This window comes from Allopusillimonas ginsengisoli (assembly GCF_004153455.1).
Lineage (GTDB): Bacteria > Pseudomonadota > Gammaproteobacteria > Burkholderiales > Burkholderiaceae_B > Allopusillimonas > Allopusillimonas ginsengisoli.
Genome location: NZ_SDQE01000013.1, coordinates 1 through 114,139 on the forward strand (window position 1 = coordinate 1; position 114,139 = coordinate 114,139).

General features: G+C 58.4%; 104 protein-coding genes, 4 tRNA genes, 1 other RNA gene, 1 pseudogene and 2 riboswitches (1 of these 112 cut by a window edge). Of the genes and pseudogenes, 54 read left to right on the forward strand and 56 right to left on the reverse strand.

Annotation, left to right across the window (positions count from 1 at the left end; all coding sequences use genetic code 11):
* Both ERE07_RS18055 and ERE07_RS18060 read right to left on the reverse strand, forming a co-directional pair.
* A pseudogene (locus ERE07_RS18055) lies at positions 1–133 on the reverse strand (electron transfer flavoprotein subunit beta/FixA family protein); the annotation flags it as partial.
* A 52-nt stretch (positions 134–185) separates the two neighbouring features.
* On the reverse strand, positions 186–1,109 hold the full coding sequence (locus ERE07_RS18060) for a histone deacetylase family protein (protein ID WP_130010453.1): 924 nt from the start codon (positions 1,107–1,109) through the stop codon (positions 186–188).
* Positions 1,110–1,120: 11 nt separating this feature from the next.
* Between ERE07_RS18060 and mltB the strand changes: the two genes are divergently transcribed.
* Positions 1,121–2,302, forward strand: a complete 1,182-nt coding sequence (gene mltB / locus ERE07_RS18065) for a lytic murein transglycosylase B (protein WP_130010454.1) — start codon at positions 1,121–1,123, stop codon at positions 2,300–2,302.
* Positions 2,303–2,376: 74 nt separating this feature from the next.
* On the opposite strand, the gene cysM is transcribed toward mltB, so the two are convergent.
* The 15 genes from cysM to gyrA form a co-directional block, all read right to left on the reverse strand.
* Positions 2,377–3,282, reverse strand: coding sequence for a cysteine synthase CysM (cysM, locus tag ERE07_RS18070; RefSeq protein WP_130010455.1), 906 nt, complete (start codon positions 3,280–3,282; stop codon positions 2,377–2,379).
* A gap of 25 nt (positions 3,283–3,307) precedes the next feature.
* The gene (locus ERE07_RS18075; protein ID WP_245153774.1) at positions 3,308–3,796 is read right to left on the reverse strand and encodes a ComEA family DNA-binding protein; all 489 of its coding nucleotides are present in this window, start codon (positions 3,794–3,796) and stop codon (positions 3,308–3,310) included.
* A 110-nt stretch (positions 3,797–3,906) separates the two neighbouring features.
* Positions 3,907–4,926: an ADP-glyceromanno-heptose 6-epimerase gene (rfaD, locus tag ERE07_RS18080; RefSeq protein ID WP_130010456.1), complete on the reverse strand. Its 1,020-nt coding sequence runs from the start codon at positions 4,924–4,926 to the stop codon at positions 3,907–3,909.
* On the reverse strand, positions 4,923–5,852 hold the full coding sequence (rfaE1, locus tag ERE07_RS18085; protein WP_130010457.1) for a D-glycero-beta-D-manno-heptose-7-phosphate kinase: 930 nt from the start codon (positions 5,850–5,852) through the stop codon (positions 4,923–4,925). The genes rfaD and rfaE1 overlap by 4 nt, the downstream gene beginning before the upstream one ends.
* Positions 5,849–7,168, reverse strand: a complete 1,320-nt coding sequence (lapB, locus tag ERE07_RS18090; RefSeq protein WP_130010458.1) for a lipopolysaccharide assembly protein LapB — start codon at positions 7,166–7,168, stop codon at positions 5,849–5,851. The genes rfaE1 and lapB overlap by 4 nt, the downstream gene beginning before the upstream one ends.
* Positions 7,169–7,189: 21 nt before the next feature.
* Positions 7,190–7,513 (reverse strand): LapA family protein, encoded by a 324-nt coding sequence (locus ERE07_RS18095; protein ID WP_130010459.1) that lies wholly within the window; start codon positions 7,511–7,513, stop codon positions 7,190–7,192.
* 132 nt (positions 7,514–7,645) lie between these two features.
* The gene (locus tag ERE07_RS18100) at positions 7,646–8,005 is read right to left on the reverse strand and encodes an integration host factor subunit beta (protein WP_130010460.1); all 360 of its coding nucleotides are present in this window, start codon (positions 8,003–8,005) and stop codon (positions 7,646–7,648) included.
* A gap of 2 nt (positions 8,006–8,007) precedes the next feature.
* Positions 8,008–9,723, reverse strand: coding sequence for a 30S ribosomal protein S1 (gene rpsA, locus ERE07_RS18105; RefSeq protein ID WP_167670979.1), 1,716 nt, complete (start codon positions 9,721–9,723; stop codon positions 8,008–8,010).
* A 91-nt stretch (positions 9,724–9,814) separates the two neighbouring features.
* Entirely contained in the window at positions 9,815–10,495 is a 681-nt protein-coding gene (gene cmk, locus ERE07_RS18110; protein ID WP_130010462.1) for a (d)CMP kinase, read from the reverse strand.
* A gap of 5 nt (positions 10,496–10,500) precedes the next feature.
* Positions 10,501–11,817: a 3-phosphoshikimate 1-carboxyvinyltransferase gene (gene aroA / locus ERE07_RS18115; protein ID WP_130010463.1), complete on the reverse strand. Its 1,317-nt coding sequence runs from the start codon at positions 11,815–11,817 to the stop codon at positions 10,501–10,503.
* Positions 11,814–12,722, reverse strand: coding sequence for a prephenate dehydrogenase (locus ERE07_RS18120; protein ID WP_130010464.1), 909 nt, complete (start codon positions 12,720–12,722; stop codon positions 11,814–11,816). The genes aroA and ERE07_RS18120 overlap by 4 nt, the downstream gene beginning before the upstream one ends.
* The gene (gene hisC, locus ERE07_RS18125; RefSeq protein WP_130010465.1) at positions 12,719–13,855 is read right to left on the reverse strand and encodes a histidinol-phosphate transaminase; all 1,137 of its coding nucleotides are present in this window, start codon (positions 13,853–13,855) and stop codon (positions 12,719–12,721) included. Before hisC ends, ERE07_RS18120 begins: the two co-directional genes overlap by 4 nt.
* A 10-nt stretch (positions 13,856–13,865) precedes the next feature.
* The gene (gene pheA, locus ERE07_RS18130) at positions 13,866–14,951 is read right to left on the reverse strand and encodes a prephenate dehydratase (RefSeq protein WP_130010466.1); all 1,086 of its coding nucleotides are present in this window, start codon (positions 14,949–14,951) and stop codon (positions 13,866–13,868) included.
* Positions 14,944–16,071: a 3-phosphoserine/phosphohydroxythreonine transaminase gene (gene serC, locus ERE07_RS18135; protein WP_130010467.1), complete on the reverse strand. Its 1,128-nt coding sequence runs from the start codon at positions 16,069–16,071 to the stop codon at positions 14,944–14,946. The genes pheA and serC overlap by 8 nt, the downstream gene beginning before the upstream one ends.
* A gap of 5 nt (positions 16,072–16,076) precedes the next feature.
* Positions 16,077–18,809, reverse strand: coding sequence for a DNA gyrase subunit A (gene gyrA / locus ERE07_RS18140; protein ID WP_167670981.1), 2,733 nt, complete (start codon positions 18,807–18,809; stop codon positions 16,077–16,079).
* Between the two features lie 419 nt (positions 18,810–19,228).
* Here gyrA and ompA point away from each other — a divergent pair, with 419 nt between their 5' ends.
* From ompA to ERE07_RS18155, 3 genes are all read left to right on the forward strand, one after another.
* Positions 19,229–19,813, forward strand: coding sequence for an outer membrane protein OmpA (ompA, locus tag ERE07_RS18145; RefSeq protein WP_130010468.1), 585 nt, complete (start codon positions 19,229–19,231; stop codon positions 19,811–19,813).
* A 159-nt stretch (positions 19,814–19,972) separates the two neighbouring features.
* Positions 19,973–20,701 (forward strand): bifunctional 2-polyprenyl-6-hydroxyphenol methylase/3-demethylubiquinol 3-O-methyltransferase UbiG, encoded by a 729-nt coding sequence (gene ubiG, locus ERE07_RS18150; RefSeq protein ID WP_130010469.1) that lies wholly within the window; start codon positions 19,973–19,975, stop codon positions 20,699–20,701.
* Positions 20,702–20,725: 24 nt separating this feature from the next.
* Positions 20,726–21,394, forward strand: coding sequence for an HAD family hydrolase (locus ERE07_RS18155; protein ID WP_130010470.1), 669 nt, complete (start codon positions 20,726–20,728; stop codon positions 21,392–21,394).
* A 66-nt stretch (positions 21,395–21,460) separates the two neighbouring features.
* On the opposite strand, the gene ERE07_RS18160 is transcribed toward ERE07_RS18155, so the two are convergent.
* Positions 21,461–22,504: an NYN domain-containing protein gene (locus tag ERE07_RS18160; protein WP_130010471.1), complete on the reverse strand. Its 1,044-nt coding sequence runs from the start codon at positions 22,502–22,504 to the stop codon at positions 21,461–21,463.
* A gap of 252 nt (positions 22,505–22,756) precedes the next feature.
* Between ERE07_RS18160 and fusA the strand changes: the two genes are divergently transcribed.
* From fusA to ERE07_RS18180, 4 genes are all read left to right on the forward strand, one after another.
* Entirely contained in the window at positions 22,757–24,859 is a 2,103-nt protein-coding gene (fusA, locus tag ERE07_RS18165) for an elongation factor G (protein ID WP_130010472.1), read from the forward strand.
* A 105-nt stretch (positions 24,860–24,964) separates the two neighbouring features.
* The gene (locus ERE07_RS18170) at positions 24,965–26,326 is read left to right on the forward strand and encodes an alanine/glycine:cation symporter family protein (RefSeq protein WP_130010473.1); all 1,362 of its coding nucleotides are present in this window, start codon (positions 24,965–24,967) and stop codon (positions 26,324–26,326) included.
* Positions 26,313–26,822, forward strand: a complete 510-nt coding sequence (locus tag ERE07_RS18175) for a GNAT family N-acetyltransferase (protein WP_130010474.1) — start codon at positions 26,313–26,315, stop codon at positions 26,820–26,822. The genes ERE07_RS18170 and ERE07_RS18175 overlap by 14 nt, the downstream gene beginning before the upstream one ends.
* 129 nt (positions 26,823–26,951) lie before the next feature.
* Complete coding sequence (locus ERE07_RS18180) at positions 26,952–27,686, forward strand: rhodanese-like domain-containing protein (RefSeq protein WP_167670983.1); 735 nt, start codon at positions 26,952–26,954, stop codon at positions 27,684–27,686.
* Between the two features lie 104 nt (positions 27,687–27,790).
* On the opposite strand, the gene ERE07_RS18185 is transcribed toward ERE07_RS18180, so the two are convergent.
* A complete protein-coding gene (locus ERE07_RS18185) occupies positions 27,791–28,093 on the reverse strand; it encodes a cupredoxin family protein (RefSeq protein ID WP_342366251.1) in 303 nt (100 codons plus the stop codon).
* Here ERE07_RS18185 and ERE07_RS18190 point away from each other — a divergent pair.
* Positions 28,071–28,355: a site-specific integrase gene (locus ERE07_RS18190; protein WP_130010477.1), complete on the forward strand. Its 285-nt coding sequence runs from the start codon at positions 28,071–28,073 to the stop codon at positions 28,353–28,355. The genes ERE07_RS18185 and ERE07_RS18190 overlap by 23 nt on opposite strands.
* A gap of 27 nt (positions 28,356–28,382) precedes the next feature.
* On the opposite strand, the gene ssrA is transcribed toward ERE07_RS18190, so the two are convergent.
* Positions 28,383–28,749: a transfer-messenger RNA gene (gene ssrA / locus ERE07_RS18195) on the reverse strand.
* Positions 28,750–28,896: 147 nt separating this feature from the next.
* Here ssrA and ERE07_RS18200 point away from each other — a divergent pair.
* Positions 28,897–30,264: a sodium-dependent transporter gene (locus ERE07_RS18200; RefSeq protein ID WP_130010478.1), complete on the forward strand. Its 1,368-nt coding sequence runs from the start codon at positions 28,897–28,899 to the stop codon at positions 30,262–30,264.
* Between the two features lie 2 nt (positions 30,265–30,266).
* Here ERE07_RS18200 and ERE07_RS18205 read toward each other — a convergent pair whose 3' ends face one another.
* Positions 30,267–31,073, reverse strand: coding sequence for a class I SAM-dependent methyltransferase (locus ERE07_RS18205; RefSeq protein ID WP_130010479.1), 807 nt, complete (start codon positions 31,071–31,073; stop codon positions 30,267–30,269).
* A gap of 95 nt (positions 31,074–31,168) precedes the next feature.
* Positions 31,169–32,332: an MFS transporter gene (locus tag ERE07_RS18210; RefSeq protein ID WP_245153778.1), complete on the reverse strand. Its 1,164-nt coding sequence runs from the start codon at positions 32,330–32,332 to the stop codon at positions 31,169–31,171.
* Positions 32,333–32,506: 174 nt separating this feature from the next.
* Here ERE07_RS18210 and ERE07_RS18215 point away from each other — a divergent pair, with 174 nt between their 5' ends.
* On the forward strand, positions 32,507–32,953 hold the full coding sequence (locus ERE07_RS18215) for a winged helix-turn-helix transcriptional regulator (protein WP_130010481.1): 447 nt from the start codon (positions 32,507–32,509) through the stop codon (positions 32,951–32,953).
* 39 nt (positions 32,954–32,992) lie between these two features.
* Here the strand turns inward: ERE07_RS18215 and ERE07_RS18220 are convergent, their stop codons facing one another.
* Positions 32,993–33,301, reverse strand: coding sequence for a DUF3579 domain-containing protein (locus ERE07_RS18220; protein WP_130010482.1), 309 nt, complete (start codon positions 33,299–33,301; stop codon positions 32,993–32,995).
* A gap of 106 nt (positions 33,302–33,407) precedes the next feature.
* On the opposite strand from ERE07_RS18220, the gene argF reads away from it, so the two are divergent.
* Positions 33,408–34,349: an ornithine carbamoyltransferase gene (argF, locus tag ERE07_RS18225; RefSeq protein WP_130010483.1), complete on the forward strand. Its 942-nt coding sequence runs from the start codon at positions 33,408–33,410 to the stop codon at positions 34,347–34,349.
* Between the two features lie 60 nt (positions 34,350–34,409).
* On the opposite strand, the gene ERE07_RS18230 is transcribed toward argF, so the two are convergent.
* Together ERE07_RS18230 and argG are read right to left on the reverse strand one after the other, a co-directional pair.
* Positions 34,410–35,255: an aldo/keto reductase gene (locus tag ERE07_RS18230; RefSeq protein WP_130010484.1), complete on the reverse strand. Its 846-nt coding sequence runs from the start codon at positions 35,253–35,255 to the stop codon at positions 34,410–34,412.
* 106 nt (positions 35,256–35,361) lie between these two features.
* Positions 35,362–36,699, reverse strand: a complete 1,338-nt coding sequence (gene argG / locus ERE07_RS18235) for an argininosuccinate synthase (protein WP_130010485.1) — start codon at positions 36,697–36,699, stop codon at positions 35,362–35,364.
* 240 nt (positions 36,700–36,939) lie between these two features.
* Here argG and ERE07_RS18240 point away from each other — a divergent pair.
* A tRNA-Ala gene (locus ERE07_RS18240) sits at positions 36,940–37,015 on the forward strand.
* A 94-nt stretch (positions 37,016–37,109) separates the two neighbouring features.
* On the opposite strand, the gene ERE07_RS18245 is transcribed toward ERE07_RS18240, so the two are convergent.
* A complete protein-coding gene (locus ERE07_RS18245; protein ID WP_425330996.1) occupies positions 37,110–38,030 on the reverse strand; it encodes an SPFH domain-containing protein in 921 nt (306 codons plus the stop codon).
* Between the two features lie 60 nt (positions 38,031–38,090).
* Positions 38,091–38,531 carry an NfeD family protein gene (locus tag ERE07_RS18250; protein ID WP_130010487.1) on the reverse strand — a complete coding sequence of 147 codons (441 nt, stop codon included), beginning with the start codon at positions 38,529–38,531 and terminating at the stop codon, positions 38,091–38,093.
* A gap of 247 nt (positions 38,532–38,778) precedes the next feature.
* Between ERE07_RS18250 and ERE07_RS18255 the strand changes: the two genes are divergently transcribed.
* From ERE07_RS18255 to ERE07_RS18270, 4 genes are all read left to right on the forward strand, one after another.
* Positions 38,779–39,840, forward strand: coding sequence for a YeeE/YedE family protein (locus ERE07_RS18255; RefSeq protein ID WP_130010488.1), 1,062 nt, complete (start codon positions 38,779–38,781; stop codon positions 39,838–39,840).
* A gap of 415 nt (positions 39,841–40,255) precedes the next feature.
* The gene (locus tag ERE07_RS18260) at positions 40,256–40,846 is read left to right on the forward strand and encodes a hypothetical protein (RefSeq protein ID WP_167670985.1); all 591 of its coding nucleotides are present in this window, start codon (positions 40,256–40,258) and stop codon (positions 40,844–40,846) included.
* A gap of 89 nt (positions 40,847–40,935) precedes the next feature.
* The gene (locus tag ERE07_RS18265; protein ID WP_245153775.1) at positions 40,936–41,361 is read left to right on the forward strand and encodes a DUF5602 domain-containing protein; all 426 of its coding nucleotides are present in this window, start codon (positions 40,936–40,938) and stop codon (positions 41,359–41,361) included.
* Positions 41,358–41,885, forward strand: coding sequence for a plastocyanin/azurin family copper-binding protein (locus ERE07_RS18270; protein WP_167670986.1), 528 nt, complete (start codon positions 41,358–41,360; stop codon positions 41,883–41,885). The genes ERE07_RS18265 and ERE07_RS18270 overlap by 4 nt, the downstream gene beginning before the upstream one ends.
* A gap of 89 nt (positions 41,886–41,974) precedes the next feature.
* Here ERE07_RS18270 and ERE07_RS18275 read toward each other — a convergent pair whose 3' ends face one another.
* Entirely contained in the window at positions 41,975–42,676 is a 702-nt protein-coding gene (locus tag ERE07_RS18275; protein WP_130010490.1) for an RNA polymerase sigma factor, read from the reverse strand.
* Positions 42,677–42,937: 261 nt separating this feature from the next.
* On the opposite strand from ERE07_RS18275, the gene ERE07_RS18280 reads away from it, so the two are divergent.
* Positions 42,938–44,446, forward strand: a complete 1,509-nt coding sequence (locus ERE07_RS18280; RefSeq protein WP_130010491.1) for an amino acid permease — start codon at positions 42,938–42,940, stop codon at positions 44,444–44,446.
* On the opposite strand, the gene ERE07_RS18285 is transcribed toward ERE07_RS18280, so the two are convergent.
* A complete protein-coding gene (locus ERE07_RS18285) occupies positions 44,383–44,883 on the reverse strand; it encodes a GNAT family N-acetyltransferase (protein ID WP_130010550.1) in 501 nt (166 codons plus the stop codon). The genes ERE07_RS18280 and ERE07_RS18285 overlap by 64 nt on opposite strands.
* A 167-nt stretch (positions 44,884–45,050) precedes the next feature.
* Here ERE07_RS18285 and ERE07_RS18290 point away from each other — a divergent pair, with 167 nt between their 5' ends.
* The gene (locus tag ERE07_RS18290) at positions 45,051–46,991 is read left to right on the forward strand and encodes a PhoX family protein (RefSeq protein ID WP_130010492.1); all 1,941 of its coding nucleotides are present in this window, start codon (positions 45,051–45,053) and stop codon (positions 46,989–46,991) included.
* Between the two features lie 110 nt (positions 46,992–47,101).
* Here the strand turns inward: ERE07_RS18290 and ERE07_RS18295 are convergent, their stop codons facing one another.
* Positions 47,102–48,952 (reverse strand): phosphoenolpyruvate carboxykinase (GTP), encoded by a 1,851-nt coding sequence (locus ERE07_RS18295; protein ID WP_130010493.1) that lies wholly within the window; start codon positions 48,950–48,952, stop codon positions 47,102–47,104.
* Positions 48,953–49,128: 176 nt separating this feature from the next.
* Between ERE07_RS18295 and ERE07_RS18300 the strand changes: the two genes are divergently transcribed.
* From ERE07_RS18300 to ERE07_RS18310, 3 genes are all read left to right on the forward strand, one after another.
* Positions 49,129–50,526 (forward strand): MATE family efflux transporter, encoded by a 1,398-nt coding sequence (locus ERE07_RS18300; protein ID WP_130010494.1) that lies wholly within the window; start codon positions 49,129–49,131, stop codon positions 50,524–50,526.
* 99 nt (positions 50,527–50,625) lie between these two features.
* Positions 50,626–51,867, forward strand: coding sequence for a cytosine permease (codB, locus tag ERE07_RS18305; protein WP_130010495.1), 1,242 nt, complete (start codon positions 50,626–50,628; stop codon positions 51,865–51,867).
* A 69-nt stretch (positions 51,868–51,936) separates the two neighbouring features.
* Positions 51,937–52,383, forward strand: a complete 447-nt coding sequence (locus tag ERE07_RS18310) for a nucleoside deaminase (protein WP_130010496.1) — start codon at positions 51,937–51,939, stop codon at positions 52,381–52,383.
* On the opposite strand, the gene ERE07_RS18315 is transcribed toward ERE07_RS18310, so the two are convergent.
* Complete coding sequence (locus tag ERE07_RS18315; RefSeq protein WP_130010551.1) at positions 52,375–53,664, reverse strand: LLM class flavin-dependent oxidoreductase; 1,290 nt, start codon at positions 53,662–53,664, stop codon at positions 52,375–52,377. The genes ERE07_RS18310 and ERE07_RS18315 overlap by 9 nt on opposite strands.
* Before the next feature lie 54 nt (positions 53,665–53,718).
* Positions 53,719–54,498, reverse strand: coding sequence for a 3-oxoacyl-ACP reductase (locus tag ERE07_RS18320; protein ID WP_130010497.1), 780 nt, complete (start codon positions 54,496–54,498; stop codon positions 53,719–53,721).
* A 53-nt stretch (positions 54,499–54,551) separates the two neighbouring features.
* Positions 54,552–54,653, reverse strand: a riboswitch (TPP riboswitch).
* 82 nt (positions 54,654–54,735) lie between these two features.
* Positions 54,736–54,842, forward strand: a riboswitch (TPP riboswitch).
* 100 nt (positions 54,843–54,942) lie between these two features.
* Between ERE07_RS18320 and ERE07_RS18325 the strand changes: the two genes are divergently transcribed.
* The 4 genes from ERE07_RS18325 to ERE07_RS18340 all read left to right on the forward strand — a co-directional run bounded on the left by ERE07_RS18325 (position 54,943) and on the right by ERE07_RS18340 (position 62,234).
* Entirely contained in the window at positions 54,943–56,382 is a 1,440-nt protein-coding gene (locus ERE07_RS18325) for a sodium:solute symporter family protein (RefSeq protein WP_130010498.1), read from the forward strand.
* Between the two features lie 232 nt (positions 56,383–56,614).
* Positions 56,615–57,853 (forward strand): polyamine aminopropyltransferase, encoded by a 1,239-nt coding sequence (gene speE / locus ERE07_RS18330; RefSeq protein ID WP_130010499.1) that lies wholly within the window; start codon positions 56,615–56,617, stop codon positions 57,851–57,853.
* 347 nt (positions 57,854–58,200) lie between these two features.
* Complete coding sequence (locus ERE07_RS18335; protein WP_130010500.1) at positions 58,201–59,934, forward strand: VRR-NUC domain-containing protein; 1,734 nt, start codon at positions 58,201–58,203, stop codon at positions 59,932–59,934.
* Entirely contained in the window at positions 59,931–62,234 is a 2,304-nt protein-coding gene (locus ERE07_RS18340; RefSeq protein WP_130010501.1) for an ATP-dependent DNA helicase, read from the forward strand. Before ERE07_RS18335 ends, ERE07_RS18340 begins: the two co-directional genes overlap by 4 nt.
* 129 nt (positions 62,235–62,363) lie before the next feature.
* Here the strand turns inward: ERE07_RS18340 and aqpZ are convergent, their stop codons facing one another.
* From aqpZ to ERE07_RS18360, 4 genes are all read right to left on the reverse strand, one after another.
* Complete coding sequence (gene aqpZ / locus ERE07_RS18345) at positions 62,364–63,068, reverse strand: aquaporin Z (RefSeq protein ID WP_245153776.1); 705 nt, start codon at positions 63,066–63,068, stop codon at positions 62,364–62,366.
* Between the two features lie 568 nt (positions 63,069–63,636).
* Positions 63,637–64,320, reverse strand: a complete 684-nt coding sequence (locus ERE07_RS18350) for a Crp/Fnr family transcriptional regulator (protein ID WP_130010502.1) — start codon at positions 64,318–64,320, stop codon at positions 63,637–63,639.
* A gap of 29 nt (positions 64,321–64,349) precedes the next feature.
* Positions 64,350–64,562 (reverse strand): hypothetical protein, encoded by a 213-nt coding sequence (locus tag ERE07_RS18355; RefSeq protein WP_130010503.1) that lies wholly within the window; start codon positions 64,560–64,562, stop codon positions 64,350–64,352.
* A gap of 83 nt (positions 64,563–64,645) precedes the next feature.
* Positions 64,646–64,981 carry a hypothetical protein gene (locus tag ERE07_RS18360; RefSeq protein WP_209021183.1) on the reverse strand — a complete coding sequence of 112 codons (336 nt, stop codon included), beginning with the start codon at positions 64,979–64,981 and terminating at the stop codon, positions 64,646–64,648.
* Between the two features lie 240 nt (positions 64,982–65,221).
* On the opposite strand from ERE07_RS18360, the gene ERE07_RS18365 reads away from it, so the two are divergent.
* Genes ERE07_RS18365 through mnhG form a run of 6 tightly spaced genes read left to right on the forward strand, consistent with a single transcriptional unit; the run spans position 65,222 to position 71,297 of the window.
* Positions 65,222–68,137, forward strand: coding sequence for a monovalent cation/H+ antiporter subunit A (locus tag ERE07_RS18365; protein WP_130010504.1), 2,916 nt, complete (start codon positions 65,222–65,224; stop codon positions 68,135–68,137).
* Positions 68,137–68,481, forward strand: a complete 345-nt coding sequence (locus ERE07_RS18370; RefSeq protein ID WP_130010505.1) for a Na+/H+ antiporter subunit C — start codon at positions 68,137–68,139, stop codon at positions 68,479–68,481. Before ERE07_RS18365 ends, ERE07_RS18370 begins: the two co-directional genes overlap by 1 nt.
* Positions 68,478–70,115, forward strand: coding sequence for a monovalent cation/H+ antiporter subunit D (locus ERE07_RS18375; RefSeq protein ID WP_130010506.1), 1,638 nt, complete (start codon positions 68,478–68,480; stop codon positions 70,113–70,115). Before ERE07_RS18370 ends, ERE07_RS18375 begins: the two co-directional genes overlap by 4 nt.
* Positions 70,112–70,606, forward strand: a complete 495-nt coding sequence (locus ERE07_RS18380; RefSeq protein ID WP_130010507.1) for a Na+/H+ antiporter subunit E — start codon at positions 70,112–70,114, stop codon at positions 70,604–70,606. Before ERE07_RS18375 ends, ERE07_RS18380 begins: the two co-directional genes overlap by 4 nt.
* A gap of 11 nt (positions 70,607–70,617) precedes the next feature.
* Positions 70,618–70,899 carry a K+/H+ antiporter subunit F gene (locus ERE07_RS18385; RefSeq protein ID WP_130010553.1) on the forward strand — a complete coding sequence of 94 codons (282 nt, stop codon included), beginning with the start codon at positions 70,618–70,620 and terminating at the stop codon, positions 70,897–70,899.
* A complete protein-coding gene (gene mnhG / locus ERE07_RS18390; protein WP_130010508.1) occupies positions 70,896–71,297 on the forward strand; it encodes a monovalent cation/H(+) antiporter subunit G in 402 nt (133 codons plus the stop codon). The genes ERE07_RS18385 and mnhG overlap by 4 nt, the downstream gene beginning before the upstream one ends.
* Before the next feature lie 360 nt (positions 71,298–71,657).
* On the opposite strand, the gene ERE07_RS18395 is transcribed toward mnhG, so the two are convergent.
* The 7 genes from ERE07_RS18395 to ERE07_RS18425 form a co-directional block, all read right to left on the reverse strand.
* Complete coding sequence (locus tag ERE07_RS18395; protein ID WP_130010509.1) at positions 71,658–71,972, reverse strand: hypothetical protein; 315 nt, start codon at positions 71,970–71,972, stop codon at positions 71,658–71,660.
* Between the two features lie 62 nt (positions 71,973–72,034).
* Positions 72,035–73,093 carry a sensor histidine kinase gene (locus ERE07_RS18400; RefSeq protein ID WP_130010510.1) on the reverse strand — a complete coding sequence of 353 codons (1,059 nt, stop codon included), beginning with the start codon at positions 73,091–73,093 and terminating at the stop codon, positions 72,035–72,037.
* A gap of 16 nt (positions 73,094–73,109) precedes the next feature.
* On the reverse strand, positions 73,110–73,787 hold the full coding sequence (locus ERE07_RS18405) for a response regulator transcription factor (RefSeq protein WP_130010511.1): 678 nt from the start codon (positions 73,785–73,787) through the stop codon (positions 73,110–73,112).
* 156 nt (positions 73,788–73,943) lie between these two features.
* Positions 73,944–74,465 (reverse strand): ExbD/TolR family protein, encoded by a 522-nt coding sequence (locus tag ERE07_RS18410; protein WP_130010512.1) that lies wholly within the window; start codon positions 74,463–74,465, stop codon positions 73,944–73,946.
* On the reverse strand, positions 74,466–75,299 hold the full coding sequence (locus ERE07_RS18415) for a MotA/TolQ/ExbB proton channel family protein (protein WP_130010513.1): 834 nt from the start codon (positions 75,297–75,299) through the stop codon (positions 74,466–74,468). It abuts the gene before it with no gap.
* A 9-nt stretch (positions 75,300–75,308) separates the two neighbouring features.
* Positions 75,309–76,154: an energy transducer TonB gene (locus ERE07_RS18420; protein WP_130010514.1), complete on the reverse strand. Its 846-nt coding sequence runs from the start codon at positions 76,152–76,154 to the stop codon at positions 75,309–75,311.
* 500 nt (positions 76,155–76,654) lie between these two features.
* A tRNA-Leu gene (locus ERE07_RS18425) sits at positions 76,655–76,739 on the reverse strand.
* Positions 76,740–77,047: 308 nt separating this feature from the next.
* On the opposite strand from ERE07_RS18425, the gene ERE07_RS18430 reads away from it, so the two are divergent.
* The 8 genes from ERE07_RS18430 (at position 77,048) to ERE07_RS18465 (ending at position 86,433) form a co-directional block, all read left to right on the forward strand.
* Positions 77,048–77,947, forward strand: a complete 900-nt coding sequence (locus tag ERE07_RS18430; RefSeq protein WP_425330994.1) for a MurR/RpiR family transcriptional regulator — start codon at positions 77,048–77,050, stop codon at positions 77,945–77,947.
* Complete coding sequence (locus ERE07_RS18435; RefSeq protein WP_130010515.1) at positions 77,940–78,896, forward strand: isoaspartyl peptidase/L-asparaginase family protein; 957 nt, start codon at positions 77,940–77,942, stop codon at positions 78,894–78,896. Before ERE07_RS18430 ends, ERE07_RS18435 begins: the two co-directional genes overlap by 8 nt.
* Before the next feature lie 106 nt (positions 78,897–79,002).
* Positions 79,003–80,979: a dipeptide ABC transporter ATP-binding protein gene (locus ERE07_RS18440; RefSeq protein ID WP_130010516.1), complete on the forward strand. Its 1,977-nt coding sequence runs from the start codon at positions 79,003–79,005 to the stop codon at positions 80,977–80,979.
* A gap of 18 nt (positions 80,980–80,997) precedes the next feature.
* On the forward strand, positions 80,998–82,545 hold the full coding sequence (gene gsiB / locus ERE07_RS18445) for a glutathione ABC transporter substrate-binding protein GsiB (RefSeq protein WP_130010517.1): 1,548 nt from the start codon (positions 80,998–81,000) through the stop codon (positions 82,543–82,545).
* Positions 82,546–82,601: 56 nt separating this feature from the next.
* Positions 82,602–83,522 carry a glutathione ABC transporter permease GsiC gene (gsiC, locus tag ERE07_RS18450; RefSeq protein WP_130010518.1) on the forward strand — a complete coding sequence of 307 codons (921 nt, stop codon included), beginning with the start codon at positions 82,602–82,604 and terminating at the stop codon, positions 83,520–83,522.
* A 9-nt stretch (positions 83,523–83,531) separates the two neighbouring features.
* Positions 83,532–84,428, forward strand: a complete 897-nt coding sequence (gene gsiD / locus ERE07_RS18455) for a glutathione ABC transporter permease GsiD (RefSeq protein WP_130010519.1) — start codon at positions 83,532–83,534, stop codon at positions 84,426–84,428.
* 101 nt (positions 84,429–84,529) lie between these two features.
* Positions 84,530–85,615 (forward strand): DmpA family aminopeptidase, encoded by a 1,086-nt coding sequence (locus ERE07_RS18460; RefSeq protein WP_130010520.1) that lies wholly within the window; start codon positions 84,530–84,532, stop codon positions 85,613–85,615.
* Complete coding sequence (locus tag ERE07_RS18465; RefSeq protein ID WP_130010521.1) at positions 85,612–86,433, forward strand: M55 family metallopeptidase; 822 nt, start codon at positions 85,612–85,614, stop codon at positions 86,431–86,433. Before ERE07_RS18460 ends, ERE07_RS18465 begins: the two co-directional genes overlap by 4 nt.
* A gap of 64 nt (positions 86,434–86,497) precedes the next feature.
* Here ERE07_RS18465 and ERE07_RS18470 read toward each other — a convergent pair whose 3' ends face one another.
* Both ERE07_RS18470 and ERE07_RS18475 read right to left on the reverse strand, forming a co-directional pair.
* Positions 86,498–86,848, reverse strand: a complete 351-nt coding sequence (locus ERE07_RS18470) for a GFA family protein (protein WP_130010522.1) — start codon at positions 86,846–86,848, stop codon at positions 86,498–86,500.
* Positions 86,849–86,903: 55 nt separating this feature from the next.
* A complete protein-coding gene (locus ERE07_RS18475) occupies positions 86,904–87,659 on the reverse strand; it encodes an IclR family transcriptional regulator (RefSeq protein ID WP_130010523.1) in 756 nt (251 codons plus the stop codon).
* A gap of 116 nt (positions 87,660–87,775) precedes the next feature.
* Between ERE07_RS18475 and ERE07_RS18480 the strand changes: the two genes are divergently transcribed.
* The 5 genes from ERE07_RS18480 (at position 87,776) to ERE07_RS18500 (ending at position 92,681) form a co-directional block, all read left to right on the forward strand.
* Positions 87,776–88,780, forward strand: coding sequence for a Bug family tripartite tricarboxylate transporter substrate binding protein (locus ERE07_RS18480; protein ID WP_130010524.1), 1,005 nt, complete (start codon positions 87,776–87,778; stop codon positions 88,778–88,780).
* A gap of 41 nt (positions 88,781–88,821) precedes the next feature.
* On the forward strand, positions 88,822–90,324 hold the full coding sequence (locus tag ERE07_RS18485) for a class I adenylate-forming enzyme family protein (RefSeq protein ID WP_130010525.1): 1,503 nt from the start codon (positions 88,822–88,824) through the stop codon (positions 90,322–90,324).
* A 27-nt stretch (positions 90,325–90,351) separates the two neighbouring features.
* Positions 90,352–91,125, forward strand: coding sequence for a citryl-CoA lyase (locus ERE07_RS18490; RefSeq protein ID WP_130010526.1), 774 nt, complete (start codon positions 90,352–90,354; stop codon positions 91,123–91,125).
* Between the two features lie 3 nt (positions 91,126–91,128).
* Positions 91,129–91,926, forward strand: coding sequence for an SDR family NAD(P)-dependent oxidoreductase (locus tag ERE07_RS18495; protein WP_130010527.1), 798 nt, complete (start codon positions 91,129–91,131; stop codon positions 91,924–91,926).
* A 65-nt stretch (positions 91,927–91,991) separates the two neighbouring features.
* Positions 91,992–92,681 (forward strand): 2OG-Fe(II) oxygenase, encoded by a 690-nt coding sequence (locus ERE07_RS18500; RefSeq protein ID WP_167670988.1) that lies wholly within the window; start codon positions 91,992–91,994, stop codon positions 92,679–92,681.
* Positions 92,682–92,712: 31 nt separating this feature from the next.
* On the opposite strand, the gene ERE07_RS18505 is transcribed toward ERE07_RS18500, so the two are convergent.
* Genes ERE07_RS18505 through ERE07_RS18515 form a run of 3 tightly spaced genes read right to left on the reverse strand, consistent with a single transcriptional unit; the run spans position 92,713 to position 95,697 of the window.
* Positions 92,713–93,180: a tripartite tricarboxylate transporter TctB family protein gene (locus ERE07_RS18505; RefSeq protein WP_130010528.1), complete on the reverse strand. Its 468-nt coding sequence runs from the start codon at positions 93,178–93,180 to the stop codon at positions 92,713–92,715.
* A complete protein-coding gene (locus ERE07_RS18510; RefSeq protein WP_130010529.1) occupies positions 93,177–94,679 on the reverse strand; it encodes a tripartite tricarboxylate transporter permease in 1,503 nt (500 codons plus the stop codon). The genes ERE07_RS18505 and ERE07_RS18510 overlap by 4 nt, the downstream gene beginning before the upstream one ends.
* Before the next feature lie 52 nt (positions 94,680–94,731).
* A complete protein-coding gene (locus tag ERE07_RS18515) occupies positions 94,732–95,697 on the reverse strand; it encodes a tripartite tricarboxylate transporter substrate binding protein (protein ID WP_245153777.1) in 966 nt (321 codons plus the stop codon).
* Between the two features lie 280 nt (positions 95,698–95,977).
* On the opposite strand from ERE07_RS18515, the gene ERE07_RS18520 reads away from it, so the two are divergent.
* Positions 95,978–96,808 carry a bifunctional allantoicase/(S)-ureidoglycine aminohydrolase gene (locus tag ERE07_RS18520; RefSeq protein WP_130010530.1) on the forward strand — a complete coding sequence of 277 codons (831 nt, stop codon included), beginning with the start codon at positions 95,978–95,980 and terminating at the stop codon, positions 96,806–96,808.
* 40 nt (positions 96,809–96,848) lie between these two features.
* Here the strand turns inward: ERE07_RS18520 and ERE07_RS18525 are convergent, their stop codons facing one another.
* The gene (locus ERE07_RS18525; RefSeq protein ID WP_130010557.1) at positions 96,849–97,712 is read right to left on the reverse strand and encodes a LysR family transcriptional regulator; all 864 of its coding nucleotides are present in this window, start codon (positions 97,710–97,712) and stop codon (positions 96,849–96,851) included.
* Between the two features lie 58 nt (positions 97,713–97,770).
* Here ERE07_RS18525 and ERE07_RS18530 point away from each other — a divergent pair, with 58 nt between their 5' ends.
* Entirely contained in the window at positions 97,771–98,451 is a 681-nt protein-coding gene (locus ERE07_RS18530; protein WP_130010531.1) for an ankyrin repeat domain-containing protein, read from the forward strand.
* 93 nt (positions 98,452–98,544) lie between these two features.
* Here the strand turns inward: ERE07_RS18530 and ERE07_RS18535 are convergent, their stop codons facing one another.
* From ERE07_RS18535 to rnr, 6 genes are all read right to left on the reverse strand, one after another.
* Positions 98,545–99,636 (reverse strand): PQQ-dependent sugar dehydrogenase, encoded by a 1,092-nt coding sequence (locus ERE07_RS18535; RefSeq protein WP_167670991.1) that lies wholly within the window; start codon positions 99,634–99,636, stop codon positions 98,545–98,547.
* A 333-nt stretch (positions 99,637–99,969) separates the two neighbouring features.
* Positions 99,970–100,045, reverse strand: a tRNA-Val gene (locus ERE07_RS18540).
* A 158-nt stretch (positions 100,046–100,203) separates the two neighbouring features.
* On the reverse strand, positions 100,204–100,476 hold the full coding sequence (locus ERE07_RS18545) for an HU family DNA-binding protein (protein ID WP_129967310.1): 273 nt from the start codon (positions 100,474–100,476) through the stop codon (positions 100,204–100,206).
* 311 nt (positions 100,477–100,787) lie between these two features.
* Positions 100,788–102,023 (reverse strand): cystathionine gamma-synthase family protein, encoded by a 1,236-nt coding sequence (locus ERE07_RS18550; RefSeq protein WP_130010532.1) that lies wholly within the window; start codon positions 102,021–102,023, stop codon positions 100,788–100,790.
* A 44-nt stretch (positions 102,024–102,067) separates the two neighbouring features.
* A complete protein-coding gene (gene rlmB / locus ERE07_RS18555) occupies positions 102,068–102,832 on the reverse strand; it encodes a 23S rRNA (guanosine(2251)-2'-O)-methyltransferase RlmB (RefSeq protein WP_130010533.1) in 765 nt (254 codons plus the stop codon).
* A 159-nt stretch (positions 102,833–102,991) separates the two neighbouring features.
* Positions 102,992–105,442 (reverse strand): ribonuclease R, encoded by a 2,451-nt coding sequence (rnr, locus tag ERE07_RS18560; RefSeq protein ID WP_130010534.1) that lies wholly within the window; start codon positions 105,440–105,442, stop codon positions 102,992–102,994.
* A gap of 103 nt (positions 105,443–105,545) precedes the next feature.
* Between rnr and ERE07_RS18565 the strand changes: the two genes are divergently transcribed.
* A tRNA-Leu gene (locus tag ERE07_RS18565) sits at positions 105,546–105,630 on the forward strand.
* A 296-nt stretch (positions 105,631–105,926) separates the two neighbouring features.
* Here ERE07_RS18565 and ERE07_RS18570 read toward each other — a convergent pair.
* Complete coding sequence (locus ERE07_RS18570) at positions 105,927–108,395, reverse strand: DUF3772 domain-containing protein (protein WP_130010535.1); 2,469 nt, start codon at positions 108,393–108,395, stop codon at positions 105,927–105,929.
* Between the two features lie 221 nt (positions 108,396–108,616).
* On the opposite strand from ERE07_RS18570, the gene ERE07_RS18575 reads away from it, so the two are divergent.
* The 6 genes from ERE07_RS18575 to purT all read left to right on the forward strand — a co-directional run.
* On the forward strand, positions 108,617–109,564 hold the full coding sequence (locus ERE07_RS18575) for a metal ABC transporter solute-binding protein, Zn/Mn family (RefSeq protein WP_130010536.1): 948 nt from the start codon (positions 108,617–108,619) through the stop codon (positions 109,562–109,564).
* Positions 109,561–110,469, forward strand: a complete 909-nt coding sequence (locus ERE07_RS18580) for a metal ABC transporter ATP-binding protein (RefSeq protein WP_209021184.1) — start codon at positions 109,561–109,563, stop codon at positions 110,467–110,469. The genes ERE07_RS18575 and ERE07_RS18580 overlap by 4 nt, the downstream gene beginning before the upstream one ends.
* Positions 110,466–111,689 carry a metal ABC transporter permease gene (locus ERE07_RS18585; RefSeq protein ID WP_130010537.1) on the forward strand — a complete coding sequence of 408 codons (1,224 nt, stop codon included), beginning with the start codon at positions 110,466–110,468 and terminating at the stop codon, positions 111,687–111,689. The genes ERE07_RS18580 and ERE07_RS18585 overlap by 4 nt, the downstream gene beginning before the upstream one ends.
* Positions 111,686–112,597, forward strand: a complete 912-nt coding sequence (locus ERE07_RS18590; RefSeq protein WP_130010538.1) for a metal ABC transporter permease — start codon at positions 111,686–111,688, stop codon at positions 112,595–112,597. The genes ERE07_RS18585 and ERE07_RS18590 overlap by 4 nt, the downstream gene beginning before the upstream one ends.
* Positions 112,598–112,793: 196 nt before the next feature.
* Entirely contained in the window at positions 112,794–114,029 is a 1,236-nt protein-coding gene (gene sstT / locus ERE07_RS18595; RefSeq protein ID WP_130010539.1) for a serine/threonine transporter SstT, read from the forward strand.
* Between the two features lie 82 nt (positions 114,030–114,111).
* Positions 114,112–114,139 carry the beginning of a formate-dependent phosphoribosylglycinamide formyltransferase gene (gene purT / locus ERE07_RS18600; protein ID WP_130010540.1) on the forward strand. It continues 1,184 nt past the right edge of the window, so only the first 28 of its 1,212 coding nucleotides appear in the window; its start codon is at positions 114,112–114,114; its stop codon lies off the right edge, out of view.

Consider the following 114,139-nt stretch of genomic DNA (forward strand, 5'->3'; position numbering starts at 1 on the left):
CTTCCACCGCAATTTCGTCAAAGGGGTTCATGGACATTTTGACATTGGCGATGTCCACGCCGCTTTGGTCGGATTTCACGCGTACTTTGACGTTGTAGTCTACGACGCGCTTGACGGGTACCAACACCTTCATCGAGCTTCCTCCGGAAAGTTACTTTAGAAATTGCAATTACAAACGCTTGATTCTACATCGCCGCAAGCGCCTTCACATGGGCCACCACGCTGCGCCCGAGCGCCGACAGGTTGTAGCCGCCCTCGAGAAAGCTGACGATGCGCCCCGAGGCCGTTGCATGGGCGAGTTCCATGATGCGATGGGTCAGCCAGGCAAAATCGGCCTCAACCAGGCCCAATTGACCCATGCCGTCCTCGCGATGGCCATCAAATCCCGCCGACACGAAAATAAACTCAGGCTTGAAGGCCCGCAGCCGCGGCAGCCAGAGATCCTCGGCGACCAGGCGCAGATCATCGCCTCTGGTATAAGCATCGACTGGTATGTTTACCATGTTTTCGGGGCATGGGCTCTGCCAATGATTGGGAAACAAGTCTTTCTGAAAAAAACTGCACATCATGACGCGTGGATCGTGGGCGAACATCTCCTCGGTTCCGTTGCCGTGGTGTACGTCAAAATCAATGATGGCGACACGCTGAAGGCCATAACGCGCAAGGGCATAGGCCGCCGCCACTGCAATATTGTTATAAAAACAAAAACCCATCGCCTGCGCAGGGCGCGCATGATGCCCTGGCGGACGCACGGCGCAGAACGCGTTGCGATATTCACCGTCCATAATGGCATCCACGGCGGTGATCCCCGCGCCCGCGGCGGCCATCGCGGCATCAAGCGTATGAGGGTTCAGAAAGGTATCCGGATCGATGGGATATAAACCCTCAGCGGGAAGGTGATCCCTAAGAAAGGCAAGATAAGCGGGTGTATGAACACGCAGCACATCCGCTTCGGATGCCGGGCTGGCTTGCCTTTCGGCAAGAAAACCCATGACGCCGCTAGCCAGCAACTGGTCATTGATGGCGTCGAGCCGCTCGGGGCATTCTGGATGCCAGCTACCCATGTCATGCAGGCGGCATGCGGGGTGAGTAATATAGAGTGTCTCCATAAAGGAAGATTATGTTCAAACCTGCCCGTATATTGCAAGTTGCCGCACTCACGATCGCTTTGGCTGGCTGTGCTTCCCAGCAAACCGTTGCCACATCCGGCACAGGGGTCTCCGGCAACATGGCCGAACCAGCCCTTCCCCAAATGGCCGATGTCAAGCCATCCCGCCCGGAACAGCCTTCGATACAAGCGGGCAGCTCAACAGCCAAGGGCGGCCCCTTGCTGCTGCCTGATGGTTCGCTCACCCCCGATATGCAGGCCTATGCCAGTGACGTTGCACGCTCGCGGCAGGTTCCGTTGACGCATGTCGAGTCGCTGTTACACACGATCAGCTACAACGCCACTGCAGCGCGGCTCATGAAACCCAGCCCCCACCGCATACGGCGCAGCTGGACGACTTACCGCAACCGTTTCGTCGAACCCGTGCGCATCAAGGCGGGACAGGCATTCTGGTCTGAAAACAAAGCGTTTCTGGATGCAACCGCCGCCAAATATGGCGTGCCCCAGTCCATCATTGTCGCCATTATCGGCGTGGAAACCATTTATGGGCGCCACACCGGCAATTTTCGCGTGCTGGATGCCCTGGCCACGCTGGGCTTTCGCTATCCCGACGACAGTCGCCCTGAACGCAGCCAACTCTTCAGGGATCAGCTTGCCGATCTGATACAACTGGACTACGAAAACAAGCTGGATGCGTCCAGCGTAACGGGCTCATTTGCCGGCGCCATTGGCTTGCCGCAGTTCATGCCGGGAAGCCTGGCGCGCTTCGCGGTGGACGGCGATGGCAATGGCCATATCGATCTTTTGAACAGCAAACGCGATGCGATCGCCTCAGTGGCCAATTTTCTGAGATTGCATGGCTGGGTGCCGGGACTGCCGGTATTTGCCCCGGCCACACTGCCGCGTGATCCGGCATCCCTGGTGCAAGGAGGCCTGACGCCGACCCTGGACTGGTCTGAACTCGTCAGCCACGGTGCAGGGATTCCCGGCGCCACCAGCGCGCCGCCCGCATGGACCCATTACAAGCTCGGCATAGTGGATTTGGTGGATGAGTCACAAAATCGCGCGCAATACCGACTGGGCACCCCCAACTTTTTTGCCATCACCCACTACAACCGCAGTTATTACTATGCAAGTTCGGTCGCCGATCTGGCCCGTATCCTGGCTGACAACATGGGCTACGGCTGGCCGTGAACAGATGGGACCCTCTTGCAAGCGTGGGGGCGGCAAGATAAATGAACGCGCCCTGCAGCGGCAGCGCCTACAAATCAGTTGAACACGCCGGTTGAAAGATAGCGGTCGCCGCGGTCGCACATGATAAAGACAATGGTGGCATTTTGTACCCGCTGCGCAACGCGCAGTGCAGCCACCAGGGCGCCCGCGGACGAAATGCCACCAAAAATACCCTCTTCCGCCGCCAGGCGGCGGGCCATGGTTTCGGCATCGGCCTGTTCGATGAGCTCGAAGCCGTCGACTTGCGCAGGTTGGTAGATGGCAGGCTGATAGGCCTCGGACCATTTACGGATACCTGGAATTTGCGAACCTTCTGCAGGCTGCGCACCAATGATCTGGATGTTTTTGTTACGTGACCGCAAGTAGCTGCCCACGCCCATGATCGTACCCGTGGTGCCCATGGCACTGACAAAATGGGTGATTTCGCCATCCGTCTGTTGCCAGATCTCGGGGCCGGTTGTTTCGACATGGGCTCTGGGATTGTCCGCGTTTGCAAACTGGTCCAGCACCTTGCCCTTGCCTTCCGACTCCATCTTGATGGCGAGATCTCGCGCATATTCCATGCCCCCTTGCTTTGCAGGCGTCAGGATAAGTTCCGCGCCATAGGCTGTCATGGATGCACGCCGTTCGACAGACAGGTTATCCGGCATGATGAGAATCATCTTGTATCCGCGCACGGCTGCCGTCATGGCCAGCGCAATACCGGTATTGCCGCTGGTGGCCTCGATAAGCGTATCGCCAGGCTTGATCTCGCCCCGTTCTTCGGCGCGACGTATCATGGAACTGGCGGCGCGATCCTTGACCGAACCGGCGGGGTTATTGCCCTCAAGTTTGGCGAGAATGACATTGCCGCGCGGCTGACCATATTCGCCCGGTATGCGCTGCAATCTTACCAGCGGCGTCGAACCTATGGTGTCTTCTATAGTGAGGTATTTTTTCATGCGAAAGATCATACACCCATTCTGCTTACAGTCTCCCCTTTGCCGCGGGGGCCGCGCCTGAGGGAGAAGCCTGGCGGCCCGTGGGCACGGCTGCCTCGCTCGACGGCGCCGCGGCGCCCGGCATGTTCCCGACAACCCGCGGCTGCAATGTCATGTAGCGTCGACTCGCTTTCAGACCCGAAGCCTTTAACGCAGCGAGCTTGCGCGGGCCTATTCCTCTGACGCGGTCCGAGAGATCCTGAAGCGACTCATAAGGGCCTGCACGCTTGCGTTCTTCCACAATGATGTGTGCCGTGCGCGGCCCTATGCCTCGCACGGCGAGCAACTGCGTGGCGGTGGCGGTATTGACATCGACAGCCAACGCCCCGGAGGGCGCCGCGGCCAGCATGCTCAGTGCCGTGCCCAACGCCATGCGGCGCCGCCGTGCAGGGCGGCGCCGAGACGGCGTTGGAAAATCAGGATGGGCCTCAGACGACAGAGGGGTTGCCACGGTAGCGTGGGTGAAAGGATTCATGGATGGACTCCAGTATCGGGAAACACAGATGGGCACTACGCCTGCAATCATCCCTCAATCCGTGACGCGGCGATATTGCATCGGCACACCTTTTTCCATGCGCAGTAGTACTACACTTCTTCCAACCTGCGGCTGGCCAGCTTACCCTCCGCCAGCATGACCTGCAGATACTCGGCTACGCCCGTCTGTACATCGCGCATGGGCTTGTCGTACCCAGCAGCACGCAATTGTGTGAGATCTGCCTCTGTATGGCTCTGGTACCGGCCCTTCAGATCATCCGGGAACGGGATATAGCAGACCTGCTGCGTCTGCACCAGTTCTTCGATCGAAAGCCTGTCTTCGCCTCGGTGCGCGCGCATCTCGTTGACAACCGTGGAGGCGATGTCGTTGAACGGTTGGGCGCGACCCGTACCGCAGTTGAAAACCCCCGATGTACCGGCGTGGTCCAGAAAATGCAGATTGACGTCTACGACATCATCGATATAGATGAAGTCCCGCATCTGACCACCATCCTCGTAGCCATCCCAGCCTCCGAAAAGGCGTACATGCCCTTCTTGCAGGAACTGTTTCATGTTGTGGAGCGCTACGGAAGCCATGCGCCCCTTATGCTGTTCCCGTGGTCCGTACACGTTGAAGTAGCGCAGCCCGACCACGGGCGCCGTCAGCGTGTCCAGGCGGCGACGCAATACCTGGTCGAACAGGAATTTGGAATATCCATAGACATTCAATGGGGCCTCGTTGCGTATGTCTTCTGCATACACCGGACCAGCGCCATAAACGGCAGCAGAGGATGCATAAACAAGCGGAATGCGCGCGCGCTGGCAATACTCGAAAAGCTCAAGCGTGACCCGATAATTGTTATCCATCATGTAGTGGCCATCGCGCTCCGTCGTGTCAGAGCAGGCGCCTTCATGGAAAACCGCTTCGATTTGACCCAATTCGCCCGCTGCAACGCGCCGGCGAAACTCGTCTTTATGCAGATAGTCAGCGATCTGCACATCGACCAGATTGACGAACTTATCGCCGTCGGTAAGGTCGTCCACAACCAGAATGTCTGTGCAACCGCGCTGATTCAGGCCTCGCACCAGGTTGCTGCCAATAAAACCGGCACCTCCGGTTACTACTATCATGTTAGTTCTCCTGCGGTAACAATCGATGTGCCCAATTTGCCGACCACAACGCCACCCGCCTGGTTGGCCCAGCGCACTGAATCGAGCCAGCTCAAGCCCGCTGCCCGGGTTACCGCCAGCGTGGCCAGCACCGTGTCGCCCGCACCGGAAACATCGAATACCTCGTGGGCGTGGGCGTCGATGTGTTCTCGCCCTGCCTGTGAAAATAGTGTCATGCCCTGCTCTGATCGCGTGACCAACAAAGCGTCCAGCCCCAGTTGCTCGCGCAGCCCTTGTGCGCGCCGCGCAAGATCGTCTTCGTCTTGCCAGATGCCTACCGCTTCGCGCATTTCGGCACGATTGGGCGTAATGAGTGTGGCGCCATGATAACGCCGGTATTGATGCCCCTTGGGATCTACCAGCACAGGCACGCCCGCTTCCCTGGCGGCGGCAATAAGTGCCTCGACGCGCCCCAACGAACCTTTGGCGTAATCGGACAACACGAGCAGGTCGTGCTCCTGCAGCAATTGCCGGGCCTGCTCTTCCATCCTGGCAAGGCAGCTTGGCCCCGGGCCCTCTTCGAAATCAACGCGCAACAATTGCTGCTGTCGCCCAAGCACCCGCATCTTGAGCGTGGTGGGTGATTCGGAATCGGCCACCACGCAGGCATTGATGCCTGCCTCGCGTGCCAGATCACGCACCTTGGTGCCTGCTTCGTCGGCGCCGACAACGCCCAGCAAGCTGGCTTTGGCGCCCAATGCAACAATATTGCGGGCCACGTTGGCTGCACCGCCCAGACGATCTTCGCGGCGCATGACCCTGACGACCGGCACCGGCGCTTCGGGCGAGATGCGATCCACTTCGCCAAACCAATAACGATCCAGCATGATGTCGCCAGCAACCAAGATCTTTACGCGGCTTACCGCGTCTGCCGGAAACGGCATCATTTCATCTCCTCAAGACGTCGAGGTTCGTAGGTTTCCCACGAACTGCAACCTGGACATTGCCAGTAGAAGTGTCGGGCTTCAAAACCGCACACTTTGCAGGCGTAACGATCCAGGCGCTGCGTATGCTTGTGTATCAGGGAACGCAAAAGGCTGAGGTCCGCGCCCGAAGCAGTTTCGCCGGCAGGGATCGTGGATGCCAGCAAGGTGCCGTCCGCCGACTCGGCCAGCGTCGCAACCTGAGCGTCGCCGCCCGGTGGGCTGACGATGGCAGACGGCCTACCCCCGCCATACGTTTCGCGCGTGGCCAGCTCAGCCTCGAGCAGGCGATCCAGCCCGAGCAGCGTCGGATGCGCGCGCAGCGACGCACGGGCAAAGGCCCACGCTGGCCCGAGCCCTTTTTGCTGGCGCAGCTCACGAAAAACGATATTGAAGGTGTCGAGCGCAGGATAGCGCTGGTAATGCGCCATCAGCACCTCGAGGCCTTCTGCTTCCTGGCCCAGGCGGCGATAGCACTCCAGTAAATCGGAGGCAATGAGACAGGCATAATCGGGCGCGATATTCAGGACGGAGGCCAGGTAGGCGCGCTCGTCTTCAGGCTTGTTGTCCAAACGCGCGAGGTGCGCGCGCAGCATGGCGATACGGGCCTCTGAAGCCTGCCCTTCGGTGCGACCACGCAAAGGCCCGGCAGCGTAATCCGCCGCATCCAGCGCAAGGCCGGCAGCCTTGATATCTGGCGGCTTGGCGCTCAATGCCGTCACGGCCTGTTCGCATTGATAATGCGCCAACTGAGGCACGGGCTCATCCACCAATGCGCGCAGGCGCTTGACAGCCTCGATGGCGCGTGGCCAATCGTGCTCGGATTCATAAATGCGAATCAAGGCGCGAATGGCGGGAACCGCATGGCGTGTATCAAGCACCTGCTCGAAAGCCTGCTCTGCGCGATCCAGCATGCCCGCCTTGAGAAAATCCTGGGCAAGCTCGTGCTGCGCGTTTTCTTTGTCTGCGGCAGGCAAGTCGGCACGCGAGAGCAGGCTTTGGTGCACACGGATCGCGCGTTCCATTTCTCCACGCCGACGAAACAGACTGCCTAACGCAAAATGCAGCTCGGTGGTTTCCGGGTCCAGCTTGGCCACTTCCACGAAGGCGTCGATAGCGCGATCGGGCTCTTCGTTCAGCAGGAAGTTCAGGCCCTTGAAATAAGAGTTGGGCAGCGTCCGGTTTTCGGAGAGCATTTGCCTGATATCCACGCGTGAGGCTATCCAGCCCAACGCAAAGACCAAGGGCAAAAAGATCAGCCACCAAGGTTCGAAATCCACAGTATTGAATCCTGGCTTGCGTTACAGGGGCGCCATGGGCGCGACGGTTTCAGGCGCGACAGCCTCGGTCGGCATGACCGGATGACGGGCTTTTTCTTCCAGGCGAGCCACCTCGCGCCGCAGGCGACCCTGCTCGCGGCGTGCACGCAGCATGGCCGGTGCGACCAGAAGCAGCCCCAGCAGGCCTCCCAGCACGAACACTGCCAGCATCACAACGATAAGCGGCACACCCGTTATCACGTGGTCCGCAAAGAAGTTCACATCTACCGGACCGGTATTCTTGAGCGCAAACATCAGCACAAGAATGAACACTACCAGCCTCAATAGCCAGACGATATAACGCATGTCAAGCACTCCAGTATTTGGGAATCCGGTAATTGTAAGGGGGAAACGTCGAAACCGGCCCAAAAAACAGGCCCTCGCGAGGGAGGGCCTGTTTCGATTTGCAAGAAAGCCTGACTGCAGCGGCGAAAACGCTCAGCCGTGCATGAGACGAGTGTCGAATGGCGCCGTATCATTCTCGCCATCGGATGACTGCGCATTGACCTCCTGGTCGAAAGCGCTGTCCACTCGTTCACGCAACTCCTTGCCTGGCTTGAAGTGTGGCACCTGCTTACCAGGCACCATGACTTTTTCGCCAGACTTGGGGTTGCGGCCCACACGCGGCAGGCGTTCGGACAGGGAAAAACTGCCGAATCCGCGGATCTCGATGCGCTGGCCACTGGCTAGCGCCTGGGTCATGGCATCGAGTACCGTCTTGACGGCGTAATCCGTGTCACGCGCTGCCAGTTGCGGGTAGCGACTGGCAAGGATCGCGATGAGTTCCGACTTGGTCACAATCAGCTATCGTCGCGTGCCTGGTCGAGCTTGGCCTTGAGCAGTGCGCCCAGGTTGGTCGTGCCCGACGAAGCACTGGCTTCGGACATACGCTGGATGGTATCCGCCGTTTCGGCATTGTCGCGCGCCTTGATGGACAACTGGATCGAACGCGTCTTGCGATCGATGTTGATGATCATGGCATCGACGCTGTCGCCCGCATTCAGCACGGTGGTGGCGTCTTCGACGCGGCCTGCGGAGATTTCCGAGGCGCGCAGATAGCCTTCGACATCTACAGACAGCGTGACGACAGCACCCTTGGCCTCGACCGATTTGATCGTGCCCTGAACCACAGCGCCCTTGTCGTAGGTGGCAACGTAGTTGTTGAAGGGGTCGCCTTCCAGTTGCTTGATACCCAGAGAAATGCGTTCCTTGTCGGTGTCGATACCCAGCACAACGGCGTCGATTTCGTCGCCCTTCTTGAAGTTGCGAACAGCCTCTTCACCGGTTTCGGTCCAGGAGAGATCGGACAGGTGAACCAGGCCATCGATGCCGCCGGGCAGACCGACAAACACGCCGAAGTCGGTGATCGACTTGATGGCGCCGTGAACCTTGTCACCACGCTTGAAGTTGATCGAGAACTCTTCCCAGGGGTTGGGACGGCATTGCTTCATGCCCAGCGAGATACGGCGACGGTCTTCGTCGATTTCGAGAACCATGACTTCGACTTCTTCGCCCAGGGTGACAACCTTGCGCGGATCGACGTTCTTGTTGGTCCAGTCCATTTCGGAAACGTGCACCAGGCCTTCGATGCCGGCCTCGACTTCGACAAACGCGCCGTAGTCGGTCAGGTTGGTGACCTTGCCGAACAGGCGCGTGCCTTGCGGGTAGCGACGAGCCAGACCGATCCAGGGATCTTCGCCCAGCTGCTTGACGCCCAGGGAGACGCGGCTCTTTTCCTGGTCGAACTTGAGCACCTTGGCTTCGACTTCCTGACCGACCTGCAGGACTTCGGAGGGGTGACGGACACGGCGCCATGCCATGTCGGTGATGTGCAGCAGGCCGTCGATTCCGCCCAGGTCGACGAACGCACCGTAGTCGGTGATGTTCTTGACCACGCCCTTGACCACTGCGCCTTCGTGCAGGGTTTCGAGCAGCTTTTCGCGCTCTTCGCCCATGCTGGCTTCGAGCACGGCGCGACGCGACAGTACGACGTTGTTGCGCTTGCGGTCGAGCTTGATGACCTTGAACTCAAGTGTCTTGCCTTCGTACGGCGTGGTGTCCTTGACGGGACGCAGGTCGACCAGCGAACCAGGCAGGAAGGCACGGATGCCGTTGGTCATGACGGTAAGACCGCCCTTGACCTTGCCGGTGATGGTGCCATTGACCATTTCGCCGGACTCGAGCGCTTGCTCGAGTTGCAGCCAGGCCGACAGGCGCTTGGCGCGATCACGCGAAAGAATGGTATCGCCGTAGCCGTTCTCGAGGGAATCGATGGCAACGGAAACGAAATCGCCAGGTTCGACTTCGAGTTCGCCCTGGTCGTTCAGGAATTCTTCTAGGGGAATCAAGGCCTCGGATTTGAGACCTGCATTGACCACGACAAAGTTGTGATCGATGCGAACAACTTCTGCAGAGATGACCTCACCGGACTTCATGTCCTGGTTCTTGATGCTTTCTGCGAAGAGATCGGCAAAGCTTTCGCCGCCGGTAGGGGTAGAGGTTGCGATGGTGGACATTCGTGTATCCATTGGCCAGGATGGCCGTTAATAACACACCAGAGAGAAAATTCGCCCCAGTGGAGTAGAAAAAATATTCCGGCAGCACGCGCTAGGCGCGTGTTGCCTGGAACCCCAGGCCCGACCAGAGATCGAGCACTAATTTGACCGTTTCGCCTATGGTGAGATCAGACGAATCGACCGTATGAGCGTCGGCCGCCGCGATGAGCGGAGCGTTCACCCGACTGCGATCGCGCTCATCGCGCGTGCGCATGTCTTTCAACAAGTCCGGTAGATTAGCAGAAAACCCCTTTTCCTTCAACTGCTTACAGCGCCTTTCCGCGCGCGCCCGGACATCGGCCACCAGAAATATCTTGAGCGGCGCATCCGGGAACACGACTGTACCCATGTCGCGTCCATCCGCAACCAGGCCAGGCGCCACGCGAAACGCTCGCTGGCGGTCCAGCAAGGCCTGCCTCAAGGGAAGGTAAGCAGCAATCCGCGAAGCCAGATTGCCGACCTGCTCCTGCCGGATCAGGCATCCCACGTCCTGACCGTCCATGAATATCCGGCCACCCTGGAACGAGACATCGAGCTGCGCCGCTATCCGCGCAACAGCGAGTTCGTCCGATGCATCGACACCGTGCTGCTGCACACCGAGGGCGGTCAACCGGTACAGCGCCCCGCTATCCAGCACTGACCAGCCAAGCGCCGTGGCAACGCGATGGGCGATCGTGCCCTTGCCCGAGGCGGTGGGCCCATCAATGGTAATAACAGGAATAAAAGTCGCCATGAGAATCAGGCCTGGACGAGATCTTGAAAAACGGGGAAATAGCCCGGAAAAGTCTTGCTGACGCAGTCAGGATCGTCGATTGTCACCCCTTTGGGTCCGAAAGCCGCAAGGGAAAAGCACATGGCCATGCGGTGATCATCGTACGTTGCAATCGAGGCAGATCGCCACTGCGATGCCTGCAAGGGATGCACCGTCAGCCAGTCTGGTCCCGATGCCACCTGTGCGCCAAGCTTCTCGAACTCGGTATGCATTGCATGGATGCGGTCGGTTTCCTTGACACGCCAACTGCCGATATTGCGCAGCGTGCACGGACCATCCGCATACATGGCCATGGCCGCCGCCGTCATGGCAGCATCGGGAATCAGGTTGAAATCCAGATCGAAACTGCGCAGGCGCTCGCCGCGCGCCACGACCGGGCCGCTGACTTCTATGGAGGTCGGACGCCTGCTCACAGTTGCGCCCATGGCTTCGACAACGTCAGCAAAGGCAATATCACCCTGCATGCTGTCCGAACCCACGCCTTCGATCTTCAGGGGGCCGCCACCCAGGGCGCCCAGGGCCATGAAATACGATGCCGTCGATGCATCGCCTTCGACCTCAAGCCGGTCGACTGCACGGTAGCGCGCATCGGCCGGGATCACAAAACGAGCCCAATCGTCGTGCTGTACCTGCACGCCAAACTGCGCCATCAAACGCAGGGTTATCTGGATATAAGGCCTGGAAATGAGTTCGCCATCCACCTCGATGGCCAGGGCCTTGCCGCTGCGGGCCACACACAGCGGCGCGCACATCAGCAATGCCGTCAGGAACTGGCTGGATACGGAACCTTTGACTTTGACGCGCTCCTGGCCGCTCAATGTCGCCTCGTGGATCTGCAGAGGAGGATAGCCGACCGTGCCAAGGTAGTCGACCTGCGCGCCGAGCACGCGCAAGGCGTCAACCAAGTCGCCTATCGGCCGCTCATGCATGCGTGGGACGCCCGACAGCTTGTACATACCGCCCATCACCGCCAGGGCGGCGGTCAGCGGCCTGAATGCCGTACCCGCATTGCCCAGGAAAATATCCGCGCTGCGCACGGAAAAGGGCGTGCCGCCCTGTACCGTCACTTTGCCAGGGCCGGCCTCCTCGACGGCAACGCCAAGCTGACGCAAGGCCGCGATCATCACGCGCGTATCGTCGGAGTCAAGCAGGCCGGACAGGCGTGTTTCGCCGTCGGCCAGCGCCGCCAGCAGCAGCGCGCGATTGGAAATGCTTTTTGAGCCAGGCAGCCTGACTCGCCCGGATGCCGTGACAATCGGCGACAAATACAGACTGGACGTCATGACAAACCACTCCTGCTTGCCCAGAGACGGCGCGCGAGCGCCGCACGTTCAAGGAAATCTTCCAGTTCACGGCCATCGCCCGCCTGCAGCGCCTGCTCGGCCTTGGAAAGCGCCGCCTTGACCTCCTGCAACTCATTAAGCACGGCATCCTTGTTGCTCAGAAAGATGTCGCGCCAGACTTCGGCCGAGCCCGCGGAAATGCGGGTGAAATCACGAAACCCGCTGCCGGCCAGCGCCATGCGCACATCCGCATCAGACGCCATGGCGACCTGCCACATGAACACCGATGACAGAAAATGCGGCACATGACTAACGGACGCCAGCACGGTGTCATGCGTGGCGGGATCCAGCGTCAGGATGCGCGCACCACATGCTTTCCACAGCCGCGACACAAGCTTCCTGGCCGCTGCGGGATTCTCCATCAGTGGTGTAAGAATGACATTGCGGCCCCGATAGAGTTGTGCGTCAGCGGCGGCGGGGCCCGTCTGCTCCGCGCCCGCTATGGGGTGCCCGGGAACGAACTGGCCAATGCGGTCGCCGAGCGCGGCGCGAGCGGCGGCAATGACATCCGCCTTGGTGCTGCATGCATCGGAAATCACGGTCTCGGGCCGCAGGCAAGGCTTGAGCCGCGCCAGCGTGGCACCCACCGCGCCCACAGGCGTGGCGATCAAAATGAAATCGGCCTGCGCGCCAGCTTCTTCCAGCGTGGCGGCCGCGTCGATCAACCCCCTGCGCAAGGCTTGATCCAGGGTTTCGGGATTGCGCCCCACACCGAGCACGCGCCCCACAACCCCCGCCTGGCGAAGCGCCGCTGCAAACGATCCGCCTATCAGCCCTACGCCGACAATGGCAAGGACAGGCAGCACGGGCTCCGGTTGCGCCGGTCGCGCGGCATGCTCGCTCATGCGTCCGAGAGAATCTGCTCGAGCGCCTCGATGAAGCGTTGATTCTCCTGAGGCAAACCTATCGATACCCGCAGGCATTCGGGCAAGCCATCAGCGGCAACAGGACGCACAATCACGCCGCGCTTGAGCAATGCCAGATTGATGCTGGCCGCGTCACCGACACGCACCAGCACAAAGTTTCCAAAGCTGGGCACGTACTCCAGCCCCAGGCGCGTGAACGCGTCGTAAAGCGCCTGCCTGCCCGCCAGATTGACCTCGTAGGCGCGCTGCAGGAACGCGGCATCGCCCAGTGCCGCAATCGCCGCAGCCTGTGCCAGCGTATTGACATTAAAAGGCTGGCGCACGCGATTGAGCAGGTCTGTCAGTCGCGGCTGCGCCAGGGCATAGCCCACCCGCAAACCGGCCAGCCCGTAGGCCTTGGACAGCGTGCGCGTCACGATCAGATTGGAATACTGCTCGACCCAGCGCGCGCTGTCGAAGCGCATCCCGGGATCCAGGTATTCGGTGTAGGCCTCGTCCAACACCACCGTGACCCGTTCGCCATGCGCTTCATGCGTGCGCTCAAGAAACGCCGCCACCTCGGCAGCAGGCACGAATGTGCCGGTGGGGTTGTTGGGATTGGCAATGAATACGACGCGTGTATCGGGCGTAATGGCGGCGAACATGGCGTCCAGATCATGGTCGTAGTCTTTGGCGGGAACCACGACATGCATCGCCCCACGCGCCTGCGTCGCCAGACGATACACGGCAAAGGCGTACTGGGCGTAAACGGCCGCGGTACCCGGCGACAGCAAAGCCAGGGACGCGATTTCCAGCAGATCATTGGAGCCGTTGCCCAGCGTAATCCAGTCCATCGGCACGCCATAGCGCGCGGACAGCACTGCTTTCAGATTGAAGCCATTTGGGTCGGGGTAGCGCGCCAGAGAGGCGGCGGCCGCAGCCAGCGCCTTCTGTGCCGATTCGGGCATGCCGAGCGGATTTTCATTGGATGCCAGTTTTACAATGTCGGCCGGATCCAGATTGAACTCGCGTGCCAGCTCCTCGATGGGCTTGCCGGCCTGATAGGGCGCGATCCCCAGTACATAATCGGGCACCAGCGCGGCCCGGGAAGCGCCATTGGAAGCGGTATTCATGCGAAAAGTCCTATTGCCGGGGATAGGAACCCAGCACCTTGAAGAAAGCGACCTGGTTTTTGAGGTCGGCCAGCGCCTGGGCCACCGCTGGTTCATTGCGGTGACCAAGCAAGTCTACATAGAAATAGTATTCCCACTGGCCCGTGCGGGCAGGCCTGGATTCCAGTCGCGTCATGGACACCCCATTGGCGGCCAGGGGCGCCAGCATGTCGTACACGGCGCCGGCGCGATTGGGAACAGCCAGAATGATGCTGGTCTTGTCGCTGCCGGTGGGCAAGGTCTCGATGGCGCCAACGGCCAAGAAACGGGTACGGTTCTGCGGATCGTCCTGGATGCCGGACGCCACGATGTCCAACTCCCAGGCTTGCGCGGCGGTCTCGCCGGCAATGGCGGCAACGGTCGGATCGACTGATGCCTGCCGCGCCGCTTCGCCATTGCTGGACGCTGCATCGCGGGCAAGACCGGGAACATGCTGGGTTAGCCATGCCTGGCATTGGGCCAGGGCCTGGGGATGGGCCATCACACGCGTTACCCCATCGAGCGTGCCCGATTTGGTCATGAGATTGTGATGGATCTTGATCGAGCGCTCGCCCAATACCTTGAGCGGCGAATTGAGCAGCAGGTCAAGCGTGCGATTGACAGCGCCTTCGGTGGAGTTCTCCACCGGCACCATGCCGACATCGGCCTGCCCGGCCTCGACAGCACGAAAAACCTCATCAAATGAATCACAGCGTAAACGCGTGATTGCGTGCCCGAAATGTTCCAGCGCCGCCTGCTCGGAGAAAGAACCCTGCGGCCCCAGAAAGGCTGCCGTCAACGCGCTTTCGAGCCCGCGACAGGTTGAAATAATCTGCGACCACACCGCATCGACCGCCTCCGCGGTAAAGGGGCCTTTGTTCAAGGCTTGCAGGCGACGAATGACCATGGCTTCGCGCTCAGGCTTGAGAATGGGGCCGTCGACATCATGATCCTGCTTGATCTTGCCAACGTCCAGCGCCGCGGTGGCCCGCTGGTTGAGCAGCGTCAGTATCTGCTCATCGATCGTATCGATACGATCGCGCAGCGGCTTTAGCTGCGCCTGTAAAGTATTATCCATGGCGACGTTCGAAGTCCTGCAGATAAGTAATGAGGGCTTGCACCGCCTCGGGCGGTACCGCGTTGTAAATGGATGCGCGCATGCCGCCGACGCTCTTGTGTCCCTTCAACTGCAACAAACCCGCCGCCTCCGCACCCTCAAGAAAGGCGCTGTTCAGGGACTCGTCGCGCAGAAAAAAAGGAACATTCATGCGTGACCGGGCAGCCGGCTGAATTCGGTTAACGTACAGATCCGAGCCATCGAGATAATCGTAGAGCGCCCTGGATTTGGCGATGTTCGCCTTTTCGACCGCCGCGATGCCGCCCTGTTTCTTAAGCCATTTGAACACCAGGCCCGCCATGTAAATGGCGTAGGTGGGCGGGGTGTTGAACATGGATCCCGCCGCCGCCACATTGGCGTAATCGAAGGCGGACGGGCAGCCAGGCAGGGCATGGCCGATCAGCGACTTGCGTACGATCACAATCGTAAGCCCTGCCGGACCTGCGTTCTTTTGCGCCCCGGCGTACACCATGCCAACCTTGCCGAAGTCGATGCTGCGGGACAGAAAATGCGAGGATGCATCCACCACCAGGGGCACCTCCGGCGCGCCGAGCGATGCCATATCCGGCCAATCGGCGCACTCCAACCCTCCGATGGTTTCGTTACTGCAGATATGGAGGTAAGCCGTGTCCGGGCGCGGTTTCCAGTCGGACGCCGAGGGATACCAGGTCCAGGGCTCCTGCGTCTGGCCGTCGATGACGACCTGCGTTCCACTGCTGGCCGCCACGGCGACATCGCCATAGCGCTGCGCTTCTTTATGCGATTTATTGGACCAAATGCCGGTCAGGACGTAGTCGGCCTTGTTCAGGCCGCCGCGCCCGATCAGGTTCATCGGCACGATTGCGTTTTCTGCCGTTGCCCCGCCCTGCATGAACAGAATCTCGAACGCGTCGGGTACGGCCAGCAGCTCGCGCAGATCGACGAGTGCTTCTGTACATATTTGAGTGAACTGTTTACCGCGATGACTCATTTCCATCACAGACATGCCACAGCCATGCCAGTCGGTCAGCTCTGCCGCCGCTTGCTCCAACACCTCCAGCGGCAAGGCCGAAGGGCCTGCCGAGAAATTCCAGGGTCGCATGAAATTTATTCCTGTTCGCTGTCTGTATTATCTTCGCCGGCGTCCGTGTCACCTGCATTGTCCACCGGATTATCGTCTGCGGATGGCGACGTATCCTGTTCGCCTGACGCCGGCGCAGCAGCGGCATCGCCAGGCTCGCCATCCACCGTGACAATCACCTCATCATCGGCATCACTTTCAACCACACGACGCACGCCCGACAGCATGCTGTCTTCGTCGACGTTGATGAGCGTTACGCCTTGGGTGGCACGGCCCATTTCGCGAATTTCGGACACGCGCGTACGAACCAGCACGCCGGACGTGGTGATGAGCATGATTTCATCGGACGGACGGACCAGGACCGCGCCGACGACCTTGCCGTTGCGGGCCGAGGTCTGGATGGCGATCATGCCTTTGGTGCCGCGCCCATGACGCGTGTATTCGACGATCGATGTACGCTTGCCGTAACCGTTTTCGGTCGCGGTCAGTACGCTCTGGGTTTCGTCTTGCGCGACCAGCATCGCGATGACACTCTGCCCTTCTTCGAGCATCATGCCGCGTACACCGCGCGCCGTGCGGCCCATGGGGCGCACATCGTTTTCGTCGAATCGAACAGCCTTGCCCGAATCCGAAAACAGCATGACGTCGTGCTTGCCGTCGGTGAGATCGGCGCCGATAAGATAGTCTCCGTCGTCCAGCGCAACCGCGATGATGCCGGCCTTGCGGGGATTGGAAAAATCGGACAATGGCGTCTTTTTGACCGTGCCGCGCGACGTGGACATGAAGACGAAATGATCTTCGCTGAATTCGCGCACCGACAGTACGACGGTGATTTTCTCGTCGTCTTGCAAGGGAAACATGTTGACGATGGGACGGCCGCGCGCGTTGCGCGATCCCTGCGGCACCTCCCAGACCTTGAGCCAATAGACGCGGCCCCGGTCAGAGAAACACAGCAGAAAATCATGAGTATTGGCGATAAACAACTGATCGACCCAGTCGTTTTCCTTCATGGCTGTCGCCTGCTTGCCGCGCCCGCCCCGCTTTTGCGACCGGTATTCGGACAGCGGCTGGCTCTTGATGTAACCGGTTTGAGACAGTGTTACCACCATGTCCATGGGGGTAATAAGGTCTTCGGTATCCAGTTCGGTGGCGTTGTACTCAATTTCCGAACGACGACCATCCTTGGCGTTAGTGGAGAATTCTGTCTTGATGGCGACCAGCTCGTCGCCAATGATCTGCGTGATACGTTCAGGCTTGGCCAGGATATCCAGCAGATCAGCGATGGTGGCCATGACGTCCTTGTACTCGCCGACAATCTTGTCCTGCTCCAGCCCGGTCAGGCGCTGCAGTCGCATGTTCAGGATTTCTTGAGCCTGGACGTCGCTGAGGCGGTACAAACCGTCGTTCTGCAGGCCAAACTCCGCAGGCAGCGACTCCGGGCGATAGGCGACCCGCCCGCCTATGGTGCTGCCTTCGTCGGCGCGGGTCAACATTTCGCGCACCAGGGACGAATCCCAGGACCGTGCCATGAGTTCCTGACGCGCCACAGGCGGCGTAGGCGCCGCCTTGATGATCGTGATGAAATCATCAATATTCGCCAGGGCGACGGCCAGGCCTTCCAGCACGTGCCCACGATCACGGGCCTTGCGCAACTGGAAGACGGTACGGCGCGTGACCACTTCGCGGCGGTGGAAGAGAAAATACTCCACCATCTGTTTCAGATTGAGCAGACGGGGCTGGCCATCGACCAGCGCCACCATGTTCATGCCGAAGGTATCCTGCAGCTGCGTCAATTTATAGAGGTTATTCAGAATAACCTCTGGCACCTCGCCGCGTTTAAGCTCGATCACCAGCCGCATGCCGTCTTTATCGGACTCGTCACGAATATCGGAAATACCCTCGATACGCTTTTCGTTGACGAGCTCAGCGATTTTTTCCTGCAGCGTCTTTTTATTGACCTGATAAGGAATAGCATCGACCACAATGGCCTGCCGGTTTCCCTTTTCCATGTCTTCAAAGTGGGTTTTCGCCCGCATGATGACTCGCCCGCGCCCTGTGCGATAGCCCTCTCGCACGCCCGACATGCCATAAATGATGCCGCCCGTAGGAAAATCCGGCGCCGGAATGATTTCGATCAGTTCGTCAATGGAGCAGCCCGGATTGCGCAAACAATACAGGCACCCTTCGATCACCTCTGACAGATTATGCGGAGGTATATTAGTGGCCATGCCCACCGCGATACCCGCGCTGCCGTTGACCAGCAAATTGGGCAGGCGCGATGGCAAAAGAAGCGGCTCCTGCTCGCTGCCATCGTAGTTGGGGCCGAAATCAACCGTTTCCTGATCGATGTCCGCCAGCAATTCATGTGCAATCTTGGCCAGGCGGATTTCGGTGTATCGCATCGCTGCGGCATTATCGCCGTCGATCGAGCCGAAATTACCCTGCCCGTCCACCAACATATAGCGCAGGGAAAAATCCTGGGCCATCCGCACAATGGTGTCATACACCGCGGAATCACCATGCGGGTGATATTTACCGATAACGTCACCGACGATACGGGCAGACTTCTTGTAGGCGCGGTTCCAGTCATTGTTCAGTTCGTGCATGGCGAACAGCACACGCCGGTGGACTGGCTTGAGGCCATCTCGAACATCCGGCAAAGCCCGGCCCACGATCACGCTCATGGCGTAATCGAGATAGCTGCGGCGCATTTCCTCTTCCAGCGATACGGGAAGCGTCTCCTTGGCGAAGGAATCCATAGAGTGTCTTAACTAGTAAAGGTCGTGAATGGGGCCGATGTCGGGCGAATAGGAAATTCTAGCACTTCCCTATCAACCATCCGAATGGCGTACACCGCACTCGCCTGGATAGTAGAAATAGGGTTCGGCCACCCTGGCTGCCGGGGGAGACTTAACAAAATACTTTAAGCCTGCAGACGGCTGTAGCATAAAACCAACAATATTCACGGGGATAAAGCGGAAAACAGAAAATCTGGCGAATATGTATCACTCAGTCTTAACTTACCGCCCGGAAATGCCGTAAGATTCCTCCTAACACGCATGAAACCCAGCGCAATTCTTTGATAACTCATGGCGTTGCTATACTGGCTCCGTTTTTTTGATATGCGGCGGGGGTTCGCTGCGGTCACTTACCAGCATTAAGCTCAATGAGGAGAAACATGAACAAACCCTCCAAAATCGCACTAGCGCTCGCCATTGCCGCTGTTACGGCCTCTGGTGCAGTATCCGCTCAAACCGTCGATAACTGGCGCAATCCGTTCGGCGACGTTTGGAAAAACGGCACGCGCGAACTGTGCTGGCGCGACAACTTCTGGACTCCCGCAACCGGTATCCCCGGGTGTGATGGCGTGCCAGTTGCCCAAGCCGAACCTCCAGTGGTAGCTCCCACGGCAACCAAGGTTGTCCTGAATGCTGACACCTTCTTCGACTTCGACAAGTCCACGATCAAGCCCGAAGGTCGCCAGATCCTCGATCAGGTCGCCGCACAAGTCGACACCATCAATCTGGAAACCCTGATTGCTACCGGCCACACCGACTCCATTGGTACTGAAGAGTACAACATGGGCCTGTCGCAACGTCGCGCCAATGCTGTCAAGGATTACCTGGTTGGCAAGGGCATCCCCGCCGACCGCATCTATGTTGAAGGCAAGGGCGAAACCAGCCCTGTGGCATCCAACTCGACTCGTGAAGGCCGTGCTCAGAACCGCCGCGTAGAGATCGAAATCGTTGGCGTTCGCAAGTAATACCCTTCAGTAATACTTGTTGCGTTAAACGCTACAATAAGGGCTCCCTCATGGGAGCCCTTAGCTTTGGGTGCTTCAGATAGCGCGGCGCCGCTGCGGCAGCAACCCTGTTGCAGGCCGTCAATCGTGTACTGCCTCATTTTTTACGAGATCCCCCAAATGAACGCGACCTCCACCCGCCCGGACAGCCACAATGTAGACCAGGCCGAACTGGACAAATTCAGCGCGCTCGCATCGCGATGGTGGGATGCCGAAAGCGAATTCAAGCCTCTGCATGCCATTAATCCCTTACGCTTGGGGTGGATCCTGGATATTGCCGGCCCGCTGGGGGGCAAAACGGTTCTGGATGTCGGCTGCGGCGGAGGCATTCTGGCCGAGAGCCTGGCACAGTCGGGCGGTGAAGTCACCGGCATCGACCTCGCGGACAAATCGTTGCAGGTTGCCAAACTGCACGGCCTGGAGTCCGGCGTTAAAGTCAGCTACGAAGCCATCAGTGCCGAGCAACTTGCCGCGCGCCAGCCGGCTTCCTTTGACGTGGTTACCTGCATGGAAATGCTTGAGCACGTGCCAGACCCAGCTTCCATCGTCCAGGCCTGCGCCACGCTGGTCAAGCCTGGCGGCTGGGTATTTTTTTCCACACTCAACCGCAATCCCAAGTCCTTTCTGTTTGCCATCGTAGGGGCGGAATATGTGCTGGGCATGCTTCCCAAAGGCACTCACCATTACGAAGGCTTCATCAAACCCAGCGAGCTGGCTGCCTCCGCCCGGCAATCCGGGCTGTCGGTCACGCAGCTGACCGGCCTTGAATACAACCCCATCACCAAGCGCTATAAGCTTTCCCGCGATACCTCCGTCAATTATCTGATGGCAACCCAGCGCGAAAGCTAACGCCTGGCCACTATAGAGTCCCTCATGAAAAAGCTGGTTTTATTCGATTTTGATGGCACATTGGCGGATACCGCTCCCGATCTGGCCGAAGCCGCGAACAAACAGCGTGCCCGGCGAGGATTGCCTCCCCTGCCCTACGAAGACCTGCGGCCTTATGCCTCGGCGGGTGCGCGCGGCCTGCTCAAGGCCGGTCTTGGGATGTCACCAGAGGACGACGACTACGACGCCTGTCGCCGCCAGTTTCTCGAAGACTACCAAAGCGACATGACACGGCACACGACACTCTTTCCGGGTATCCCGGAGCTGCTGGCCACGCTGCGCCGCCACGATTACGCCTGGGGCATCGTCACCAACAAAATGGAATATCTCGCGTTGCCACTGGTGGCCCATCTGGGCTTGGCAGACGAATGCGCAGTCACCGTAGGTGGCGATACGACCGCGCACAGCAAGCCGCACCCCGCCCCGCTGCTCCATGCCGCAGAAAAAACCGGATTTTCGCCGCAACACTGCATCTACATCGGCGATGATCACCGTGACATCATTGCCGGCAAAGCGGCCGGCATGGGCACTGTTGTTGCCGCCTACGGTTACTGCGGCCTGGATACTGCCCTGAATGGCTGGGAAGCGGACGCCATTGCCAGCACACCGCAAGAATTGTGGCCTGTCATTCAGGAATGGGCTGACCAACCTTAACAAAGAGAACGCGGGCACGCATCCAGAAAATAGTCTCCGCCGCGGAGCGCCATGTTTTGGGCTTTTTCATGCCTCTGGCGCTTTGTTCGCGGTCCGCGCTCCGCGCTGGGCCGTCTTTCTGGCAGTGGTTTTACGTGGCGTTGCCGGTTTCCCGGGCTGCGCCTGTTGTGGCTGCGCTTTCAGGGGCTGGGTCTGTTGCGGCGGCGCTTGCTGTGTCTCGGCTGCCGGCTTGACTGCCGAGGCTGTCCGGCTGGTTCGCGCCTTACGTGGCCGCTTGGGTGGCGCCTCCGCCTCCTTCCGATACACATAGGCCCCTGACTTGTCGTCTCGTCCCAGCGACAGCAGGTCTCGCGCCTGCGCCTCTTCGAGCAGATTGCCGAATGCCCGGAAGCCATAATACGACTCACTGAAGTCCGGCTTGCGGCGCTTGATGGCCTGCTTCAGGGCCGACGCCCAGATCTTGCCGCTGTCGCCCCGCTCCGCCAGCAAAGCCTCGAATGTATCGACGACAATCTGCACAGCCGTATTCTTCAGTGCCTGAGACGCCTCTTTTTTATGATGATCCTCCACGACTTCGGCCTTGGCCTCTGGCCTGGGCTCGGCAATGTGCGCATTGCGCGCCGTCCCGGCAGCGACACGCACCAAATCATCATAGAAAATAAACTCATCGCAATTCGCGATCAACAAATCCGAGGTCGACTGCTTCACGCCCACACCAATCACCTGTTTGGCATTTTCTCGCAGCTTGGAGACCAGGGGAGAAAAGTCCGAATCCCCACTGATCACAACAAAGGTATCGACATGCGCCTTGGTATAGCAAAGGTCGAGCGCGTCTACCACCAGCCGGATATCCGCCGAATTCTTGCCTGACTGGCGCACATGCGGGATCTCGATCAGCTCGAAATTGGCTTCGTGCATGGATGCCTTGAAACCTTTATATCGCTCCCAATCGCAATAGGCCTTCTTGACGACAATATTGCCCTTCAGCAGCAGCCGCTCAAGTACCAATTTGATGTCGAACTGCTCGTAGCGCGCGTCCCTTACGCCCAGCGCCACGTTCTCAAAATCGCAGAATAAAGCCATGCTGAGACTTTCTGAACTGGATGCCATGGTAATTCCTGATCAATGCAAGGCCTGGCGCCTGATGGTTGTGAAAGACAGACCGGCACGTACACGTTGGCGCCGACTGTACAGAAGTCTTGATTACAGCATGGTTTAATTATTATAGTGATCGTTATATAATTAAAACAATACAAACATCGAAACGGCGCGGCTGCATTGCATGTGGGTGTTTGTAAGGCCTGCGGGCATATCATTGCAAAAAGCCTCGCGCCGATCAATTTAATGACTCTGGATTCCATCATGGCCCGTCACACACCCATCGAGCGCTATCGAAACATCGGCATTTCCGCGCATATAGATGCTGGAAAAACCACCACAACAGAGCGCATTCTGTTTTATACAGGGGTCAGCCACAAGCTGGGCGAAGTTCACGACGGCGCCGCGGTGACAGACTGGATGGAACAGGAACAAGAGCGCGGCATTACGATTACGTCGTCCGCCGTGACCTGTTTCTGGAAAGGCATGGATCACAACCTGCCGGAACATCGCATCAATATTATCGACACGCCGGGGCACGTGGACTTCACCATTGAGGTCGAACGGTCCATGCGCGTGCTCGACGGTGCCATCATGGTGTATGACGCCGTGGGCGGCGTACAACCGCAGTCCGAAACGGTGTGGCGTCAGGCCGACAAGAACAAAGTGCCTCGACTGGCGTTCGTCAATAAAATGGATCGTGTCGGCGCCGACTTTTTCCATGTGCGGCAGACGATGATAGATCGTCTTCATGCGCACCCCGTGCCCGTTGTGCTGCCGATCGGCGCCGAAGATCAATTCGTTGGCGTAATCGACCTGATCAAAATGAAAGCCATTTTCTGGGACGACAGTACGCAAGGGGTGGTGTTCACTTTCGAAGACATCCCCGCCGAACTCAGGGATCTGGCCGCCACCTGGCACTACAGCATGGTAGAAGAAGCCGCGGAAGCCAACGAAACGCTGATGGACAACTATCTGGAGCACGGCACACTGCCGGACGAGGATATTGTGCGCGGTCTGCGCATCCGCACGCTTGCCGGAGAAATCCAGCCCATGCTGTGTGGCTCCGCCTTCAAGAACAAAGGTGTACAGCGCATACTTGATGCGGTCATCGAGTTCTTGCCTTCGCCAGACGACATACCGCCGGTCGCCGGTGTGGACGACGACGGAAATCCCGTCACCCGCCGGCCCGCCGATGATGAACGGTTCTCTGCCCTGGCGTTCAAGCTCATGACGGATGCCTACGTCGGCCAACTGACATTTGTGCGCGTGTATTCCGGCATTCTTTCAAAAGGCGACACCGTGTACAACCCGATCAACGGCAAAAAAGAGCGTATCGGCCGAATCGTGCAAATGCGTGCCAACGATCGTTTGGAAGTTGATGAACTTCATGCCGGCGATATTGCCGCCTGTGTCGGCCTCAAGGAAGTCACCACCGGCGAAACACTGTGCGACATCCATGCCCCCATCACACTGGAACGCATGGCATTTCCCGATCCGGTTATCGCGCAGGCAGTAGAACCCAGGACCAAGGCAGACCAGGAAAAAATGGGCGTTGCCCTGCAACGGCTGGCTTCGGAGGATCCCTCCTTTCATGTGCGCACCGACGAGGACTCAGGCCAGACCATTATCTCTGGCATGGGTGAGTTGCATCTGGAGATCATCATCGACCGAATGCGAAGAGAATTTGGCGTGCAGGCCAACGTCGGCAAGCCGCAAGTTGCCTACCGCGAGACCATACGCCAAAAAGTCACCGACATGGAAGGCAAGTTTGTACGACAGTCAGGTGGCAAGGGGCAGTATGGCCATGTCGTGCTCACGGTCGAACCAAACGAGCGCGGCAAGGGCTTTGAATTTTTCGATGAAATCAAAGGCGGCGTCGTACCGCGCGAGTTCATTCCCGCCGTGCGAAAAGGTGTGGCGGAAGCCTTGAACAGCGGCGTGCTGGCGGGTTTTCCGGTGGTTGATGTCAAAGTGCATCTTACCTATGGTTCGTATCACGACGTGGACTCGTCCGAGCAGGCATTCCGGATGGCCGGCATTCTCGGCTTCAAGAACGCCTGCCGCCATGCCCTGCCCGTCATTCTTGAACCCATCATGGCGGTGGAGGTGGAAACGCCTGAAGAATATGCCGGCAATGTCATGGGCGACCTGTCGTCGCGGCGTGGCGCCGTGCAGGGCATGAGCGATCTTACCGTGGGCAGCAAAGCAATCCGGGCCGAAGTGCCGCTCTCGGAGATGTTCGGTTACTCAACGGTTCTGCGGTCTGCCACACAAGGGCGCGCCAACTATACGATGGCGTTCAAACACTACGCGCAAGCGCCTGGCAGCGTTGCTCGAGAGATTGCTGTGTCGCATGCCACATAGCGTAATCAAGCATTGAAACCAGCACAAATCCAAAAACAGGGGGTACACCTGCACAGGCATCTGGTGTTAGCATTTGCCCGTTAAAAATATACGGAATGCGTACAGATGGAATTCCTCAACACGCTAGTGAACCAGGTCAACGGGCTCGTCTGGGGCCCGCCCATGCTGGTATTCATACTGGGCACAGGTTTTTTCCTGATGCTTACACTCAAGTTCATGCCCTTGATGCGTATCGGCACTGGTTTTGCGCTGATGTGGAAAGGTCGGAGCAAGGGTGACGAAGCCACCGGAGAGATCAGCCCCTTCCAGGCATTAATGACCTGTCTGGCCGCCACAGTGGGTACCGGAAACATTGCAGGCGTTGCCACCGCGATCGCGCTCGGTGGACCGGGCGCGCTGTTCTGGATGTGGTGTACGGCACTGGTCGGCATGGCCACCAAGTACTGTGAAGTCGTGCTGGCCGTGCATTACCGCGAAAAAGATGGTCGCAGCGAACACGTGGGCGGCCCCATGTATGCCATCAAGAACGGCTTGGGCAAACGCTGGGCATGGCTCGGTGGCGCATTCGCCATCTTCGGCGGCCTGGCTGGATTCGGCATCGGCAACATGGTGCAGGTAAACAGCATGGCACATGCCCTGCAGGCAACCTTTTCAGTGCCGATGTGGATTACCGGCGTAGTCACCATGGTTGTTGTCGGCCTGGTGATTCTGGGAGGCATCAAACGTATCGGCGTTGTCGCGGCAGCGCTCGTGCCGTTTATGTGCGTGGCTTACGTCATTGCCAGCATCGCGGTGCTGATCATCAATATAGACGCCATTCCCGGCGCCTTCAATCTCATTTTCACGCATGCTTTCTCGCCTATCGCCGCCACAGGCGGTTTTGCGGGTGCTGCCGTCATGGCGGCCATTCGCTTTGGCGTTGCGCGCGGCATCTTCTCCAATGAAGCGGGACTGGGCACTGCGGGTATCGCCCAGGCTGCAGGCACCACACGCAGCCCGGTGCGCTCTGGCCTGATAGGCATGATAGGTACATTTATCGACACGCTCATCATCTGCACCATGACGGGCCTGGCCATTGTGTGTTCCGGAGTATGGACCAGCGGCGAAAGCGGTGCGGAGCTGTCCTCAATGGCATTTGAATCAGCCATGCCGGGTTATGGTGGCGCCATCCTGACACTGTCGCTGGTGATCTTCGCCTTTACCACGATTCTGGGATGGAGCTACTACGGTGAGAAATGCTGGGAATTCCTGGTGGGCACACGCGCCATCTTCCCCTACCGCGCCATCTGGGTGCTTGCCGTGCCGCTTGGCGCGATTGCGCAGCTTGATTTCGCCTGGCTGCTGGCAGACACGCTCAACGGGCTAATGGCTATTCCCAATCTCATTGGATTGCTGCTGCTCAGCCCTGTCGTGGTCAGTCTCACGCGAGAATACTTCACAGACCGCAAACAATATGCCCCAGCCTGACCAGAATGCGTCGAAGGCCAAGCGCAGCGTTGCATCCTCCGCAGCCTCCGCGCTTGGGTTCCGCGAGGCCCGGCGCGAGGATATTCCCGCCATCGTCGCACTGCTGGCTGATGACGCGCTGGGGGCCAACCGCGATGGCCCCCAGCTCATGACCAACTACCTGTCCGCCTGGGAGGCCATGGCCGCCCAGAAAGGCAATGCGTTGATCGTTGCCACGCTCAGTGAAGAAGTCGTTGGCGTGCTGCAGTTAACGCTAATCCCGGGGCTGTCGCGCGGCGGCATGCTACGGGGCCAGATCGAAAGCGTACGAGTCAGCAGCAAACATCGAGGCTACCGGATCGGCCAACAACTGCTGGCCCACGCCATCGACATCGCCCGATCAGCGGGTTGCGGACTTGTGCAACTGACGAGTGACAAGCAACGCACTGACGCACTGCGGTTCTACGCGCAGTTGGGTTTCGTTGCGTCGCATGAAGGGCTCAAGCTGACACTTTAGCGATCTTCGCCACCGCGTCCTAGCCGTACAAAGCACCGTCCACCACCTTGTGTTTCAGGACGAGGCCCACACTCGGGCTGCATGGCTGGCGGCGTATGGCGACCACCCATCCCCCCTGGCGCGCCTGATGTGTCAGACGAACAGCACAAGAAGGCCCGACAAGAGCCTGCCGGTCGAGCAGCAGCCTGTTTACCCGTCAATGAATTATTATTACTATATGGAATAAGCTTATATAGTAAATACACAATAGCTATTGCCGGGAGAGATATGAAACGCATTCACTTGCTGATGGCAGCCTTGCTTCTCAGTTTTTACACAAACATCGTTCTTGCTGCGGCACCTGCGGATATTCCCAAAGACAAGCAAACACATCTTGGCCTGTACCTGAGCCCTCAACAAGCCTGGGACAAGATTCAAGAAAATCCCTCAGACACCCTGTTTATCGACGTGCGAACAAGGGCGGAGGCGGTGTATGTTGGCATGCCTGAAGGCGTGGATGGCCTGGTGCCATATGTTGAGCACGATCCATTTTGGTCCTGGGACGACAAGCGCAATACTTACAAAGTTGAGCCGGTGCAAAGCTTTGTGCCCGAAGTAAACCGCCGTCTGGAGGATAAAAAACTGTCCAAGAACGATACAGTTATCGTCATGTGCCGATCAGGCACGCGCAGCGCGCTCGCAGCTGATCGGCTGGCGGAAGACGGCTATACAAAGGTATATACCATCGTAGAGGGCTTTGAAGGCGATAAGCGCAAATCCGGCCCGGATAAAGGTCAGCGAACGATGAATGGGTGGAAGAACGCGGGACTGCCATGGACGTACGCTGTGCAGAAGGAGAAAATGTTTATTGAAGGCGAAGACTGATCCAGAAGCGTTCAAAGCCCCGGACGGGCAGGAGTGATCAGTGACCGGCAGCGCGTAACGACTACGCTCGCGCAGCCTAGTTCTGCCGGTCCAAGGAAAAATGATCAGCTGACCTTTACCTTCCCGACCATTCCGGCCTCCATATGACCCGGAATCAGGCACGCGAAGTCAACGGTGCCCGCCTGATTGAAGTGCCACACCAAGCCGCCAACCTTACCTGCGGCCAGCGTGATCATATTCGGCTCCGCGTGCTGCATTCCGGGCATTTTTTGCATCTCGGCCGCATGGGCCTTGAGGTCGGCAATGGTTCCAATCACCAGTTCGTGAGGAATCTTGCCTGTGTTCTTGATAAGGAAACGAACGGTTCCACCGGCGTTGACTTCAATGTCACTCGGCGTAAACCGCATCCGCGACATTGAGCTGTCGGCAATTGCTATTGAAGCGCTGCAGGCCCAAAAAACGGTATCTTTCTTATGGGGTAGAGCCGAAGGAATTCATTCTGGCTGGCTGGCTGGCCAGATGGGCCATGAAGATGTGGAAATGGTCTTCAAGGTCTACGGGAAATGGATTGATGCCAACTATCAGAAGGTGCGAGTTCAGTCTGATCGGTGTGAATTGCCACACCACCAGGCACTAAAAAGGGCCAATATTTCTATCGGCCCCATCTAGCGCTACATAGTGCAGCGTAGTGTTGACTGGTGGAGTCGGGGGGAATTGAACCCCCGTCCGCAAGCCCTCTGCAGGCAGTTCTACATGTGTAGTCGGTTAACTTTAAAGTTTTAACCTCGGATCATGCCAACCAACAGGCCCTTCCTTGGCGATTCACATTAATTTAAGATCAGACTGAGTGACCCAGCCAGACCCGATTCTTTGTAAATGACGCTGCTGTAAGTTTTACCCTACCTGACCCAAAGACAAATCAGTGCAGCGGCTTACCGCATTAAGCGGCTAAAGCGAAACGCTCGTCGTTGGCGTTTATAGATTTCCAGTGGATTTACGAGCTTACTGGTGCTCGACATGCCCTGCTCTGTTTCGTGACCCACGTCGAAGCCGGATCGACCCCAGAAGAACCATTATACCGGCATTTTTTGCATAATGAAACTGCAACATGCCGGTTATCCTGGGTGGCGCAGCAACATCCAGCGATACAATTATGCTTTTGTGGAGGTGCGGCCCAAACCAGACCGCGCCCTCACCGCGTCACGCATTCATGAGTTCTGATATCAAGAAGCAACACCGCGACAGCTTTACGTCCAGCTTCGGCGTTTTGGCGGCCACCCTGGGATCGGCAGTCGGCCTGGGAAATATCTGGAAAGTGCCTTATCTAACTGGCGCAAATGGTGGCGCTGGATTTCTGCTGATCTATCTCCTGGCAACGCTGGCCATCGGACTACCGGTGATGATTGCCGAGATTGCCATCGGGCGGCGCGGACACGCCAATCCGATCACCGCCCTGCAGACGATAGCGCCTCATCAAGGCCCTTGGTGGCTGATCGGTGTAGCCGGAATGATCGGCAGTTTCTTGATCGTCTCGTTCTATTCTGAAGTGGCAGCCTGGGTGTTTGCCTATGTCATCAAGGCCTTGGGAGGCACTCTGCTAAGCAGCGACCCCAACGTCACGGCGGCAGCCTTCGAGGCGCTGATACAACACCCGCTGCGCAGTCTGATATGGCAATGGGTCGTGCTGGGCCTCATCGGCGGCATCCTGACAATGGGGGTTACCAAAGGAATCGAAGCAGTCACCAAGCGGCTGATGCCGCTGCTGTTCTTGCTGCTGCTGGTGCTGTGCGGCGTGAGCCTCTCGCTTGAGCAGGCCGCAACAGGCCTGGCCTTCCTATTCAAGCCAGATTTTTCCAGGCTCACCACCACCGCCGTACTGACGGCCATGGGGCTGGCATTTTTCAAGCTGTCTATCGGCATGGGCACGATGATGACCTACGGCAGCTATTTCAAGCGCGAACAAAATATTCCCGTGACAGCCTTTCGGGTGATGTGCGCGGATATGGCGGTGTCGCTTTTGGCTGGCATTGCTATTTTCCCTGCAGTGTTCACGTTTGGCTTTGCGCCGGAAGCGGGCCCGTCTCTCGTGTTCATCACCTTGCCTGCGGTGTTTTCACAACTCCCCATGGGACAGGCATTCATGGCGGCGTTTTTTGTGCTGACCGCCGTCGCCGCTACCGGCGCGCTGCTTTCCCTGATCGAGGTGCCTGTCGCCATTCTGCATGAACGGCTGCGCATTTCTCGCCGACGCGCAACAGCGCTGACGCTAACGCTACTGGCACTCCCCTCTGCCGGCGCCGCATTAAGCCAGAGCCTGCTGGCCAACACACGAATCGCCGGACTGAATTTGTTCGAGCTATTTGACTTTCTGTCGTCCAATATTGTGCTGCCGGTCGGCGGCATTTTCATCGCCCTGTTTGTGGGGTGGGTCTGGGGAAGAAACAACTTTCGGGCCGCCTTGTCGAACGATGGCCTGCTCGCCAACCAGCAGCTTGCCAATGCCATTTTCATACTGCTGCGATATATCTCGCCCATTCTGATCCTGCTGATCATGGGCAAGGGGCTGAAACTATTCTGAACTCAGCAAGTCTCCCATGAAATGAATGCCCAGGTCTTATCCTGTGGCATTCCAATCAGCCCTTGTGGCGCATTTTTCCGGTAATACGCCTTGAGCTTTTTCTTATCCTCTCGGGACAATTCGCCTGCGGACCAACGGACAGCCTCGATAAACTCGTTTTCCTCCAACTGATCGGCGCCAACATGACTGACGGGAGGCTTGATGAAATCGACCGAAGCCCGGTAGCCCTGTTGATAAAGCAGGTTCAAGGCATAGATGTAATCGGGAAACACAGGACTCTTGCGGCCAATTTGATGAAAGGCTTCATCGGACACAAAATGATCCGAAACCATATGAGTGGTGTAGACGCGTTTTTTGGCCTTGGCGCTCAGCTTGCGCAAGCCCTTGTCGAGATCAGCGAGTGCCATCGACCGCGATGCCACGACAATGTCGCAGGCTGGCACATCATCCCACTCATCATCCCAGGCACGCTCGATGCAGCGCACGTTGTTCATCACCAACGTTCTGATACTGATCTTGAGCACCTCAAGCATCCCTGGGCTGAAATCCAGCGCATAAACCTGTTTGAGCCTTCTGGCGACGGGCAGACAGATTGCGCCCGTGCCGCAACCGACATCCAGCAGGCTTTCCACACCGCGCAAATCCATGTGCGAGATAAAAGCCTGAACATAGGGACTGTCCGGGCCGACACAGTCACGCGACATCTTGCGCGCCCTAGCGTCCCAGTCCTGGGGTGTTTTTGGGCGGCGGGTAGACTGGCGATAGCGTTCGCGATAGCTTTCTGCAAAGTCAAAACTCTCGATCGTCATACGGCATCGTGTAGGTAAAGGTTCTCTGATTCAAGCTGACACGCAAGGACACGGCCCCGGCATCAGTTGCCGAAAGCGCTATATTGTAAGGTATATCACGATGGCCTTACATTCCAAGTTGCCCACCAGAACACCAGTGCGAGAAAGCTGACAGCGGCTCCCAGGATACAGACCCCTTGCCAGCCTGCATAAGCATAGGTCGCCGTGGTACTGATAGCGCCCAATCCACTGCCAGCCGCATAAAACAGCATGTAGAGACCAACCAGACGACTATGCGCTTCGGGCCGGGTGCGGAAGATCAGGCTCTGGTTGGTGACATGCAGCGCCTGCCCGCCCAAATCCAGCAGCACGATCCCGACCACCAACGCCCAGAGCGACCAGGTCATCAGCGACAGCGGCCACCACGCAAGCACCAGCAAGACCAGCGCTGCCGCGCTGATACGTTGACCGAGCCCCTTGTCCGCCCATTGCCCCGCGCGCGCAGCCGCCAATGCGCCCGCCACGCCCACCAGCCCGAAGGCTCCAATGGCAGTGTGTGAAAATGAAAAAGGCGGGGCACTCAAAGGCAGCACAAGCGCACTCCAGAAAATGTTGAATGCCGCAAACATCAGGAGTGCCAGCACGCCCCGGATCTGCAGCACTCGTTCCTGCCACAATAGCGTGAACATAGACGCGATGAGGCTCGGGTAACGCATGGCGCCGGGCTGCCTGATCAAAGACGGCAGCCGTCGCCATAGCGGTAGCGCAACCGCGAGCATCAATGCGGCAGCGCAGAGGTATACCCAGCGCCAACCAGCCAAGTCGCTCACGCCGCCAGCGAACACACGGGCCATCAGCAGCCCTATAAACACACCACCTTGCGCAACGCCCACAACGCGGCCTTGGTCGTCTGGCGCAGCAGCGCTTGCTGCATAGGCAATCAGCCCTTGCGCCATAGCCGTGCCCAACATGCCGACGGCGAGCATACCAACCAGCAACATCGTGGCTGATTGCGCCGTGCCCACCACCGCCAATGCCGCCACCAGCCCCAACAGTTGCAACGCCATCAACCGGCGGCGATCCACGCTATCACCCAGCGGCACCACCAACAGCAACGCCAGCGCGCAACCGATCTGCGTCGCCGTGATCACACCCCCGACTGCCGCATAGCTGATACCAAAGTCCAGCGCGAGGGCATCGAGCAACGGCTGCGCGTAATACACGTTCGCCACGCTCAAACCGCTGGCTACAGCGAACAGCAGCACCAGGCTATGTGGCATTTGTGTTGGCGACGCTGTGCCAATGTCTGGGTACGACGCTGCGGTTGAATTGAGAGGAGTTTCCATGATCTGTTATCCATTCAATCTGGTTTTAAAACAAAACCAATTGAATGCTAGAGTATGTGGTTTTAAAATGCAACCAATAACATCGTCTATTACCCGTCAGGAGACGCCATGCTGCGCAGAAAATCCTTCAACCACGAGTCGTGTCCCGTTGCACGCTCGGTCGATATCGTCGGGGATCGGTGGTCGCTGCTTATCGTGCGCGATGCATTCGATGGCTTGCGCCGCTTCAGTGATTTCCAGCGCAGCCTGGGCGTGGCGCGCAACATTTTGTCAGACCGTCTGCGCAAACTGGTGGATGCAGGCATTCTGGAAAACCAGGCCGCCTCAGACGGCACTGCCTATCAGGAGTACGTGCTAACGGCCAAGGGGGAAAGCCTGTTTCCGATCGTGGTGGCACTAAGGCAGTGGGGGGAACAGCACTTGTTCGTGCGTGGAGAACGGCATTCAGAGCTGGTCGACAAGCGCACCGGCAAGGCAATACCATTGATGGCGCCACACGCCAGTGACGGTACCGCACTGCCACCCGAAAATGCGGAAGTGCGAAAGCAATGGTAGGCTCAGGCCGTAGCGCCGTGCTGAAATAAAAAAAGCCCGCTAGGGGCGTGGCGGGGTCTCGATTTCCTGCTCGGAAGTCTGCAACTTGTTGTCTTCGGCGAACCCACAGACGAACTTCCAGGCCAGCGGCTCGAGATCGCGCAGGCGATGATCCACGACAACGCAACGCACGCCCTCAAGCACAACCGGGACGACGTACGGGGAATAAGTAAGATGGCCGCCTACCGAACCTGCAGGCCTGAACTGCGACATGACGCCGGCGAGGCGCTCAGCCCAGTCGCTGGGGCGAAACCGTTGGCCTTCGGTTGTAAGGCCGTGAATAACCAATTGCTGCACACGTTGTGTCATAAACTTCCACGGACAATTAACCGCCCTTTTGAGGCGGACCAAATCCATCCCTGCGGCCAGAATTGTATCCGATAAGGTAAGATAGTTCTTTTACTCAAGGCTTTCTATGTCCGCCTCGACGCAAACTGGCCCATTACGGCATTTCCTGCAATTTCGCGATCTGTCTAAAACCGAAATCCAGTACGTTCTAGACCGCGCCCGGCTCATCAAGAACAAGTTCAAGCGCTACGAGCCTCATCACACCCTGCACGACCGCAATCTGGCAATGGTCTTCGAAAAAGCCAGCACACGCACACGTGTTTCGTTCGAGGCGGGCATGTACCAGTTGGGGGGTTCCGTCATACACCTTACCACTGGCGACTCGCAACTGGGCCGCTCGGAACCTATCGAGGACACCGCGCGCGTGATCTCGCGCATGGTTGACCTTGTCATGATCCGCACCTTTGAGCAAACCCGCATCGAACGCTTTGCCTCGCACTCCCGCGTTCCCGTCATCAATGGGCTGACCAACGAATTTCACCCCTGCCAGATTCTGGCCGATATTTTCACTTTTATTGAACATCGCGGCTCTATTGAGGGCAAGACGGTAGCTTGGATAGGTGATGCCAACAACATGGCCTACACCTGGCTGCAAGCAGCCGAACTGCTGGGTTTCCGCCTGCATGTTTCCACGCCCAGCGGATATCGCCTCGAGGCCGCCCGCATCGGCAAACCCGGCGCAGATGTACTGCGTGAATTCTCAGATCCTATGGAAGCCTGCCGCGGCGCGCACCTGGTCACGACCGATGTCTGGACCAGCATGGGCTACGAAGACGAAAACGAGGAGCGCCGCAAGGCGTTTGCAGACTGGTGTGTGGATGCCGACATGATGGGCGTCGCGGATCCTTCAGCCGTCTTCATGCACTGCTTGCCTGCTCATCGAGGCGAAGAAGTCACCGGCGATGTGATCGACGGCCCGCAAAGCGTGGTCTGGGACGAAGCGGAAAACCGCCTGCATGCCCAGAAAGCGCTGATGGAGTTCCTGCTGCTGGGTCAGGTCAGCGACTAAGCCTTCTGTATCCCGATCGCCCGGCACGCAGGCATCTGCCCTCAGGCCGGCGATCCGGCATCAAATCATCGGCAGATAATCCGGCTGCGAACCCAACGGAAAGGCCGCCTCCAGGCGCGCAATTTCGTGGTCGCCAAGCGTCATCGCTCCTCCGCCCGCATTGCTTGACGCATGCTTGGCCGACGAGGCCTTTGGAATGGCAAAGATGCCCTCGGCACGCGTAAGAAAAGCCAGCGCCACCTGCCGCGGTGTGGCCTGATGGGATGCCGCGATCGCCTCGAGCACATCCCCTCCCTCTGTGCCTGGCTCAGGGAAATCATCATGCCCAAAAGGGCTGTAGGCCACCACAGCGACATCATGCCGCCGGCACCAGGGAATGACCGCATGCTCGATGGCCCGCTCCTTCAGGTGATACAGCACCTGATTGCAGGCGAGTTTGCCTGGTCCGACCAGCGCATAGGCTTCTTCCAGATCATCGACATCGAAATTGCTTACGCCAAATGCGCGAATCTTGCCGGCCTGAACCAGATCACTGAATGCTTCGAAGGTTTCACTCAGCGGAATCGAGCCACGCCAGTGCAACAGATAGCAGTCCAGATAATCGGTGCCCAGCGCCTTGAGCGAACGCTCACATGCCTCGCGCACGCCACGCCGCGAGGCATTACCCGGCAATACCTTGGAAACCAGAAAAACCTCATCGCGTCGCCCCCGGATGGCCTCTCCGACCACCGCCTCCGCCGCGCCCGAACCGTACATCTCCGCGGTGTCGATATGTGTCATGCCTGCGTCAAGGCCGGCCTTCAGGGCTTCGATCGCCCTACCCCGATGGCCGTCATCGATATACCAAGTGCCTTGGCCGATGACGGACACTTGCCGTCCGGTGCTTCCAAATGATCGATATTGCATGTCTTTCCTGCCTGGTTGATCGACAACGCGACGATGTTGATGGATGCGGCCGGGCGGCATATCCAGCATCGTGGATATCACCGCAGGGTACCGCAATGGCCTGTTGCTAGGCGTCGGACTTGTCCTTGAGCTGCGGCAATGCCGAACCCGACGCCGGCGACAGCAGGCCTGCCTTGCTGTAGGTGAACAGCTTTTCCCGCGTATCAACAATGTCCAGATTGCGCATGGTGAGTTGCCCAATGCGGTCGCGCGGCGAGAACATCGAGTCGCCTTTTTCCATGGTAAGGCGCTCCGGCTTGTAGGTCAGGTTGGGCGACTCCGTGTTGAGCAGCGAATAATCGTTGCCGCGACGCAGTTCCAGCGTGACCTCGCCCGTGATGGCGCCGGCCACCCAGCGTTGGGCGGTTTCACGCAGCATGATGGATTGAGGATCGAACCAGCGGCCCTGATACAGCAAACGGCCAAGTTTCAGACCGTTGATGCGATATTGCTCAATGGTGTCTTCGTTGTGAATACCGGTGACCAGACGCTCGTAGGCAATATGCAGCAATGCCATCCCCGGTGCTTCATAAATGCCACGGCTCTTGGCTTCGATGATGCGGTTTTCGATCTGGTCGCTCATACCCAGCCCATGACGCCCGCCAATGCGATTGGCTTCAAGCATCAGCTCGACCATGTCGCTGTACTCAACACCGTTGAGCGCCACGGGGCGCCCTTCTTCGAAGCGCACGCGCACTTCCTCAGCCTTGACGGCAACATCGTCGCGCCAGAACGCCACCCCCATGATGGGCTGCACAATTTTGATGCCGGAATTCAGGAACTCCAGATCCTTGGCTTCGTGCGTGGCGCCCAGCATATTGGAATCGGTTGAATAGGCCTTTTCGGCGGACATCTTGTAATCGAAGCCTGCGGCACGCATGTATTCCGACATTTCAGAACGGCCACCGAGCTCGTCGATAAACACTTGGTCGAGCCAAGGCTTGTAGATCTTGAGTTCTGGATTGGTCAGCAATCCATATCGATAGAAGCGCTCAATATCATTGCCTTTGTAGGTGCTGCCGTCGCCCCAGATGTTGACATCATCTTCCTTCATGGCGGCGACCAGCATGGTGCCGGTGACCGCACGGCCAATGGGCGTGGTGTTGAAATAAGTGACCCCGCCGGTCGAGACGTGGAATGCACCGCACTGCAACGCAGCAATGCCCTCTGCCACCAGCTGCGCCCGGCAATCCACCAGACGCGCGCCCTCGGCACCATATTCCGTGGCCTTGCGAGGAATGCTGTCGTAGTCGGTTTCGTCGGGTTGGCCAAGGTTGGCGGTATAAGCATAGGGGATGGCGCCCTTGTTGCGCATCCACAGCAGGGCCGCGCTAGTGTCCAGGCCGCCGGAAAAAGCTATGCCGACCTTCTGGCCGACGGGAACGTCTTCGAGTATGGTGCTCATGGGTGGTCTAAGGCCTTGCGAAAGAATTCAATAAACAGGTAACCCGACATTATATCCCCGCCCCTTTCGGCGCCAAATTCCGTGGCGTACCCAGCCAGCCGGCATGGCTGTGCGGTGCCGGTGGGTCAGCGTGACCGAGACATCACGGCCCGCAGGCGATCAGGCCAGTCTATTCAGCCAACGTGAGGCGGCAAAAATATGCAGAACACAGCGCGTTTTGCTAAACTAATATTCTTGCTTGGGGGAGTAGCTCAGCTGGGAGAGCGCTGCGTTCGCAATGCAGAGGTCGGGAGTTCGATCCTCCTCTTCTCCACCAGAATCCGCGCCCGACTGTTCTCAGTCGGGCGTTTTGTTTTGATGGATCCGCACAGATCAACGTGCATCGGGGCTGCCGCCCAGGCCAGCCGCCTCTAGCCCGCAGGCTTCGCAGCCTTGACCACGGTCATCGCCGCGGCGATCATGCTGCCCATATCACCCATGTTGGCGGGCAGTATCAAGGTATTGTTCTTCTGGGCTACTTCCTTGAACGCGTCCACATAACGTTCGGCCACGCTCAGGTTCACTGCGTCCATGCCGCCAGGCGTCTGGGTTGCCCGCGCGACCCGTTCCAGCGACTCGGCAGTGGCCTGCGCGATGGTCAGCAACGCCTGAGCTTCGCCCTGAGCGTAATTGATCATCGATTGCTGCTCGCCCTCAGACTTGAGGATGGCAGCCTGGCGATTACCCTGGGCAATATTGATGTCTTCCTGCTTTTTACCTTCGGATTCGGTCACCAGCGCCCGTTTGGTGCGTTCGGCGGTAATTTGCAACTGCATGGCGCGCAGAATTTCTTCTGGAGGTGTCAAATCGCTGATCTCGTAGCGCAGCACCTTGACGCCCCAATTGGTGGCTGCTTCGTCCAGCGCTTTGACCACAGCCAGGTTGATCAGGTCGCGTTTCTCGAAGGTTTCATCCATTTCCAGCTTACCGATCACCGAGCGCAGCGAGGTCTGGGCCAGATTGGAAATTGCCAGCACAAAATTGGTGGAACCATAGGAGGCTTGCCGTGGATCAGTGACCTGATAATAAAGCACTCCATCGACCTTCAACTGGGTGTTGTCTTTGGTAATGCAAACCTGACTGGCGACATCCAGCACCATTTCTTTAAGCGAATGGCGGTAGGCTACTTTTTCCAGAAAAGGAACAGTAAACCCTAACCCGGGCGACAGCGTCCTGTCGTATTTACCCAAACGCTCAACCACAAAAGCGTGCTGCTGCGGCACAATCTGAATCGTGGATTTGATTACCACAACCACGACCAGCGCCGCAATGATCCAGAAGGCGAGCGTCATTACATAAGCGTCCATAAGGGACTCCATAAAAAAGATGAAGACGTTTGGGAGCCCAAACGCCTAATGTTGAGTATCCGGGGCGGGATACCGGCCAGGACGCAATACCAGCGTCAGGCCTTGCACTGCTTGAATATAATGTTCGCCAGGCTGTGCGGGCTGGCCGTCATCGATGCGGGCGCTCCAGTTGGCTCCCCGATAAAACACCGTGGCTTGGCCGTTTTCGTCCCAAGCGCTCACGGTGATGTGCTGGCCTATGTCTTGCACCACATTGGGGTCAGAGTGAGTAGCCAGATGGCCTTTGGACCGACGGTAACGATGCACGGCTGCCAGTCCGATCAGCGAGATGATCAGACCACTAATGATTTGCCACACCAGAGACAGGCCCGCATAGGCCGCCATGCCGGAGGCCGTCAGGCCCAGGGCAATCAGCAGCAAATAAAAGGTGCCCGTCGTCATCTCCAACAGGAGAAACAGTGCGGCCATGCCAAACCAAACCCACATGCCGTATTCCTTATAAATTGTTTCTATTTTGACACGTTAAGGTGTTTGTAAGATAACTAATCGCTGATATACGCAAATTTCGCTCCGCGTCTCATCAGAACCTTGCTGTGTGCATGCCAGTACCACGCCGATCGCGTAACACGATTCAAGCCGCCCCGACCAACCCGTGTGGCGCGTAGTTAAGCATGTTACAACGCAATAATGCGCAAAACATGGGGTATGTGCGCTCAATTCATTTGCCTTACGTATGTCACAACTTGAACTTGTCCTCTGGGCTGGCTTGGCTTTGGGCTTGGCTTTTGGCGCCTGCGGCCAGATAAGTGGATTCTGTCTGCAGCGCGGCCTGAAAGAATACTGGTCTGGCCGTCATGGTTATAAGCTGCATGGCTTTGCCGTGGCTTTGGCGGTTGCCCTGGGCGGCACCCACATCGTGGCATCGATGGGCCTCGTGGACATTGGCCAGTCACTGTACATGATGCCTTCCTTTTCGTGGCTGCTGCTGCCATTCGGCGGGTTGATGTTCGGTTATGGCATGTGCCTGACAAATGGTTGCGGGGCCCGCGCGGTAGTCCTGCTGGGCCAGGGCAATCTCAGATCTTTCGTCGTGCTCCTCTGTATCGGGATTTCGGCCTACATAACGTTGACAGGCGTTGGCGCGCCGCTGCGGATGCTGATCTCGGCGGTCACCACGTTAACGCCAGCGTCAGTGACCGTGCGTGCAGACACGCTGCGCGCCCTGACAGTGTGGTTGGCCGTGGCTGGGCTGCTGGTCTTCGCTTTGCGGCCGCGCGCATCCGGAACGCGCGGGCTGGATCTGACCGGCGGCGCCACGATGGGCCTGCTGGTGGTTGCGGGATGGCTTATCACAGGATGGCTGGGCGCCGACGAGTTCGAACCCACGCCTGTCGCATCGCTGACTTTTGTCGCCCCTATCGGCGAAACCATCCAATATTCGATGATTGCCACCGGCATGACGCTGCGCTTTGGAGTGGTGGTGGTATTGGGCACGGTGGCCGGTTCATTTATCGCTGCTGCGTTACGCGGCAAGTGCCGCCTCGAAGGATTCGACTCGCCCCGCCAGATGTCCAGGTATATTTTCGGCGCGGTATTGATGGGCGTTGGCGGCTCACTGGCTACAGGCTGCTCGATTGGGCAGGGGCTCACGGGCATGTCCACCCTGGCCTACAGTTCCATGATTGCCGCCCTTTCGATTGTCGCAGGCGCACGATTGGCATGGATGCGTATGGCCGCTTCGAGTACCGCCGGGCCGGCAGTCACGGGGCCCCGAGATCTGCATCATGGCGCCTGAACACCAGGGGCATCGCACGCAAACCAGCGGCGGCAGCCCATACGCTTGATGCAGCCTCGCAGCAGATCATGCCGTCAAATCCAGCGCTATTTAACGACAACTGAAAATCAATACGAACTCGGCAAGGGTACGTTGATTTAGCCAATCCGCCTAGGCTGATCGGATGAGTGCCAGAAGGTTGCCAAACCGTAATGTTGCATCAACGATTAGCTGGATACACTTAGCGATAGACATTGCTAAACAAACCGAGCAGATCCGCTTCCGCCCTCTCTCCATGGCAACGCCGCTTTATGCGGCATTATTATTTGCAAATTCTTGCATGCAAATGCCACGCATGCGTTTGGGGCGACGCCAAGGCGCTGAAACAACGACCACGAAATGCCCGCTGATCTGTCGACTTAGACAGGAAATCCCCATGCGCGTCGCAGATGTTGATGCCATTAAAAAAAACCACGTCCAGATAAACAAGGATCGGGTCGTGAAGAACTTTACACAAGGCCATCGCAAAGACCTCAGGTTTTCGCGGGAAATCAAGGCGCTGCGACGACTTTCCGGCATCGATGGCGTTCCAGCCCTGCTCGCTTATTCACCGGCCGAACGCTGGCTGGCAATAGACCTTATTCCCGGCACGCCGCTCCCGGAAAACCCGGCAGCGCCAGACAAGCTTTTCACCAATTTGCGCGTTGTCGTGGAGAACATGCTGCGTTGCGGAGTGGCTCGGCATTCTCTGCCTGCGCGGGACGTCATCGTGCGACCCGATGGCACCGCCGGTGTGGTGGATTTTGAACGATGTACATTGCAACACTGGCGTTTTAGCCCAATCTGGTGGGTGGCCCGCAAGGTGACGCAGTTTCATCTTTTGCGGCTGATCGACAACCATGCGCCGCATCTACTCACGCCCAAAGAACAGCTACGTCTGCAAACCTGTTACCGATTGAGTAAAGCGTTTCATCGCTGCACGCGATGGCGCAGCAGGCTTCGACACTATTACCGAAGCCAACCCTAGCGTCAGGCGGAACGCCAGCACGATACGTCTCATCTAATGACTCGATGCCCGCCATTGTGGCGGCATCGATCACTTACGGAGATCGTCACGTGAAAAGAGTATTCATGCCCTTGATTGCAGCTGCCCTCCTGCTGGGTGCCAACCCCGGCTGGGCGCACAGTTCCGAGCCCGCCGTCACAGCGCCACCACCCGCACCCTATCAAGCCGTTAGCTCACTGGTGAAATTACCGGATTTCATTCCTGGCATGGGCCAGTTATACGTCGACCCCACCACGCTTCCAGCGGGTCCCTTCCTGGCTTTCGACCATGATGGCAAGCTTGTCAGCACTATCTACATGATTCCTCTGGCTCAGATGAAGCCTGACATGCATATCGATAACCTGCTGTCTCCGGGCGGCAAGGTTGATCATGTCGACATCATGTACAACGCGGGGCATCCGGGGGTCGCCGAGCCACATATTCATATCGTGCTCTGGCATGTTTCAGCCGCCGATGAAGCACGTGTCGCGAAATGAACACGCAACGGCGCCGTTTTCTTTTGCGTAGCGGCTGCGTGCTGGGAGCAGGCCTGACCAGCATACCGTGGGTGCGGCCCAGCCGGGCCGCAGACGTCATTGACATTGTCATGAAGGGCACGCCCGGCGGCGCCCGTGTCTGGTTTCGCCCCAAGGGCCTGCTTATTCAGCCAGGTCAGACAGTGCGCTGGATTAACCAGGACCCCGGCAACTCACATACGGCAACTGCGTATCACCCATCGCTGTTTGGCAAGGCGCAACGCATTCCGGATCACGCTCAACCCTGGGACTCAGGATTTCTGCTACCCGGCGAGTCCTTTTCGGTCATATTGACCACCCCCGGAATCTACGACTATTACTGCCTGCCCCATGAGCATGCAGGCATGGTAGGACGCATTATTGTTGGCCAGCCGGAACCCCGGGGGTGGCAGACCAGGGAGGACGCCCAAAACGGCCTCCCGGCAGTGGCGCTACAGGCTTTCCCTTCCGTGGAACTGATCATGAAGCAAGGCATTGTTGATTAAAGCAAGCTGCAACGCACTTTTACGCGGCGCCCGCAAGCGCTGCCTTGTGGTGATGCCTTCTACTGGCACCGCACGCGGCGATCACTGACCTAGCGCTTGAGCGCCTCGCGCTCAAGCCGAGCGAGAACGGTCGCCACGATGCGATCGCAGCGATGGCCTGCAAAGGAAAACGCTTCTCTGGCGTGGACATCGATCTCGTTGGCCAACGAATCGCGCATCATCTGGCGTGCCCTGAAGAATCGACTGCGCACAGTTGCTTCCGGAATATCCAGCACGGCCGCAACCTCAATAGCAGGCATCTCTTCAACCGCACGCAATATGAAAACCGTACGGTACTGGTCTGGCAACTTGTCCAGCTTATGTTCGATCAATGTCCGGATTTCGGCGCGCCACGCGATGGAATCCGGACGTGTGTCTGCATGGGTAGTCGTTTCCATATGGACAACCTTCCTGTCTGTAGACAAGTCTTCTGCCGAAGCTATGAACATGGTGCGACGCTTGTTGCTGCGCAGCTTTGCAATCGATTGATTGATGACAATGCGCGTGAGCCAAGTCGAAAGCTGGGCATCCTCCCGAAAGCTCCCCATCTTCTGATAGGCCTTCCAGTAAGCCTCCTGCAGGGCATCTTCCGCTTCTGCGTCATCTTTCAGGATGCTGCGGGCAACGCGGTACAGGCGACTGTTGTACCGCCTCATCATGGCCTCGAATGCGCTGGGATCGCCTGCCGCGACACCAGCGACGAGCGCCTGATCACCAGAGCCGGGCGCTTGCTCTGCAATAGATATATCCATGACGCTCTCTTGTTCGTCTTCGTTCGTACAGTGTAGCGTTGATTCCACCAGGAACAACGCTATTAGACGAAGCCACCGTCCGATCCGTTCCCATCGTCTCAAAAACAATCGACACACGGCACCCAGCATAGACCGCTCGCGGATGCTTTTCCATGCCAACCTGCCTCAGACTCGTCACAGGACTCAAATATGTCATTTGTGATTTAAAAATACCGCGCCGGACAGGTTACATTACTGCCGATATTCAAATAGAACACCTTCATGACAACAAGCCACAACGCTCCCAGACCCACCGCGGCCAAGCCGCAAGAGCTGCGGCGCGAGCTCAAAGCGCGCCATCTTTCCATGATTGCGATCGGCGGTTCCATCGGCACCGGCCTGTTCGTCGCCTCGGGCGCCACCATTTCCCAGGCTGGGCCTGGCGGTGCGCTGCTGTCCTATATGCTGATTGGCCTGATGGTGTACTTCTTGATGACCAGTCTCGGAGAACTCGCCGCCTACATGCCAGTATCGGGCTCCTTCGCGACCTACGGCGCGCGTTATGTCGACGAAGGCTTTGGTTTCGCGCTGGGCTGGAACTATTGGTATAACTGGGCCGTTACCATTGCGGTTGACCTGGTCGCTGCGCAGTTGGTCATGACGTACTGGCTGCCGGGCGTGCCAGGGCTGGTCTGGAGCGCGCTGTTCCTGCTTCTGATGTTTCTGCTGAACTCCATATCTGTAAAAGGTTTTGGCGAAGCCGAATACTGGTTCGCAGCCATCAAGGTGATCACTGTGCTGGTTTTTATCGGCACGGGTCTTCTGATGATAGTCGGCATACTCCAGGGCGGCGAACAGGGTGGCCTGGAGAATTGGACAACAGGCGATGCGCCTTTCCCCGGCGGATTTGCCGCCATGATAGGCGTCGCCATGATTGTGGGGTTTTCATTCCAGGGCACAGAACTGATCGGGATTGCCGCAGGCGAATCCGAAAATCCCGCGCGCAATATCCCGCGTGCCATTCGGCAAATATTCTGGCGCATTCTGCTCTTCTATATTTTTGCCATCCTCATCATCGGTCTGCTGGTTCCCTACACAGACCCGCAATTGCTGCGCAACGACGTCACGGATATCAGCGTCAGCCCCTTCACGCTGGTGTTCGAAAGAGCAGGCCTGCTCTCGGCCGCGGCGGTGATGAATGCCGTGGTATTGACATCAGTGCTGTCCGCCGGCAACTCGGGAATGTACGCCTCAACCCGCATGCTGTTCAATCTTGCGCGCGAAGGCAAAGCGCCAAGAATCTTTGCGCGGCTTTCGCGTAACGGCGTGCCCCGCTATGCACTGATCGCCACCACGGTTGTTGCCGCCCTGTGCTTTCTGACGTCTGTCTTTAGCCCAACCTCAGTCTACATATGGCTGTTGAACACCTCGGGCATGACGGGCTTCATTGCCTGGCTGGGGATAGCCATCAGTCATTATCGATTTCGGCGCGGCTATGTGGCCCAGGGTCGCAGCCTGTCCGAGCTACCCTATTTGTCGCGGCTGTTTCCCTTTGGCCCGATATTCGCTTTTGTGTTGTGCCTGATCATTACCCTGGGGCAAAACTATCAGGCGTTTCTTCAGGACGCCATAGACTGGAATGGGGTGATTGCCACATATATCGGGCTGCCCCTGTTTCTGCTGATCTGGCTGGGCTATCGCCTGGCCAGAAAAAGCCGCATCGTGGCTTATACAGAGATGGTCTTTCCTGACTCGGCAAACGCCAGCAATGCATCGCCCGCCAACCGATAGCGTGTCCATTCGGACTGCGGCACGCCGCCGATCGCGTCGTACACGCGAATGGCGGGCGTATTCCAGTTGAGCACGCTCCATTCCATGCGACGGCAACCCTGCGATACGGCAATCTTTGCCACTTCGTGCAACAAGGCCCGGCCCGCACCCAGCCCACGAAACACTGGCGATACGTAAAGATCCTCAAGGTAAATGCCGTGATGACCGAGCCAGGTAGAGTAGTTGGCGAAGTAAACCGCAAAGCCAGCGATCTGGCCATCCACTTCGCACATCAGCGCAGCAGAAGACATGGGCTGATCGAACAGGCTGCGCTCGATATCGGCGACTGACGACTCGACCTCGTGGGCGGCTTTTTCGTAAATGGCCAGCTCAACAATGAACTGATGGATGGCTGGCGCGTCGCTGCGCTGTGCGGGACGGATACAAATACTTGGCATGATGAAAAACAGAATAATGAGTCTGGACTCTGGAATTTTAACGGCGACAAGGTATTCGTCCAGTTTGAGTTCGGGCAATGCCTTTCATTCCTCAAAACACGCTGCTTAATATCCTTGCAACATGCCTCTCCGATACTGCGTTCTTTCTGTAACGTCCGAGTATCGACATGTTCAAACCCCGTTCGCCAGACAGCGAAGACATTCCGACCAACGATTCCGCCAATGAACATTTCCAGACCGTCGTTCAGCGCGCATGGAGCCGACGTGGTTTCCTGAAGCGTGGCGCAGGACTGTCTGCGGCCCTCTTTCTGGCTGGCCCGCTGGCAGCCTGTGGACACCGCAGCAAAGCCCAGTCGGAAAACGTCGGCACGCTGCTGGGATTTGAAGCGATTCCGACAAGCACCAGCGATGCCGTCAGCATCGCACGTGGATATACCGCAACCGTTTTTGCTCCCTGGGGCACGCCCCTGTTTGCGGAAACGGGCGACTGGAAGACGGACGCCAGCGACGATGCGGCCGCCCAGGCAAAGCAAGTGGGCGACAACCACGACGGCATTCACTTCTTTGCGTTGGAGGGCAGCAGCGAAGAAGGCTTGCTGGTTATCAATCATGAATACACCACCGTAGGCGACAAGGGTTACACCTGGCTCTTTGGTGCAGACGGCACCGAGCCGTGGAGTGCGGCCAAGGTGGCCAAGGCTATGAACGCCCACGGCGTATCCGTCATGCATGTTGTGCGCAAAGGCGGCAAGTGGGAGATGAATAAAACCTCACCCTACAACCGTCGCATCACAGCATCCACAGAAATGATGCTGACCGGACCGGCTGCCGGTCACATGCTGCTCAAGACCCGCGCGGATGTCAGTGGCACCCGGGTGCTCGGCACTTTCAACAACTGCGGCAATGGGTGGACGCCGTGGAATACCTATCTGGCATGTGAAGAGAACTTCAATAACTACTTCGGCACGCTATCAGGCACCGATACACGCAACACCGCACAGAAACGATACGGCTTGTCGGCGGGCGCGACAGAATACCGCTGGGAGGACTATGCCGAGCGATTTGACTACGCGCGTGAACCGAATGAATCGCATCGCTTTGGCTGGATTGTGGAGATAGATCCTTTTGATCCCACCGCCGTGCCGCGCAAACGCACCGCGCTGGGCCGGATCAAGCACGAAAATGCAGCGTGCACGCTGGCAGCCGATCAGCGAGTTGTGGTGTATATGGGCGATGATCAGGCCGACGAATACATCTACAAGTTTGTCTCCGAAAGCGCTTATCGCGCCGATGGCTACAACCCGGATCTGCTAGACGCCGGCAAGCTATACGTGGCGCGTTTCGACGACGGCGATACAACTGGCGACTTCATGGGCAAAGGGGAGTGGCTGCTGCTGGACAAGGAAGCCAACCCTATCCTCAAGGCGGACAACCGGTTTGCCAGCCAGGCCGAGGTATTGATCCATACCCGCCTGGCTGCGGACGCGCTCGGTGCAACCAAGATGGATCGGCCAGAGTGGATCAGTACGCATCCCGACAACGGCGAGGTGTATGTCACGCTCACCAACAACAGCGGCCGACAGCAGACCAATGCCGCCAATCCGCGCCAGGCCAATCTATACGGCCAAATCATACGCTGGCGTGAAACGGGCGGCGATGCCGCCGCCCTGTCATTCGAATGGGATTTGTTCGTGCTGGCCGGGAATCCGCTCAAGTATGCGGACCGCAAGAATCCGAAATCAGGTTCGGAGAACATCACCACTGAAAACATGTTCAACAGCCCTGATGGGCTGGCCTTCGACAAAGACGGAAGACTGTGGATTCAAACAGACGGCAAGTACAGCAACTCGGGCGAGTACGAAGGCCAAGGCAATAACCAAATGCTATGCGCCGACCCCGTCAGCAAGGAAATCCGCCGCTTTCTGGTCGGCCCCAAAGAGTGCGAGGTGACGGGCATCACGTTTACGCCCGACAGCAGGACAATGTTCATCAACATCCAGCATCCCGGTGAAGAAGGCGACAGTCACTGGCCCGACGGCGGCAGCGCGATCCCCCGTTCGGCCACGCTGATCATCACCAAGGATGACGGCGGGGTAATCGGAACCTGAGACTGTGGTCCGCCCTGACCCTGCAGCGATAGCACGCAGTGTCAGGCTGCGGTACCGATAGATAAGCGGGGGGGCGCGGCGGCGGCGCCACCCGCCTAACCAGCTACAGGCTACAGGCTACCGGCCCAGTCGCTGCGAATGCGCGGCAACTCCTGCGGCAGCCGGCCCTGCAGTCGCGTGAACAGCTCTTCGTGCAAGGTCAGCTCTTCTCGCCAGGCCCGGGTGTCCGAGGCCATCACCTGCTCGAAACGTTCCGGATCAAAGGCCATGCCTTCCCAATCCAGGTCTTCGTAGCGGGGCGAAATACCGAAGACATGGTTTTCCCCTCCTGCCTGGCCCTCCAGGCGTGCCAGCATCCATTTGAGTACACGCATATTGTCGCCGAATCCCGGCCACACGAATTTTCCGTCCGGGCCCTTTCGGAACCAGTTCACGCAATAGATGCGCGGCAAGGTGGCGCCCGACGCCTGCAGCGTTTCGCCCAGCCTGAGCCAATGTGAAAAATAATCACCCATGTTGTAGCCGCAAAACGGCAGCATGGCGAAAGGATCCCGACGCACGACGCCCTGCTTGCCCGCGGCGGCGGCGGTGGTTTCGGATCCCATCGTCGCCGCCATATAGACGCCTTCAGCCCAGTTGCGCGCCTCGGTGACCAGCGGCACGGTATCGGAGCGGCGCCCCCCAAAAATAAAGGCATCAATCACGACCCCATCGGGATTTTCCCATTCCGGATCGATGGAAGGGCATTGCGAGGCTGGCGCCGTGAAGCGGGCGTTGGGGTGAGCGGCCTTGCGGCCCGTTTGCGCCGCAATCGCAGGCGTCCAATCCTGCCCTTGCCAGTCAACAAGATGATCCGGCGGGGTTTGCGTCATGCCTTCCCACCAGACATCCCCGTCATCTGTCAGCGCCACGTTGGTAAAGATCACATTGGCTCTGAGCGTCGCCATGGCGTTAAAGTTCGTCTGCTCGCTGGTGCCGGGCGCCACGCCAAAATAGCCTGCCTCGGGGTTGATAGCATGCAGGCGGCCATCCTTGCCCGGCTTGATCCAGGCGATATCGTCGCCTATCGTGGTGACGTTCCAGCCTGCCAGCCCAGAAGGCGGAATCAGCATGGCAAAATTGGTCTTGCCACAGGCCGACGGAAAAGCCGCCGCCACATGGCGCTTGCGGCCCTCGGGCGAGGTCACTCCCAGGATGAGCATATGCTCGGCCAGCCAGCCTTCGTCACGGCCCATCGTAGAAGCGATCCGCAGCGCAAAGCACTTCTTGCCCAGCAGCGCATTGCCGCCATAGCCGGAGCCGAAGCTCCAGATTTCGCGCGACTCTGGATAATGCACAATGTATTTGGTGTCGTTACACGGCCAGGCAACATCGGCCTCGCCTGGCGCCAGCGGCTTGCCGACAGAATGCACGCAGGGGACAAAGGCGCCATCTTCGCCAAGCATGTCATACACCTTGCTGCCCATTCGCGTCATGATGCGCATATTGACGACCACATACGGACTGTCAGTCAGTTCGATACCAATATGCGAGATAGGCGAACCCAGCGGCCCCATGGAAAACGGCACCACGTAAAGGGTACGGCCGCGCATCGCGCCCTGGAAGAGGCCTTCGAGCGTACGGCGCATTTCCTGCGGATCAGCCCAGTTGTTGGTCGGGCCGGCGTCTTCTTTGTACTCGGAGCAGATAAATGTACGATCTTCGACCCGTGCCACATCGGAAGGATCCGACCACGCAAGATAAGAGTTGGGGCGCTTCTCGGGATTGAGTCGCTGAAGCGTTCCAGCAGCCACCATTTGCTCGCACAGCCTGTCGTACTCTGCCTGCGAACCATCGCACCACACGACTGCATCTGGCTGCAACAGCTGCGCCATGCTATTTACCCAGTCTGTCAGCTTTTTGTGCCGGACATATGCCGGAACTGCCTGCGCTGCGGCGGTAGCGCCGTCCTGACGGTCCATTGTGCCTCCCTATCCATAAATTTTATTGACGAAGTTCCGCCCTGAAAGGACGTTCCTGGCCCTGGCCAGCGCAGACACAGCAATTCTGCCTTTCCCATCATAACGGCAGGATAAAAAAAACGTTGTACCAAGTGCTTCAACGCGTATCATCACGGGTTCGTCAACAAGGAATTTTTATGTCGCCGAGCCTGCGCGCCGCCTGGAAGCGCGAACTCTTTGCCACATTCGCACTTAGTCTGCCCCTGGTGCTTACCAATCTGGCTCAGATGGCAATGACCACCACAGACGTCATCTTCATCGGCCGCCTGGGCCCTGAGGCACTGGCCGCCAGCGCGCTGGGCGCCAATCTGTATACCGCCATCGCACTGTTCGCACTTGGCCTGGTCACCGCCACGGCGCCCATGGTGGCCCGCGAGTTGGGCGCGCGTCCAGACTCCCGGCTGGATGTGCAGCGCACGGTACGTCAGGGTTTCTGGAGCGCGGTAGCCATATCGATTCCAGGGTGTCTGGCACTGTGGCATGGCGAGGCCATCTTGCTTTTTCTGCGGCAACCGCCGCAACTGGCGGCCATGGCGGCCGAGTACCTGCGAGCCCTGCTCTGGGCCATGCCTGGCTTTCTTGGCTATCTCGTGCTCCGGTCATTTGTGGCGGCTTTGCAGCGCCCCAGGGCGGCGCTTATCGCCGCCCTGGGGGCTATTGCGTTCAATGTGCTGGCCAATTGGGTGCTGATTTTCGGCAACCTTGGATTTCCCGCGCTGGGGCTGATTGGAGCAGGCATCGCCAGCGCACTGGCCAGCCTGTTCCTGTTCATGGCCATGGTTGCCGTTATCTTGCTGGACCCTGGCTTCAGGCGTTACCAACTATTTCAAAATTGGTGGCGTGCCGACTGGCCACGATTCAAGGCCTTGTGGATACTCGGCATCCCGATTGCCATCGCGACGGCATTCGAAGTCACGATTTTCAACGCGGCAGCGTTCCTGATCGGCTGGCTCGGCTCTGCCGATCTGGCGGCCCATGCCATTGCGATCCAGATCGCCAGCCTGAGCTTCATGGTGCCCTACGGAATCGCACAGGCAGCAACGGTGCGCGTCGGCCACGCCTATGGCGCAGGCAAGACGGACGAAGTCACCCGGGCCGGCTGGATGGCGTTCGCGCTGGGAATGGCCGCAATGGGTCTTGCCGCCATCGCCATGATCACCATACCGCACACACTGATTGCCGCCTTCCTGAACCTGCACGATCCGGTCAACGCACAGGTCATTTCGATTGCCGTATCGCTATTGGCCGTAGCCGCCATCTTTCAGCTCGTTGACGGTGGCCAGGTGCTGGGCGCAGGCATGCTGCGGGGCCTGCACGACACACGCATACCCATGCTCTACGCTGGGCTGGGATATTGGGGTGTTGGGCTACCCAGCGGCGCGGCGCTGGCTTTCTGGGCCGACTGGCGCAGCGTGGGCATCTGGAGCGGCCTGGCGATTGGCCTGTCGGTAGTGGCCGTGCTGATGATGCAACGCTGGGCAAGAAGAGAGCGCCTGGGGCTGCTCAACGGCGCGGGCCAGGCTGGAATAGCCTGACGCCGGCTTTGCGCCGTATCGGCGGCGGCGATACCTCCTCAGTCATCCACGCGCGGCACCCTATAATGCCAGGCTTGTCCTTCGCTACGGATTCCGCATATGCAAGAAGACGCCAATTACAGCCAGCAGCCCGTGCCCGCCTCCGCCCGCAAGAGCGCATTGGCGCTCAGTGCTGTCATGCTTGGCCTGACATTTTTCTCGGCCAGCATGTGGACCGGCGGCGCGTTGGGCACTGGCCTGGGCTTCAATGATTTCTTTCTCGCCGTACTGGCGGGCAATCTGATGCTGGGCCTATATACCTCCGCCCTGGGCTATATCGGCGCACGAACCGGCTTATCCACCCATTTGCTTGCCCGCTATTCCTTTGGCGTCAAGGGTTCCTGGCTTCCATCCGCTTTGTTGGGCGGGACGCAGGTGGGATGGTTTGGCGTGGGTGTGGCCATGTTCGCCATTCCTGTCGCCAAGGCAACAGGATGGGACACCAATGTGCTGATTGCTGTCTCGGGCTTTTTGATGACCATCACTGTGTATTTTGGCATTGCCGGCCTGACGCTGCTGTCTGCGGTGGCCGTCCCCGCGATCATAGGCCTGGGCAGCTATTCTGTCTGGCTGGCCGTCGGAGACGCCGGTGGAATATCCGCCCTGCGGCAATTGGTTCCCGCCGATCCCCTGCCCTTCGCCAGTGCGGTCGCACTTGTCGTTGGCTCTTTCATCAGTGCGGGCACGCTCACTGCGGATTTTGTACGGTTCGGTCGCAGTGCCCGCCTGGCCGTGCTGATCAGCATGGTAGCCTTCTTTCTGGGCAACTCCTTGATGTTTGTGTTCGGCGCAGCCGGCGCGGCCGCTGTGGGCCAGGCAGACATCAGCGATGTCATGATTGCGCAAGGGCTGCTCATCCCGGCTATCGTCGTGCTCGGCCTGAATATCTGGACAACGAACGACAATGCCCTGTACGCATCCGGCCTGGGTTTCTCCAACATTACAGGGCTTCCCAGCCGAACACTCTCGATGATCAATGGCGCAATCGGCACGCTGAGCTCCCTGTGGCTGTACAACCATTTTGTGGGGTGGCTCATCTTTCTTTCGGCGGCCATCCCTCCCGTGGGAGGCGTCATTATCGCGGACTACCTCACGCGACGTGACCGATACAATCGCTTTCCCGCCATGGATTTCATCCACATCAACTGGGCCGCCATCGCTGCAGTGGCCTGTGGCATTGCGTGTGGCCACTGGATCCCCGGCGTCGTGCCGCTCAATGCTGTACTGGGGGGATTTTTCGCCTACGTGCTGATTAACCGTTTGCGCGCCGCGAAAACACCCGCTGCCATCAGCGGCGAATAACGCCGCGGCGGCCCTGCCACCGAACACAGCCGCAACCCATACATTTCACTCACAAACCAGGAGACTCTGATGGACGCATTCATGCAAGCCGCGCTGGACGAAGCACAAGCCGGCCTGAACGAAGGAGGCATCCCCATTGGATCGGTCATCGTGCACAACGGACGCATCATCGGCAGAGGCCATAACCGCCGCGTGCAGCAAGGCAGCGCCATCCTGCACGGCGAGATGGACGCTTTCGAAAACGCAGGGCGGCAGCCTGCGCAGGTATACCGCGAGTCGGTGCTCTACACCACGCTGTCGCCTTGTTCCATGTGCACGGGCGCCATTCTGCTTTATGGCATCCCCCGCGTGATCGTCGGCGAGAACCAGACCTTCATGGGCGGCGAAGACCTGCTGCGGGCCAATGGCGTCCAGGTAGAGGTCCTGCAAGACGAAACCTGCATCGCCATGATGCGCGACTTCATTGCCAGCAAACCCGAGCTCTGGAACGAGGATATCGGGGAAACCTCAGACTGAGGCGGGCCGCGTCAACCCCAGGTGCCCTCGCAAGGTGGACGACGTGTATTCTTTGCGGAACAGGCCACGCTGCTGCAATACCGGCACGACTTGCTCGACAAAATCCGCTATGCCGCCCGGCAGCGCGGGCGGCATCAGGTTGAACCCATCGGCGCCTTCATGCTGCAGCCAGCGCGCCATCTCATCTGCGATGCCTTCGGGCGTGCCCACCATGGTGCAATGCCCGCCCCCTGCTGCCAGGCGCCCGAGCAGGCCTCGCACCGTCGGCTGCTCGGTCTCGATAATGCGCAGCACCGTGGCATAGCGCCCCTTGGGCCCGGTGAATGCCTCGAGCGGCGGCAATGCTGGAACCGGGCCGTCCAGATCCCAGCCCGTGCAATCCTGGCCCACATACATGCCCAACTGGCGCAGCGCATCCTGCGACGGCAGCAACTCATCCAGCTCCCGTTGCTTGGCACGTGCCTCGGCCTCCGTCGAGGCAACGTAGGTGACCAGCCCCGGCATGATGGGCACAGGATCGCTTCGCCCCGCCTCACGCACGCGTCGTTTGACATCGCGATAGTATTCCTGCGCCGCCTGCAAATCATAGGCGACGGCATAAATGGCTTCGGCGCGGCGTGCGGCAAGATCCCTGCCCTGTTCGGACGCACCCGCCTGGAACAGCACGGGATGGCCTTGTGGCGGCCGCGGTACAGTCAACGGCCCGTCAACCAGGAAGTGTTCGCCCCGGTGATGGATGGCAGCGACCGAGCCAGGCGCCACGTAGGCGCCCGCACGATCAACGACCAACGCATCGTCGCGCCACGAATCCCACAACCGCAAGGCTGCATCAATGAATTCTTCCGCCCGCCCATAACGCCATGCATGGTCAGGCATGGCTTCATAGCCGTGGTTGCGGGCCTCGGAATCAAACATGGAGGTGACGACATTCCACCCCATGCGACCATGCGAAATATGGTCCAGCGAGGCCATCATGCGCGCCGCGTGAAATGGCGTGAAAAATGTGCTGGAAACCGTGCTGATCAGCCCTATGTGTTCTGTGGCTCGGCTCATGGCCGCCATGGCAGTGAGGGGTTCCAGAAACCATCTGGGGCCGTCCGCAAGATTGTCGCAAGAATGGCCATCGGCAAAGAAAACAGCATCCAGCTTGCCGCGCTCGGCTACTCGCGCCAGCTCCTCATAATAAGCAATATCGCCGAGCCTTTCGACGCTGGAATGCGGATGCCGCCATGCGGCGCGATGGTGTCCACAGCCAAAGATGAATAAATTCAGATGCAGCATGCGCTGTCCGCCGACATCGGCGTGTAGTCCGGTAGAGGTATCCATCACGCAGCCTTAATTCTTGACCAGACCGCCGTCCACGACCAGGTTCTGGCCAGTGACCGAGCGCGACCAGGGAGACGCAAAAAACAGGATGGCATCGGCGAATTCGTCGGGCGTGGTGACGCGACGCAATGGCGTACCCGCGGCGACGAGATCGAAGACCTCTTCCGGTGTCGCGGCCGAGGCATCGGTCGTACGCAGCAGGCCTCCAGACACCATGTTTACCGTAATGCCCTTGGGCCCGAGATCGTGGGACAGCGTGCGCGTCAGCGACAACAAGGCGGCCTTGGCGGCGGTATAGTCGTGATAAGGCACAACAGGGTTCTGGAACAGGTTGGTGCCCACATTGATGATGCGGCCAAAACCGCCCTGCTCCATGCCGGGCATGGCCGCCTGAATGGTATTGAGAGCGCCGCATACCACGCCTTCGAGCTGCTGTGTCATGTTGACCCACGTAAGGGTATCGGCGTGCGGTCGGGCATCGCCATTAAAGGTAAATGCCGGCAATGCATTATTGACTACAGTGGTGACGGGAGCGCCAAACGCCTGTTGGGCCTGCGCCAGCATGGCTGCCACCTGGTCCGGCCGGGTTACATCGGCCTGCACCGCAATGGCTCTGCCCGGCGCGCTGGCTGCCAGTTCCTGGGCGCGTTGCGAGCTGGACAAATAATTGATGACCACCCGCGCGCCCTCGCGCAAAAATGCCGTCGTCAGGCTGGCGCCCAGGCCGCGCGCGCCGCCGGTCACCAGCACGACCTGCTGATCAAGAGGGAGTATGGGGTGGTCTTTCATGGACATGCCTTTGGGGGATAGGAGGCTCAGGCATGCCTTTGCGGCGCTACCGCCGGCCATCAGGCAGACATCCCTTCGCCAGTATTAGCTGGAGCAGGTTCGACGGGTTTTATCTCAGCCTGCGGTTGTTGCCGCCGGCACCCCGTGTCGTGCCGCACACATTACCATACCGGGCCAACTTACGGTAGCCTCCCCCGCGCGATTGACAAAGCCATGGCGGGCCCCGTAAGCTTGCGTCTGTGTTTCTGGGGGAGTCCTGTCGGGCTGAGATTCCGCATCGTCTGCGGTAACCCTTCGAACCTGATCCGGGTCATGCCGGCGAAGGGAAGAAAGCCATCTGCATCCTTGCATCCCGCCTTTTCCCTTTTCCAAGCATCCCCCGGCATTTAACGCATCTGGCTGCGCACGCCCGCGCGCCTGCCGTCAATATGGGGTAAGCAGTCCATGCACGCGAGTTCAGCAATACTGTGGTTAGTGATGTTTTCCGGCGCGTTTGCCCTGTCGGGAATGTGGTATTCGCGCCGCGATCGGGGCAGCCTCGAAGACTACGTGATCGCCCGCAACAGCCAGGGCGCCACCGCCACCATGCTGACGCTGCTGGCCTCTTCCATGGGGGCATGGATTCTTTTCTCTCCCGCCCAGGCAGCCACCTGGGGCGGCCTGGCAGCCATTATTGGCTACGCCCTTGGGTCGATGTCCCCCCGGCTGGTGATGATTCCGCTGGGACGTCGCATGCGAGAGCTCATTCCGCAGGGCCACACACTGACGGAGTTCGTCGTTCTGCGCTTCGGCAAACCCATGTATGCCCTGACGCTGCTCATCATGATGTTCTATATGTTCATCTCGCTAACGGCAGAAATCACGGCCATTTCCAAACTGGTCGCCATGCTTGCCCCCGTTCCTCTTTGGGTAACCGCCGCAATCGTCATGGGTTCCACGCTGCTGTATACATCTTATGGTGGCTTGCGCGCTTCGATCTTCACCGACAAAGTGCAAATGGCCGTCATTATTCCCCTCCTGGGCGTGCTCATTGCCATCGGCTGGAAAGCCACGGGTGGCATCGCGCCGGTGATCCAGGGTTTGCAAGAACAAGCGCCGGCGTTGCTTAACCTGGGCGATCCGGTCGGCATCAAGGCAGGGCTCACCTTCTTTGTCGCCATCCTGCTCACAGGACTCTTCCACCAAGGCAACTGGCAACGCGTTTATTCGGCCAACAATACACGCAACATGCGACGAGGCTTCCTGACAGGCGGCCTGCTGGTGGCGCCAGTCATCTTCATCATGGGACTGTTCGGGCTGGCCTTTGTCGGCCTCGAGCGCGGTACCGACAGTTCGATTGCACTATTCAGTGTGCTCATGCCTGCCGTACCCACCTGGTTTGCCGTTGCCCTGATCCCGCTTGGCCTGGCACTGGTAATGAGCACTGCCGATACTGCAATCAGCGCCGTTTCCAGCATCATTGCGGTGGATGCGCGCAGGCTGGCCCCCGGAATGCAGCGCAGTACCCTCATGGCACTATCGCGCTGGCTGATTTTCCTGCTCGCCATTCCGGTGATGATCGTATCGGCGCAAGGCTATAGCGTCCTGTATCTCTTCCTGCTGGCCGACCTGCTTTGCTCGGCGGCCGCCTTCCCGGTGTTCTTTGGTTTGTTCAATCGGCGGCACAACGGTCCCGTGGCGGTCGTTGCGACAATTTGCGGCCTGATCGTGGGCTTGTGGTTCTTTCCTGCGCCTGGCGCCAAACCTGAATACCTGCTCGAGTCGTTTCTGCTGGCGGCACTGGTGCCCGCGGTCGTGATTGCCCTGCTATTGCGCATACAGCGCTCCCAAGTCCAGTTCGACTTTGGCATGCTGGGCCGCACCGTTCGCAGCCTGGACGACTGATCGCCGCGGCGCCTCTCCCAGAGGGGGGAAGCGCCACCGACAGCCCGCGCTGCGAAGCGCCGCAACAGCGCCCTTTGGCGGCGGCGCAGGCTGCGCTATAGGTAAAATCAAGCGCAAGCCTATATACTTATATGTTTTGCCACTAACGAATGCCCACTAGGGCGTTTGTCCTTTGGGGTTTCCGTGTGCCTCGCCTTGGCGCAGACGTTTTTCACCAAGGAGCATCCAAACCATGCATGGCCTGCACCTTACCGCAGATCTATACCTTTGCAAATGCAATCCCGCGCTGCTCACGCAAGCAGCGCCTTTGGCCGAACTTTGCCGCCAGCGTACGCTGGAGGCCGGCCTGACACTTGTCGCCGAGAAATGGCATACCTTTCCGGACTTCCAGGGCGAGCCTGGCGGCGTGACCGGCATGCTGTTGCTGGCCGAATCCCATCTGGCCCTGCATACCTGGCCGGAACGCGGCGGCGTCACACTCGACGTCTACGTCTGCAACTTTATGGGCGACAACTCCGCCAAGGCCGAAAAGCTGCTCGAAGACCTGCTTGAAGCCTTCCAGCCGGGCAAGGCGCAGCGCGAACGCCTGGTTCGCGGCGACGAGCACGGCCCGGGGGCCTCTGGCGAGCTCGTGCTCGAGTCCACCGGGCCTGGCAGCGTATATGGCTTTCGCTTTCCTCGACGCATTCTGTCCCGCACCACGCCTTACCAGCAGCTTGAACTGCTTGAATCCGACGAGCTTGGCCGCACGCTCAAGCTCGACGATCACTTCATGACGTCCGAGGCAGACGAATATTTCTATCACGAGGCGTTGATACATCCCGCCGCCCTGGCACACCCCTCGCCGGAAAAGGCGCTGATCATCGGCGGCGGCGACGGCGGTGCGCTGGAGGAACTGCTCAAGCACCCCACGCTATCGGCCGTCACGCTGGTTGAGCTTGATGGCGCCGTGATCGATGTGTCGCGCGAATACCTTCAGTCCATCCACCGCAATGCGTTCGACGACCCGCGCGTCGCGATACATGTCCAGGACGGCGCACAGTTTCTGGCGGATACCGACAACACCTACGATCTGGTTTTTCTTGATCTCACCGACCCTGAAACACCGGCTGGCCCGTTATACACCCGCGCATTCTTCCTGCAGTGCCAGAAAGCGCTGGCACCCGGTGGAGCGCTTGTGCTGCATCTGGGCACGCCCTTTCATGAACCCGAACAGGTGCGCGAACTTGCCGCCAAGCTATCGGGCGTGTTCGCGGGCGTACACGCCTATGGTTTGCACATTCCCCTCTACGGCACCTACTGGGCGCTCGCCATCGCCTCCGATACGCTTGATCCACGCAGCGTCGATGCAAAAGCAATACAGCAGCGGCTTGACGACCGACATATCAACGAACTGCAGTACTACAACGCCGAGCTGCACGGCGCGCTATTTGCATTACCCAATTTTTATCGTGCGCTCATGCCCAAATAACGTAAAAAAAGGCTCACAACTCTACAGAGTTGTGAGCCCAACAACCTGACTTTTTAAAGTCAGGCAGCACTGGCTGGAATACCTGGTATTTTCCAGCGGCAGGCAAGGCCGCCACACAATGTCTCTACCCTAGACGCTGGTCCGCATAAGGGTCAAGGTCAAACCTGTCCATACGTAACATGGACACGCAACCACGTCGGTACGGCTACATCTTCTTAACAAACTCCCACCCTGGTAACACCCGCGCCAGACCCGCCACCGGGAGGTCGCGCAACCGCGCCCATCACTGCTAAACTGTATATAAACCCAGTTAACGTGTTCGCCGTCGCCTCCTTCCAATCGCTCCCATGTCCGCTACCCCGCTACCCAATCCCTGGTATTACCTGGATAACTTCGAATTTGTGCTTGCCTGGGTTGCGCAGCGTTATTCCGACTTGCTCAACGAGACAGAGCGCGGTTTTATCGATGATTTCATCGGGCTCGAGCGCTCGTCGCGTGCCCTGCTGGTGCGCATGGTCATGCGCAAGGGGTCGCTGTTCCGCGCCAGCAAACTGAACTACGCTGAAATCGGCCAAACTCGCTGCGCCATGGCGCCACTCTTGGATTTAGGCTGGGTCCTCGACCAACCGAATATCTCGCTTCAAGACCTCTTCCGACTGCTGACCCGCACTGAAATTGCACAATTATTTGAGCCTTTGCTGGCATCCGCCGACCTCAAGACCGCCACCAAGGGCGCGCAGCTCGAACACCTCCTGGCGGGAGCGCCTGCGCCGCGCAGCCTGGCCCACTGGCTGGAGTTGGCCGCAGTTTCGCCAGACGCGTCTCACACAGAATCGGCACGCATCCCGGCACTGCCAGACACACTATCGCAAGACAGCATCTACCACGTCGACGTCCTCGCGCTGTGCGACCGCCTGCGTCTCATGTTCTTCGGCAATCTCAGGCAAGACTGGAGCGAATTCGTCCTTGCCGATCTTGGCCTGTACACCTATGAGCGCGTCGACTTTTCCGCCGAGGCCAGAGCTTTTGTTTCACGAGAAGAAGTCAACGACTACCTGCACCTGCATCAATGTCGCGAAGCCCTCGAACTGGCGCAGGACGACGTCGCATTCGCGGAGGCACTGGCGGCCATACCCGTTCGGCCCTACACGTCGGATTGGCTGGAAAGCAGGCGCGCCAGGCTGTGGTACCGTGCAGGCCAGCACTGCGAGCGCCGACAAAACTGGCCCCGGGCGCTCGACTGCTATGCAGCAAGCACCGAACGCAATGCCAGGGCCCGGCATATCCGCATGCTGGAACGCCAGCATCAGTATCCGCAAGCCCTGGACCTGACCCAGGCCGTGTTGCAGCATCCCACATCCGAAGCTGAACACCAGGCAGTGCTGCGCATGCTGCCGCGGTTGCAAAAACGCTGCGGCCACCCTGCTTCGCTTAAACCCGCCAGATGTCCTGCCCGTCTTCTGCACCTCAACCTGCATGTCCCGGCAATCCCCACGCGCGTGGAAGAACAAGTCTGCAATCACTTATACCAGCCGGATGCACCTGCTTACTACGTAGAAAATACCTTGCTCAACTCGCTGTTCGGCCTGTTGTGCTGGAACGCTATCTTCGCCAGCATCCCAGGCGCATTCTTTCACCCCTTTCAGCATGGCCCCGCAGACTTGCTGCACAGCAACTTCCGCGAACGTCGCCGAGCGCTGTTCAGCGATTGCCTGGCTCAATTGACCCATGGCGACTATCGGCAAACGATTATGCGCAACTTCAATACAAAGCAAGGCATGCAATCACCGTTTGTCTCCTGGAACATGCTCAGCCCCGAGCTTCTGGGGCTGGCGCTGTGCTGTATTCCGGCGAACCATTTGCGCGTCATGTTCTCCCGCCTGCTGGACGACATTCGCGAAAACCGCTCAGGCCTGCCTGATTTGGTTCAGTTCTGGCCCGCGGACCGCCGCTACCGTCTCATCGAAGTCAAGGGCCCAGGAGACCGGCTGCAAGACAACCAGGTACGCTGGCTCACCTTCTGTGAGGCGCATGGCATCGACACGCTGGTGTGCCATGTCAAGCGCCCTGCGTCAACATGAACTACACCATCCCGGTCCGTACATTGTGCGAATTCGCCGCCCGGCGCGGCGATCTGGATTTGCGCTTTACACCCGTGCCGTCTGCCCAACAAGGAATCGAAGGCCACGCAATTGTGCGTGCCAGGCGCAACGCCGCATACCAAAAAGAAGTGGCGCTGAGCATCACGGTGGCACTACCCGATGGCGAAAACGCGCTGATTGTGCGCGGGCGCGCCGATGGCTACGATCCCCAGCAACGGCAAGTCGAAGAAATAAAAACCTATCGCGGCAGGCTGGAATCCATACCTGAAAACCATCGCGCGCTGCACTGGGCACAGGCCAAGGTTTATGCCCATCTGTTATGCCAGGAGCTCAAGCTGGACGAGCTTCGTGTAGCGCTTGTCTACTACCATATCGACGAAGGCACCGAAACCGTCTTCACCGAAGACTGCACTGCGATAACGCTGGCAGCGGGGTTCGCCGATTTATGTGAACAGTTTGCCAGTTGGGCAATCCGCGAAACACAACACCGCGCAAACCGGGACCAGGCACTCACAACCCTCGCTTTTCCTTTCCCGGCGCTGCGTGACGGGCAGCGCAAGCTCGCGGAAACCGTCTACAAAGCCACGCTGCACGGCCGCTGCCTGCTTGCCCAAGCGCCTACTGGGATAGGCAAAACGCTGGGTACGCTCTTTCCGATGCTCAAGGCAGTACCGCATGGCGAACTGGACAAAATCTATTTCCTTACGGCCAAAACATCTGGCCGCCGCATGGCGCTGGACAGCTTGCGTTTGCTGTTTCCGTCGTGTTCCCGTCCCTCGCTTCGCATATTGGAGCTTGGTGCGCGTGAAAAGGTTTGCGAGCATCCTGACAAGGCCTGTCATGGCGCGTCATGCCCGCTCGCCCAAGGGTTTTACGACAAACTCCCCCCTGCTCGCCTACAAGCCGTCGAGCACGGCTGGCTGGACCGCCCTGCATTACGCGATATTGCCTTACAGCACCAGATCTGCCCCTATTGGCTAGGCCACGAACTGGCACAATGGGTGGACATCATTGTGGGTGACTACAACTACTACTTTGACGTCAATGCGCTCTTGCGTGGGCTGGCGGTCAGCAGGCAATGGCGTGTGGGCCTGCTGGTCGACGAGGCGCACAACCTGCTCGAACGAGCACGCAAGATGTACAGCGCAGAAATCCATACCCAAGCGCTACACGCAGCCCGCAAGATGGCGCCACCCGAGCTCAACAAGCCACTGGCCGCCGTGCTGCGGGCTTGCAACAATACACTGCAAGAACAAGCAGGCGAGTACCAGGCCTACCAGGCCATTCCTTCAAAACTCCATGGCGCGCTGCTCAAGGCCAGCGCTGCGCTGGCAGACTACATCAACCTGCAGCCCCAGGAAGCGGCCGACCCTCCTCTGTTGCAGCTCCATTTTGGCCTACTGCATTTTCTGGGCTTGGCCGACAGCTTCGGCACGCATTCGGTGTTCGATGTCACCATTGCGGGCCGCGCCCACGTCGCACAACCGCCTGCGGCCGCTGGCGTGAGCACGATACTGACTTTACGCAATCTGGTGCCTGCACCCTTTCTTCAACCCAGCCTGGCCTTGAGCCAGAGCGCAGTGCTGTTTTCCGCAACGCTGGCACCCTGGGATTTTTATCGCGACACGCTGGGCCTGCCAGAAGACACTGCCTGGATAGACGTGGACACTCCTTTCCAGTCCAGCCAGCTGGACGTCAGGATCGCTCGCGGCATTTCAACTCGCTATCGCGATCGCAATCAGTCCATCCTCCCTATCGTGCGGCTTATGCACGACCAGTATCGCAATCGGCCCGGAAACTACTTGAGCTATTTCAGCAGTTTTGCCTATCTCGACCAGGTTGCCGCATGCTTCAGCGCTCAGTTCCCCGATATTCCAATCTGGACGCAATCACGCGGCATGCAAGAAGCCGATCGCGAGCTTTTCTTGCAGCGTTTTGTGCCGTCGGGCACGGGCATAGGATTCGCGGTGCTGGGAGGCGTCTTCGCAGAAGGCATTGATCTGCCCGGCGAGCGTCTCATAGGCGCCTTTATTTCCACCTTGGGCCTGCCGCAATTCAACGAGATCAATGAACAACGCAAACAGCGCATGGCCGAGGTATTTGGCCAGCACCGTGGCTACGACTATGCCTATCTCTTTCCAGGCCTGCAAAAAGTTGTGCAGGCAGCGGGACGTGTGATACGCGGCGATGCCGATAGCGGTGTGGTGCATCTCATCGACGATCGCTATGCCCAGCCACGCATAAAGTCGCTACTGCCACGCTGGTGGCAACTGGATTGATCTCGCAACGCATGCAACGCATCAAAAAAAACACCCGTACAAAAGCACGGGTGTTTCGTTACAACCAAACTGCTTTCGGCGGGGAGACGCGCGACTAGCAGGGCGAACGAAAAAACGTGTTGAGGCGACTTACTCCGAGGGTGCGCAGGCAAAACGATAAACCAGCGCACCAATTACACCGCCAACAATTGGCACAATCCAGAAAAACCAAAGTTGATCTACAGCCCAGCCACCCTGAAACAACGCCACGCCGGTCGATCGCGCCGGATTGACGGACGTGTTAGTCACTGGAATGCTGATCAGGTGGATAAGCGTCAACGCGAACCCGATCGCAATCCCTGCAAAACCCGCGGGTGCGCGCCCGTGCGTCGCCCCCATAATGATGAACAGAAAAAAGCCTGTCATGACAAGCTCACACACCATGGCAGCACTGAAGGAATAGCCATCCGGAGAATGCTCGCCAAACCCATTCGATGCAAAACCACTGGCCGTCGCATCAAACCCCGCCTTGCCACTGGCAATCATATACAGCACTGCACCTGCAAGAATACCGCCGACTACTTGGGATACTACATACGGTATCAACTCCTTGACCGGAAACCGGCCTCCTGCAACCAAACCGAATGTCACAGCCGGGTTGATGTGGCAGCCCGAAATGTTGCCGATTGCATAGCACATGGTCAACAAGGTCAGGCCAAAAGCCAGGGCAACACCAGCAAATCCAATACCTAGATCTGGATAGGCTGCGGCAAGCACGGCACTGCCGCAGCCTCCCAGCACCAACCAGAACGTGCCAAACAGCTCGGCGGCACAGCGTTTTGAGAGCGGGATCACGATAGTCTCCAGAGTTGTTTTGAATCAGCGGGATTTTATGTCCCACTGGCAAAACATACTGTCAACGAAAGCAAAGTCCCGTAGTTCAAATCTCGCCTGACCTGGCGCCCTCTCCCCCGTTAGCAGCCTTTCGGACAATGCCGTGCGCCACATGGATTGTCCATCGCACTTTGCCCAATCACCGAAAAACCTCTCTTGCCAAAAGCGCTCCCGCGGGAGCGCTCGTTTGTTTTAGTACTTATACCTATATTCTCACAGACTGTTGACTTGCCACAAGACGCAGACATTCCAAATTAAGCAAGATCATACAAAACATGAAATGGGCCCACCCCCCTTGTCTACCCCATATATAGTGCATAAACCCATTTCAACCCACAATATATAGCGAAATAACGCCTCCAGGCCATGCCTCATGTAAATGCCCCGTCGTCGGTCAATCAGTATCCGGACCAGACTGACTGGCGTGTCAACGCAAACGCCAACCAACTGTCGGCGCATTGACGCGTGCGCCTGATGGCAGGCGCACTCCGTATTCTCTGGCAAATCAGAAAAAAGGCGCGCCTAACGCTTAACCCTGATAGTGTCTTAAATTGACCGGATCCAGAATCGTGATCTCACGCCCCTTGACGCTGATCAGCATCCGGGCGCACAAGTCGTGCAGAATTCGGGAAAAATGCTCTGGCGTAAGGTTCAGCCGAGATGCAATGACCGTTTTGCTTGTCTCCAGCCGAAAGGAATGCGTTGCGCCGGACTGCCGCGCTCCTTGCAGTAGATAGGCCACTACCCGCTCGGTGCCTGAACGCAGGGAGTATGCTTCAACGTCCGCCATCAGGCTGTGCAATCGCTGGCTCAGGCTTGCAAGCATCTTGCGGGCGAATCCCGGATGCCGCTCAAGCTCGTTCAGCACCACCTCCTTGCCCACATGCAGCAGCAAAGTATCGGCCAGGGCCTGTGCGGAAACAACGTAGTCCTTGTCGAGAAACATCAGCGCCTCGCCAAAACTGCCGCCCGGCCCAATCAGGCGCACAACTTTTTCGCCGCCCGCTGGCGACACCAGCAGTAGCTTGATCTGCCCATAAACCACTGAATGAAAGCCCATGCAAGCATCCCCGCGCCGAAACACCATCTCGCCGCGCGCAACATTGACTTCAGTCGTACCCAATGCCAGGTGGTCCAGCTCCCGCTCGGTCAGCTCGCTGAACAGCGGCATCCGGGCAAGGAAATCCTGAATGCGAATTTTGCTTTTAGTCATAATGATGATCGCCTGATGCCGATGCCCCACTAGATCAGCCTGGAATAAGTGGAGATGGCGGGTTGCGCGAGGAACCGGTCGAATATCATGCCCGCACCCCGCACAAACAGCCGCCTTTTAGGGTTGACGCTGAGCTTACGATTGTCCTGCCTGAGCAGGCCTGCCTCAAAGAATAATGCCAGCTTTTCGAGCTCGGACGCGAAATACCCCTCGAACTGTATGGTGGACAGCCGGCTCGACATCCTGCAGGCCAAAACTGGTCCGGTTAAATCCGAGTTCCGCCAGCATCCCCAGCACATCCGCGTTGACGGTACGTGAGTCGATCTCAACGCTCAGTTGCAATATCCAGATACTTCAGATATTTCACTGATCTGCTGTGATCATGGGTGATAATCTTGTTACAGGCGCAGAAATCGCAGAGTGACTCACAGAACGGCAGGTGAACATAAACTGATAATGGCGCATTGGCGCAATTTTTTGCACGCCTGGCCAGATGGCTAATGTAAGTCCGTTCGGTAAACTCGCTATGGAAGCAGTCCGCCGTTGGATAGGAGGTATAACGAGGGCCCGAAGCATCGAATCGACGCACCAGATCTTCGGAAATCTCGATATCAGGGAAACTTATTGTATTGCGACCAGAAGCCGCGCTCAGGGCATCCATTGCCTAACTCCGATTCGGGGCACGATACCCGTACCCATGCCATGGCTTGCGCGCCATGCACAAACTGCTTCGGAGGCATTGTCTCGTGCGCCAGATATTCCTTATTTGACTCAGGTCAAATAAAAAACACATTCGCCCAGGAACTCAAAATGACGAAAAACGACTACCTGTCAAATAGCTGAACACAACACATTGTATTATTGAGGCCAGTTTCTTTCACACACCTTCTATCCTTCGCCGATGTCGCTTGTTCTCATTATTGCCTTGCCCTTCGTAGGCAGCATCATTGCTGCGCTGCTGCCTTCGAACGCCCAGAAGATCGAAGCGTGGCTGGCAGGCGCCGTTGCGGTCATCTGCACGCTGCTCATTGCCTTTCAGCTTCCGGCCGTCCTCAATGGGCAAGTACATAAGTTAACCGTCTCCTGGATACCGGCGCTGGGGCTGGATTTTTCCCTGCGCATGGATGGCTACGCCTGGCTGTTCGCCATGATCGTCGCCAGCATGGGCGCGCTGATCGTGCTCTACGCGCGCTACTATCTCTCGCCCCAGGATCCCGTCCCGCGGTTTTTCTCGTTTTTTCAGGCGTTTATGGGATCGATGCTGGGCGTGGTGCTCTCTGGCAACCTCATCCAGTTGGTCGTATTCTGGGAGCTCACCAGTTTGTCGTCATTCATGCTGATCGGCTACTGGTATCACCGTCTGGACGCCCGACGTGGAGCCCGCATGTCGCTGGTGATTACAGGCATGGGTGGGCTGTGCCTGCTCGCGGGCATGCTGATGCTCGGGCATGTCGTAGGCAGCTACGACCTCGACCAGGTACTGGCTTCCGGCGATCTGATTCGCGCCCACCCCTGGTATTCCACGATATTGATCCTGATAGCGCTGGGCGCGCTCAGCAAAAGCGCCCAATTCCCACTGCATGTATGGCTGCCCAATGCGATGGCTGCCCCCACACCTGTCTCCGCATATCTGCATTCGGCAACCATGGTCAAGGCCGGCGTATTCCTGCTGGCCCGACTCTGGCCCGTGCTGGCCGGCACCGAAGAATGGGCCTGGATCATCGGTACCGCGGGGCTGCTGTCCCTTACGCTGGGCGCCTACGCCGCCACCTTCCAGATGGATATGAAAGGCGTTCTGGCCTATTCCACCATTAGTCACCTTGGCCTGATCACCCTGCTGCTGGGGCTGAACAGCGAGCTTGCGTTGGTCGCCGCAGTCTTCCACATGGTCAATCATGCCACCTTCAAGGCATCGCTGTTCATGGCCGCCGGTATCGTCGACCACGAAACCGGCACGCGCGACCTCAACCGCCTGTCTGGCCTGTACAGAAGCATGCCCATCACCGCCACGCTGGCGGTGGTTGCCGCAGCCTCCATGGCTGGAGTACCCCTCTTGAACGGCTTTATATCCAAAGAGATGTTCTTCGCCGAAACCGTCTTTGTTGGCGACAACTGGTACAGCCGTGTCGGCCTGCCAGCGGCAGCCGTCATTGCTGGCGCATTCAGCGTTGCATACTCGCTGCGCTTCATCCTGCAGGTATTTTTCGGGCCGCCGCCCAAGGATCTTCCGCGTGCGCCGCACGAGCCTCCGCTGCGCATGCTTATCCCCAGTGCCATACTCGTTCTGGTCTGCCTGGTGGTCGGCATTCTGCCCAGCGTGACCGTCGGCCCATTTCTGAACAATGCCTTGATCTCCATCCTCGGCACAGACATGCCAGCCTACGACCTGCGTGTCTGGCATGGATTCAATCTACCGCTGGCCATGAGTTTCGTTGCGCTGCTGGGCGGCATGCTGCTGCTCTGGCTCTTGCGCAGCTGGCATCACGCCCACCCTGGCCGCACGCCCTTCATCTACCGGTTTGATGGCCGCCGCACGTTCGAAACCATGCTCGAAGGGCTGGACACCCTGGCCTCTCTGGTACTCGACTGGATGCGCTCGTCCCGGCTGCAGCCGCAGTTGCTGCTTGTTGTCGTCGTTTCTTTCGGCGTCGCCATGCTGCCATTGCTGCCCGGCGGCTGGATGGCGCCTCAGGTGTTCACCGAACTTGATCCGTTCTTTGCGATCATGTGGCTGGCCGGAGGCGCTTGCGCCATTGGTGCGGCCCGCCAGGCCAAATATCACCGTGCGGTTTCCCTCCTGCTGGCAGGAGGCGCTGGCCTGGTCACCGCGCTGACCTTCGCATGGCTGTCCGCGCCCGATCTGGCGCTCACCCAGCTCGCGGTCGAGGTCGTCACCATGGTGCTCATCCTGCTGGGCCTGCGCTGGTTGCCTCCGCGTGTACAAGGCGATGACGAACCCCCGCCTCTGGTCAGTTTCGCTCGGGCCATGGTACGGCGCTTCCGGGATCTCGTGATCGCCATCATCGGCGGCGCCGGCATCGCCGCCATTGCCTACGCCGTACTGTCCAGGCCACACCCTCAAGGCATATCCTCATTCTTCGTCGAGCAGGCTGTGCCGCTCGGCGGAGGCGCCAATGTCGTCAACGTCATCCTGGTGGACTTCCGCGGCTTCGATACCTTTGGGGAAATCACCGTGCTGGCCATCGTGGCGCTGACCGTCTACGCGCTGCTGCGCAGATTCAGGCCACCACCCGAGAGCATGGACCTTCCCAAGGCGCGTCGCAAATCCCTGACAAACACCCGTCTGCTGTCCACCTTCGCCGAGCCTGATCCCAAGACGGACGTCCCCGTGGGTGTCATGAGAGTGCCGGCTGTATTGGTGCGACTGCTCCTGCCACTGTCGGTCCTGATTTCACTGTATTTCCTGCTGCGCGGCCACAATCTGCCGGGCGGAGGGTTTGTGGGCGGCCTCATCATGGCCACCGCGATTATTCTGCAATACATGGTCGGCGGCATTATCTGGGTGGAAGCCAGGCCGCGCATACATCCTCAGCAGTGGATAGCGGTCGGCCTCCTTGCTGCAGGCACCGCGGCACTGGCGGTATGGTGGGTCGACAAGCCTTTTCTTTCTGCAATCAGTTGGGATCTCGTCCTTCCGGTGATCGGGCATATACATTTGTCCAGCGTATTGCTGTTTGATGCAGGGGTCTACATGCTGGTGGTCGGCGCTACCGTACTCATGCTGGTGGCCTTGGCACACCAATCGTTGCGTCTCTACCGTAAACCTTCCGCCACCGCCGACAAAGGAATCAACTGATGGAAATGGTCCTCGCTCTTGCCATAGGCGTCCTGGCCGGATCCGGAATCTGGCTGCTACTGCGTCCGCGCACATTCCAGGTCATCATGGGCCTGACGCTCATTTCCTATGCCGTGAACCTGTTCATCTTCGCCATGGGAAGAATCACCGTCGACGCGCCGCCGGTGATCAACGCCGATCTGGGCGCAGACCCAAGCCTTTATGCTGATCCGGTACCTCAGGCGCTGGTGCTTACCGCCATCGTGATCGGTTTCGCGACAACTGCCCTGTTTCTGGTTGTGCTGCTTGCCTCGCGCGGGCTATCGGGCACCGACCACGTCGACGGCCGGGAGAATCGCTCATGAACAGCTGGATGCATCATGCGCCCATTCTCCCCGTTGCCGTGCCGCTCATGGTGGGCGCTGCAATGCTGCTCGTCGGCGACACCCGGCGCAAAGTCAGGTTGACGTTGGGCGCCAGCGCCATCGTCATTCAGCTTGTACTTGCCGTCATCCTGCTCTGCCTGTCCTCTGGCTATATTGCCAGCGATTGGCCCGATGGCGTAGGCGTCTATCTGCTGGGCGACTGGCCAGCGCCGTTCGGCATTGTCGCAGTCGTGGACAGACTGTCTTCCATCATGCTGCTGCTCACAGCCATTCTGGGCGCGGCCACCTGGCTCTATTCCACAGCGCGCTGGGATCGTTCCGGCGTGCACTTTCATCCCCTGTTCCAGTTTCTGCTAATGGGCCTGAACGGCGCCTTCCTCACCGGCGACTTGTTCAATCTCTTTGTGTTCTTCGAGGTGCTGCTTGCCGCATCCTACGGCCTGATGCTGCACGGATCAGGCCGGGTGCGCGTCGCCGCGGGCCTGCATTATGTCGTGGTCAATCTGGTGGCGTCCTTCCTGCTGCTGATTGCCATGGCCATCATCTACGGCATCACCGGCACGCTGAACATGGCGGATCTGGCGCTGCACGCTGGCCTGCTCGATGGCGGAGATCGCCAGCTCTTCGAGGCCGGCGCGGCCATTCTGGGTATCGCTTTTCTCATCAAAGCCGCGGCGTGGCCACTGAACTTCTGGCTGCCTGCCACTTACGCCAATGCCTGCCCGCCCGTAGGCGCCGTCTTTGCCATCATGACCAAAGTCGGCATCTACTCGCTGCTGCGCATCGGCTCGCTGCTGCTGCCTACCGGCGCACCTGCCGCCTTCGGTGGCGAATGGATGTTTCCGCTGGGCATGGCAACGCTCGCGTTTGGCGCTATCGGGCTGCTGGCCGCCCCACAGGTCGAGCGCCAGGCGGGTTATTGCATCATTATGTCCTCAGGCACGCTGCTGGCCGCGCTCGGCATGCCCGGGGTGACACTGACCGGCCCCGCCCTGTTTTACCTTATCACCTCGGTCCTGACGTTGGGCGCGCTGTTCATGCTGCTCGAGCTGATCGAGCGCACCCAGTCTTTTGGGGCAGACATGCTGGCCGTCAGCCTGGAAGCCTTCGATCTCGAAGACCCCGAAACTTCAGACAGTTCAGACGACGTCGTAGGCGTTGCCATCCCTGCCGCGATGGCTTTTCTCGGCCTGTCCTTCATCGCCTGCGCGCTGCTGGTCACTGGCCTGCCGCCCCTATCGGGATTTGTCGCCAAGTTCTCGCTGCTGATCGCCGCGCTGGAAACCTCCTCCACCGACTCTCCTTCGGTTGCGGCCTGGTCGCTGGTTGCCGGCATGCTGCTCTCTGGGTTGGCCGGCATCATCGCATTCAGCCGCACCGGGATTCGGTTGTTCTGGAGTTCCGAAGAAACGATTACACCGCGCCTGCGTCTCAGCGAAGCCGGCCCGGTCGGCGTTCTCGTACTGGCCTGCGTTGGTCTTGCCCTGTGGGCAGCACCTGTCATGCATTACCTGGACGCCACGGCCAATTATCTGGACAGGCCGGAGTCTTATATTGACGCCGTTATCTCTCAAAGCTCCATCCGCAATGTCACGCCAGGAGGCACGCAATGAAGCGGCTGCTGGACCCCCTCGTACTGCCCGCCATGCTGCTCGCTCTGTGGCTGCTGCTGAACGACAGCCTTTCCATTGGCCAAATAGCGCTAGGTTTGCTTCTGGCTGCCATCCTGGCTGTTGCGCTGGCCGCATCGCGTCTGCGCCCCCTGCGCGCCTCGCCACGTCATCCACTGATCGCCCTCAAGTTGATCGGGCAAGTTTCCTGGGATATCGCCAAATCGAATATCGCGGTTGCCCGCATTATTTTGCAAGGAAAGAAATCTGACGCCACGCCTGGCTTTATCAAGATTCCCTTGCGCATACGAGACCCCCATGGCCTGGCCGCCCTGGCATGCATCGTCACCTATACGCCAGGCACTGTATGGGCAGAATATTCCGACAAAGACGGCATACTCACGCTGCACGTGCTCGACCTGAAAGACGAACAGGCCTGGCTGGATACTATCCAACTGCGCTATGAAAGTCCTTTACTGGAGATTTTCGAATGAACGACTCTGCCATGAACATTCTTGTGTACTGGGCAGCCAATTTCGCGTTGGGATGCTTTGCGCTGGCGCTTGTCCTCGCGGCAATGCGGATGCTGCGGGGGCCCACGGCGGCAGACCGAGCCCTGGCACTGGATACCATGTACATCAATGGCATGCTTATCCTTCTGGTGCTTGGGCTGCATTTCAGCTCGGAACTCTATTTCGACATCGCTTTGCTGATAAGCATGTCCGGTTTCGTCGGTTCTGTGGCCATGGCCAAGTTCCTGTTGCGAGGTGAGGTCATCGAACCATGATGGATTATCTTGTGGGCATACCTGTTGCCCTGCTGCTCGTTGCTGCTGGCGTGCTCACACTAACGGGCTCGCTTGGTTTACTGCGCATGTCGACCTTTTTCAAACGCATTCATGCCCCCACGCTGGGCAACACCCTGGGCGTGTTCTGCGTATTGGTTGCCACCATTTTGCTTGCCTCGACGCATGAACGACATCTGGTTGTACACCCGATACTCATCACGATTTTCCTGTTCATTACGTCGCCAGTCACTGCCATGTTGCTCATGCGCGCGGCCATTCGCCGCAAAGCAGAAGAACTGCAAGAAAATGACGAGGTCGTGATTGCCCAGGGTCCCAGCGACACGCCGGCAGCTGAGCCGGCACCCGTGAAAACGCCAGAGTCAGATCAACCCTCCTGACGAGGGCTGGCGCCCGCCACGATATGTTTAGTTACGTATGCCGCCTACAGGCTCTATATACTGTACAAAATGAGGCTTCCCATCCGGGAGACTGATTCTGACAAGGAGCAGGCTCATGACACTTACACGCACCCTATTCTCTCGACTTCTTCTGTGCACGTTCACACTCGGTGCTTGTGCTGCTGCTGGCGCAACAGGCACTGTGAGCGAGGCCGATGCGCAAGCTCGCTACGAGGCCGATGTAGCTCGCTGCAAAGCCGGACAGACAAACCAGGATGAAGCGACGTGCATTCAAGAAGCTGGCGCAGCGCTCGAAGAAACCAAGCGCAACCGGTTGACCGACAAGAATTCGAATTTTGATCAAAACCAGGTAAATCGATGCAACAGTCTGCCTGTCGCAGAACGCAGTGACTGCTTGCAGCAAATGTCGGGAACCAATACCACCACAGCGGGCAGCGTGAGCGGTGGCGGCGTATTACGCGAAACCACAATCACCGTCCCGCCAGGCACACCGGGCTCCACCACGACTACGCCGCCGGCTGGCTCGGCGATGCCCGATGCCCCGGCAGTGCCTTCTACAAGCACGCCGGCTATGCCTGATGCCTCAACAGTGCCTTCCACAGGCGCGTCTCCGACCATGCCTGGCGCGTCGAGTGAGCCTGCCACACCAGCCATGCCAGCCGCGCCTGCCACACCAGCTCCCGGCACAGGGGTTACGCAGTAAGCTACAAGCGAAATTATTCCTGGCGAGTCAGTTTGGCGCCAATCCGTGGCCCCGGAAAAACCAAGGTAATCCGGGTGCCCGGAAACTCGGGGCGGCTTGTGAGATTCCACCAGGCGCCATGAGCGCGAGCTATTTCGCGTACGATGGCGAGCCCGAGGCCCGAGCCTTCAGCCCCGGCCTGAGGCGATCGGTAGAATGCCTCGAAAACCCGTTCTGCATCTTGTGCGCCTATACCCTTTCCGTCGTCTTCGACGCTCAGTGACGGAGGGTTCGCCCCCACTTTGAGCTTGACGGACGTGGCGCCCTCGGCGTAACGCAGTGCGTTGTCAATCAAATTGCTCAACAACTCTTCCAACAGCAGAGAATCCACATCAACCCATACGGGTTCAGCCGGCGCTTCCATCTGTATATCAAGATGACGGGCACGCGCAGAGGGAATCCATTCCGCCGCACTCTCGCGCACCCATTCGGACAAGTCAGTGCGCACAAAACTGTCTTGAGGACGTGTTGAAGAATCTGCCCGGGCCAGCACCAGTAATTGTTGCCCCAACCGTATCATGCGATCAGTGACATTCTTGATACGCTCTGCCCGCTCGCGTACATCGTCGGGCAAGGTGTGGGTGAGCATGAGCTCCGATTCAAGTTTCAACCCGGTGAGCGGGGTACGCAATTGATGTGCGGCATGCCCGATAAAGCGCTTTTGCGCTTGCATGGAATCGTCTAGCCGCAGGAGCAGATCATTGAAATGTGTGACAAGGGGCGCAACCTCTGTTGGCAACCCAGCCTCACCGAGAGGCTGTAAATCGTCAATGGAGCGTTGATTGATTTCGCGAGAAAGGCGGTTAATGGACGCGAGCCCCGAACGGACGCCGGAAATGAGTATCCAGGCAAATGCAGATACCAGGAAGATCTGACCAATGACCATGGTCCAGAAGATATCGCGCAGGAGCCAGGCCTCCAGCGTCATCTTGCGCGTCATGATCCAAGTGACCGTGAGGTCTATCATCACCAGCAGCACAACTGCTGGGAACAAGCGCAGCACAAGGTGGCGCGCAAGAGAGCCCGGCGGCATAAGCACCCGCCAGAAATTAACCGGCGGCACTTTCCACATCGAGAAGGTAGCCAAAGCCGCGCACCGTTTGGATGCCGGCCCCGGTACCTTCTAGCCGTTTACGCAGTCGGTACACATAGACCTCGACCGCATTCTCGCTGAAATCAGCATCCCATGCCGACAGTGAATTGACGATCTGCCGCTTGGTGACCACGCGGCCAGCACGCGCCATGAGCATTTCCAGCACAGAAAGTTCACGCACCGACAGGGCAAGCCGTTCGCCATTTACGCGCACTTCGCGCCCGACGGAATCGAACACCAGCGGACCCGCTTCGATGGTGGGTTGTGCCTGCCCCGCGCGTCTGCGTCCAAATGCACGCACGCGCGCAGCAAGCTCTGCGAGCTCGAATGGCTTGGTGACATAATCGTCGGCGCCTGCGTCCAATCCTGCAACGCGATCTTCGACGCCATCGCGCGCTGTAAGAATGAGCACGGGAACCTGCTCGTTGTTGGCCCTGAGCTTGCGCAATATTTCCAATCCGCTTTCGCCTGGCAAGTTGAGATCAAGCAATAGCAGGTCGTAACTTTGCCCGGCAACAGCGCCAACTACCTGTTCACCATCGGTGAGCCAATCCACAGCGTAGCCTTGTTCCATCAGGAACTCCTGCAACGCATGGCCCAACGTGGTGTCGTCTTCAATAACTAGGACTCTCATGGGAAGATTCTATATCGAACTGGAACAAAACGGCAGATTTGACGAAAGCACGCGCCCAACCGTTACAAAACTGAACAGCAGCTAAATAACGCCGGCGTGAGAAAGCAAATCGGCGGCCCTTTGGGCCGCCGATTTGTATGCCTGAAACGGACCCTCCTAGGGTTGGCCCGTAACGGTTGCAGTTGGCACAGCACCAGCCCCTGCTTCTGCGGCCGCCGGGGTGGCGGCTGGCGAGCCGGGTAGCGAACCTGGTGCAGACATATCGGTACCAGGCCGGGTGATGAAGCCGAGCCGCTTTAGCCCAGCGCCCTTGGCCTCGCTCATAATGCGTGCCAGCACTTCATAGCGAGTGTTCAGGTCCGCGCGAATACGTAGTTCGGGCTGAGGATCCTGCTTGGCCTCTGTGGCAAACTGTAGCTTGAGTGCTTCGGGACTGATCGGCGTCTCGTTCCAGAACATGGCGCCATCGGCGTCTACCGCAAGATCGATAGCCTTGGGCTCCTGTTCGACCGGCTGCGCGCTAGCCTGAGGGACGTTAATCTTGATCGAATGGCTAAGCAGCGGTGCGGTGATGATGAAGATCACAAGCAAAACCAGCATGACGTCGATAAGCGGCACCATGTTGATTTCGTTGACGGTGTGGCTGCCCGCCTTGCTGTTAAAGCTTCCGAAAGCCATTTAGTTTCCTTTGGAGGCTGCAAGCGTCACGCGACGCCCTTTTCCATTCCACTCGAAGGCTTGTTGGCCCGTGGACAGGAAGGTGAACAGATCATGGGCAAACGCATCCAGGCGAGCCAGATAAACACGATTGCCCCGCACGAAACCGTTATAGGCAAGCACCGCCGGAATCGCGACAGCCAGACCCAGGCCTGTCATGATGAGCGCTTCGCCGACGGGGCCTGCGATGCGGTTGATGGTGACACCATCAGTAGACATGCCGATTCCGACCAATGCGTGATAAACGCCCCACACCGTACCGAACAACCCTACGAAAGGCGCCGTGGAGCCGATGGAGGCGAGAACTGTAAGACCATTCTCGAACTTTGCGGTTTCCTCATCAATGACCTTGCGGATGGTGCGTGTCACGAAGGCACCGGTAGAGCCTTTTTCTTCGAGTTTGAGCGCGCCGTACTTGGCATGGTGATTCTGCGCGTGAATGGCGTGACTGGCCAGGTGTGCAAAGGGCTCGCTGGCGCCATGCGTGCGAATTTCGTTCTCGACCTGATCGAGCGAGCTGGCAGCCCAGAATTCGCGCAGGAACTTGTTGGACCGGCTGCGCGTACGCCAGTTGGTGAATGATTTTACGAAGATCAGATACCAGCTGATCAGCGACATGAGCACCAGAATACCGAACAAGGATTTGCCAACCAGGTCGCTTTGGGAGATGAAATGCAGCATGCCGGTTGCAGTCACCTTGGTATCTGCTGCGACGGATGCTGCCTCGGCGGCCGCTGGCGCCGCGTCGCCTACCTGGGCCAGCACATGCATCGCGCTATTGAGTAAATCGAACATTCGTCGGTCCTATAAAACAAAGTCAAATGGGATATCGGCCATCGCCCTGTAGGCAATGCCGTTTTCTGTATAAGGCTTGAAGCGCGCGGATCTGGCTGCCTTCAGAGCGGACTCGTCCAACCTCTCGTAGCCGGACGTGGACTGCACCGAAGCATTCAAGACAGAGCCCTCGGGCGAAATAAGTACGCGGATGACCACACGCCCCTGCTCTCCTCGCCGTTCGGATGCGCGCGGATAGACAGGCGCAGGACGGCGGCCAAGATAGTCGACCTTGCCGATCATTCTCGGACGATTCGGATCGACAGGCTTGGCAGGCGCCTTAGGTGCAGCAGGCGCCGCGGCCTGGCCCGACGGCGCAGCTTCCTTGATAACAGGCGCAGGCTTCTCAACGGGCTTGGGCTGTGGCTTAGGTTTTGGCTTGGGCTTGGGTTTGGGTTTTGGTTCAGGCTTGGGCTCGGGCTTTGGAGGCGGTGGCGGAGGTGTGATCGCCTCGGGTTCGGGCTCTTCAACAACTGGTTCGGGCTCGGGTTCGGGCTCAATCACGGGTTCGGGTTCAGGCTCGACGACAGGTTCCGGCTCGGGCTCCGGTTCGACAACGGGCTCGGGCGGCTCGATGACCTCTGGCTCCGGTTGTGCGATTTCTTCCGCGGGTTCCTCGACTGGGGCTGCGTCCACGACTTCGTCGGCGATCTCTACAAAGCGTACTTCAACAGATTCGGGAAGTTCTATTTCTGGCTCGGGAGGCGATGCAATGATAGCTGCCAAGACAGCTAAATGCAGGCCGAGCGCGCCCAGGGCGCCGGCAACCTTGGTGATGACCAGGCGTTGATTTGCTTGAACACGAAAACGCGACATGAATCCAGCGGTGAAAAGTGATTGCACAGCGAGTGTAAACCGCACAATCCGCTGTATGCTAAGTGCCGAATAATAGCATTAATGCGAACCATTCGCAATTGAATAAGTGGCCAAAATGTAAACAAATAACATGTCAACTCTGGCTAATACGCATGTAGTGCTGTGCAAGTCATCCGCAGGCTGACATTCTTATCCTCGCGCGGTATGCAGCGCCCCTCACCACGGCGCGGGGGCAACCCCGGCCGGGCTGGCCCGGCCTTTCTCGTCCTCGCGCGATGCGCGCAGGCGCATCGCTTCCTGGGCCAAATGAAAAATGGCTGTCTTGCGACAGCCATTTTTTGTATCGGGTGGTGCCCAGGAGAGGACTCGGTCACACTGGCGCGACCCCGGCCGGGCTGGCAGGCCCGGCCTTTCTCGTCCTCACGCGATGCGCGCAGGCGCATCGCTTCCTGGGCCAAATGAAAAATGGCTGTCTTGCGACAGCCATTTTTTGTATCGGGTGGTGCCCAGGAGAGGACTCGAACCTCCACACCTTGCGGCACATGGACCTGAACCATGCGCGTCTACCAATTCCGCCACCTGGGCACATGCTGCACGGCTAATGCTTCGCGTGCACGGCAATCTCTTCAACAGAGACGCGAAATAATAACAGACTTTTACCTCGCGCGTGGAGCGGGCGCTGGTGTGATCAGCCTTGCTCTCCTCGCCGCTCCCACACAACGCTGAACCCGACAGCGCACCACCCTGAGAGCGTTTCTGTATTAACGAAATCCTATACGGGTAATCCCGTATGAAAATTATCTTTCATCAAGCAGATAATCATGTAAATTTACTATCTTTCTGTACTACCTGCCAATTACTCACGCGAATTGGCTTTATGGGCCACCCTTATAGTGAGCAAACAAAAACCTTCCGTCGACACAACGGCCTCTTCCATCGCTGGCAGAATCGCCAACACCATGTCCACCCTGAGCGCTTCACACCGGCGCATGGCGGACTACGTACTGGCCCATCCGTTCAAAGTCGCCATGATGTCCATCGATGAGTTCGCGCAAGAATGCGAGGTATCCATCGCCACCGCGAACCGGTTCGCCCGGGCGCTTGGGCTGCCCGGCTATCCACAGTTTCGCGCGGAACTGGCCCGTGGTTTCGAGGAAACGCTGGAACCCATCGAACGGCTGCGCCTGGAGCGAGGCAAATCCGCCAGTGCTGCCGACATCATCGCTGCCTCACTTTACGAAGATCAGCGCAATTTTGAATTGACACGTATGTCACTGAGCGCCGAACAATGCGAACGCGCCGTTCAGGCCGTGCTCACAGCGCATCGCGTGTTCATCATTGGTTTTGGTTCCAGCGGATTTCTCGCAGGTTTGCTGCAGCGTGGCCTGAGCCTGCATTGCGCCATGGTGGAATCGCTGGCCGGCCCGGGCGGCGTCTCTCATGCAGCACGAGAGCTTTCGCGTATCACGCCCGACGACCTGGTCATCGCGATCGCGTTTCCGCGTTATCTGGCCGACACCATCACATTGACCAAGGCCGCCAAGGCACGAAGCGTTACGGTACTTGCGCTGACAGATAAGCCCAGCTCGCCGCTGGCTCCGCTGGCCGACATCAGTTTGTACGCGCATAGCCAGCGCCAATTGCTTTCCAATTCCGAGACGGCCGCGCTGGGCATGATAGAAGCCTTGTCGGCCGCCGTCGCGCATCAATCCAAGCATTCTGTTACGACAGCCGCCCTGCTCACTGAATCGGTGATGCCTTGGCTGATACATGGGGAACAACACAATGATTAAGCCTGTTCTGGCGATACACGGTGGCGCTGGCGCAATAGCCCGCGCCCAGACTACGCCCGCCGTCCGCCAGCAATATGAAGACGCACTGCGCGCCATACTGGCTGGCGGCGAGCGCGTATTGGCTCAGGGTGGATTGGCTTTGGATGCCGTCACTGAGGCAGTACGCCTGCTGGAAGAATGCCCGCTGTTCAATGCAGGGTATGGCGCTGTGTTCACCAAGACAGCAGAGCACGAGCTGGACGCCGCCATCATGGACGGGCGAACACGCAACTGTGGCTCGGTTGCGAACGTCAGGACCGTGCGCAACCCCATTCTGGCTGCGCGGGCGGTGATGGAGCACAGCCCTCATGTATTTTTTGTAGGGCAAAGCGCAGAAGCCTTTGCGCATGAACAAGGCCTGGAACGCGTGGAACCTTCGTATTTTTCCACGCCTGCACGGCGCGAGCAGCTGGCGTCAGCTCAGCGTTCGGGTAGCGAAAGCATTGTGCTGGACCATGATGCAGCGGCTGCCACGGCCCCACTGGATGAGCGCGACAAAATGGGGACGGTGGGCGCCGTGGCCATCGACTGCCACGGGAACCTTGCCGCAGCGACCTCCACCGGTGGCATGACCAACAAATGGCCAGGACGCATCGGCGACAGTCCCATCATCGGCGCAGGATGCTACGCCAACAATGCTACCTGCGCCGTATCCACCACCGGTAAAGGTGAGGCGTTCATCCGCGCCGTCGCTGCTTATGACGTTTCCGCCCAAATGGAATACGCCGGTCGCTCGCTCCAACAAGCCACTCATGACCTCATACACAACAAGCTGCCCGCCATCGATGGCGCAGGCGGACTGATCGCCATCGATGCTCAGGGGAATGTCGTCATGCCCTTCAATACAGAAGGCATGTACCGCGGCTACATCATTCAAGGCGATGCGCCTATTGTCGCAATACATCGATAGACAGCGGGCCGCGACGTTGCGAAGGCGCCGGCCTGGATGGCGACGGCATGTCAATGGTGCGACATCCTGAACGCTGCTCATTATTTTTTATGGATACACCGACCTGATGAAGGCACAGCAAACTCCTTCCCAATTGCTTTCCGAAAACCGTGTACTGCAGGTCGACGACCTGAGCGTACAGTTCAAGGGCGCCGAACGAACCATAGATGCCGTCAAGCATCTTTCATTTCATGTCGACAGGGGCGAGACACTGGCAATCGTTGGCGAATCAGGCTCGGGGAAGTCGGTCACATCGCTGGCGTTAATGCGTCTGGTCCATTACGGCGGCGGCCGCGTGATCAATGGGCAAATGCTGTTGCGAAGACGTAATGGCCAAATACTGGATCTGGCCACAGCCACCGGCGCGCAATTGCGTTCCGTGCGAGGCGCCGACATGGCGATGATTTTCCAGGAGCCGATGACATCGCTCAACCCGATCTTTTCGGTGGGTGACCAGATCGCCGAAACCCTGTGTCTGCATCAAGGCATGAGTGAACGGCAGGCGCTTGCCGAGGCGCTGCACATGCTGGATCAGGTGCGGATTCCCGATGCAAAGAATGTACTGGGCCGCTACCCACATCAGCTTTCAGGAGGCATGCGCCAGCGCGTGATGATTGCCATGGCGCTGGCCTGCAAACCTGCCTTGCTGATCGCGGATGAACCGACCACCGCGCTGGACGTAACGATACAGGCTCAAATACTTCAGTTGATCCGAGAGCTTCAGCGCGAAATGAACATGGGCGTCATCTTCATTACGCATGATATGGGTGTGGTAGCAGAGGTTTCTGACCGTGTGCTTGTCATGCTGCGCGGCGACAAGGTTGAATCTGGCCCCGCCCAGCAGATATTCGATCAGCCCGAACACCCTTATACCCGTGCGCTGCTGGCGGCGGTACCGCGGCTGGGCTCCATGCGCGGCACTGACCTGCCCGAACATTTTCCCGTGCTGTCGGCCACCGCCAGTGCCGCCGACGCAGCCGCCTTTGCATCTGCGCGGCTTGAGGAACACACCGCGCGCCAGGATCACACCGAACACGGCGCCAACAACAATACAGATGCCGCGGCCGCCCGTTCTGCCGCCATCGCACCTGCCAGTACCGTACAGCAGGGTGAACCGATTCTCAGCGTGCGCGATCTGTGTACGCGCTTCGACATCCGCACCGGTATTTTCAGTCGCGTAACGCGGCGCGTGCATGCGGTGGAAAAGGTCAGCTTTGATCTGTTTCCTGGCGAAACACTGGCGCTGGTAGGAGAATCCGGCTGCGGCAAATCCACGACCGGACGCTCATTGCTCAGGCTGGTCGAAAGCCAGGGCGGCGAGATCACCTTCCAGGGGCAGCAAATCGCAAGTCTGCACGGCCCTGCACTTCAGGCCCTGCGTCGCAACATTCAGTTCATTTTCCAGGACCCATTCGCCTCATTGGATCCACGCGTCACCGTAGGCTATTCCATCATCGAACCGCTGCTGATACACAAGGTGATGTCGCAGCGCGACGCAGAAAAACGGATGATCTGGCTGCTGGACAAGGTAGGCTTGCCGCGTGACGCGGCCCAGCGTTATCCGCATGAGTTTTCCGGCGGACAGCGGCAACGCATCTGTATTGCCCGCGCGCTCTCGCTCAGCCCCAAGGTAGTGATCGCGGACGAGTCCGTCTCCGCGCTCGATGTATCCATTCAGGCGCAGATTGTGAACCTGCTCATCGATCTACAGCAAGAAATGGGGATTGCCTTTTTGTTCATCTCGCACGACATGGCTGTCGTGGAGCGTGTCAGCCACCGGGTAGCGGTGATGTATCTGGGCCAGATCGTCGAAATGGGCCCGCGGCGCGCCATTTTTGAGAACCCTCAACACCCCTACACCAAAAAACTGATGGCGGCCGTTCCGATTGCGGATCCGGCGCGCCGGCATCTCGACCGCAAGCTATTGGTCGGCGAAATTCCCAGCCCCATACGGCGTGTAGGCGATGAGCCTATCGTCCAACCTCTCATCGAGGTGGCGGCTGGCCATTATGTAGCACACCATCAACCTGATGCTTCTTTTTAGTCGTCTGGAGGACAAAGCATGAAAAGCTTCAAGATCAAGAATACCGTGCTGGCAATGACACTGGCTACGGGCCTGTTCGCAGGTCTGCCAGCCATGGCCAGCGAAGACGTGACTGTCGCAGTCGAGATCGCCCTGGATTCGCTCGACCCCTACAACACCAACTCCACGCTTTCCCAGGCGGTGGGAAAAAGCTACTACGAAGGCCTGTTCCAGTTTGATAAAGACCTTAAGGTTCAACCGCTGCTGGCCGAAAGCTCTGAACCCAGCGAAGACGGGCTAAGCTACACCATCAAACTGCGGGACGGCATCAAGTTCCAGGATGGCACAGACTTCAATGCGGAAGCCGTCAAGGTCAACCTTGAGCGCGTGCTGGACAAGTCCAATGGCCTGGCGCGCTACAACCAGTTCAGCCGCATCAAAAGCGTGGACGCCGTGGATCCGCTCACCGTCAAGATTACGTTGAACGAGCCCTTCTCCGCCTTCATCAACTCGCTGGCTCATCCGTCGGCCATGATGATTTCTCCCGCGGCGCTCAAAAAATGGGGCAAGGACATTACCTTTCATCCCGTTGGCACCGGACCTTTTGAGTTTGTCGACTGGAAGCCTGCCGAGTACCTGAAGGTCAAGAAGTTCGACGGCTATTGGAACAAGGGCTATCCCAAGATCGATACCCTGACGTTCCGTACCGTGACCGACAACAACACGCGCGCCGCCATGGTACAGACGGGCGAAGCCCAGTTTGCCTACCCATTGCCTTTTGAACAAGCCAAGCTGCTGGAAAAGAACGACAAACTGGAAGTCGTCGCCGCGCCCTCCATCATCGCGCGCTACATCTCGATGAACATGCAGCACAAGCCCTTCGATGATGCACGCGTGCGCCAGGCGGTGAACTACGCCATCAACAAGGAAGCACTGGCCAAGGTTGCCTTTGCCGGCTATGCCTTTCCCTCGCAGGGTGTGGTTCCTCAGGGTGTTGCCTATGCCAAGAAGATGGATCCCTGGCCCTACGACCCCAAGAAAGCCAGGGAACTGCTGAAAGAAGCAGGCTACCCAGACGGCTTCAAAAGCATACTCTGGTCCGCCTATAACGACGGCACATCCGCCAAGGTCGTGCAGTTCCTGCAGCAGCAGCTCGGGCAAGTAGGCATCAAGGTTTCCGTGGAACTGCTTGAATCAGGGCAGCGCGTACAACGCGTGCAGTCCGCCCAGGATCCCAAGACAGCGCCTGTACGCATGTACTACGCAGGCTGGTCGGCCTCGACAGGCGAAGCCGACTGGGCGCTGCGCCCCTTGTTGGCAACCAGTGGCTGGCCACCTGTCTTCAACAATACCGCCTACTACTCCAACGCCAAGGTTGACGAGGACATCAAAGACGCCTTGCTGACGACCGATGACGCCAAGAAAACCGAGCTCTACGCGGATGCACAGGAACAGATCTGGAAAGATGCGCCATGGGCGTTTCTGACGACCATCAAGCTGTTGTCGGTGCATAACAAGAAGCTGACCGGCTTCAACGTCATGCCCGATGGCTCCTTCCAGTTCAAAGATGTCGACCTCCAACCCTGATTAGGGAACTCTGCGGCGGCTGCGCTTGACAGCCGGCCGCCGTGTATCTTGCTGCCATGTTCACATATATCGTCAAACGATTATTCGGCATGATTCCCACGCTACTGCTCGTTGCCGTCGTGGTTTTCCTGTTCGTACACGCCCTGCCAGGCGATCCCGCAAGACTTGCCGCCGGCCCTGAGGCCGATCAGGCAACCATAGAGGTTGTGCGCCACAAGCTCGGCCTCGATCTGCCTTTACCTCAACAATTTGTTCGCTATGTCACGCATATGATGCAGGGTGACTTGGGGAATTCACTCCGCACACGCCGCCCGGTATCCACCGAGATCGCCGAGCGCTTTATGCCTACGCTCCTGCTGACCCTCACCAGCATGATCTGGTCGGTCGTATTCGGTCTGGTCATTGGTGTGGTTTCCGCCGTATGGCGTAATCGCCTGCCGGACCGTGTCGGCATGACGGCGGCCGTATCCGGCATTTCGTTCCCGGCATTTGCCCTGGGAATGGTCTTGATGCAGATTTTCTCGGTGCAGCTGGGGTGGTTTCCCACCGTCGGTGCGGGAACCTGGCAGCACTATGTCCTACCTTCGATCACGCTGGGTGCCGGCGTCGCTGCCGTGATGGCGCGTTTTACCCGCGCAGCCTTTATCGAGGTGATGCAGGAAGACTATGTGCGCACGGCACGCGCCAAGGGCCTTGCCGAACGCATCGTCATCGTCAAGCACACCTTTCGCAACGCGCTTATTCCCGTCGTTACCATGATGGGCCTGCAGTTCGGCTTTCTGCTCGGCGGCTCCATCGTCGTCGAAGCCGTGTTCGCCTGGCCAGGTATGGGCAGCCTGCTGGTTGATGCGGTCAACCAGCGAGACTATCCGGTGATACAAGGCCTGATCCTGCTGTTTTCGCTGGAATTCATCGTCATCAACCTGATCGTCGATGTGTTGTACGGCATGATCAACCCTACCATACGCTACAAATAAGTGACCGCCATGACCCAAGCTACTTCCATCAGTCCGGCGCTCCCGCAGGCGGATGCCCCCATACGGACCCCCATGCGCGAATTCTGGCGCAAGTTTCGCAAGCAGAGACTGGCCATGTGGGCCGGCGTGTTTGTTGTGCTGCTCGTATTGCTGGCTATTCTGGCACCGTGGATCAGCCCATTTGATGCAGAGAACTACTTCGATTACGACGCCTTGAACAACCCACCGTCCTGGATTCACTGGATGGGCGTTGACTCCCTCGGGCGAGACATCTTCAGCCGCGTTCTGATGGGTTCACGTATCTCTCTGGCGGCAGGGTTTGTTTCCGTTGCGCTGGGAGCGCTGGTGGGCACCGTACTCGGGCTGCTGGCTGGCTACTACGAGGGCTGGTGGGATCGAATTGTAATGCGCATCTCCGACGTGCTGCTGGCATTTCCCGGCATCCTGCTTGCCATCGGTGTCGTGGCGGTATTGGGTTCCAGTATGGTGAACGTGATCATCGCGGTAGCGGTATTCAGTGTTCCCGCATTCGCGCGCCTTGTGCGCGGCAGTACCCTGGCCATCAAGAACATGACATACATCGAGGCCATGCGCAGCATCGGCGCATCGGATGCGGTCATCATATTCCGCCATATCCTGCCGGGCACCATATCGCCCATTGTGGTGTACGGGACAATGCGTATCGGCACTTCCATCATCACCGCAGCCAGCCTCTCCTTCCTGGGCATGGGCGCGCAACCGCCTACCCCAGAATGGGGCGCCATGCTCAATGAGGCGCGTTCCGACATGCTGCTGGCGCCGCACGTGGCGCTCTTTCCCGCGCTGGCTATTTTCCTGACCGTGCTGGCCTTCAATCTGCTGGGCGACGGCCTGCGCGACGCGCTGGATCCCAAGATAGACCGCTAACACAAGGCAGCCTTCCGCCCGGCTGTGGTCGGGACACCGCCCCCAACCCGCCAACAGTCGTTATGGCGCTACCGCCATTCTTTTAGCAAGTCATTTTTCTCATGCCGGATACCCATTTTTTTGCATCGCCCCGTATCGGATCGCTTCAATCGGGGCCCCATGACCGCCTCAGCGATGTGCCAGGCATAACGGTAGGCCACGCAACGCTGGCAAAAGAGGCCCTACAAACCGGTGTCACCGTCATTTTCCCGCATGAGGGTGACCTGTTTCTCGAGAAAACCCCTGCGGCGGCAACCGTCATCAATGGTTTCGGCAAAAGCCTGGGGCTGATTCAGTTGCAGGAACTTGGCGTCATCGAGACGCCCATCGCGCTCACGAATACGTTTTCAGTTGGCCAAGTGGCCACGGCACAGTTGCGGCAGTCCATTTCCAGGCACGTGGAGATTGGCCGCGAGTGGCCAACGGTCAATCCACTGGTACTCGAATGCCACGACGGCTATCTGAATGACATCCAGGCTTTCGCCATCCAGGAAACACACTACACGCAGGCCTGCGAGAGGGCGTCAGCCGATTTCGCACAAGGGTCGGTGGGTGCGGGCCGCGGGATGTCATCCTTTCATCTTAAAGGGGGAATAGGGTCTGCATCGCGCATCGCGCAGTGTGCAGCAGGCCATTACACCGTTGGCGCATTCGTGCTGTCCAATTTTGGCCGCCTGCCCAATCTGATCGTGGCTGGCCAGCCGCTGGGACGCGAACTGGCAAAACACCCAGCCGCTGGCGCGCCGGAGACTCTGCTGGAACAGGACAAGGGATCCATCATCATTGTACTGGCCACCAATGCACCGCTCGACACGCGGCAACTAGGGCGGCTATCCAGGCGGGCCGCCGCGGGCCTGGCACGTACGGGCTCCGTCTATGGCCATGGCAGCGGCGACATCGCGATCGCCCTGAGTACAGCCTATCGCATTCCCGCGCTGGCGCACGCACCCATGCCCAGCCTGCGCTTTCTGCATGAAACGAGCCTGGACCCCTTGTTTGAAGCGGCGGCCGAAGCCACTGAGCAGGCCATTGTCAATGCGTTGTGGGCCGCAACCACGATAAAGGGCCGGGATGGCCATACGCGAACGGCGATCCATGAACTATTACCTCAATGGCGCGAGCGCCTGACCCTTGGGAGTTCCCAATGAAAATACTGATTTCCGTAGATATCGAAGGCGTTGCCGGTGTGACGCACACAGAACAGACACGCAGCGGTAACCCGGAGTACGAACGTGCACGCGCCTGGATGACCGCCGAGGCCGACGCCGCCATCCGCGGCGCTTTTGACGGTGGCGCAACCGAAGTGCTGGTCAATGACTCGCACGGCGGTTTTCGAAATCTGCTTCTCGATCGTATGGATGAACGGGTGCAGATGGTAACGGGCAAGCCTCGCTATCTGGGCATGATGGCAGGCGCGGAACAAGGCTGCGATGCCGTATTTCTGATCGGCTACCACTCAGGCGCCGGCACGCCTGGCGTGCTTGCGCATACCATCAATAGTTTCGCCTTCCGTCGCGTGGCCATCAATGGCGTCGAACTCAATGAGGCGGGTCTGTATGGGGCGCTTGCCGGCGAGCTTGGCGTTCCCGTCGCGCTCATGACAGGCGATGACGTATTTCTGGCCGAAACGCAGCCGCGTTTTCCCAACGCGCTTACCGTGCAGACCAAGCAAGCCCAAGGGCATGCCAGTTGTATTTCGCTCTCGCCCGCGCACGCCTGCAGTCTGATTCACCAGGCAGCGGTGGAGGCCATTTCGCAGGTGCCTTCTCTCCATCCATATCGCCTACCCGGCCCAGGCTTTCATTGCGAACTGGCCACGCAAACGACCGGCCAGGCGGACTTGTTCTGTCAATTGCCCATGCTCGAGCGCGTGAATGCCACAGCGCTCAGCTTTGAGGCAAACAGCATGGAAGCCCTTGTACGGATGCTTAACAGCCTGTCGGCAATGTCGTTCATGCTGCGTTGACCCGAAATGCACATGACGCCTGATGTCGCGGCGAGTGCGTCGTTAAGTGCCTGGCAAATACCCTTCAGGCTTTCGCGCCGTCGTACGTCTGTACATCCAGGGCATCGAGATCGATGGCAGGAACACAACGCAGGTTCACCGCGCATATAGGCGAGCCATCAGGCTTGGCGCCACGTGCAAACGCTTCAATCCCACAGGCCTGGCAAAATTGATGGTCTATTTTGTGCGTGTTGAACTTATAGGACCGCAACGCCTCGCTGCCTTGCGTCACCTCGAATTGACTCGCTGGAAAGAACGAGAGCAATGCCCCCCTGCGCCGACAATGTGAACAGTTGCAACTGATTGCGGTGGTGGGAGGCGGTGCATCGACCTTAAACTGGACAGCTCCGCAATGACAACTTCCCTCAAAAGACATAAATCGCTCCTCGGATGATGAACAGGAGCGAGGCGGCGTTTGCCACTGAATGCCGCTAGGTGGAGACCGCTTCCAGCTCCCTCCTGATTACGTCAATAATAAACCTCTGGCGTTTCAGCGGCATTCTATTCATGACGCTGGAGACACTTACGGCAAAAATCGGTGCGCCAGAATGGCGGAGAATCGGCACGCCCACCCCCATCACACCAGGCACAGCGGCGTTACCCACTGCAGACCAGCCGCGTTCCCTGGTGTTCTGGATGAGCCTTCGCATCTGGCTGGCTGTCATGCCGCCAAAACGGACAAGTTTTTTATCATTCGCTGCCAATACCAATTCAATGTCGTCATCTGCCAAATTGGACAACAGCGCCAGGCCAGCCGCCCCTACCCCCAACGGCTGGCGATAGCCGATGGTGACAGTAAGCACCTGGACGGGATATGAACCCAGTTCGCGATGAACGCACAAGGAATCGCCGTCCTCCCGCCGGATGAGAAAGGATGAATCGCCCGTCTGCGCGCTGATACGCTGCAAGACTGGCTTTAACTGCTCGATTGTGCCGGCAAGCGTTGATGACGCCGCAAAGCGCGCGTAGTTAAACACATAACGGCGCTGCGCATCTGGCTCAAGCAAATAGCCCTGCTCAACAAGGACATCGAGAAACCGATAAACCGTCGTGCGCTGAACGCCTGTCTGCCTGGCAATCTCCGCGACCTTAAGACCATCGCCACCTGCACGATGCATTACATCCATGATAAGCAAGCCCCGTGCAAAGGTCTTGGGTCCTGTCGTGTCAGCTTCCTGTGTGGCCATCGCCCATCCTGTTTGTCCAAATTATAGACATTGATCATATTCCTATCGCATATATGTTGCTAGCATCCTGGTGAAACAAGATCCATATTGTTCATATTATAGACAAAGGAGACACCATGAGCCCTCTCGCCTTCATACGCGGCATCGCCCCCATAAAACTGGGCGTCGCCACGCTGTGCGCTGCCCTTGCCTGGACATTGCCTCTCCAGGCCGTAGCGGCATATCCCGAAAAACCAGTCACCATTGTGGTCGGCTACGCCGCCGGTGGCGCAACAGATATCCTGGCGCGTGTCGTCGCCAACGCTTTGGCTAACGAGCTGGGCCAATCCGTTATCGTTGAAAACAAGGCAGGCGCCAACAGCAATATCGGCGCAGAATATGTCGCCCGCAGCAAAAGCGACGGCTACACCGTTTATGTAGGCACCATCGCCAACACGATCAACCGCTCGCTCTACGACAACCTCAACTACGATTATCTGAAGGACTTCGAACCCGTCGGGTTGATGGCGACGATTCCCAACGTATTGGTGGTCAACCCGAAAATACCCATCAACACTGTGGGCGAATATATCGACTATGCCAAGAAAAATCCCGGCAAACTTACCTGCGCGTCATCGGGCATCGGTTCGTCCATCCACATGTCCTGCGAACTCTTCAAGATCCAGACGGGTACGGACATATTGCATGTTCCCTATCGCGGCAGCGGCCCCGCAGTCGCCGACCTGCTGGGCGGACAGGTCGACTCCATGTTCGACAATTTGCCATCGTCCATCGCTCACATCAAGGCGAAGTCGCTACGTCCGCTGGCTGTAACGACCAAGGAGCGCGTGACCGCTCTTCCCGATACGCCAACCTTTGACGAATCGGGCATCAAAGATTTTTTTGTGCATTCATGGTTTGGACTCTCGGTGCCTGCAGGCACGCCTGCCGATGTCATCTCGACACTCAACGTCGCACTGAACAAGGCCCTGCAATCGCCCGATGTGGTATCAACGTTCGAGAAGAGCGGCTTCACCGCACCCGAACAACCCAATACACCGGAAACGCTGAAAGCATTTACGCAGTCGGAGATCGATAAGTGGGCCGACGTCGTCAAGAAAGCCAATCTTTCCGCTCACTGATACCGCCGCCGTCATCATCATCACGTCACCCAGAGTTGCATATGCTACCTATCGATTTCCTGCACCGAGCAGTACTGCTGTATCCCGACAATATTGCCATCGAAAGCGCTACGGGGCAGATGACTTATCGGGAACTAGGCGTCGCGGTGCGCGCGCTGGCATGTGCTCTGCAAGCCGTCGACCCCGAGCCTGGATCACGCGTCGCGATGTGTGCCGCAAACGCTCCGGAATACATCGTGGGAATGATGGCGATACTGGCGGCCGGGAAGGTATGGGTGCCCTTGAACTATCGCAGTACGACACCCGAACTGGCGCGGATTCTGGACGTTACTGCGCCGATCTCCATACTGGTCGATGTTGCGGGAAGCACGCTGATTCCTGACGGCAAGGGTCAAAAAATAAATTTCTCCGAATTCCGGGCGTTAGCGGGCGCTTATCGCGATCAGCAGCCGGTCGCCCATGTTCGAGACCGCAACGATACGCAGGCAATCAAATTCACTGGAGGAACCACCGGCTTGCCCAAAGGCGTTATGCAACCGTGCAGGGCCTGGATGGCGAACATCATCAACCAGATCGGCGGATGGGATATCACGGCAGACGACAAGTTCGTTATCTGCGCGCCCATCAGCCATGGCACCGGCACCTATGTACTGCCATTTCTGGCGCAGGGCGCCACGCTGGTGCTCTGCCCATCCAACAATGCTGCCGACATTCTGCATGCATTCGAAACGCTGGGCGGCACCATCACTTTCATGCCGCCCACGCTCATCTACAAACTGATGGCGACACCGGGCGCACGAAGAGAAAACTTTCCGAATCTGCGCCTGATGATTTATGGGGGCGCACCGATGCCCGTTGAAAAAATCGCCATGGCCCAAGCGTTCTTTGGGCCCGTCATTGCGACGACCTATGGCCAAACAGAAGCCCCTCAAATCGCTACGCTGTTGCGACCCCATGAACTGATGGACCCCGACAACCAAGCCTCCGCTGGCCGAGCCACGTGGTATACGGACATCGCCATCGTGGATTCTGATGGGCGCACGCTGGCGCCAGGCGAGACAGGCGAAATCACGATACAGGGTGAGCTTGTCATGACGGGATACTGGAAATTACCGGAAAAAACCGCAGAGACCATCAAGAACAATCGTCTGCACACCGGCGATGTCGGTTATCTCGATGAGCGCGGATTTCTGTACATTAAGGACAGACTGCGCGACGTCATCATCACAGGCGGTTTCAATGTCTACCCTATCGACGTAGAAGGCGCTTTGTCGCAGCACCCAGCCGTGCATGAAGCCGCCGTATTCGGAATGGCGGACGACAAATGGGGCGAAACCGTCAATGCGGCGGTCGAACTCAAGCCTGGCCACGCCATCACAGAAGACCAGCTCAGGGCATTCGTACGAGAAAAGCTGGGTCCGGTGCAAACCCCCAAGCATATTCACTTCTACCAAAGCCTGCCACGCTCGTCCGTTGGCAAGGTGCTGAAAACCGTGATCAAGGAACAAGCCTTAGCTGCCTCGACGCACTCCGAAAGCCGCTGAGCCACATACATTCAGGAGACGCTACTTATGAAGCAACCTACGCCAACCACGGAGCTTTGCGCCCACACGCTGACCGGCATGAATTATCGGGACAAAGACCTGGTCAATGAATTGATCGGCGAGCGCACTTTTACCGATGTCATGTTCACCCAGATCATGGGCCGTCGGCCGCGCCCGGTCGATCTACGCATCGTCGACGCGGTGCTGATTACGCTGATGGAACACGGTCTGACCCCCAGCGCCATCGCGACCCGCTTGATCTATATGAGCGCCCCGGAGAATCTGCAGGGAGCGGTTTCTGCTGGCATTCTGGCCGTAGGAAGCCAGTTTGTCGGCACCATGGAAAACTGCGCCGCCCTGCTCGAACGCATCCTGGCCTCGAGCCACCCAGAGCAGGAAGCTCGCGCCATCGCTGTGTCATTCAAGGAGACCAAGGCACACTTGCCCGGGTTCGGCCACCATCTGCACAAGCCCGACGACCCTCGGTCACTGAAACTCATCGCACTCGCACAGCGCGAATCCGAGCTGCCACAGCAGCATGTGAACGCGCTGCTCACCCTGAACCACGCGATTGACGGCGTGTATGGCAAACACATCACCATCAATGCGACAGGGGCTGTCGCTGCGCTGCTGGGAGAGATAGGCATCCCCACGAAACTGATGCGTGGATTTGCGGTCATTTCGCGTGCAGCCGGACTTGTTTCCCATATCGCAGAAGAGCAGCGCACCCCCAGCGGTCGCTATATCTGGGAAAACATCGATCAAGCCATCCCTTACGTCAAAAACAGCACCGAGCGCTGAGTCATGCAGTTCAACGATAAGACGATCTTCGTGGGCGGCGCTGGCAGCAGTGCCCCAGGCTGGAGCATAGGCAAAGCGAGCTGCGTAGTGCTGGCGCGTCTGGGCGCGCGTATCGTCGCCGTAGACCGCAGCCTGGACGCCGCCGAGGATGCTGCGCGAGAGGTACGCAAGGCGGGCGGCACTGCCTTGCCTTTACAAGCCGATGTCGCCGACGCATCCGCCATGGCCGGAGCCGTGGCGCAAGCGACAAGAAAGTACGGCGGCATCGATGTGTACATCGCCAATGCCGGCATCGGAAAAATGGGCGGTGTGGCTGAAACTGATCCCACCGACTTGCATCACATCCACCAGGTCAACGTACAAAGCCTGCTGATTGGCAGCAAACTGATTATTCCTGCCATGCTGAAGCGCGGGGGAGGTTCGATTGTCACGGTTTCCTCCATAGCCGGCATACGCTACGTAGGCTATCCTCACCTGGCATACAGCGTCACCAAGGCTGCGGTCATTCATTTCACTCGCATGCTGGCCCAGGAATACGCAGAACAGGGTATTCGCGCGAATACCGTCGTACCCGGGCTGATCGACACGCCCAGAATCCAGGCTAATGTCGCGCGGGCCTATTCCGAAAGCGCAAGCGCAGACGCCATGCGAGCCGCACGCAATCAACAGGTTCCCATGAGGCGCATGGGTTCAGCCTGGGAGGTGGCAAATGCCATTGCCTTCCTGGCTTCAGACGGCGCGTCGTATATTACAGGGACTGAGCTTGTTGTCGATGGTGGCATCACCGGAAAATTCAACTGAAGATATTGCTTCTTCGCCGATATTGCAATTTCCCGTAAAATTGTCCGCCCTAACTGGAAAAACTTATGGCGGACGCTTACGAGCCCCTGTTTCATGGCCTTGAAACACATGGCTGGGCCGTGCAAGACCAGCTCTTGCCCGCACCGGTAGTCATGCAACTTTACCTTGCGAGCAGATACGCTTGGCGTCAAGGCTTCTTTCACGAAGCGCAAATCGGCTCGCCCGATCATCCCATCAGAAACCTGTCGATACGCGGCGACACGATACACTGGCTGGATCAGAACAATGCCATCCAAGGCTGCGTGGCCTTCCAGAGATGGGCTGACAACCTTCAGCTGCTCATGAACAGGCATTTTTTCCTGGGATTGCGCCGATCAGAGTTCCACTTCGCACGGTATGACAAGGGCCTGGGCTATCGGCAACATATGGATCAGCATCGCGGCCAGCCACACCGCAAGATTTCACTGGTACTTTATCTGAACCGGACATGGCACCAGCCGGATGGCGGCGAACTGTGCCTCTATGCGCCAGGCGATAAAACCCGGGAAATACGCCGCATCCTTCCTCAGTTCGGGCGCGTGGTTCTGTTCCGGAGCGATCTCATTCCCCATGCCGTTCTGCCCTGCAACCGGCCTCGTTGGAGCCTGACGGGCTGGTTCCGCACCGACAGCCTGCTGCTGGATACCATTGTGGCGTCACCCGCATCCAACGACGATCCCTTTCCGGGCGCGACGCCTTCGGGTGCTGCAGCCTGAGCAAGCTATCCGGCAAGCGCAAAGCGCTGCATTACAACAGCAGTCCGACCGGCAAAGGAACCTGCAGTATCTCTTTGAACAGCACATACAACACGCCTATCACCAGCAACCCGCTCGCAGAATAAACAAGCATTGTGCGAGGCGTCCATTTATCGTAGTTGCCAACAAGCAGCGCCAACGCAAAACACACGACACTGGTAGTGAGGAAGCCTATATGCTCGAATGAAAATGCCCAAATCAGCATGATCAGGAACATCAACAGGCGCCTTATTCCAGATCCGCCGGTTTCATGCTCGACACGCCTTGGCTTGCGCACACACTGAATCAAATACACAAGCGATAGCAGCATCATCAGCGTAGCGATCGTGCGGGGGAACACCGCACCAAGCGGTGAATAATTCCCAGCTGCCCACAAAATCCCAGCCCCCAGCAACAAAAACAACAGGCAGGCAATCATCCCCCTGACGTCCCGCTCATGCGGGCGGGTTTCTTGCGTCATGATTGCACTCCTTTTTTCTTTTTGAGCCGTTGCCGCAGCAGCGGATACATAAGCGTTACGAGCACCAACATGATGATCCCGATGCTGAGCGGCCGAGTAAAGAACTCTGCAAGCACATTGCCGCGGGCATTGCCAATCAGATAACCCTGAACAAATCCAGACTCCGCAATGCTACCCAGGATAAGTCCCAGCACAATGGGCGATTGGGAAAAACCGAAGCGTGCAAGCCACCAGCCTATGCCGCCCAGAACGACCATCAGAATCACGTCGTTGGCATTGTTATTTACCGCATAACTTCCCAGCACCGTCAGAAAGGCAACCGAAGGCGCCAGCACAGCCTTGGGAACCGCAACCAGCAGACGAAAGGCATAGCGTCCGAAAAACAACCCGACCGGAAGCATCAGCACAGTCGCAAGTATCAATCCATACATAAACGTAAAGACGATTTCGCTTTGCTCTGTGAACAACTGCGGACCAACCCTGATGCCTTGCACCAGCAGCGCACCCAGTATCACCGCATCCGGAGGGGTGCCAGGTATACCGAGCACCAGCGTAGGCACAAACCCGCCCCCTACTGTAGCGTTATTGGCAGACTCCGTGGCGACCACGGCATCAGGCACACCCGTTCCGTAAAGTTCGGGCGTTTTGGACGACCGCCGCGATTCAGAATACGAAACCAGAGCGGCGATAGACCCCCCCGCACCTGGCAAAATTCCTACGACCGTGCCGATAACGGAGCTTCTAATCAGATTGATGCGCCCCTTCCAGCATACGCTGAGCGCTTCGGCCAATCGATAGCCGGCGCCGTGCTTCCCCATCTTCATATGAGGGTTTGGCGTTGCGACCAAATCGATCAACACAGGCACGCAATAAAGCCCAATCAAGGCTGACACAATATCCAGCCCGCCCAGCAATGTCTGGGACCCACCCGTGAATCGTACGTCGCCACCGACTTCGGCCAACCCTATCATCGACAAGAGCAAGCCAATACAGCCTCCAATGGCAGCCTTTATCAGACTTCCCGCCGCCAGGGATGATATGAGCGTAAGGCCAAACATGGCGAGCCAGAAATACTCGACCGGACCGAACCGCAAGGCAAATGTGGCCAGCGGCGGCGCCAGAAGAATAAGAAATGCTGCGCCAACCAGCCCGCCGAACACCGACGCGACACAAGCCAGCGTCAGCGCAAGGTCGCCATCGCCCTTCTTGGCCATGGGATAGCCATCAAAGGTCGTTGCAATTGCCGACGGTGTGCCTGGCGTATTAAGCAGAATGGCTGCGTACGCACCGCCATAAATCGCGCCGGTGTATATCGCACCCAGCGCAATCAACGCGGTCGCGGGAGGAGCGCCGAACGTAAAGGGAACCAGTACGGCGACCGCCATTGTCGCCGTCAGTCCGGGCATGGCGCCAATAACAATACCTGCGCTAACCCCAGCCAAGGCAATCAGAAAATTGGCTGGCGACAGTACCTCAATCACGAATTCAAAGCCAGACATGCTCCTCCCTATCCATGCGTTGTTGAAGCCATCGCTGTCAGGTTGTCGTCGCTCAATGCGGCTTTATTCCGAGATCCTGGGCCGCGGCCTGCAATTCGGCCTTGGTTTTATCCATAAACGATTTCATCTCGTCCGGGCCAATATCGACCATGGTGAAACCGCTGTTTTCCATCTTCTTGATGAACTCAGGATCGGCATTGATCTTTCTGATGATGTCAGCCAGCGCCGCCTGCTTGTCTTCCGGCGTGGACTTGGGGACGGCAAGGCCGCGATAGACGCCACCGATCAGGTCATAGCCCAGCTCCTTGAAGGTAGGGCAATCCGGAATGGCCGGGTGCCGTTCCTCCAGCGCGACCGCAAGACACCTCACCTGATCGCCCAGCTGAAGCTTGACGGTGGTGTAGCCCCAAGAGGCATTCACCTGACTTCCCAATAGCGCTGTATTGACCGCGCCTGTACCCTTGAAGGGAATATAGGCCGTCTTGATATCTGCCATCCGATCGAAACGCGCCTTGGCCAGCTCATTGCCGGTTTTCGTGCCAGTACCACCAACGGTAATGCTGCCAGGGCTCGCTTTGGCCGCATTGACAAACTCCTCCAGCGTCTTGTACTTACTCGCCGCCGGCACAAGCAGCGCGTCGGGCGTGTAGTGAAACCAGTAGATAAGCTGAAGGTCGTCCGTTTTGTAGCCCACATTCTTGTCCATGGGCTGCAGAATGATATGGGGCAAGTTGGTACCCATCATGGTGTAGCCGTCGCCCGCCATGTTGTTCAGTTGCGACCAGCCAGCCGCACCGCCAGCGCCCGCCTTGTACTGAATGGCAATAGATTGCCCGCTATATTTCTTGAAAAACGGTTCTTGAAGCCGGGCCGAAACATCGGATTCACCTCCCGGGCCAAAAGGGATGATGTAGTTGATTGTATGCTCCGGAAACTCCGCAAAGGCGGATGCCGGCACAAAGAGCAATGCCGCTGCAAATGAGCACGCATAGCGGCTCTTGCGCATGATGAATTTCATGATTGTCTCCTTCCTTTTTTAGTTTGCTGCGTTTATCTCCTCGATACTGTCCGCTTTGTTATTGTTTGTTTCGATCATATCGCCCTGATACATTCATGTCAATTAAGTGATATATATGACCCATGAATCGAAAAATCAAATGCAATACATCCAAACATTTAATTTGTGGATATCATTGATGTTCTATATCTTATGTGCGTGCCAAGGCGAACGGCAACGCAGCGCATCAGGTGCGCTTGCCGTCTAGCCAGACCAACATTCAACAACAAGGGCTCATGCCATGACCAACTACTACGCCCCTCATGGTGGGCATCCCGCTCAAACTGAGCTGCTGACAGATCGGGCTATGTTTACAGAAGCCTATGCAGTCATTCCGAAAGGCGTGTACCGCGATATCGTCACCAGCAATCTGCCATTCTGGGACAACACTCGCCTTTGGGTGCTCGCCCGCCCGCTGTCTGGCTTTGCGGAAACATTCTCCCAATATATTGTCGAGGTAAGTCCGGGCGGGGGCAGCGACAAGCCCGAACTGGACCCCAACGCCGAAGGCGTACTGTTCGTTGTCGAGGGAGACATCACCCTGACGCTGCAAGGTACCGCCCATACGCTCAAGCCAGGCGGCTATGCATTCATTCCACCCGCATCCTCCTGGACGCTGCGCAACACCAGCGGGGAAGCAGCCCGTTTCCACTGGATACGCAAACATTATCAGGCCGTGGACGGGATCCCCCATCCCGAAGCTTTCGTCACCAATGAGCAGGATGTTGAAGCGGTGCCGATGCCAGGCACCGAAGGACGGTGGGCAACCTCTCGTTTCGTGGATCCGAGCGATGTCCGTCACGACATGCATGTGAATATCGTAACCTTCGAACCGGGCGGCGTCATTCCCTTCGCCGAAACGCACGTCATGGAACATGGCCTCTACGTGCTCGAAGGCAAGGCCGTTTATCGCCTGAATCAGGATTGGGTCGAGGTTGAGGCGGGCGACTTCATGTGGCTTCGTGCTTTCTGCCCGCAAGCCTGTTACGCAGGCGGCCCGGATCGCTTCCGCTACCTGCTGTACAAGGACGTGAACCGCCACATGAATCTGCTGCTGAACAGCCCGCGTTAATACACGCCGGCAACTGGCCTGCAACACGCGTTGTCCGGGATCAAAGGCGCTCCTTCTCCAGCATTGCAGAGAAGGCCGCCGTCAAATCCTTGACCAGCGGGTCGGCCGTGGGGCGGTGTATCAGCGCAATATCCATCGTATCGATAGGCGCAAATCCTTGCCTGTCGCTCAGCACCACATGCTCCAGCGTAACCGCCCTGGCCGGCAGAATGCTGATTCCCAGGCCATCCGCTACCGCAGCCTGTACGCCGCTGAGACTGGACGTGGTAAAGCTTATCCGCCAGCGACGCCCAAGCCGCTCCATGGCGTGGATCATGTCATCCCGGTATAAGCCGCGCGGTGGAAATACCACCAACGGAATAGGATCCTGATCAATCGAGGGATTGCGGGCGCTATCGATCCAACGCAACTTCTCAGGCCAGGATGCCACTGTCTCGCGGCTATTGCGGCGCTGCTTCACCAGCACCAGGTCCAATTCGCCATTGTCATACTTGTCGCTGACGTCTCGGCTCAGCCCGCTGGTCACCTCAAGTTTCACCTCCGGATGTTGGCGATTGAACGCAGCCAGCATGTCTGTCGTCGGGCCCGCCGCAAAGTCTTCGGGAACGCCAAGGCGCACGGTGACAGCCACGGCAGCGCCGGACAAGGCTTCCTGCATCTCATCGTTGAGGGCCAGCATCCGACGGGCATAGCCGAGCAAGATCTCTCCCGCATCGGTAGGCTGAATATTCCGGTTGCCGCGAACCAATAGCCTGTGTCCGGCAATCTCCTCAAGTCGCTGCACTTTCTGGCTAATGGTTGATTGTGTCGAATGCAGCCTGGTTGCAGCCGCTGTGAAGCTACAGCAATCCGCGACCATGACAACGGCTCTCAGCAAATCAAGATCGAACAGAGCCCTATTCAGTTTTACACTGACTACCATCTGGATAGTTATCTTTTAAATGTATTAGGAGGGTTTTACCATGTTACTCAGACGCCTATCCATTTATCTCATGTTCGGCACAGCCGCCCTGGCCTGCACGGCCACGGCAGCCAGCGATAACGCGCTGGATAAGGCGTTACAAGAAGCCGCGCAACATGGTCACGCAAAAAAAATACCGCTGCTGATCAACAACGGCGCAAACGTCGAAGCGCGTGACGCCAACGGAAGCACGCCGCTACTCATCGCGACTCTCCACAACGAAGTAGGCGCCGCAAGCGTTCTGATTGAGGCAGGCGCAGATGTCAACGCCAAAAACACCATCCAGGATAGCCCTTACCTCTACGCTGGCGCGCGAGGCCACAACGAGATACTGGCAATGACGCTGGCGCATGGCGCTGATCTTGAAAGCACAAACCGATATGGCGGCACTGCATTGATCCCTGCTGCTGAACGCGGACATGTGGAAACGGTGCGCACGCTGATCCAGGCTGGCGTCAACGTCAATCATGTAAATAATCTGGGCTGGACAGCCTTACTGGAAGCCATCATCCTGGGCGATGGCGGACCGAGACACGTTGAAATCGTACAGCTTCTGGTGGACGCCGGTGCGGACGCCAATCTGGCAGACGGACAAGGCGTCACACCCCTGCAACATGCCCGGCAACGCGGCTATGGCGATATAGAGGCAATCCTGTTACACGCGGGCGCGCAAAGCCGCTGACACCGCCTCCCCGGTTGGCTCGGCCCAACTGCCGGCGTTACGAACTGACCGACATCACCACAGCTCAAGCGCTGCCGATAATCTCCGGCGTGGCTATTCTTTCAATCCGATCTTCAATAGCTTGCCTGCCGATGCGTCGGTCAGCGCGTAGACATAGCCATCCGGGCCAACACGCACATCCCGGATACGTTCGTCGCGATCCTCTAGCAAACGCTCTTCATTGACCACCCGTACACCATCGAGCGTAAGCCTTATGAGCGCCTGCTCTTTCAGCGCCCCAATAAACACGGAATGCTGCCAGGCCGGAAAACGATCTGCATCATAAAATGCCATGCCTGATATCGCTGGCGATACCTTCCAGTAATACACCGGCTGCTCCGTGCCAGTAACCTCGGTACCCTTCGCTTCAGGAATGCGCAGGCCCGAGTAATTGATACCGTGGGTCGCCAGCGGCCAGCCGTAGTTCTTGCCTGCGGCCGGAATATTCAACTCGTCGCCTCCGCGCGGCCCGTGCTCATTGGTCCAAAGCTGGTCGAGCCACGGATTGAGCGCTGCCCCCTGCTGATTGCGGTGACCATAAGACCATATTTCAGGCCGTGCCTTACTGTTTCCGACAAATGGATTGTCTTCGGGAACACGACCATCTGGATAAATACGAACCACCTTGCCCTGGTGTTTATCGAGATCCTGGGCCGTTTCGCGCTGGTTGTTTTCGCCCAGGGCGATGAACAAATACCCCTTGTTGTCGAACACCAGACGCGAGCCAAAATGCGACCCCGTCGACAACTTGGGAAGCTGGCGGAATATGACGGTAAAGTCCTTCAAAGTTCGATGATCGCTGGAGAGGACGCCATAGCCCACAGCAGTCCCCGCCTTCCCGTCATCGCCCTGCTCCGCATAGGATAAGTAAACGCGTCGGCTTTCTTTGAAGTCGGGCGCAAGCGCCACGTCAAGCAAACCGCCCTGCGAGCGCGCATAGACATCGGGCACGCCTTGTATGGGATCCGACAGGCCGGCTGCAGGCTGCCACCAGCGCAAGTTGCCGGGCTTCTCTGTAATGAGTGCGCCGGCAGCATCCGGCAAAAACGCCAAGGACCAGGGATGATCAAGGCCAGTCAATAGCTCGCTGACCACGACCTCCTGTTGACCGACGGATGGCGCTGCCGCCTGTGCCACGGATGGCATGGCCACCCAGGGCAACCCGCCCCCGGCTAGCGCTATGCTCATGACGATAAGGGGCGCGCCAGCGCCGGATCGCCAATGCGGCCGTCGTCTGGAAGAGAAAGAGAGGTAAGAAAATTTCATTCTGCCGCGACTCCTTGGCGCACACACGTTTAGATCATAAAGGGCGCCGCCGCAGGTGGCAATGGGCTCGCGGTCACCTCCTTGCATGCCTATCCTGCTTGAATCGGCAGTAACAAGCCGCGTTGGCCCAAAGACGCATCAACGCGCCTGGATTCAGCGGGCGAAAAAAAAGCACTTGAATCAATTCAAGTGCTTTTCTATTACGCAGTGTTGTGGTGGGTGCTAACGGGTTCGAACCGCTGACCTACGCCTTGTAAGGGCGCCGCTCTACCAGCTGAGCTAAGCACCCGACGGATATTAAACCCTGCCGGCCACTATTGCTGCGCAACGAGATAAGGGCAAAATTATATCTTATTGTGAGAAATTGCGCAATTTCGCGGCTCTCGCCCTTTCGGCAGCTGGCGCCGGCGTGCCTGCACAACCTACCAGCTGCCGAGGCCTGTCTTGTTAGTTGACGGCGTCTTTCAGTGCCTTGCCTGGGCGGAATTTTGGCACACGAGCCTTCTTGATCTTGATGGTTTCGCCGGTACGGGGGTTACGGCCCGAGCGAGCTGCGCGTTCGGAAACGGCGAAGGTGCCGAAGCCAACGAGCGTTACCGTACCTTTCTTTTTAAGCGTCGTTTTCACGGCGCCGATAAAAGCCTCGAGCGCGCGGCCGGCGTCGGCCTTCGACAGATCGGCTTTGGTAGAGATATGTTCGATAAGCTCTGTTTTATTCATTTAAGGATTACCCCTAGAAGTTTGTTTTAACCAAAGCCATCCGGAGACGGACTTGGCTTCTTGATTGAGAAATACTGCCCACGATGTGTACATCAAGTAGTACCCACAAACGACAATGTGGGCGCAACCAGCTTGCGTTTCCGCGCCGGTTGGCTAACGCGTATTAAGCCTTTGAATAAAACGCGTGTCAAGAGGCAAACTGCTGAAAACCCGCATATTTACTCACTTTTCTGAACTTCTACAACACCAGAATAAATTTTTTCGAAACTTTACCATCTGGCTATGTTGATAAAGGTTCTGTTGTGCTAGCGTTAGCTGTGTGCCAATGCCTGATTGAAATCTTCAATCAAATCCTCGATATCCTCTATGCCTACGGACACCCGCAGCAGGTTATCTGAGATTCCCATCTGTGCCCGCCGCTCCGGCCCCATCTCGTAGTAGATGGTATGTGCGACGGGCAGCACCAACGTGCGGTTGTCGCCCAAATGCGTAGCCAATACAAGCACCTGCAAGCGATTCAGAAACTCGAACACATCAATATCGCCCGCCAGCTCTATCCCCATGAGCCCGCCGTAGCGACCACCAAACAACGACGTAGCCCGCTCATGCTGCGCATGGCTGTCCAAGCCCGGGTAATACACCTTGGCCACCTTGGGAAGCGCCGACAAATGATCGGCCAGCGATAAGGCGTTGTCACAAATCCGATGCATGCGCAGCGCCAATGTTTCAGCGCCCGTGGCGTGGCGATGCGCCGCATCCGAAGACAGCGTGCCCCCCATGTCCCTGAGCCCTTTCTTCTTGATCTGCGTCAAGCCCCAACTGGTTGACTTGCCTTTGCGATAGGGCTCAGCGATATTCGGATAGTCAGCCCAGTCATACAAACCGGTATCCGTAACGGCGCCGCCCAGCGCATTGCCATGGCCACCCACGTGCTTGGACAAGGCATTGACCACGAGCGAAGCGCCGACGTTGCGGCCCTTGAACAAGATAGGCGATGTAAGGGTGCCATCAATGACATAGACCAGGTTCTTCTCACCACAGAAATCGCCTATACCTTGCAGGTCGGCGACCTGGGTGCCAGGATTGGCCAGTGTCTCGGTAAACACCATGCGTGTTTGGGGTCGCCACGCATTGCGCACGTTGGCCGCGTCGGTGGCATCAACAAAGCTGATGTCCACGCCCAGGCCGGCTAGCGTGCCCAACAGGCTGTTGGTGTTGCCGAAAATATGCTGGCTGCAAATAAGATGATCGCCCATTTTCAGTAGAGAAAAGAACGTGGCGGTCAGCGCTGCCATACCGGTGGCAAAAGTGACGGTTCCGGCCCCCTCCTCCATCTGTGTCAGCTTGGCCTCAAGCGCCGCCGTCGTGGGGGTTCCCTGGCGCGCATAGGTAAACCCTGGCTTGCCCTGGAATACCGCGGCAAGTTCGCGTGAATCCGAAAACGCATACTCCACCGAAGTATGCATGGGCACATGAATGGCGCCGTATTCATCATTTGAACGCCGGTCTGAGTGGATGATGGTAGTGGTAAAGCCGTTCTTAGGCATATTAGTGGGCCAGAAAAAAGAGAACTAAATAAGCGTAATTTGTTTTATTTGCCGCCGGCAGAAAAGGCCTGGCGTTGCCGTACCGTTTCATACAGGCATACCGCGCTGGCGACACTGACATTAAGGCTTTCGACCGAGCCAAGCATGGGAATATGCACCAGCTCGTCGCAGGTTTCGCGTGTCAGGCGACGCATGCCCTCGCCTTCCGCGCCCATGACCCAAGCCATCGCACGCCGCGCATCGGTCTGGTGTATACCTTCAGTGGCCTCATCGTCTGTACCCACCAGCCAGACATCGCGCTCTTTCAAATCGCGCATCGTGCGAGCAAGATTCGTAACCATGATGTACGGAACCGTTTCAGCCGCGCCACAAGCCACTCGCTGCACGGTCTGGTTCAGGCCGACCGCCCGGTCACGGGGCGCGATCACGGCATGTACTCCGGCGGCATCCGCTGTCCGCAGGCACGCCCCCAAGTTGTGTGGATCGGTCACCCCATCGAGAATCAACAACAAGGGCGCGTGACCTTTGTCTTCAAGCGTGTCCAGCACTTCGTCCACATCAACCGCCAGCGAACGGGACTCAGCCAGTGCGACAACGCCCTGGTGGCGTGTACCTCGCGCCAGTCCGTCCAGCCGCTCCGCAGGGACAGGCCGCGGACGCAGGTTCGCCGCCTGGGCCTGCTGAATGAAGCCTTGCATGCGCTTGTCGCGCCGCGACGCTTCTACATAAAGCTCCTTGATGGAATCGGGCGCGTGGCGCAAACGGGCGACCACAGCGTGAAAGCCCGCCAGGACTTGAAGGGAAGACATGCTGTTCCTTATAAATAGCTCAGGATGGCATTGTAATCCTGCGCGAGGCTGCCCAATGAGCGAGCACGCCGGAACAGCTCGTCCAATGCCATACACAACCGCCTGAACGCGTTGTCGCCTTTGGCCGCTTCTGAGCAATCGACGAGCTCGTCTTGAGCATTAACGACGAGTACGCCCTCTTCCTGATTTGCGTGGTGCCGTCTCGGCCTTGGCGCTGCGCTTCGCATCCGCCCTGCGCTGGCGCGAGGTACCCTTGAGCTCTGCCGGCTTGGTGGGCGCAGCACGCTTGACCTTGCGCGGCGGCGCAGGCGAGGATTCCGACTCCAGCGCTGCCTTGAGCACCTTGAACCCCGTACCCTTGACCAGTCTGAACTCGATGCGTCGGGCTTCGAGATCCACACGAGACACCTGAACCTGTACGGCATCAGTCAGTCGGTAGCGCATCCCTGTACGCTCACCGCGTAGTTCATTCATGGACTCGTTGTACTGGAAGTAGTCCGATCCGAGCTCAGACACGTGCACCATGCCTTCAACAAACAGCGTATCCAGGGTAATGAATATGCCGAAGCTTGCCACACCAGTGACCCGACCGCTGAAGACCTCGCCCACTTTCTCTTTGACGAACCAGCATTTGAGCCACGCTTCGACATCGCGCGATGCATCGTCGGCGCGACGCTCCCGCGCGGACAGCAACAACCCGAGTTTTTCCCACAAGGCATGCTCGCGCTCGCCGCTGGGCAATGCGGCCATGCCGCTGACATCATCCAGCTCGGGGACATATCTGCGTTTGGCCAACACCCCCTTGATCACCCGATGCGTGAGCAAGTCGGGATAGCGCCGGATCGGAGAAGTGAAATGCGCATAATGCTCATAGGACAGGCCAAAGTGCCCAACCTGCTCCGGACTATATATCGCCTGCTGGAATGAACGCAGGCACATGGTCTGGATAATCTCATAATCGGGCCTGTTGCGCGCCGATTTGAGCAGTTGGGCATAATCCTCGGTATTGGGGTCATCCCCCCCGGCGAGCGAGAGTCCGAGATTGCGCAGATAGTCGCGCAGTGATTTCAGTTTCTCCGGGGTGGGACCTTCGTGTACGCGGTACAGACCCAACCGCTTGTTTCGCTTCATGAACTCGGCCGCACACGTATTGGCGGCCAACATGCACTCTTCGATCAGCTTGTGGGCATCGTTGCGGGTATAGGCCTCGATGCGTTCGATCTTGCCCAGCGGATTGCAGACGATACGCGTTTCGACCGTGTCGAAGTCGATGGCGCCACGCTTGAGTCGAGCTTCTGCGAAGAGTTGGTACAGCTCGTACAAATCCCGGATCTGAGGGATGACGTCGTTCAAGGTCTGGGCAGCCGGCCCCGAAGGCTGCTGCAGCGCCGCCCACACGTCAGTGTAAGTGGTCCGGGCGTGCGAATGAATGACCGCTTCATAAAACTGATACGCAGAGATACTGCCGCTCTTGGTGCCTGTGGCGGTGACCACCATGTCACATACCAGCACCAGCCTATCCACGTCGGGATTAAGCGAACAGATGCCGTTGGACAGCGACTCGGGCAGCATAGGAATGACACGCCTCGGGAAGTAGACGCTGGTGCCGCGATCAAAGGCATCTTCGTCCAGCGCATCGCCGGGTTTCACATAATGGCTGACATCTGCAATGGCGACGAGCAGGCGCCAACCACGCCGCCGACGCTTCTCCGTGCCCAGCTCGACTGGCATGCAGAAAACCGCATCGTCGAAATCGCGTGCGTCTTCGCCATCGATTGTAATAAAGGGGACGTCGCGAAGGTCGACACGCCCTATGATTTCCCCCGGCGTCACAACCGAAGGCAAGTCCGCAGCCTGCTTTCGGGTTTCATCGGAGAATTCGTGCGGCACATCGAACTTGCGCACTGCGATCTCGATCTCCATGCCCGGATCGTCGATCTCGCCCAACACCTCGACCACCTTGCCCAGCGGCTGGATGTGCCGCCCCGGCTGACGCACGATCTCGACGGTTACAACCTGGCCATTCTCGGCATCCCCGGTATCCGAGCTGGGGATCAGGATGTCGTGCTTGATGCGCTGATCCTCGGGCACCACAAGATAGGCGCCCCGCTCCTTGAGAAAACGCCCGACCAGCCGGTTGGTACGCCGTTCGACGACCTCGACAATAGTGGCTTCCGGCTTGCCCCGGTACTCACCATCAGGCTTGGCCAACACACGATCGCCGTGCAATACCTTGAGCATTTCACGAGGCGACAGAAACAGGTCCGGACCGCCATCTTCACGCAGCAAAAATCCAAAGCCATCACGATGACCCTGAACTTTGCCTGCGATGAAATTCAGCTGCGCGTTCGGCAGTACTTGCCCTTTGGCATTAAAAAGCACCTGGCCGTCGCGTTCCATCGCGTTAAGCCGGCGCTCAAACCCCACAGAAGGTAGCGTGGTGCCCAATGCCTTGGCCAATGCCTTGGGCGCGATAGGCTTGTCGGAAGAACGCAGTTGCTGAAGAATGGCTTCCCGGGTGGGAACTTCAGGATCGAAATCCGGCGGCAAGTCCAGCTGACTAGTTTCGGCATCAATATTGTCGGACTCTGTTTTCGATTTTTTAACCAAAAGTGATTTCCATTCTTTAAAAATTTAGTTTATACTTTGCGCCTCTTAAAGTTGTAGGCGCAATACGCAACAGTAATCGGTAAAGCGTTAGCATACACTTTATGCCCAGGTGGCGGAATTGGTAGACGCGCATGGTTCAGGTCCATGTGCCGCAAGGTGTGGAGGTTCGAGTCCTCTCCTGGGCACCACCCGATACAAAAAATGGCTGTCGCAAGACAGCCATTTTTCATTTGGCCCGGGAAGCGATGCGCCTGCGCGCATCGCGTGAGGACGAGAAAGGCCGGGCCTGCCTGCCCGGCCGGGGTCGCGCCTGTGTGACCGAGTCCTCTCCTGGGCACCACCCGATACAAAAAATGGCTGTCGCAAGACAGCCATTTTTCATTTGGCCCAGGAAGCGATGCGCCTGCGCGCATCGCGCGAGGACGAGAAAGGCCGGGCCTGCCTGCCCGGCCGGGGTCGCGCCTGTGTGACCGAGCCCTCTCCTTCACGTCAAGGGTGGATCCTGGACCGACTCGCCCGATGCCGTGCCCGTCTGCGGATTGGTTGGCGCTGCCACGGTAACAGGTTGCGTCGCATGCAAAGCCAGATCGGCTCGCCGCAAACGGCCCAAAATCTCAAACATCAATGCACTACGTACGCGGGATGCGCTGCGCGGCGAACTCACGTAACACGAGGCAGAAAACGCCAGACTGGTTTCGTTGAATCCATCCAGTGTTACAGAGGGCGCCGGCTTTTCCAGTACCTCGCGCTGCTGCACCATGGCATCCATCATGATGTCGCGCACCGCATCCGCATTCACGCCGACATCCATATTGAACTTCAGGGCCACTACCCCAAGCGGATTGGCCATGGTTACGTTGCGTACCTTCTTGGTGATGAACTCAGAATTCGGGACAATCATGGTGGACCGATCGAACATTTCTATTTCGGTCGCACGGGCACTGATTTTGCGCACATTACCTTCGACGCCATCAAGGCTAACCCAGTCACCGACCTTGATGGGCCTTTCAGCCACCAGAATGACACCCGACACGAAATTCTGCACAACCGCCTGCAAGCCAAAACCGATACCCACCGACAACGCGCTGACAATCCAGGCCATGCGCTCCAAGCCTATACCCAACGACGAAACGGCGATCACGACCACTGCAAAGTAAGCCAGATACCCCAGCAGATTCGCTGTAGGCGTACGCATGCTTTCATCCAGCCGCGTAACAGGCAGAAACTGGTCCGTCACCCACGCTCTCAATATCCTGACGGTATACGCGCCGACCAACAGGACCGTCATGGTGAGCAGAATGGAAGTGGGCTTGATGGACACTTCTCCCACCTGGAAACCAGCAGTCAGGAACGCCAGACGGCGCTGCAGCCAATCGTCAGGTGCTTCGCCGAAAGGCAACAGAAGCAGCGTGATCGCGAACAAAATAAGCGCCAGACGCAGGGTGCCTGAAACCAACACCAGCAATTGACTGCGAATTCTGGCCTGCTGTGCATTGAGGTGCTCAGCCGCCAGATCATCCCTGACTCTGGCCACCAGGCTGTCAAAGATATCGGTAACCAGCACCACCAACAAATACGTGGTGCACCCCACCATGCCCAACCAGATAATCTCCTGTGCGACAAGACTGCTGAAGGCGACAAAACCCAGGAGAAAAGCGGCAAGACTTACCGCGATGACCGCCACCAGCACAGAAGGAGCGCTGCGCGCCCAGGGGGATACCGGCGCGGCCACGCCAGCCTCGCCCTCCTGGGCAGCCAGGCGCGCCAGCTTGCGCACGCTGGATCGCAGCTTCCACGCTGCAAAGCCGATCAGAATATTCAGTGTCAAGGTCATCAACCCGTTCACCAGAACGGTCGTGCTCAGCGTGGCGTTGACGAGCTCAAGCAAGCGCTGGACAACCCAGGCCATGGCGATGGTGACGGCGAACAGCGCAGGCAGCCATGCCAGCTTCTTGGCCAGCCTGTCTGTTATTTGTGGCAGCCGCCAGCTGGGCCGTCGCGGCGAGAGCAAAACCGTTCCCAATCCTGCCACAAAGCCCGCGAGGTAGAAGGCCGCCATGCATTGCACAAGAAAGGTTTGAAGCGGCCCTTCGATTTTGTCGTTCCAGCGCAATATGTAGAGCGCGATCGAAGCCAGCAGGCCCGGCACCAGCGTATACAGAATAACCGTCAGCACCGCAAAGATGGAACGCCGCAAACGTGTGGGTTTTGTATGGCTTATAGTGAATGCGGCAAGCCCTCTTCGTGCTGTTTCCGCGCTGACCAACAGCGCCAATGCCAGCAGAATCGCCAGAGACCATATCCGCGGCGGCACTTGATGCAACTGCTCGGTGAGCTGGCCCAGCAGACCCGACAACCGTTCGATGTCCCGCGGCGCGTCGCGCCGCGTATCACGCCAGAAAGCGTCCGTCAGTATGGATTGCGAGCGCTGGCCCAGTTCAGCCTGGAACCGCATCCGCCGCAGCTGTGAGACATTATCCTGGCCCTGCCTGGCCTCGACGCCCAACAGGCGCGCCAATTTTATCTGCGCATCCAGCGCCGTTTGGCGCTTGGTAAGCTGCGCGCGCTGCTGCGCAATATCTGGCGGTTCGGGCGCATCAGTTGTGGGCGTACCCAATTGTTTGAGCCTGGCCTGCACACTGGCCAGCTCAGGTTCCTGCTGCGCAACAATATCGTCGGCGGTGGATTGGGCGTCCTGCAACGCGTCGCGCATGCGCGCCAGGGCGACATCGTCAACATTCTGCGTCTTGTCCTGGAGCTTGTCCTGAATCTGCTTGACGGCCTTCTGGGTCTTGTCGAGCACGCCATCCACGTTCTCGATCGCGCGAGGCGCCGCTTGAACCTGGGCGCGGGGCTGTTCCTGTGCCTGCGCCCAAGCCATCGGACCGTTCAGGCCCAGCAGAAGCAGCGGCAAAAGAATGAAAAGGGAGCAAGTCTTGAAAAAACGCGTCATGCGTTGAACAGTGAAACCAGGAAACCCAAGCTTGCCACATCATTCAATCACTTGCCAAGCAGAACACAGAAGCTTTTTCGGTCACTGTGCAACCAGGTTAGACAAGCGAAACCTGCTGTCACAGCGAAGTGCGCCGCGCCCTGAAGGCGGAGATATTGCGCGCCAAATATTTATATATGATAATGCGTCTCATTACTGTTTTTCTTAATGGATGTATCACCATGAACACGGTCCGCCGACACTTCCTCCAGTATTTTTCCGGTGCCGCCCTGGCGTTCCTGCTCGTCACCACTCATCTTCCTGCCTCCGGCGGCACGCCACTAAGCAAGCCGCTCAAAGTCGTCACAACAACCGCCATGCTGGCCGATGCCGTTCAACATGTCGGAGGCGCCCGGGTCGAGGTCACCGCGCTCATGGGCGCTGGTGTCGATCCTCACCTCTACCGCCAGACGCACGCGGATGTCACTCGTCTCAAACGCGCCGATCTCGTTATTTATCACGGCCTGCATCTTGAAGCCCAGCTGGCCTCGCTGATGCAAGACCTCGCCCGCCACAAGCCAGTCGTCGCCCTGGCCGAGGCACTCCCCAGGCAGGCCCTGCTCGCAGACGAAGACCACCCCGAGTTCTACGACCCCCATGTCTGGATGGATCCTTCGTTATGGCAAGAAGTGGTTCTGGCAGCGCGAGACACACTGATCGACCAGGATCCTGCCGGAAGGCAGGTCTATACTGCGCGGGCAGCCACCTACATCAACGAAATCAACACAGCCAACACACGCATCACAACCCTGCTGCATTCGATACCTGCACCAGATCGCGTGTTGGTCACTGCGCATGACGCTTTCCGCTACTTTGGCCGGGCATATGGCTATGAAGTGCTATCCATACAAGGTATTTCTACCGAAAGCGAAGCCAGCCTGCACCAGATCGAGCAGCTCGTGGACACCCTGGTCCAGCGACGCATCCCAGCTGTTTTCGTTGAGTCCTCCGTGCCCGAACAGCATGTGCGCGCACTCACCGAAGGCGCCAGGGCGCGGCATCATCACCTGATCATCGGCGGGGAACTCTATTCCGATGCAATGGGCCGCCCAGGCACGCCAGAAGGCACCTATATCGGCATGATCGAACATAACGCACGCACCATCTCGCAGGCGCTGTCCAGATCATGAGTATGCTCTTGCGCCTGCTCGCGCGGCATTGGTCCGAACACGCCCAACAAGCCGCGCTACCTGTTCCCGCGGCGCATGCCCTTATCGGACAAGCCGCTGACCCAGGAGCCCACGCCAATGCGCTGGTCATCAAGGGATTAACGGTCAGCTATGGCAATGCACCAGCCCTATTCTCCGTGGATTTCTCCGTTCCTGCCGGCACCATGGGCGCCATCGTCGGTCCTAATGGTGCGGGCAAATCCACGCTCGTCAAGGCGGCGCTAGGCATTGTGCCCCGCATAAGCGGGGATGTGCGGGTATTCGGCCAACCTGTGTCCGGCGCCTTGCACCGCATTGCCTACGTGCCTCAGCGAGCCAGCGTAGACTGGGATTTCCCCGCCACCGCGGCAGACGTCGTGCGTATGGGGCTATATCGACAAGCTGGCTGGCTTCGTTGGTGGCGCCGCATGCCTCGCGACGTCGTTCTGCACTGCCTGGATCGTGTGGGCATGCAACACTTTGCCACGCAGCAAATAGGACAACTGTCTGGCGGCCAACAGCAACGCGTGTTCATGGCGCGAGCCCTGGCGCAACAAGCTGACCTCTATGTACTGGACGAACCCTTCGCGGGTGTGGATGCAGCCACCGAGCGCACGATTGTGCACGTTCTACAATCCCTGGCACGCGACGGCAAAACAATACTCTGCGTTCATCACGACCTCGCCACGGTTCCAGACTACTTCCAGCACGTCCTGCTACTGAATGTACGCCGCATCGCCGCAGGCCCGGTGCACGAAGTCTTTACGCCGGATCACCTGCAGCAAACCTATGGCGGCAGGCTGGCCGCTGCACAATTGGATAGCCTGACCAGCGCTTTGGCCGCCGGCCCGTCTCGCATTGCCTCCCCTCCCTCCTCTTCGTCATGAGCGTTCTGCTAGATGCCATACTCTTGCGAGCCGGCTACAACACCGCCGTTGTGTGTGCTGGCGCCGCAATGCTGGGCGCAGCGGCGGGGATAATCGGCAGCTTCATCCTGCTTCGCCACCGTTCGCTTGCCACCGACGCCGCCGGTCATGCCACCTTGCCAGGGCTCGCGCTAGCGTTCATCTTCATGGCGCTCACTTCGGGAGACGGGCGCTCACTGCCCGCGCTCATGACGGGCGGGGCCATCAGCGCCGGCCTCGGCCTGATGTGCATTCATGCTCTCTCTAGCCGTACCCGGTTACACGAAGATACTGCGATCGGCACCGTCCTGTCCGTTTTTTTCGGTGCAGGCGCCGTACTGCTCACCATCGTTCAAAACCTGCAAACAGGCCGGCAAGCCGGACTCAGCAACTATTTACTCGGGTCAGCAGCCGGAATGCTGCGCCACGAAGCTGAACTCATTGCCGCGCTTGCATTGTCCACGGCCGTCGTCGTGTGCATCTTGCATCGTGCATTGACCACGCTCAGTTTCGATAAAACATTTGCTCACATGCAAGGTTTACCTGTAGGCCTGCTCGAGTTCATCCTGACCGCTCTGCTGCTCACGCTCGTCGTCACCAGTCTCAAGATTGTGGGCCTGGTCCTAAGCGTTGCCCTGGGCATCACTCCCGCCGTATCAGCCCGCTTCTGGACCAATCGCTTACACGTCATGGTGCCCATCGCCGCAATTATCGGCGCGGCAGGCGGCTACACCGGCGCGGCCATCTCGGCCATCACGCCCCAACTGCCCACTGGCGCGGTCATCGTGCTCGTCCTGTTTATGCTGTTCCTGCTGTCACTGCTGCTTGCGCCCGCGCGTGGGTTGTTGGCAACGGCCCTGCGCCATCAGGCCTACCGCCGCCGCGTTCACAAGCGTCAGGGCCTGCTCGCCCTGTTTCATGGCGAACCTGTTTACGATGGCCTCACGCTACGCTTGATGCGCCGGGCAGGCTGGATAAGACGCGATGCGGTTCCGACACCTGCCGGCTACGAGGCGGCTCACGCAGCATGGCAAGAAGAAGCGCTCTGGAACCTGTATCTGTCACATTACCCTGGTGATGCTGCAGCGCTTGAACATCATCGTGTCATGCCCATATCGAAAGTTCTTTCGCCCGATGCGCTCGCAGAGCTCGAGCGCACGCTGCAGGACTCTTCTCCAAAATCATTGGGCGCCGCAACATGACCACTGAATTCATTCAAATTAGTCTGGCTCCGCTAATCATTGCCTTGCTTGCTGGCCTGGCCTGCGCTCTTCCGGGCAACTTCCTCGTACTCAGGCGCCAGAGCCTGATTGGCGATGCCATCAGCCATGTCGTGCTGCTGGGTGTGGTTGGCGCATTTGTAATAACGGGTTCATTGGCCAACGGGCCCATGCTGGCGGGCGCGGCCTGCTCGGCCCTGCTCGCCGTGGGGTTGATCGAAGCCATACAGCGACTTGGCCGAATCGAACCCGGAGCGGCCATGGGCGTTGTCTTTACCGCCATGTTCGCGCTGGCGGTCCTCTGGTTGGAGCAATCTCACAGTAGCTCCGTGCATCTTGACGTAGAGCATGTCCTGTTCGGCAATCTGGAAAGCCTGCTCTGGCTGGATGCCACCGGCTGGGCTTCGCTGCTTGATCCAGCTGCCTTGAGCAAGCTGCCGCCCGCAGTGCATAGGCTGGCGTGGGCCACCACAACGATCGCGACGCTCGCCGTCCTGTTCTGGCGTCCACTGGCAGCCAGCACCTTCGACCCTGGGTTTGCAGCCAGCACTGGCGCCAGGCCACGGCTGGTCAGTACAGGCCTGTTGGCTGTCGTCGCGATCGCCACGGTATCAGCCTTTTTGGCTGTCGGCGCCATCATTGTGGTTGCCATGCTCATCTGCCCAGCCGCAACGGCAAGGCTGATCACCAACCGGCTTGCCGCCCAAGTTGCCTGGAGCCTGGCGCTCAGCGCGATCGCCACCACGGGGGGCTACACCCTTGCCGCCTGCGGCCCTCACTGGCTGGGGCAAAACTTCAGCGTCAGCGCTGCAGGCATGATCGCTGCCACCAGCGGCCTGCTCCTGCTCGTTGCTGCCGTTTTCGGCCCTTGCCGCAAAAGCGTGTCCTGACCCAGCCTCCCATCAAAATAAAGGTAAGCGGGGTGATAAAATCCCCGGCTGTCTCTTGCCTGCGGCCAAAGCACAGACTGTCCCGCGCCTTCGCAAAGGCCTGCAACGCTCCCCCTGGCTTGTAAATTTCCCCATCGTTGGGGGAGCAGAGAGATATTTTTTCACGCAAGGCACACGCCCGCAGCCGGAGTTCTCAATGCATCAAACAGGTACGCAAAACCCTGTCATCCAGTTCATCAAACACGGCAGCCTTGTGCTGCAGATACTGATCGGCCTGATCGCCGGTACGCTCGTTGCTGTCCTGTTTCCTGGCCTGGCGACCAACGTCGCACTTCTGGGCGACCTCTTTATCGGCGCGCTCAAATCAGTCGCCCCCATACTGGTATTTGTACTGGTAACCGCGTCAATTGCCAATCACAAGCGGGGGCAGAAAACCAGGATGGGCGCTATCTTGTTTCTGTACCTTATTGGCACCTTCCTGGCTGCCCTAGTGGCGGTGATCGCCAGTTTCGCGTTTCCGCTCACCATTACGCTAAAGCAAACGTCGGAAACCCTGAATCCACCCGGTGGCGTGGCAGAGGTACTCAGCACCTTGCTAGGCAATATTGTCGACAACCCTATCACCGCTTTGGGCAACGCGAACTACATGGGCATCCTCGCCTGGGCGGTTGGGCTGGGACTCGCCCTGCGCCATGCTCACGGCGCATCCAAGACATTCATGGGAGATATCTCTCAAGCACTCTCGCTGATTGTTCGGGCCGTCATACGCCTGGCCCCATTGGGCATTTTCGGGTTGGTCGCAGCCACCGTCGCGGAAACCGGCTTCGATGCTCTACTCGGCTACGCCCATCTTCTGGCAGTGTTGCTCGGCAGCATGCTGTTCGTCGCGCTGGTCGTCAACCCCCTCATTGTTTTCGTCAAAATCCGCCACAATCCGTATCCTCTGGTGTTTACCTGCTTGCGCGAAAGCGGCATTACCGCGTTTTTCACGCGCAGTTCAGCTGCCAACATTCCCGTGAATCTCGCGCTGTGTAAAAAGCTTGGGCTGCCTGAAGACACTTATTCGGTATCCATTCCCTTGGGCGCCACCATCAATATGGCAGGCGCCGCCGTCACCATCACCGTTCTCACGCTCGCGGCAGTCAACACACTGGGCATACAAGTCGATGTGCCAACGGCACTATTGCTCAGTCTACTTGCATCAGTATGCGCCTGCGGCGCATCAGGCGTCGCGGGCGGCTCTCTGCTACTGATCCCGCTCGCCTGCAGTTTGTTCGGCATCCCGGACAGTCTGGCGATGCAGGTGGTGGGCGTGGGCTTTATCATTGGCGTACTGCAAGACTCCACTGAAACCGCGCTCAACTCATCCACCGATGTACTGTTCACAGCCGCCGGCAGTTACTCAGATCGAACCGTCCCGATTCAGGACTAGCACTCCAGATTCACAGTGCCAGACGCGCGCCAGCGCGGTTTAAATACGTACAATGTGTGCATTCACGATGCCGGATATCAATATGCCTATTATCGGAACTCCACTCTCCC

What these genes read in the sequence shown, in the direction of transcription:
- ERE07_RS18175 (WP_130010474.1), top strand. Translation starts at nt 26,313, where the DNA reads ATGCCCCAGCCTGACCAGAATGCGTCGAAGGCCAAGCGCAGCGTTGCA.
- ERE07_RS18510 (WP_130010529.1), bottom strand. Translation starts at nt 94,679, where the DNA reads ATGTCTGGCTTTGAATTCGTGATTGAGGTACTGTCGCCAGCCAATTTT.
- ERE07_RS18415 (WP_130010513.1), bottom strand. Translation starts at nt 75,299, where the DNA reads ATGTTCGATTTACTCAATAGCGCGATGCATGTGCTGGCCCAGGTAGGC.
- ERE07_RS18480 (WP_130010524.1), top strand. Translation starts at nt 87,776, where the DNA reads ATGAGCCCTCTCGCCTTCATACGCGGCATCGCCCCCATAAAACTGGGC.
- codB (WP_130010495.1), top strand. Translation starts at nt 50,626, where the DNA reads ATGCAAGAAGACGCCAATTACAGCCAGCAGCCCGTGCCCGCCTCCGCC.
- ERE07_RS18365 (WP_130010504.1), top strand. Translation starts at nt 65,222, where the DNA reads ATGTCGCTTGTTCTCATTATTGCCTTGCCCTTCGTAGGCAGCATCATT.
- ERE07_RS18190 (WP_130010477.1), top strand. Translation starts at nt 28,071, where the DNA reads ATGTCACTCGGCGTAAACCGCATCCGCGACATTGAGCTGTCGGCAATT.
- ERE07_RS18120 (WP_130010464.1), bottom strand. Translation starts at nt 12,722, where the DNA reads ATGAGCGAGCATGCCGCGCGACCGGCGCAACCGGAGCCCGTGCTGCCT.
- ERE07_RS18215 (WP_130010481.1), top strand. Translation starts at nt 32,507, where the DNA reads ATGCTGCGCAGAAAATCCTTCAACCACGAGTCGTGTCCCGTTGCACGC.
- ERE07_RS18355 (WP_130010503.1), bottom strand. Translation starts at nt 64,562, where the DNA reads ATGTCGAGCCGGCTGTCCACCATACAGTTCGAGGGGTATTTCGCGTCC.
- ERE07_RS18290 (WP_130010492.1), top strand. Translation starts at nt 45,051, where the DNA reads ATGTTCAAACCCCGTTCGCCAGACAGCGAAGACATTCCGACCAACGAT.
- ERE07_RS18535 (WP_167670991.1), bottom strand. Translation starts at nt 99,636, where the DNA reads ATGCCATCCGTGGCACAGGCGGCAGCGCCATCCGTCGGTCAACAGGAG.
- ERE07_RS18260 (WP_167670985.1), top strand. Translation starts at nt 40,256, where the DNA reads ATGCGCGTCGCAGATGTTGATGCCATTAAAAAAAACCACGTCCAGATA.
- ERE07_RS18485 (WP_130010525.1), top strand. Translation starts at nt 88,822, where the DNA reads ATGCTACCTATCGATTTCCTGCACCGAGCAGTACTGCTGTATCCCGAC.
- ERE07_RS18550 (WP_130010532.1), bottom strand. Translation starts at nt 102,023, where the DNA reads ATGCCTAAGAACGGCTTTACCACTACCATCATCCACTCAGACCGGCGT.
- ERE07_RS18095 (WP_130010459.1), bottom strand. Translation starts at nt 7,513, where the DNA reads ATGCGTTATATCGTCTGGCTATTGAGGCTGGTAGTGTTCATTCTTGTG.
- ERE07_RS18545 (WP_129967310.1), bottom strand. Translation starts at nt 100,476, where the DNA reads ATGAATAAAACAGAGCTTATCGAACATATCTCTACCAAAGCCGATCTG.
- ERE07_RS18200 (WP_130010478.1), top strand. Translation starts at nt 28,897, where the DNA reads ATGAGTTCTGATATCAAGAAGCAACACCGCGACAGCTTTACGTCCAGC.
- ERE07_RS18385 (WP_130010553.1), top strand. Translation starts at nt 70,618, where the DNA reads ATGAACATTCTTGTGTACTGGGCAGCCAATTTCGCGTTGGGATGCTTT.
- ERE07_RS18060 (WP_130010453.1), bottom strand. Translation starts at nt 1,109, where the DNA reads ATGGAGACACTCTATATTACTCACCCCGCATGCCGCCTGCATGACATG.
- ompA (WP_130010468.1), top strand. Translation starts at nt 19,229, where the DNA reads ATGAACAAACCCTCCAAAATCGCACTAGCGCTCGCCATTGCCGCTGTT.
- ERE07_RS18400 (WP_130010510.1), bottom strand. Translation starts at nt 73,093, where the DNA reads ATGCCGCCGGGCTCTCTTGCGCGCCACCTTGTGCTGCGCTTGTTCCCA.
- ERE07_RS18360 (WP_209021183.1), bottom strand. Translation starts at nt 64,981, where the DNA reads ATGGATGCCCTGAGCGCGGCTTCTGGTCGCAATACAATAAGTTTCCCT.
- ERE07_RS18575 (WP_130010536.1), top strand. Translation starts at nt 108,617, where the DNA reads ATGAACACGGTCCGCCGACACTTCCTCCAGTATTTTTCCGGTGCCGCC.
- mltB (WP_130010454.1), top strand. Translation starts at nt 1,121, where the DNA reads ATGTTCAAACCTGCCCGTATATTGCAAGTTGCCGCACTCACGATCGCT.
- ERE07_RS18490 (WP_130010526.1), top strand. Translation starts at nt 90,352, where the DNA reads ATGAAGCAACCTACGCCAACCACGGAGCTTTGCGCCCACACGCTGACC.
- argG (WP_130010485.1), bottom strand. Translation starts at nt 36,699, where the DNA reads ATGAGCACCATACTCGAAGACGTTCCCGTCGGCCAGAAGGTCGGCATA.
- speE (WP_130010499.1), top strand. Translation starts at nt 56,615, where the DNA reads ATGCATGGCCTGCACCTTACCGCAGATCTATACCTTTGCAAATGCAAT.
- ERE07_RS18255 (WP_130010488.1), top strand. Translation starts at nt 38,779, where the DNA reads ATGTCACAACTTGAACTTGTCCTCTGGGCTGGCTTGGCTTTGGGCTTG.
- ERE07_RS18155 (WP_130010470.1), top strand. Translation starts at nt 20,726, where the DNA reads ATGAAAAAGCTGGTTTTATTCGATTTTGATGGCACATTGGCGGATACC.
- ERE07_RS18410 (WP_130010512.1), bottom strand. Translation starts at nt 74,465, where the DNA reads ATGGCTTTCGGAAGCTTTAACAGCAAGGCGGGCAGCCACACCGTCAAC.
- fusA (WP_130010472.1), top strand. Translation starts at nt 22,757, where the DNA reads ATGGCCCGTCACACACCCATCGAGCGCTATCGAAACATCGGCATTTCC.
- ERE07_RS18440 (WP_130010516.1), top strand. Translation starts at nt 79,003, where the DNA reads ATGAAGGCACAGCAAACTCCTTCCCAATTGCTTTCCGAAAACCGTGTA.
- ERE07_RS18205 (WP_130010479.1), bottom strand. Translation starts at nt 31,073, where the DNA reads ATGACGATCGAGAGTTTTGACTTTGCAGAAAGCTATCGCGAACGCTAT.
- gyrA (WP_167670981.1), bottom strand. Translation starts at nt 18,809, where the DNA reads ATGGATTCCTTCGCCAAGGAGACGCTTCCCGTATCGCTGGAAGAGGAA.
- ERE07_RS18270 (WP_167670986.1), top strand. Translation starts at nt 41,358, where the DNA reads ATGAACACGCAACGGCGCCGTTTTCTTTTGCGTAGCGGCTGCGTGCTG.
- mnhG (WP_130010508.1), top strand. Translation starts at nt 70,896, where the DNA reads ATGATGGATTATCTTGTGGGCATACCTGTTGCCCTGCTGCTCGTTGCT.
- ERE07_RS18245 (WP_425330996.1), bottom strand. Translation starts at nt 38,030, where the DNA reads ATGACGCTCGCCTTCTGGATCATTGCGGCGCTGGTCGTGGTTGTGGTA.
- ERE07_RS18230 (WP_130010484.1), bottom strand. Translation starts at nt 35,255, where the DNA reads ATGCAATATCGATCATTTGGAAGCACCGGACGGCAAGTGTCCGTCATC.
- cmk (WP_130010462.1), bottom strand. Translation starts at nt 10,495, where the DNA reads ATGGCGACTTTTATTCCTGTTATTACCATTGATGGGCCCACCGCCTCG.
- ERE07_RS18530 (WP_130010531.1), top strand. Translation starts at nt 97,771, where the DNA reads ATGTTACTCAGACGCCTATCCATTTATCTCATGTTCGGCACAGCCGCC.
- ERE07_RS18295 (WP_130010493.1), bottom strand. Translation starts at nt 48,952, where the DNA reads ATGGACCGTCAGGACGGCGCTACCGCCGCAGCGCAGGCAGTTCCGGCA.
- ERE07_RS18475 (WP_130010523.1), bottom strand. Translation starts at nt 87,659, where the DNA reads ATGGCCACACAGGAAGCTGACACGACAGGACCCAAGACCTTTGCACGG.
- gsiC (WP_130010518.1), top strand. Translation starts at nt 82,602, where the DNA reads ATGTTCACATATATCGTCAAACGATTATTCGGCATGATTCCCACGCTA.
- ERE07_RS18370 (WP_130010505.1), top strand. Translation starts at nt 68,137, where the DNA reads ATGGAAATGGTCCTCGCTCTTGCCATAGGCGTCCTGGCCGGATCCGGA.
- ERE07_RS18325 (WP_130010498.1), top strand. Translation starts at nt 54,943, where the DNA reads ATGCACGCGAGTTCAGCAATACTGTGGTTAGTGATGTTTTCCGGCGCG.
- ERE07_RS18585 (WP_130010537.1), top strand. Translation starts at nt 110,466, where the DNA reads ATGAGCGTTCTGCTAGATGCCATACTCTTGCGAGCCGGCTACAACACC.
- ERE07_RS18160 (WP_130010471.1), bottom strand. Translation starts at nt 22,504, where the DNA reads ATGGCATCCAGTTCAGAAAGTCTCAGCATGGCTTTATTCTGCGATTTT.
- ERE07_RS18500 (WP_167670988.1), top strand. Translation starts at nt 91,992, where the DNA reads ATGGCGGACGCTTACGAGCCCCTGTTTCATGGCCTTGAAACACATGGC.
- ERE07_RS18515 (WP_245153777.1), bottom strand. Translation starts at nt 95,697, where the DNA reads ATGAAATTCATCATGCGCAAGAGCCGCTATGCGTGCTCATTTGCAGCG.
- serC (WP_130010467.1), bottom strand. Translation starts at nt 16,071, where the DNA reads ATGCGACCCTGGAATTTCTCGGCAGGCCCTTCGGCCTTGCCGCTGGAG.
- argF (WP_130010483.1), top strand. Translation starts at nt 33,408, where the DNA reads ATGTCCGCCTCGACGCAAACTGGCCCATTACGGCATTTCCTGCAATTT.
- ERE07_RS18285 (WP_130010550.1), bottom strand. Translation starts at nt 44,883, where the DNA reads ATGCCAAGTATTTGTATCCGTCCCGCACAGCGCAGCGACGCGCCAGCC.
- aroA (WP_130010463.1), bottom strand. Translation starts at nt 11,817, where the DNA reads ATGACGTCCAGTCTGTATTTGTCGCCGATTGTCACGGCATCCGGGCGA.
- ERE07_RS18395 (WP_130010509.1), bottom strand. Translation starts at nt 71,972, where the DNA reads ATGGCTGGTGTGGCAGGCTCACTCGACGCGCCAGGCATGGTCGGAGAC.
- gsiD (WP_130010519.1), top strand. Translation starts at nt 83,532, where the DNA reads ATGACCCAAGCTACTTCCATCAGTCCGGCGCTCCCGCAGGCGGATGCC.
- sstT (WP_130010539.1), top strand. Translation starts at nt 112,794, where the DNA reads ATGCATCAAACAGGTACGCAAAACCCTGTCATCCAGTTCATCAAACAC.
- ERE07_RS18340 (WP_130010501.1), top strand. Translation starts at nt 59,931, where the DNA reads ATGAACTACACCATCCCGGTCCGTACATTGTGCGAATTCGCCGCCCGG.
- ERE07_RS18505 (WP_130010528.1), bottom strand. Translation starts at nt 93,180, where the DNA reads ATGACGCAAGAAACCCGCCCGCATGAGCGGGACGTCAGGGGGATGATT.
- ERE07_RS18315 (WP_130010551.1), bottom strand. Translation starts at nt 53,664, where the DNA reads ATGCTGCATCTGAATTTATTCATCTTTGGCTGTGGACACCATCGCGCC.
- pheA (WP_130010466.1), bottom strand. Translation starts at nt 14,951, where the DNA reads ATGGATAATACTTTACAGGCGCAGCTAAAGCCGCTGCGCGATCGTATC.
- gsiB (WP_130010517.1), top strand. Translation starts at nt 80,998, where the DNA reads ATGAAAAGCTTCAAGATCAAGAATACCGTGCTGGCAATGACACTGGCT.
- ERE07_RS18350 (WP_130010502.1), bottom strand. Translation starts at nt 64,320, where the DNA reads ATGACTAAAAGCAAAATTCGCATTCAGGATTTCCTTGCCCGGATGCCG.
- ERE07_RS18170 (WP_130010473.1), top strand. Translation starts at nt 24,965, where the DNA reads ATGGAATTCCTCAACACGCTAGTGAACCAGGTCAACGGGCTCGTCTGG.
- ERE07_RS18495 (WP_130010527.1), top strand. Translation starts at nt 91,129, where the DNA reads ATGCAGTTCAACGATAAGACGATCTTCGTGGGCGGCGCTGGCAGCAGT.
- ERE07_RS18435 (WP_130010515.1), top strand. Translation starts at nt 77,940, where the DNA reads ATGATTAAGCCTGTTCTGGCGATACACGGTGGCGCTGGCGCAATAGCC.
- ERE07_RS18375 (WP_130010506.1), top strand. Translation starts at nt 68,478, where the DNA reads ATGAACAGCTGGATGCATCATGCGCCCATTCTCCCCGTTGCCGTGCCG.
- ERE07_RS18310 (WP_130010496.1), top strand. Translation starts at nt 51,937, where the DNA reads ATGGACGCATTCATGCAAGCCGCGCTGGACGAAGCACAAGCCGGCCTG.
- ERE07_RS18520 (WP_130010530.1), top strand. Translation starts at nt 95,978, where the DNA reads ATGACCAACTACTACGCCCCTCATGGTGGGCATCCCGCTCAAACTGAG.
- ERE07_RS18460 (WP_130010520.1), top strand. Translation starts at nt 84,530, where the DNA reads ATGCCGGATACCCATTTTTTTGCATCGCCCCGTATCGGATCGCTTCAA.
- ERE07_RS18185 (WP_342366251.1), bottom strand. Translation starts at nt 28,093, where the DNA reads ATGCGGTTTACGCCGAGTGACATTGAAGTCAACGCCGGTGGAACCGTT.
- ERE07_RS18300 (WP_130010494.1), top strand. Translation starts at nt 49,129, where the DNA reads ATGTCGCCGAGCCTGCGCGCCGCCTGGAAGCGCGAACTCTTTGCCACA.
- rfaD (WP_130010456.1), bottom strand. Translation starts at nt 4,926, where the DNA reads ATGATAGTAGTAACCGGAGGTGCCGGTTTTATTGGCAGCAACCTGGTG.
- ERE07_RS18320 (WP_130010497.1), bottom strand. Translation starts at nt 54,498, where the DNA reads ATGAAAGACCACCCCATACTCCCTCTTGATCAGCAGGTCGTGCTGGTG.
- ERE07_RS18210 (WP_245153778.1), bottom strand. Translation starts at nt 32,332, where the DNA reads ATGCCACATAGCCTGGTGCTGCTGTTCGCTGTAGCCAGCGGTTTGAGC.
- ERE07_RS18420 (WP_130010514.1), bottom strand. Translation starts at nt 76,154, where the DNA reads ATGTCGCGTTTTCGTGTTCAAGCAAATCAACGCCTGGTCATCACCAAG.
- ERE07_RS18275 (WP_130010490.1), bottom strand. Translation starts at nt 42,676, where the DNA reads ATGGATATATCTATTGCAGAGCAAGCGCCCGGCTCTGGTGATCAGGCG.
- rpsA (WP_167670979.1), bottom strand. Translation starts at nt 9,723, where the DNA reads ATGTCCACCATCGCAACCTCTACCCCTACCGGCGGCGAAAGCTTTGCC.
- ERE07_RS18250 (WP_130010487.1), bottom strand. Translation starts at nt 38,531, where the DNA reads ATGTGGGTTTGGTTTGGCATGGCCGCACTGTTTCTCCTGTTGGAGATG.
- rfaE1 (WP_130010457.1), bottom strand. Translation starts at nt 5,852, where the DNA reads ATGATGCCGTTTCCGGCAGACGCGGTAAGCCGCGTAAAGATCTTGGTT.
- ERE07_RS18405 (WP_130010511.1), bottom strand. Translation starts at nt 73,787, where the DNA reads ATGAGAGTCCTAGTTATTGAAGACGACACCACGTTGGGCCATGCGTTG.
- ERE07_RS18465 (WP_130010521.1), top strand. Translation starts at nt 85,612, where the DNA reads ATGAAAATACTGATTTCCGTAGATATCGAAGGCGTTGCCGGTGTGACG.
- ERE07_RS18380 (WP_130010507.1), top strand. Translation starts at nt 70,112, where the DNA reads ATGAAGCGGCTGCTGGACCCCCTCGTACTGCCCGCCATGCTGCTCGCT.
- ERE07_RS18580 (WP_209021184.1), top strand. Translation starts at nt 109,561, where the DNA reads ATGAGTATGCTCTTGCGCCTGCTCGCGCGGCATTGGTCCGAACACGCC.
- ERE07_RS18335 (WP_130010500.1), top strand. Translation starts at nt 58,201, where the DNA reads ATGTCCGCTACCCCGCTACCCAATCCCTGGTATTACCTGGATAACTTC.
- ERE07_RS18570 (WP_130010535.1), bottom strand. Translation starts at nt 108,395, where the DNA reads ATGACGCGTTTTTTCAAGACTTGCTCCCTTTTCATTCTTTTGCCGCTG.
- ERE07_RS18075 (WP_245153774.1), bottom strand. Translation starts at nt 3,796, where the DNA reads ATGAATCCTTTCACCCACGCTACCGTGGCAACCCCTCTGTCGTCTGAG.
- cysM (WP_130010455.1), bottom strand. Translation starts at nt 3,282, where the DNA reads ATGAAAAAATACCTCACTATAGAAGACACCATAGGTTCGACGCCGCTG.
- ERE07_RS18280 (WP_130010491.1), top strand. Translation starts at nt 42,938, where the DNA reads ATGACAACAAGCCACAACGCTCCCAGACCCACCGCGGCCAAGCCGCAA.
- ubiG (WP_130010469.1), top strand. Translation starts at nt 19,973, where the DNA reads ATGAACGCGACCTCCACCCGCCCGGACAGCCACAATGTAGACCAGGCC.
- rlmB (WP_130010533.1), bottom strand. Translation starts at nt 102,832, where the DNA reads ATGTCTTCCCTTCAAGTCCTGGCGGGCTTTCACGCTGTGGTCGCCCGT.
- ERE07_RS18220 (WP_130010482.1), bottom strand. Translation starts at nt 33,301, where the DNA reads ATGACACAACGTGTGCAGCAATTGGTTATTCACGGCCTTACAACCGAA.
- ERE07_RS18470 (WP_130010522.1), bottom strand. Translation starts at nt 86,848, where the DNA reads ATGTCTTTTGAGGGAAGTTGTCATTGCGGAGCTGTCCAGTTTAAGGTC.
- ERE07_RS18590 (WP_130010538.1), top strand. Translation starts at nt 111,686, where the DNA reads ATGACCACTGAATTCATTCAAATTAGTCTGGCTCCGCTAATCATTGCC.
- hisC (WP_130010465.1), bottom strand. Translation starts at nt 13,855, where the DNA reads ATGAATACCGCTTCCAATGGCGCTTCCCGGGCCGCGCTGGTGCCCGAT.